Raw genomic sequence first — 114,430 nt, forward strand, 5'->3', positions numbered from 1 at the left:
GAGCCGTCCGCCCTGCGCGAACTCCTGCGCAAGCTCACCGACCGTCAGGAGCGTGCGATGCCGCACCCTTGGCACATGGACGATGCCCCCGCCGACTACATCCACCAGAACCTCAGAGCCATCTGCGGCCTGCGCCTGCCGATCGAGCGCCTGGAAGGAAAGTGGAAGCTGAGCCAAAACCGTACAGCAGCCGACCGCGAAGGCGTGCTGACCGGGCTGGGTAGCCTCCAGGCCGAGGCCAGCCACGAGATGGTGCAAGCCATCCGTGCCGCTAACACCAAGCGCTAGCTAGTTCGTTTCCAGCGACGCCTTCAGCGCGACGGACAATGCCGCATCGCCGCTCACCAGATCCTTCCAGAGCAGCGTCACACCACGTCGCCGCCCTTTCTCGGTCAACTTCAAACCTGCAGGGTCGAGTACGAGCGTGTAAGCGACATCTGCAATCACCAGTTCACGCTTCAGGGGCTTGTCGAGCGGTGTCATGGCGGGCTCCAGTCGGGTTGGTGGCGTTGTGCGGGCGTTTGCATCCTTCCAACCGCATTGTCGCTGGCCCGCGTGTGAACGATCGCCGCACTCATGATGGGTTGCGATCAGAGGCGGTCCGACGATGACCTCGGCGATGATTGGATGCGCCATCGTGTTTTCGTCGACCTCGCGCACATCTGAGAAATGCACGGTGTTGGCTTCGTGCCACGCTACCGGTCAATGGGGTCCATGCCTTCATTACCGCGGCAATCTCCCAGCCCTTGCGGTCGGAGAAGCGTCGCGCCAGTGCGCGACCGCGGATTGAAACAGCTTGCCGCGTGCTGTCCTTTTGCCGGCAAAGGCGCGCTCTTTGCGAAATCGCGGGCTGATCTATAAATGCGTGAACTATTGGTCATCACGAAACGTTGACGAAGCTCCGATCTCCATGTACGTTATTGAGAGGGGAGAATCATGGATGTGAAACCTTTTTGGGGGGATTGGGAGAAAGGGAATTCCTACTTGAGCCACGCATGCGCTCGAGGCGAGCGCGTACGACGCATATAAGAAGAAGGCGCGATCCAAGGTCGGGCCAAGAAGCGTCGTCGTAACACGACTGTACGTTGATCACATGAGAAATCTTCGCGACCGCCATGGCAGTCGTTGAATGGATGTGCGCGTCCTCTCAAGGGGGCGCGTTGGGTTGGATATAGCCCGTAGTTGTACTTGGCAGCACGCAATCGTTTGTTCGAAATTCTATTGTCCTATGGGCAATTCGTTGTCGTGCCTCCTGCATGCTTCAAAGCTGCGGTCGCGCCGACGTCGATCCGGATGCGTGTTATGCGCAATTGTCCGGCGAATTCGAATTGTCTTTGGGGAATGGGAATAAAGCGGATTACAAAGTCGCTCATCTTCGAGCGGCGTGGGTGAGTGCGTCCTGCATTACCTGGTGAAGTGCCCGGCGAACATTACCCGGTGATGAAAGACAACGGAATGGATTTTCAATGCAAATGGGTACGGCGGTTTTCGACAACGTTCAATGGTTGCGCGTGGCGATCTACCTGGTGGTTGGCCCCCTGTTGATCGGGCAGATCTGCTCGTACATGAAGGCCCGGTGTGCCTGGGCGGGCGACTACACGCGCAAGATCAACCATATCGGCATCATGATCGTGACCGCGCCGATCCTTGCCGTGCTGCCGGATGCGCAGCTACTGCCATCGGTGCTTGTCGCGAGCGCCATACAGGTCTGTATTTATGCAGTCGCCGCGAACAGCGAGCGGCCGATGCTGCATGCGGTCGCGTTCCATAGCCTGCGGGTGTCCGACGAGCCACGAAGCCGTCTGTTCTTCCTGCTGCCGATGATCTCCTTCAATGTTGCGCTGGCGGTGTCGGTGCTGCTTTATCCGATGACCTTGGTAAAGATCGCGTTCTTCACTGTCGCCCTCGGTGATGGGTTGGCGGAACCGGTTGGCTTTCTGCTCGGCAAGGGCAACCGCTTCCAGGTTCGCGACCGGCTGTGGAACGGAAGCAACACGAAGTCGGTCGCCGGGTGCCTGGCTGTGTTCGTCTTCGCATTCCTGATGGCTCTCGTGTTCTTCGGCATCCAGCAGACGGTATCCACGCGTCTTCTGGGGATTTGCGCCGCCTATGCGGCCGTCGCCACCATGCTCGAGGCGTTGTCGCCGCGCGGCCTGGACAACATGGTCCTGATCATCTTTGCGCCCCTCGCGATGCAGGGGCTGATGGGACTGCTATGAGCAACGGACGTGCCCGGATCGGCACTGACCGTGCCGTGCGAACGCCGTGGTGGACCGAACGCAGCGCATGGATACACGACATGCTGCTTTCGCTCGATGCCCGCTGGTGTGGGTTGAGGCGCTCCCAACTGGACGGGAGGGACATGCCACTGGCGGGCTATGTGGCCGGTTCCGAGGGCTCGCCGGCGCTTCTCCTGATCCACGGATTCACCGGGAGCAAGCAGGTTTGGAGCAGGGTGGCCCGGGGCATGCGGTCGAGGTACCGCGTGGTTGCGCCGGACTTGCCCGGCCATGGCGACTCTGCGGACGCGCCCGCGTCGGCATGCCGTGCGGAAGACCACGCCGAGCGCCTCGTTTCGATGCTCGACCGGATGGACATCCGGCGCACTCACATCGTGGGAAGTTCGTTCGGCGGCTTCATCGCGGCACGCATTGCGGCCCTGTACCCATCGCGGGTGGCCTCCTTGGTGCTCTTCAGTCCGGCAGGTGTCACGTCCCCGAGCCCAAGCGCTTTCGACAGCGCAATTGCCAAGGGAGCGAATCCTTTTCTGGTGGACGACGACACAGCGTTCAAGCGCTTCTATGCATCGACCATGTCGAAGCCGCCTCGTGTCCCGCGGCCTGTACTTACTCACACGTCGGCGACCTTCCGCCGCCGGCGCGCGGCCATAGAACGAATGTATGCGGCCTTCGCCGCCAGCGCTCCGCTGGCGCCCGTGCTTGGGAAGATCGTTGCACCAACCATGCTCGTCTGGGGAAGCGAGGATCAGGTGATCGACGTCAGCGCGGCGCGTCTTTGGAAGCAGGGTATCGCCAGTTCTCGCCTGGAGCTCTGGGACGGTATCGGCCATCTGCCGATGCTGGAGGCGCCCCGACGGGTCGTCCGATCCATGCTCGGCTTCCTCGCCTCACAGGAATCCCCCGCTACCCGATGGACAGACCGGACACCATGACCGTCATGCAGCACATTCTCGTCGAGACAACCCTTGAAGGCTTGAGCAGGCAGATGGGCGGCCTGCTCACGGGCGAAACCGCGGCGGTGCTCGTGCGCGGTTCGCTATCGAACGACCAGTGCGACCGCGTCTATGCCAATTTCGCGTCCAGCCGGGGCGTCTACGAGCGCGGTGATGGCGTTGCGGGGCGCATGGTGGGAACGAATGCGTTCCTCAAGTCTGCCGATGATGTGGTCGAGGATTACGCGCGTAACAACGGTTTTGCCGAGCTGTTGTTCCGCGGCGCGTCCAACCTCTACCGGAAGTTGTTCGACTGCGTGGAGGAGGCAGGCTACCGCTTCCGTCATGCCTATATCGATGGCGTGCCCGCTCCCACGCACCGAGCGACCGTATGGACCGACAAGAGTGGTGACCGGCTCGCGCTGCGGGCCCACACAGACTGGCCACAGGTTCGTCACTCGGGCATGGAATACGGCGACGTGGAACACCCGGTGGCGGTGAACTTTTACCCGCGGCATCCGGAACCGGGATCGAGCTACGTGCGGCTTTACGACTTCGTGCCCTCGCGTGACTGGCTCGCTTCGCGCGGAATTCTCGACAGCGGCTATCCGATCGATATGGACGAGCTGGCGGACGTCGACTACATCGACGTCCATCCGCGGGCAGGCGACATGCTTCTCTTCGCTGCATCGAAAGTGCATGCGGTCTTCCATGCGCCGCAGAGCGATGAGGATGTCCGGTTGAACATCAACGGGTTCATCGGGTTTTCCCGTACGTCGCGCAAGGTGCTCGCATGGGCATGAAGACCATGCCCGGGCCGGACGAACTGGATGCGTTCGTCGTCCGAAACACCGACGTGATTTCGGCACCAGAGCAGGCCGCCTTACGCGCGACGAGGCTGCTCGTGGCCGGATGCGGGAGCGTGGGCGGCAGCCTGGTCGAGCCGCTCGTAAGACTCGGTATCGGATCCGTGGTGTTGGCTGATCCGGAAACATTCGACCTCAGCAATATCAACCGACAAGCATGCCTGCTTGCCGACGTCGGGCAATCCAAGGCCGAGGTCCTCGCTCGCCGGGTTGCGGACATCAATCCCTATGTGGATGTGCGGGTGTTCCCGGCCGGACTGACCGAGGACAACCTCGAAGATGCGTTCGATGGCACGACCGTGGTGTTCGACGCCATCGATGCAGCCTCGTCGCCGTGGGTCAAGTACCGTGTACATGAACTTGCCAGCGAGCGTCGGATTCCGGTCGTGGCTGGTTTCGATTTCGGCGGCAAGTCCGTGCTGTACGTGTTCGACTACCGGCGAAAGCGCGCGGCGCCGTTCTATGGACGAGCCAGCGCCGAGGCGCATCGCGAAGGCAGGTTGTCCGAATGCCTGAAGTGGCTTGGGTACACCCATTTTCCGGCTGATTTTCTGCCGATCATCCAGGACCGGATGATCACCGGTAAGCCTTGGCCCCAGGTTGCTTATTGCGTGTTGGCCATGGGGGCGCTGGGCACGCGCTGCATGGTCGACCTGGCGATGCAGCGGCGCGTTCCCCATGTGATCACCTTCGATACGCACATGGCGATGCGTACACCGCTCGGGCGTCTCGTTGAACGGCTCAAGATACCTGGCCGGCTGCTGGGTGCGCTCGCTGCGGCAAGGCGTGCGGCCAAAGCCCGCGCGGCGCGGGCCGAGGTACCGTCGGAAGCCGACGATCAGCTCGGTACCGATCCCACAATGCGCCTGGTCATTGAGGCTATGGCTCGGGCACCTTCGCCGCACAACTGCCAACCGTGGCGATTCGTTGTCACCGGACCGCGCGAGATCGCCATCGGCTGGGACGTGTCGCGCGCGCTGGACGCCGTCGATCCGGACGACTTCGCCATTGCCTATGCCATTGGCTGCGCCGTGGAAGCGGCAGCGACCATAGCTGAAGTGTCGTTCACCCAAACCGGTTCCGGCGACTACCGCGCGCCAGGTTATGTTGCCGGCACGCTCGTCGTGAAAGCGTTGCACACGGAAGGCCAGGTTCATCGTCGCGGGATACTGGAGAGACGCGCCACCTACCGCGGAGGCATGTACGACGCGCCGAGCGGCGACCAACTTGCGGATCGGCTTGATGGCCTGGTGCAGCCACTGCGCGCCCGCGCGGCCATGAGGGAACTACCGCCGGATCTGGTCCGCCGCATGGCACTGGAGGGCGCGCGAGGGCTTTTTGGGCGGAGCGACTACGTCGACGAACTCTTGCGCCACATCCGCATCGGCCGGAGAGAAGCGGACCGCGATCCCACAGGCTTCACCGCACATTCGCTCAGCCTCGGCCCCGTGCGCGCCCGGCTGCTTTCGCTGCTCCGGTCCTCGCTTTTGCTCAGGCGCCTGGCGTTCGCGTCCGGGATGGCGAAACTCATGGCGCATACGTCGACCTCGGCGATCGGCTCGGCGTCCAGATTTGTTCTGGTGACGACCTCGGATTTCAGCCCGGAGGGCAGGGTAGACGTAGGGCGCGCGATCATGCGCGTGTGGTTGGAGCTCACGCGCCAGGGCCTGGCGTGCCAGCCCATCGATTTTGCCATCTGCACCAACGAGAGCAGGGCACAGATACTGGCCATGTTCAATTTGCCGTCAACGGAACGGCCCGTGCTGCTGTTCCGCGTGGGCAAGGCCGCATCGACGCAACTTCCGCGTTCGCCACGGTTGCCAGCGCATTCGTTCTGTCATTGCGTGCCGGAAGACAGAGCCCGGGCTAGCGTGCGTAGCGGCGACGCCATCGCGGCTCCGGCGGAGGTCTGAGGTGGCGACTGTTTTGGTTGTCGGCGCAACGGGACAGCTTGGTTCGGCGGTCGTGCGACGCCTGCTGTCTGACCGGCGGCACGATGTTCGCGCACTTGTCCGTCCGCGTTCTGCCAGCAACTTGCCGTTTGACGGAGCGGACTGCCGCCTCGGCGACCTGCGCGACGCGCGCAGCCTGCTCGATGCCTGCCAAGGTGTCGAGACGGTGATCGCGACGGCCACGGTGGTGTTTCCCAAAGGCCGCTACGACTTTCGCCAAGACGAGGAGAGGGGTTACGCGAACCTGATCCAGGCGTGCCTGCAAGCAGGCGTCAAGCACGTCGTGTTCGTCTCGTTGTGTGTTCCGTTCGAACGGCGATTCAGTCGAATCTCGGCCACCTACCGGATGAAGGAGCGGGTTGAAGGCATGCTCCGGACCTCGGGGCTGCAGCACACGATTCTGCGCTGCGCGCCGTTCATGGATGACTATTTCGCTCTCATAGGCAGCCGGATACCGTTGGCGGGAGAAGTCGCCGCCACGCTCGACCGCTCGCGTGGCCTGACGCGGCGCCTGCGCGCCTGGCTGGGCGACTCGATCGAACGAAGAGGTTTCGCCGTGGTTCCCGGGCCAGCGGCCCGCAGGCATGCGTTCGTGGCCGTGGACGACATTGTCGGCTATGCGGTGGGGGCCATAGAGCGGGTTCCCGATGGCGGCGCTTTCCTGGAAATAGGTGGCCCCGATGTTCTGTCCTGGCGCCAGATCTGCGACCTCTATGGGGCGTTGCTGGGGCGCTCTGTCGCCGTGATCGCGGTTCCCGCATGGATATTCGCCGCCCTGGCCTGGGCGATACGGCCATGGTCGGTGGCCTTGGCCAATCAGATGGCCATCCTCAGCATCCTGGGTGGCAACGACACGCGTGTGGATTCCAGGGCGGTGGCGAAGCAGTACGGCGTGGCGCCGGTCCACGCACGCCATTACCTGGAGACAAAGCTTGCCAATGCCGGATGGATGCGGCGGGGAGAGCGGGCATGAGCGGGGACGACATGGTCCGGCCTATGCCGGTGCTGGACATCCAGCCGCAGTCGCATACGTTGCGCCTTCGGGAACGGTTTGCCTGCGAAGGTGGCGGCTGGATCGACGATCTGGAGGTGACGTTCACTACGTGTGGACGGCTCACCCCCGGGCGGGACAACGTGGTTTGGGTCCTGCACCCCCTGACCTGCAACGCGAATCCGATGGATTGGTGGGGTGGAATGATCGGGCCGCAGTGCGCCATCGATCCCGCACGGTGGTTCGTCGTCTGCGTGAACGCGCTCGGTTCGTGCTATGGAACCACCGGGCCGGCGAGCACAGAGCCAGCCACCGGTCGGCGCTACGGCCGGCGGTTTCCCCTGGTGACCGTACGCGATGTGGTGGCGGTGCACGAGGCGGTGAGGGCACACCTGGGTATCGAGGGCATCCATCTCGGCGTGGGCGGCTCGTACGGCGGGCAGCAGTTGCTGGAATGGATGGCCACTTCACCGTCGCTGTTCGACCACGCCTGCGTCATTGGCGCATCGTCGCGCCAGTCGCCCTGGGCGACCGCGTTCAACGAAACCCAGCGTATGGCCCTCGAAGCCGATGCCAGCTTCTTCGGCGATGGCGAGCGGCCTGGCGCGGCTGGGCTAGCCGCCGCGAGGGCGCTCGCCGTGATGTCGTACCGCACGGCCGCGGTCTATCAGCGGACACAGGCGGAAAGCCACGAGCAGCGGCCGTTCGATGGCCTGCGGGCGGCTAGTTACCAGCGCCACATTGGCGAACGGTTCGTCCGCCGCTTCGATGCGCATGCCTACTGGACCATGACCAAGGCAATGGACAGCCATGACGTGGGCAGGGGACGTGGCTCGGTCGGCGCCGCGTTGGCAGCGGTCGATACGCGGGTACTCATGATCGGGCTGAAAGACGACCTGCTGTTTCCATGCGCCGAGGTGGCGGCGACCGCCGAAGCCTTGCCCCGGGGCAGCTTCGCCCGGATCGATTCCGACTACGGACACGACAGCATCCTTACCCACGCCGCGGCCATCGGCGAACGGATGGCCGAGTTCGCCCGGCTGAACGCGTCCGAAGGAAAGGGCCGAAACACGATGCAAAGGAAGCAGTACGCATGAACGACTCAAGGAAGCCTCCGCTCCCGGCGCGATTTCGCCAAACCAGCAATCTCATGGGTCTGGTCTACATCATCCACGGGTTGTTGCTTTGGCTAGGCTCGGCCTGTCTCGGTTACCTGGCCTGGCATTCGGGTCTTCCGCTGGCCGCGCGCATTGCGCTGGCTGCGCTCCCGGTGACCGCGTCAGGTTTCGGCATGTTCTACATGGGGTCGCTGGGCCACGAGGGATTCCACCGCAACCTCAACCGGAACGCCGATGTGAGCATGCTCATGGGCATGCTCGCCTCGCTGGGGGCGCCGCTGTTCCTGTCTGTCGGGGTCAACATCTATCACTGGCGGCATCACCTGCATACGAACACGCCGCGTGATCCCGACCTCGTCCTGTACCAGAACAACCGCAGCCTGGCGGGCAAGCTCCGAGTCTCCCTCGATACCAATCTCTATTGCGTGCGCAACGTGTGGAATCTGCTGATCGGGCGGGAGAATCTGGATCGCACATTCCCGATGAGCGTGTCGCGGATGCGCTTCTATGCAGCGCTCGACGTGGTGTTGGTACTCGCGGCGACCGCCGGGTATGCGGCACTGGCGCTACGCTCGACCGGCCTGTTCGTTTTTCTGGTGCTGTTGCCCGCGGTTGTGGCGCAGTTGTACTGGTCGCTGCATCCGTACATCGAACACGGCGCCACCGGCGACGAAGAGGGCGCCAATGCCCGCAACTGTACCTCGCCGGCGCTCACGTTCCTGCTGATGGGGTACACCTATCACTTGTGCCACCACCTGTATCCGAGCGTGCAGACGCACCGGCTCCCGGCGCTTCACCGTTACTTGTGCGAGCAGGGCTACCTGTTGCCCGAAACCACGGAGGTGACTTTTATCGGCGCGTTGCGAATCGGTGCCACGCGCATGTTGCCCGCGGCTTCCCCGTGATCGTGTGCGGAGCATCCCTGTGACGTACCTGATCTATGTGTCGCTCTTTGGCGTATTCGCGGTGTTCTTCGTTCTCGAGCGAATGTACCCGGCGAGGCCGCAACCATTCGACCCGCGCTGGTTCGCGCGTGCGCTGGCCATGAACATGGTCCAACTGGGCATCATGTTGATGGTTGGCCTATGGCTGAACCCGGTGCTTTCGCACTATGCGCTGGTGCCCATCGGCCGTGCGTGGCATCCCGTCCTTGGCGGGATGGCGGCGGCGATCCTGGCGAGTTTCTTTCAGTATTTCTGGCATCGGGCGGAGCACGCGAGCAACTTCCTGTGGCGCGTGTTCCATCAATTGCACCACAGTCCGTCAAGAATCGACCTGCTGGCTACCGACTACACCCACCCGCTCGACCACATCGTCTACACGTTGTTCAACAGCCTGGCGGCAGTGGTTGTGTTCGGCCTGGACGATGTTGGCATTGCATGGTCGGTCTTCATCTACGGCGTCAACAACTACTACGCCCATTGCAACATCCGCTCGCCGCAGTGGCTCGGGCTCGTCCTGCAGCGCCCCGAGATGCACCGCGTGCATCACCGGCAAGGTCACCATGCGCAGAACTACGGGTTCCCCGTATGGGACGTGATGTTCGGCACCTTCGCCAATCCGAAGGACGCCGATTTCGAGGTCGGCTTCGAGGGCGAGCTGGAACACCGGGTAAGCGACATGCTGATAGGAAAGGACGTACACGCATGATTGGAAACACGCACGGAAAGGGGATGATCGTGGCCGCCGAGATGAAGCAGGGCGGGCTGTTGAAAGCGGCCTTGCTGGCATCGGCGGTGTTCAACATGGGCGGCATGGTGCTGTTCTCGCTGCCGGGGTCGCTCCCCGGCCAGTTGTCGGGATTGCCGGTGGCAGTACCGGCAATCTACCGATACCTCACGGCACTGTTCATGCTTCTGTTCGGCGCCGCTTACGCGTGGCTTGCGTTCCGGCCCCGCGTCGACCTGCCGATGGTGATCTTCGGAACGGTCGGCAAGCTCGCTGCGTTCTCGCTGATGGTCGTGCTTTGGATCACGGCCCAGATCGAAACGCGCACGCTATTGCTTGTCAGCGGCGACCTGGTTTTCGCCCTGTTGTTCGTGCTGGGCCTGCGTGCCTCGGTACGCGGCGCAGCCAGCGCCTGATGGATGCCTGGCGATGAACCTTGCTCTGTTCGATTTCGATGGAACCATCACTACGCGTGAGCTTTTCGGCGAGTTCATGCGCTACGCCGTATCGAGACGGCGGCGCCTCGCAGGCAGCATCCTCTTCTTGCCGCTGATCCTCGGTTACAAGGCAGGCCTGGTATCGGGCAACCGGATACGCGCCCGCGTGGTCCGCTTCGGATTCCGTGGCGTGGACGTCCAGGCGTTGAGTGCTAAGGCGCGCGGCTTCTGTACCGACGTGGTTCCCGCAGCGGTTCGCCCGATGGCCCTTTCCCGGATCCGTTGGCATCAGGAGCGCGGCGACAAGGTGGTGGTGGTATCAGGAGCGCTCGACATCTACCTGGAGCACTGGTGCAGGGACCACGACCTGGAACTCATCTGCTCGCGGCTCGAGGAGCGTAACGGCGTCCTTACCGGTGGCTATCGCGAGGCCCAATGCATCGGCGAGGAGAAGCGCCGCCGCATCCGCGAGTGCTACGACCTGGATTCGTTCGAGCACGTGTACGCGTACGGCGACACGCGGGACGACACGGAAATGCTCGAACTGGCGCATACCCGCTTTTTCCGTTGGGAATTGCTCGAAGGGAGCACGTCGCATGGCTGAGACCTCTAGGCGCGTCGCGCTGGTCACCGGCGCCACCGGGGGCATCGGCAAGGCAATGGCCGAGACATTGGCCTCGGACGGCATCGACATCGTCGTCACCGGACGTGAGCCGCTGGCGGTACGCCGGATCGCCACCGAACTGCGAAGCCGTTTTGGCATCAAGGTGTACCCGATCATCGTCGATCTGGCCGAGGAGGGCGGTCCCGAGCGATTGTTCATGCAGGTCGCCTCGCGCGGTATCGAACTGGACTACCTGATCAACAACGCCGGCGTCGGCGTATTCGGGACGTTCGAACAGAGCCTCCTCGCGGACGAGGTCGCGATGCTGCGCTTGAATGTGCTTGCGCCCACGATCCTGTGCAAGCTGTTCCTTCCGCAATTGGCGCGGCGGCGTGGTCGGGTCATGAACGTCGCCTCGGTGGCGGCGTTCCAGCCTGGCCCGTTCATGGCGGTCTACTACGCCAGCAAGGCCTACGTGCTGTCGTTCACCGAGGCGCTTGCGACCGAATGGGAGGGCAGGGGGGTGACGTTCACGACTTTCTGCCCGGGCCCCACACGGTCCGGATTCCAGGCGCGCGCGGTGATGGAGCATTCCAGGCTGGTTCGAGGCAAGTTGCTCGCCGAGGCGGACGAAGTCGGACGAGCAGGCGTTAGCGCGATGATGGAGGGACGCCGGGTCGCCATCCCGGGCCTCGCGAACCGTCTCACTGCCATCGCGGTGAAATGGTTGCCGAGGCGGTGGGTAAGCCGGGCGGTGATGAAGATGTCGGCGCCAGACAGCACGCCCCTGCCGGCGGAAGCGGGTACGTGAACAGCCAGCACATCCTCCGCATGGTCGCTGCCGGCGACGCGCGGCTGCCCCCATGGAGCCGGCGTGCATCGCCGCTGTTCCGTGCTGTCGGCGCGCTGCTATCGCCCTGGGTGAAGCTGACCATCCATCGCGCCCCGGCATCGACGGTGAAAGGCAGGCAAACCCTTTACGTTCTCGAGCGAGATGGTTTTTCGAACCGCTGGATAGCCGAAATGGCGCGGTCCGCAGATAGCGCAAAGGTAGGCTGCGCACATATCGGCTGGCATGCGCGAAGCGATAACACTTTCGTCCTCCAAGACAGTCCGCTCGCCTGGCTGCCGGGCCGATATGCAGGCGGAGCTTCAGCTGCATCGCTACCGCTCCAACTGCGCGCCCTGCTTGAGGCCCATCGCGAGGACGCCACGCTCGATGTCGAACTGGTTCCCGTCTCGATCTTCATCGGGCGAGCACCGAACCGCGCGCGCGGTTGGCTCGCCGTGCTGTTCTCCGAAAGCTGGGGCGTCACCGGGCCGGTGGGTCGCCTGCTCGCGCTGTTGCTTAATGGTCGCGACACCCACGTCCATTACTCGGCGCCGGTTTCGCTGCGCAAGTTGTGTCAGGAGGGCACCGATCCCGCTCGGGCGACCCGCAAGTTAGGGCGGATCCTGCGCTCACGCTTCCGGAACGTGAGGGCGGCGGTGATTGGCCCCGACCTGTCGACCCGACGGGTGCTCATTGCCCAGGTGGTGCAGTCGCCATCCATCCGCGAAGCGATCCGCGAACAGGCCGGGCGCGGTGGCGTCACGCTCGAGACAGCGACGAACCAGGCGCTCGCTTACGCCCGGGAGATCGCAGCGGACTACTCCCCTTCCGTCGTGCGCCTGGTCAGTCTCGCCCTCGCGCCATTGTGGAACCGGGTGTATCGCGGGCTGACGGTGAACAACCTGGATGGCTTTCGCGAGGCCGCGCGCGGGCACGAGGTGGTCTATGTGCCTTGCCATCGCAGCCACATGGACTACCTGCTTCTGTCGTACCTGCTTTATAGGCATTCCATCGTGCCGCCGCACATCGCCGCTGGCGTGAACCTGAACCTCCCGCTGGTCGGCGCCGTACTGCGGCGCTGCGGCGCCTTCTATTTGCGGCGTAACACCAAGGGCAGCCCGTTGTATTCGGCGGTCTTTGCGGAATACATGGGGCAGCTCATCGCCCGCGGCCATTCCATCGAGTATTTCATCGAGGGTGGGCGTTCGCGCACCGGCCGACTGCAGCCGCCAAAGGGCGGCACGCTGTCGATGACCGTCCGGGCATTCCTCAGGCAGCGTTCTCGCCCGGTGCTCTTCCAGCCTGTCTACATCGGCTACGAGCGCATCATCGAGGGCGCGAGCTACATTGCCGAGCTGTCAGGTACGCCGAAAACGGGCGAAACCCTATGGCAGCTCCTGGCCAGCATCCCCCGGCTGCTTCGCGCTGATCATGGCCGCGTCACCGTCAATTTCGGTGAACCGGTATACCTGGCCGATGTTCTCGATGACGCGGCGCCCGGTTGGGATGGCGGCGCCTCAACAAGGGACCGTCCGACGTGGCTCACCCCAGTCGTCGATGAACTGGCCCGGCGCGTCAACGTCAACGTCAATCGCGCCGCAGACGCAAACCCGGTCAATCTTCTCGCCATGGCGCTCCTGTCAGGCCCGGGGAACGCGATGGCCGAATCGGATCTGCTGGAGCATCTGACGTTGCTGAAACGGCTGATCGCGGACGCGCCCTACAGCGAGGGCGTGACCGCGACCGACCTGTCGCCAGCGTCCATCGTGGCTCGCGGCGAGGCACTGGGCATGGTGACCCGCACCCGCCATCCACTGGGGGATGTCTTGCACGTGTCTGCGAACGACGCAGCCTTGCTGACGTATTACCGCAACAACACCCTCCACCTGTTCGTACCGGCGGGGTTCGCCGCGAACGTGTTTCTCGCCGGCCAACGAGTACACCGCGAGGAGCTCCAGCGGTTGGCCTCGCGTATCTATCCCTTTCTGAAGGACGAACTGTTTCTTCCGTGGACTGAAGAAGGCTTCGTCGAGCAGGTGGAGCTGGCGATCGAAGTGCTGCTTTCGGAGCAGCTTCTGGCCCGCTCCGGTGCAGGCCGCGCCGTGGCGTTGGTCGCCACCGCGGATGACGATGCCTTCCTGTTGCGGGGCCTGGGCTATCCGCTGCGCCAGGCGTTCCAGCGCTACTACATCGCCTTGTCCATCCTGGCCAAGCACGGAAGCGGGACGTTGAAGAGCGGGAGACTGGAAGCGTTATGCCACCAAGCGGCACAGCGCCTGACGCTGCTGCACGGCCCGGCGGCGCCTGAGTTCTTCGACAAGCCGCTCTTCCGAGGTTTCGCACGGAATTTGCGAGTGCTCGGGCTGGCCTGGATCGATGCGGAAGGAAACCTGGCCTTCGGCGAGCGGCTGAGCGAATGGGCAGCCGACGCCTCGCGAATCCTGGACCGCGATCTTCGCCACGCCATCGATCGCATAAGCCCCGGAGCATCCGCCGCGGGCTGAGAACGGCAATACGTCACGAGAGAAGCGCCCGCGTCGAAAACGGGCGCAGGGAGTTTCACATGTCCATCGAGGGAGCGACCGTGTCGCCTTATGAAGTCTTCATGCGTTCCGGGGGGCGCCGCAAGCATCGCGGCCGCTTCGAACTGATTCGTCTCAACCGGCCCGAGTCGCGGCTTTCGCCCGCCGACCAGGTCGAAGTGCTTCGAGCGTTTGCGCGCGAGACCGATGCCCTCTACCAGGCGGACACCTCCTTCCACTGGTTGGGCAGGCCCGATTACTTCAAAGGGTTGAACGACCTCTGGACGGTCTACCTCGACCGTGAGCTCGTCGGTTTCATGGGCATTCGCGTTTTTTCCGGTGCGGGCGAACGCATCGTGTACATCGACAACATGAATATCCGCTCCATCCCGCTGATGGCAGTGGGCGGGCACACGATCGGTTCGATGCTGGTGCACGAGATGTTGTGCGCCCATTACCCGTTTCTTCGCCAGCCGATGTCGGTGGTGTTCCGCACGCAGAACCCGAGCGTGTATCGGCTTGCCTATTCGATCCTGCCCCTGAGCGTCTACCCACGCATCAACGGTCGCAAGCCGAGGGACCAAGAACGCAGCTTGCGCGTGGCCGGTTTCATGGCCGATCGCCTGTCGCCGGGCAAGCCCTACGACGAGGGGACCTCGATCATCCGCGGCGCATATCACGGCCACATCTACGGACGGCCGCTGTCGGTCGGCCAGACGATCAAACCGGCCCTTGCCAAATTCTGGTCGGAAAACGTGCGCCTCGATGCCGGCGATGCGGTGCTGATTGCCGGATGTCTGAAGCACGAGGAAGTGCGCGCATCGGTACTCGCCTACCTGAAAGCACTCTGGAAGCAGCGGCGGGCGCGGCGGGCATGGCCGGTTTCGGACGAACCCATCGAGATGCCGCACCACGGCTGAGACAACGCGGAACACCGAGGACCCACCCGTGAGCGACCACAGCTACAGACTTCTTCCGCGCGCCTACTCGTTGAGGGATGCGGATGGCAACCGCAAGCCCGTTTCGTTCAGAGAAGCGCTTCGCCAGTACGGGCGATCACTGAACTTCCTGTCGGACCGAAGGCGCACCTTGCACGCGCTGTTCGAGTTCGGCCACTTTCTCATGGTCGTTCCCACCGTAATCTTCTTTGCGCGCTACGTCAGCGTCTGGACGATGGTCGCCTACTTCGCCATGTTCATGTTTCTGGCGAACGTGGCAAACACGATCTGGTATCACCGTTTCGTCAGCCACCGCGCGTTTCAGTTCGCGCACCCGGTCATCCCGAGGATCATCCTCTGGCTCAACCCGCTGGGATACCGCGAAGAAGTCTACGCGCTGGTGCATCACGTGCATCACACCAAATCCGATACGGACGACGATCCGAACGGACCGCAACTCAGCTGGCTCGGCAATTACGCCGCCTCGTACTTCGAAATCGACACGGACATGAGTCGGTCGCAATACGAGCATCTGAAGGCGCGGCTGGCGCACGTCGGCATGCCGTTTTCGTCCTATGAAAGCTTCCAGCGCTGGGCCTGCGTGGAATCCATCCCGCATTACCTGGCGCGTTGGCTGTTCGCGACACTGCTGTGGGTGGGGGTGTTCTACGCGATCGGCGGCATGCCGTTGCTCATGGCATGGCTCGCCGTCCAGTTCTGCTGGCATGCCATCGTGCGCGACTTCAATTTCCGCGGCCACGCCAGGAATGGCGAATCGTCCCAAGTGGACGGTTGGGACTTCGATCGACGCTCACATGCGCTGAACCAGCGCTTCTACGGCTATCTCGCCGGCGAGTGGCACAACAACCACCATGCATTTCGCGCGTCGGCCAACACGGCTTTCAGGCCGGGGCAGGTGGATATTCCCTTCCAGCTGATCCGGCTCATGGCGAAGCTCGGCCTCGTTTCGAGCTACCTCGACCACAAGCGCCAGTTCAACGAACGCTTCGCCGAGGAAATCACCGGCGTCGAGCGCCGCCGCCGCGCGCATCCCGCACCTGCGGCGGACCAGGCGGGCGCGGAGTGACCATGGAATCCAAGCAAGGAACGCCCCACATGGCATCCATCACTGCATCCACCCCACCGCATGCCTGGCCGACCTGGCGGGCTGTCTATCGCCTGCTGACCTTGGGCGGGATCGTTACGGCCGTGGTCGTCATCCTGTCGATCCGATGGATCGACCTTCCGCTTGCATCCTGGATCCATGCCCACGGCCTGGACACGCACCTGTGGATGCGATGGCTGCTCGACACGCCAATCGTGGCGACCCCGATCGCGATGCTCTACATGATCGTCTACATCGTGCGCCGCCGTCACACGCCGGCGCTTCGCGCGGAACACGACTGGTTCATCGTGAGCACCGCGCTACTGATCTCGCTGGAGGTCAAGAGCGTACTGAAATTGATGTTCGGCCGTACCTGGCCGCGCGAGGTGATGAACGTCGGGGCATCGAAAAACCTGTCCGATTGCGTTGTCAGCCATGGCTACGTGAACGACGGGATCCACCTGTTCAATTTCTTCCACGGAGCGGACAAGCAGTACAGCGCGTTCCCCTCAGGATCCACGGCCTCGCTGATCGCCATGGTCGTTCCGATCATGATCATCTACCCCCGCGCGCGCTGGCCATTGATCGCCTTTACGGCTGTATCACTGGCGTTCTTCGTCCTGACCAACACGCACTTCGTGGGCGACATCCTGGCAGGCCTTTACGTCGGTCTGATCTGCGGGTGTGTGCCGATGGCGCTACGTGCAGATCGCATGGCGGGAAGGCCATGAGCGTAGATCCGTCGCGGGCGAAAGGGGAGGGGAAACGCATGGACAACAAGGGAATGCCAAGGCGATGGCTCGCGCTGATGAAGTCGCGCTGGTTCCGGCTCGCCGTCGGCATCGGACTGCTTGGCTGGTTATGCGCCAAGACACGAATCCTGGGACATTTGCACGAGGGCTATGCAGATTTGCGCATGCCCTATGCGGCGGCAGGTGTCAGCTTCGGTGTGCTGACGATGGCCGTGCGCGCATGGCGTTGGAATCTCATCATGGCGGACATCGGCCGGGCGCTGCCCATCGTTCGGCTGCTGCGCGTGTACGCCGCTGCCTTTTTCCTGGGGCTGGTCAGCCCCGGGCGGCTTGGCGAGCTGGTGAGGATATGGATGGCCCGCGATCACGCGACATCGCTCCCATCAGCGGCGGCCTCGGTGGTGTTCGATCGCATTTTCGACGTTGTGCCGACGCTCGTCATCGCGGCCGCTTTCAGCGCCTCGATCGGTTCGGGCGAAGCGTCCAACGTAGTGGCCGGCGTCCGCGTTGCACTGATGGTGCTGCTGCTGATCTCCGTACTTCTGCTGTGCTTTCCACGATGGCTTCAGGTCCAGGTCGAGCGCCTCGCCGGGAGCGCACTTCGCCGCTTCGGGCTGGTGGAAGAGACTGCGCCGCTGCCTTCCCGGCCGCTAAGCCGGCGGGCATTGCTGGCCGCCTTCGGTGTGTCGGTCCTCTCGCAGGCGCTTATCGTCATACAGACCTGGCTTTTCTGCAGAGCGATCTCCGCACAGATCAACCCGCTGGCCACTTTCGCAATCGTGACCATGGCCGCCGTGGTGGCCTCGCTGCCCCTGTCCATTGGCGGCATCGGTACCCGCGAAGTGGCCATCGCGGGTGCCTTGTCCACTCTCGGCGTGAGTTCCGGCCAGGCGATGGGTTTCTCGCTTCTCTCGCTGGTCAACTTTCTTGTTATAGCGACAGTCACGATGGCGGCGTTCGTCGGCCGTCCCTCGGACGTACCGGGGTTGCGCCGTGCAGACGACCTGCGCGCAGCCCGCGTAGCCACTCCATCCGCTGCACGCCAGCCGGGATGAGCCACAAGGAAGCGACCATGCCGAGGTTCACCGTACGAAGCGCGCTCCTGCTTTCAGCCATGGCCTGGGCTATGGCCGCCCCGTCCCGAGCAGTGAAAATCGTTCGATGCCTGCCGTCCTATGCAAAGCCGTCCGCGTCGTGTGTAGCTACCGGTCATGTTGCCAGCGGCAATTGGACGCTCCGGTCCAACGTGCTGGTGGGCGACCGTCTCTACGTGGGAGGCACTGTCGCGGTGGAGCGAACCGGCAAGATCGGGCACGTAGGTTGCGCCGATGGCGATTCCGCCGAGCCCGCCATGCTGGACTGCCCGGGAACCATCACGATGGCCGGGCTCATCAACCTCCACGAGCACCTCAACTACAGCACAGGACATCCACTGCCCTCGCCAGCGCATCCGCTGGCCTCCCATCGTGACTGGCAGCGTGATCCCCGTCTTTGGCCAGGCCAGAAGGTTCGAAGGACGGGCAGGCGGCAGCCCATCGGGCTGGTCGAGTTACGCCATTTGCTCTCCGGCACGACTACCCTGGCCGGACGCGGACAAGCCAAAGGGCTGACGCGCAATCCCGATGCCGGCTGGTTTCCTAAGGTAAGAAACATCACCTTTCCGTTCGGCAGATCAGCTCTCGGGGCACCGGTGGACTGCAGGAGCCGGCGTCTCGTCAAGGGCGATCGACCGACCTTGGTACATGCTGGCGAAGGTGTGGATGCGGCAGCGAGGGCCGAGCTGGATTGCTTGCTGGACAATCGTGCGGCGTATGCGCAGACCGAGCCGCTGACGCTGGTTCACGCGATCGGCGTCGACGATGCGATGGCTGCCCGTATGGCGGCGTTGCACGTATCGATGCTGTGGTCGCCGCGGAGCAACATCGAGCTGTACGGCACGACGGCGTCGGTGGACGTACTCATGCGCAACGGCGTGTCCGTGAGCCTCGGCACCGACTGGCTGCCGAGTGGATCGCCGACCCTGCTCGCCGAAGCCCGTTACGCCCGTACGGTCACGCCTGCCGGCCCCGGGCTGAGCGACCAGACGCTGCTCGACATGATGACCGTCCATCCCGCGGCTGCCATCGGCATGCAGGGCCAGCTGGGTGTCCTGCAATCCGGGGCGCTTGCCGACATTGTCGGCCTACGGCTACACGGTGATGTGGCAGACGCCACGCGCGACATCCTGGCCGCTCAGGGCCAAGACACGGTGTTTGTCCTCGTGGGTGGCCGCTTCAAGTTCGCCGCGCAGGACGTGGCCGGCGCGCTCGGCACATTTGTCGAGGCGAACGATTGCGTGGAGCTGCCGCCTGGGCAATGCACGCCGGAAGGCTATGTATGCGGCCCCAGGTTTCTCCGCCACGCGCTTGCACGGCCAGACGCGCAGGCCTTGCTCTGCCCCGCGTCGCCCACCGGCACCTGGAACTGATGCATGACGATGCAGCGGTTCTGGCGAAGAACGATACGTTGGCTGGTCTGGCATGCGCTAGCGATGACTGGTGTCCGGTTGAGCGGCGAACTGCTTATACAGATCAACGATTTCCGCGGAGAAGAAGACAAATGACGAATACGAAGGGCAGGGCGCGACATACGGTCCTCGGCATTGGCTTATTGGCATGTGCTTTTCTTGCCGGTTGCGCGTCTTCCTCGCGCGCGGTGAAACCGTCGGCCGCACGGCCGGTCCAGGAGGCGAACGTCCTGTCCCACGAGTGGGACCAGAAAGAGGGCGAGCGACGTATCCCGGTGACGATCGTTCGTGACAAGGGCAGTGTTGGCGCCTTCGTCCATACCGTCCTGCTGGTCGACCGACACCCTGTCGCGATTCTGGGCCGCAAGGAGGAGGCGACCCTTTTTCTTTCTCCGGGGCAGCACATCTTCACGGTCAGCTACCTCAAGCATCTGCACGGACGCCCGCTTGGCGAGTACGCCTTGCCGGTGCGAGAGGGTGCGTCGAACGCATTTCGTATCCGTCTCGTACTGGGGGACGCGCCCAGGATCGAACCCTACGATGCCCTTGACCCTGTGGCAGGTTCGGGCAAACCGTCCTGGCACGACCGGGAAAACCTGGAGCAATACGCAGACCCAGGCCAGATCGCCGCCATCGTCGATGCGGCCATTGCCCATGCAGCCAAACGGGACTGGTGGAAAACACTGGCCGGCCGCGGCATGAACGAGCACACGCGTTACGTGTACACGAGAAAGGGCGGCTGGGTGGATCTTAAGCACGTGATATCCACGGCGAGCAATCCCGGCTGTTACGTGCCGGGTGCGTCCGTCTTCGGTGCGTGGATGATGGAGGTCATGCAGGTGTTCTACGCGCCATTTTCGGCGTTCGAAGAAGAGGATTTCCTTTCCAACCGTATCGGCGGCCACGCTGCCATTCGCTACGCCGCGACCCTCGGCCGCGAAGGATCGCGTGGAAAGATCGTGCAGCGCGCCATTGATCGGCTTGAGCCTATGAACCTCACCGACGCTGCAGCGCACTTCCACGTCGCCTTGCCCGTCAAACGATGGCCGTTCGACCCTTCGGAAGTCGCGCCCATTGCTGCAGGCGCTTCAGGGAAAGCGACGGGAGGGCCTGCGACGCGCAGCCTAGCGTCGCACTAGGCACCGTTATGCTGGACGGCGGCCCCAAGATGGATATCGACAGCGCCAGGGCGTAAAGGGTGTTGGCAACGTGCCCCTGTATCGCTGTCGCATCGAGCGCGAAATCTGCTTTCAGTGGAGGTCCGCGGCAGCTTGCTTATGCTTGAGCCCTGGCCTGCGCCGATAACCGGTATCGGCTATTGAGTCGGCGACAGGCTGGCTCGCCACCGCAAGAACGCGGCCAGGTTGTGCGGTTTCAGGCGGGCTCTCGGATCGTGCTACGCGGAGGGATCAGCGCCGCACCGTATCCGCCAGCCGCTCCAGGGTCCTTCAAGGTCGATGTGACACTCGGCCTTGGCGTGGAGCATGCCGGCGATCTCGTGGAGAGAGATGCGTCGGCCGCGAGGGGTGAAAAATTCTTGCTTGTCGTCATCGTAGTGCCAGTTCAGGCGCTTACGGTCCATGCCGCAATCCTTGCCGCGCAAGGGATTGCAGGGCGCCATGAGCCCCGTGAACGATGCGAGCAAGCCATATCTGCAATTGCGCATAATGTCTATTATGTAAAATTGGATGCAGAGATGCACAGCGGTTGATGGCGTCGACATTCGCCGCCCTCCTTGGCTGTTGCCGTCCCGCCCGCCATCCCGCGCTGCGGGCTAGCCTTCCCTGGGCAGCACGGTGAGCACGCGTTCGATGAAGACGTGCAGTTCCTTCAGGTAGTTGCGGAGGAAGTCGGCCGTGGATGCGTCGGTGACGTCTCCATCCTCGGTAATCAGGCCCGGCTTGAAATGGATGTAGGCCTCCAGCGTGTTCATCAGTGGCGAGTTGCAGAAGCACAACACGCCGCGCAGCTGCTGCTGGGCCACGGCGGTGCCGATCGCGCCTGGCGAGGTACCGATGACGCCCGAGGGCTTGCGCGCGAAGGAGTTCTTGCCCCAGGGCCGGCTCGCCCAGTCGATGGCGTTTTTCAGCGCACCGGGAATCGAGCGGTTGTATTCGGGCGTGACGAACAGCACCGCGTCCACGTCGGCGATCGCCTGCTTGAAATCGCGCGCCACCTGCGGGTAGTCGGCGTCGTAGTCGTAGCTGTACAGCGGCAGGTCCTTGATCGGGATTTCCACCAGTTCCATTCCCGGCGCTGCGAGGCGGGCGAGCGCCTTGGCCAGGAGGCGGTTGATGGAGCCCTTGGCAAGACTGCCGACGATGTAGCCGACCTTGAATGTCTTCATGGGGAGAACCCCTCGCAGGATGGCGTGCCACCTCGGCTGGTCCGGTAGCGCCTCGCAGCGGCATCGGCGTCGACAGGAAGCCGCGCTGATCGCGGCAGGTTAACGCCGTGGATGTCACCACTATGTAGCTGTGCACCAAGGCCTTTGTGACGTTCCCTTCGATTCCTGGAGCCATGCCATGACCCGCCTGCCTACCCTCTTCCTCGGACACGGCAATCCGATGAATGCGCTGCACGACAACCCCTGGACGCAAGCCTGGGCGGCGCTCGGCCAGCGGCTGCCGCGGCCGCGCGGGGTGTTGTCGGTATCGGCGCACTGGTACGTGCCCGAAACCGCGGTGACCGCGATGGCCGCACCGCGCACGATCCACGATTTTGGCGGCTTTCCGCGCGAGCTTTTCGAGGTGCAGTACCCGGCGCCGGGCGACCCCGACCTGGCGCGCCGGGTGGCCGAACTGCTGCAGCCGCTGGAGGTACGCGCCGATCTTTCGTGGGGCCTGGATCACGGCAGCTGGTCGGTATTGCGGCATGTATTCCCCGCGGCCGACATACCGGTGGTGCAGCTGTCCATCGACGAGTCGCAGCCGCCGGCGTTCCACTATGGCCTGGGCCAGCTGCTGCGGCCGCTACGCGACGAAGGCATCTTGCTGGTTGGTAGCGGCGACGTGGTGCACAACCTGCACGCCTATGCCTGGGGGCGGCACCCGGTCGAACCCTTCGACTGGGCACTGCGCTTCGAGGCGCTGGCGCGCGAGCTGATGCAGCGGGGCGAGCACCAGCCGCTGCTGGACTATGAATCGCTCGGCCGCGATGCCGAGCTGTCGGTGCCGACGCCGGACCACTTCCTGCCGCTGCTGTACGTGCTGGGTGCCAGCGCTCCGGGTGAGCCGGTGTCTTTCCCTGTCGAGGGTATGGACGGCGGCTCGATCTCGATGCTGAGCGTGCAGTTCGGCTGAGCGTGCCGGCCACGGTAAGGCCCTGCGACAAATCGCCCACGCTCCCGCCCGCTCCGCGCATGACTTGAATCAAGAGCGCCCCCTGCCCCGCCCCCGACCATGCGCGCGTCCTCAAGGGAGACGCGTAAATGAGTACCACCCGAAAACTCTGGCTGGGGCTGGCGGCTTTGCTGCTGGCCTCGTTCGCCGTCCTGTTATGGGTCGGCAAGGAAGTCCATCAGCAGGCGCCACCGCTGCCTTCGGCCGTGGTCACCACGGACGGCCATACGCTCTATACGCGTGCCGACATCGAGCAGGGGCGGCAGGTGTGGCAGAGCATCGGTGGCCAGCAGCTGGGTTCCATCTGGGGCCACGGTGCGCTGGTGGCGCCGGACTGGAGCGCCGACTGGTTGCATCGTGAGGCGACCACGATGCTGGAGCTGCTTGCGCGCGACGAAGGCGCCGCCTCGTTCGCCTCGCTCGATGCCGGCCGCCAGGCCGCGCTGAAGGCGCGCGTGCAGTCCGAAGAACGCACCAACACCTACAACGCGGCCAACGGCACGATCACCGTCACGCCGCTGCGCGCTCACGCGATGGAAGCGGTCGCGCTGCACTACGACAGCCTGTTCAGCAACGACCCGGCCACGCACAAGCTGCGCGAGGGGTATGCGATGCGCGAGAACACCATCGCCGAGATGGAACACCGCCGCGTCGTCACCGCCTTCTTCTTTTGGACAAGCTGGGCCGCCGCGGCCGAGCGCCCCGGGCACAGCGTCAGCTACACGCAGAACTGGCCGTTCGATCCGCTGGTGGGCAACCGGCCCAGCGGCAGCAACTTCATGTGGTCGATCTTCAGCGTGCTGTTCGTGATCCTCGGGGTCGGCCTGCTCGGCTGGTACCACGCGGTGCAGAGCCACAAGGAACAGCCCGCCGTGCCGCCGGCACGCGATCCGCTGGCCGACTTCAAGCCCACGCCCTCGATGAAGGCCACCGCCAAGTACTTCTGGACGGTGATGGGCCTGTTCCTGACCCAGATCCTGCTAGGCGCCACCACCGCGCACTACCAGGTCGAGGGCCAGCAGGCGTACGGTTTCGCACTGGCCAACATCCTGCCCTATGCGCTGACGCGCACCTGGCACACGGAGCTGGCCGTGCTGTGGATCGCCACTGCGTGGTTGGCCACGGGCCTATACATCGCGCCGCTGATCGGCGGCCATGAGCCGAAGTTCCAGCGCCTGGGCGTCAACTTCCTGTGGGTGTGCCTGATCCTGATCGTGGTTGGTTCGTTCGCCGGCCAGTGGTTCGCGGTGATGGACAAGATGGGCCTGAAGTACAACTTCTGGTTTGGCCACCAGGGTTGGGAATACACCGACCTGGGCCGCTTCTGGCAAATCTTCCTGTTCATCGGCTTGATGCTCTGGCTGTTCCTGGTCGGCCGTGCGCTATGGCCGGCGATCAAGCGCCGCGACGAGACCTCCAACATCGTGGGCCTGTTGTTCCTTTCCACCGTCGCGATCGGCCTGCTCTACGGCGCCGGCCTGATGTGGGGCGAGCACACCCACATCGCGATGGTCGAGTACTGGCGCTGGTGGGTGGTGCACCTGTGGGTGGAAGGCTTCTTCGAAGTGTTCGCCACCGCCGTGATCAGCTACCTGTTCGTCCGGCTGGGCCTGCTGCGCGCGCACAGCGCCTCGGTCAACGTGCTGTTCGCCACCATCGTGTTCATGGCCGGCGGCGTGCTTGGCACGCTGCACCACCTGTACTTCACCGGCACCACCACCGCGGTCATCGCCCTGGGCGCGAGCTTCTCGGCGCTGGAAGTGGTGCCCCTGGCGCTGATCGGCCTGGAGGCGTACGACAACTGGAAGAAGCAGCACGCGGCCGACTGGATGGCCCGCTACCGCTGGCCGATCACTTTCTTCGTGGCAGTGAGCTTCTGGAACCTGATCGGTGCCGGCCTGTTCGGCTTCCTGGTCAACACCCCGATCGCGCTGTACTACATGCAGGGCCTGAACCTGACGGCCACGCACGGCCACACCGCGCTGATGGGCGTGTACGGCATGCTCGGTCTGGGCCTGATGCTGTTCTGCCTGCGCGGCATCAAGCCGCAGGCGCAATGGCGCGAAGGCTGGCTGAAGGGCGCGTTCTGGTCGCTCAACATCGGCCTGACCATGATGGCCGCGCTGACCCTGCTGCCGCTGGGCATCCTGCAGCTCTCCGCGGTGCTCGACAACGGCTACTGGTTCGCCCGTTCCGAGCACTTCATGGACCGTCCACTGATCCACCTGCTGGTGTGGATGCGCGTGCCGGGCGACACCCTGTTCGCTGTGGGTGCGCTGCTGCTGGGCGTGTTCGTCGCCTCGTTGTGGCTGCGCGGCAAACGCGAGCCTGCAGCGGTACCCCTGCCACAGGCGGTGAGTGAGAACGCTTGACCGACATCAGGGCGCGCCGCGAGGCGCGCCCTGATTCTCTCCTGCAGGAACACACCCGCGCGCGACCGGCTCCGTGGTCGCTCACCGGCTGTGCTCCTACACCACCACGTGACTGCCATGTTCGAGTTCTATCCACAGATCAAGGCCGTGCACATCGCCTGCGTCCTGCTCAGCGGTGCGCTGTTCGCGCTGCGGGGCGTGCTGGTGCAGGTCGGCCACGCCGGCGCCGCACAGTGGGCGCCGCTGCGCTATCTCAGCTACACCATCGATACCACGCTGCTCACCGCCGCGCTGATGCTGCTCACCATCCTGCCCGGCGCGTACTTCGCCAACGGCTGGCTGACGGTGAAGCTGGTGCTGGTGGTGGCTTACGTCGTGCTCGGCAGCCTCGCGCTCAAGCGAGCGCGTACGGCCGGGGCGCGGCGAATCTTCCTGGCCGCCGCGGTGGCGGTATATGTCTTCATCCTGGGGATCGCACGCATGCACCACCCCATGGGCTGGCTGCACGGGTGGCTCGCATGAGCGCCGCCTTCGACCTGCCGCCTGAATCGCTGCGCGACCACACGCTCGATGCCTGCTTCCTTGGCCCCTACGGCGAGAACGACACGCTGCTGGAAAAGCTGCTGGTCGAGTTCCTGCGCGACCACGTCTACTGGCGGCGCAACTTCCACCCGGAGGACCCGCCGGCGATCGCCACCTCGGCCGCGCGCCATCCCGATTACCTCGCGTTCGAGTCGCGCATGCGCCGCGAGCTGCACCAGCTCTCGGCGGCGCTGAAGAAGTCGGTGCCGTTCCACAGCCCCCGCTACATCGGCCACATGGCTTCGGACCTGCTGCTGCCGGGGCTGGCCGCGCAGATGCTCACGCTGCCCTACAACCCCAACAACGTCAGCGAGGATGCCGCGCCGGTCACCGTCGACCTGGAGGTGCAGGCCGGCCTGCAACTGGCGCGCATGCTCGGCTACCCGCACGACCCCGCGCGACCGGACTGCGCTTTTGGCCACCTCACTTCCGGCGGCACCGTCGCCAACTACCAGGCGCTGCGCCTGGCGCTGGCATTGAAGGCCTTCCCCGTCGCATTGCGCGCCGCGCAGGTGCCCGATCTCGCCTTGCCCGAGGACGACTGGAGCGCCTTCAACCTTTCCCCGGCCGCGTCGATCGCGCTGCTGGAACAGTGGCAACGCTGGCTGGCCGCGCTCGCGCCGCCGGTGCGCGCGCAATGGCGCGCCTGGGTGGAAGCCGAGCGCATCGAGCAGCGTGGCCTGGCCGGCTTCTTCGCCGCGCATCCGCAATTGCGCGTGCCACGCGTGCTGGCGCCGATCACCGCGCACTACTCCTGGAGCAAGGGTGTCAAGCTGCTGGGGCTGGGCCGCGAGAACCTCGAACTGCTGCCCACCCGCGACATGCGCCTGGATGCCGACGCTCTGGCCGAGCGACTGCAGCGCCTCGCCCGGGCGCGCGAGCCGGTGCTGCTGTGCGTGGCCGTGTTGGGTGGCACCGAGTACGGCACGATCGATCCGGTGCACGAGGTATTGAAGGCACGCGAGGCCAGCCGCCCCCAGGGGCTGGATTTTGCCGTGCACGTCGATGCCGCCTGGGGCGGTTACCTAGCCACCGTGTTCCGCCACGAGGACGGCAGCCTGCGTCCACGCGAGGAAGTGGCCGCCGACTACGCGCATTTCCCGACGCCCGACGTACACGCCGCGTTCGCCGCGCTGGGCGACACCGATTCGGTGACCGTCGATCCGCACAAGCTCGGCTACCTGCCTTACGGGTCGGGCGCCTTCGTCTGCCGCGACCACCGCGCCATGGCGTTGCTGGCCGAGCGCGCCGACTACGTCTTCCACGGCGCCACGCCGGCCGACTACCTCGCCCGCTACCGCAGCCTCGGCCAGTACATCCCCGAAGGCTCCAAGCCGGGCGCCGCCGCGGCCGCGGTCTACTTCACGCACAAGGTGCTGCCGCTGGACCACGCCCACTTCGGCCGCCTGCCGCGCGCCACCCTGCAGGCGGCCGAGGCCTTTCACGCCCGGGCACGGCAATGCGCGGACGAGCTGGCCGGGCGCGTGCACGTGCTGGTGCCCTTCGCGCCGGACAGCAACCTGGTTTGCCTGGCGATCAACCTGCACGGCAACCGCGACGCGGCGACCGCCAATGCCTTCGTGCGGGCGCTGCACGACGAGCTGCGATGCGACGTGCACCAGCCGCTGCAGGTGAAGGAGTTCTTCGGCTCGGTCACCAGCCTGCGTCCGGACGTGCTCGGCCAGGCGCAGACGCGGCGCATCCTGGACGCGCTGGGCCTGGACCCGCACACGTTCGACGGCGGCGAAGACCACCTGCTGATCCTGCGCCACACGCTGATGAACCCGTACCTGATCGACCACGAAAACGGCATCAGCTACATCGACCGCTACTTCGACCACCTGGCCCGGCGCCTGCGCGCGCTTGCCGCCACGCATCGCTGACACCGCCATGGACCGTCCCATTCCCCTTCAACCGCACCGCACCGGCCACGACCGCACCTGGGTACACGACGCCCTCGCCGCACTCGCGCAGGAAGCGGCGCGCTCGGCCGACACGCACCTGCTCAAGCTCGCGCTGCCCGGCTTCCCCGGCATCGACTTCTATTTCAAGGACGAGGCGGCCCATCCCAGCGGCAGCTTGAAACACCGCCTGGCCCGCTCGCTTTATCTCTATGCGCTGTGCAACGGCCGGCTGCATGAAGGCCAGCACGTCGTCGACGCATCCTCCGGCAGTACCGCGATTTCCGAAGCATGGTTCGCGCGGATGCTCGGCCTGTCCTTCACCGCGGTGATGCCCGCCTGTACCGCGCCGCGCAAGATCCGCGACGTGCAGGCACTCGGCGGCCGCTGCGACCTGGTCGAAGACCCCGCGCAAGTGCACGCCCGCGCCGCCGGACACGCCTCCCGCGGCGCCTGTCACCTGGATCAGTTCGGCCTGGCCGAGCGCGCCACCGACTGGCGCGGCAACAACAACATCGCCGAATCGATCATCCAGCAGATGGCGCGCGAGTCGCAGCCGACGCCGGCATGGATCGTCTGCGGCGCCGGCACGGGAGGGACCTCCGCCACCATCGGCCGCTACCTGCGCTACCGCCGCCTGGACACACGGCTGTGCGTCGCCGAGCCTTCCGGCAGCGGTTTCGTGCAGGGCTGGCGCACGCGTGATCGCCGGGCCGTGGCCAAACGGCCGACGGTGATCGAGGGTATCGGGCGCCCGCGGGTGGAGTCGGGCTTTCTGTTCGAAGTGGTCGACCACGTGATCGAAGTCCCCGACCCCGTCTCGATCGCCGCAGCGTGGATGCTGGAAGACCTGCTCGGGCGGCGCTACGGCGGTTCGTCGGGCACCAACCTGGTCGCCTGCCTGCAACTGGCGGCGACGATGCGTGCACGGGGCGAGCGCGGCAGCATCGTCAGCCTGCTGTGCGACCCCGGCGAACGCTACGCCGAAACCCTGTTCGACCCGGCCTGGCTGGCGGCACGCGGTGTAGACATCGCGCCGGCGCGAGCCGTGCTGGAGCGCTGCATAGCGACGGGCACGTGGACGCCGCCTGCTTTCCCTTTGGCAGGCTGAGGCAAGCCTTCCCCCACCCGCCCTTCGGGCACCTTCCCCCGCGCGCGGGGGAAGGACCAGTGCGTGCGTCTTGCGATCGTCCGAACCACCCGGCAACTCCCCAAGTGATCCTTCCCCCGCGCGCAGGGGAAGGATCAGGTGTGAGCCGCCGACAGGTGGATGAGGCGCTTGTGCTGCACGCCCCGTCTGACCCGCGTCAAGGCAACGCGCAAGGCAGCTTGGGAGCCTAGCCCGACCTCCACGCGACTATCCCTCCATGAGCCACCACGACCTGCGCTCCTTCCTCGCCCAGCTCGAACGCCAGCAGCAGCTCGCCCGTCTGCAGGCGCCGGTCGACCCGCACCTGGAAACCACCGCCCTGTGCCATCGCGCCCTGCGCGAAGGCGGCCCGGCGCTGCTGATGGAACACCCGGTCGGCTCCGACCACGCCTTCCTGGGCAACCTGTTCGGCCACCGCCGGCGCATCGAACTGGCGCTCGCCGGGAGGCCGATCGCCAGCCTGCGCGAACTGGGCCAGTTGCTCGCCTCGATCAAGGAGCCGCGCTGGCCGGCCAACCTGCGCCAGGCACTCGCAACCTGGCCGGAGTTGGCGCAACTGGCGCACGTTGCGCCGCGCCATGTCGACGAGGCGGCCTTCCTGCATGAAACGGTCGAGGGCGACGACATCGACCTCGCCCGCCTGCCGATCCAGCACTGCTGGCCGGGCGACGCGGGGCGCCTGGTCACGCTCGGCCTGGTGGTCACCCGCGGCACCGCCAAGCGCCGCCAGAACGTGGCGATCTACCGCCAGCAAGTGATCGGCCGCAACCGGATCATCATGCGCTGGCTGCCGCATCGCGGCGGCGCGCTTGACTACGCCGACTGGCGCCTCGACCGCCCGCGCGAACCCTTCCCCGTGCTGGTCGCCATCGGCGCCGACCCCGCCACCCTGCTGGCCGCCGTGGCGCCGGTGCCGGACACGCTCTCCGAATACGAATTCGCCGGCCTGCTGCGCGCCGAACGCACGCGTCTGTGGCGCAGCGAACTGACCGGCCTGGACGCGCCCGCCGGCGCCGAGATCCTGCTCGAGGGTTTCATCCATCCGGACGACAGCGCGCTGGAGGGACCGTTCGGCGACCACACCGGCTACTACAACGCGCAGGACCGTTTCCCGGTGCTCACCATCGAGCGCATGCGCCTGCGCCAGGGCGCGATCTACCACGGCAGCTACATGGGCCGCGCACCGTTCGACGAGCCCTCGGTGCTGGCGATGGCACTGAACGAAGTGTTCGTGCCGATCCTGCAGAAGGTGTTCCCCGAGATCGTCGACTTCCACCTGCCGCCGGAAGCCTGCTCCTACCGCGTCGCCGTGGTCGCCATCCGCAAGCAGTACGCCGGCCACGCACGGCGCGTGATGATGGGCGTGTGGTCCTACCTTCGCCAGTTCACCTACACCAAGTTCGTGATCGTGGTGGATGCTGACGTCGACGTGCGCGACTGGTCGCAGGTGATCTGGGCCATCGCCACGCGGGTGGATCCGGCGCGCGACACGATGCTGGTGGAGAACACGCCGATCGACTACCTGGACTTCGCCAGCCCGGTCGCCGGCATGGGCTCCAAGCTGGGCATCGACGCGACCAACAAGTGGCCGGGCGAAACGAGTCGCGCCTGGGGCATGCCGATCGCGCCGGATGCGGCGGTGGAAGCACGCGTAGAAGCCCTGTGGAGCAGTTTGGCGAACAGGCCGACCGTACGACCTGTCCATCGTTGCGAGAGCTGAGTCCGGCTACCGGCGCGGTATGACGGCGGGAGTTTCCCGCAAGGCTTCCCCCATCCGCCCTTCGGGCACCTTCCCCCACAGGCGGGGGAAGGATCGGGCGTGGGCCTTTAGCGGGCGTGCGGACTCACCTGGCGACCCACCGAGTGATCCTTCCCCGTTCACGGGGAAGGTGCCGACAGGCGGATGGGGGTGGACGGAGCGCGCGGCTGGCTGTCTTCGCGCTCCGCTTGGAATGGAGGTTGGCCGCAAGGCTTCCCCCATCCGCCCTTCGGGCACCTTCCCCCGCAGGCGGGGGAAGGATCGGGCGTGGGCGTTTAGCGGGTGCGGGGACTCACTTGGAGATCCACCAAGTGAGCCTTCCCCCGTTTACGGGGGAAGGTGCCGACAGGCGGATGGGGGTGGACGGAGCACGCGGCTGGCTTCCCCCATCCGCCCTTTAGGCACCTTCCCCCGTAAACGGGGGAAGGATCAGTGGGGCGCTTCTAGCGTTGCTCGACGAACGATGCGTCAGTGCGTGTGGACTACCGGCGCGGTCCAGTCCGGATCATCGAAATACCGCGGATAGTCCGTCACCGCGTCGCGCATGGCCTGCACCTGCGCCATGTCCTGCGGATCGGCCTTGAGCTTCTGCGCGGCGCCGAGCAAGGGCACCAGCATCCCGTGCAGCACGGCGTCCTGCTCCGGCGCGAGCTTGCACTTGGCGAAGATGTCGGCGGCCGCCTGTTCGATCAGGCCGACGCGATCGAGCGCCATGGTCGCGTCCATGTGACCCATTTCGTAGTGACGCAGCTCCTCCAGCGCAGTGTGGATACGGCCCATGCCATCGCGCAGCGCGGCGTCCGCCGCCCAGCGCTGGGCGGGCGGAGGCACCGGCTGGGTGACGTGCGCGTGCGCGGCGTGGTCGTGCTGGGCGCGGGTGGCGCCCGGCGCCACCGCGAGGACGGCGAGCAGCACGACGGACAGCTTCATCGGGGACATGGGCCTGGGCTCCTGCAAGCGGCGGATGTGCCGCGTTGGCTGAAATGGTAGCCAGCGCTGTCGGCTGCGCATTGATCCGCGACAAACTGATCCACGTCAACGCCGAGCCCGCTTGCGGCGACCACGATGCGCGCACTTCCACTGTTACCGAGGTGCGCATGCAACTGGTCTGTCCCGCCGGCAACCTGCCGGCCCTGCAGGCGGCGATCGCGGCGGGTGCCGACGCGGTCTACGTGGGCCTGCGCGACCAAACCAACGCGCGCGCCTTCCCCGGCCTCAACTTCTCCGATGCCGAGCTGCATCAGGGCATCGCCCACGCCCACGCGCATGGCCGCAAGGTTTACCTGGCGCTCAATACCTACCCGGACAGCGCGCGCCTCGGGCAGTGGCATGCGGCGGTGGACAAGGCCGCGGCACTCGGCTGCGACGCGATCATCGCGGCCGAACTGGCGGTGCTGGACTACGCTTCGCGCACGCACCCGGCGATGGCGCGGCACCTTTCCGTGCAGGGCTCGGCGACCACCGCGCCGGCACTGCGCTACATGCACGAGCGCTTCGGCATCAGCCGCGCGGTGCTGCCGCGCGTGCTCTCGATCCAGCAGGTCGAGCGACTGTGCGAGACCAGCCCGGTGCCGCTGGAGGTATTCGCCTTCGGCAGCCTGTGCATCATGGTCGAGGGACGCTGCCAGCTCTCCAGCTACGTCACCGGCGCCTCGCCGAATCGCCACGGCGTGTGCTCGCCGGCGAAGTACGTGCGCTGGGACGAACACGACGACGGCCGACGCAGCGTGCGCCTCAACGACGTGCTGATCGACAGGTTCGAGCCGTCCGAACCGGCCGGGTACCCGACCGTCTGCAAAGGCCGCTTCGACGTGCGCGGCGAAACGTTCCACGCACTGGAAGAACCGACCAGCCTCAACACGCTCGAGCTGCTTCCGCGCCTGGCGAAGGCCGGTGTCGCCGCGTTGAAGATCGAAGGCCGCCAGCGCGGCGTGGCCTATGTCACCGCCGTCACCCGTACCTGGCGCGATGCGTTGGAGCGCTACCGCGCCGCGCCCGACACCTGGACGACGCAGCCCGCGTGGCAATCGGCGCTGACCCGGCACGCCGAAGGCCACCAGACCACCCTCGGCCCCTACCACCGCCGCTGGCACTGAGGCAGGAACCGCGCATGAAACTCAGCCTCGGACCACTGCAGTACTTCTGGCCGCGCGAGCGCACACTGGCCTTCTATCGCGAGGCGGTGCAGTGGCCGGTCGACGTCATCTACCTGGGCGAGACGGTGTGCAGCAAGCGCCGCGAGCTGTCCACCCGCGACTGGATCGAGCTGGCCGCCGAACTGGCCCGGAGCGGCAAGCAGGTCGTGCTCTCCTCGCTCGCGCTGATCGAGGCCGAGTCGGAGCTGGGCGTCGTCAAGCGCCTGGTCGCCGAAGGCAACGGTTGGATCGAGGCCAACGACCTCTCCGCCGTGCAGCTGTGCCGCGAACGCGGCGTGCCCTTCGTCGCCGGACCCACGCTCAACGTCTACAACCACCGCGCGCTGAAGCTGCTGATCGATGATGGCCTGCGCCGCTGGGTGCCGGGCGTCGAGCAGGGCCACACACTGATCAGGGAACTGCGCGAGGCGATGCTCGCCGAAGGCGAGGCGATGCCGGAGCTGGAGGTGATCGCCTTCGGCCGCCTGCCGCTCTCCTTTTCCGCCCGCTGCTTCACCGCCCGCGCGCTGGACGTACCCAAGGACCAGTGCGGCTTCCGCTGCATCGACTACCCCGACGGGCTGCCGCTGGCGACCCGCGAAGGCAAACCGTTCCTGCGCATCAACGGCATCCAGATCCAGGGCGAGGAGATCACCGACCTGGGACCGGAGCTGCCGATGCTGCGCGAACTGGGCGTGGACGTGCTGCGGCTCTATCCCCAGGCCGAGGGGATGGCCGAGGTGGTGGCGCACTTCCACCTGGCACGGCGTTCCCCGCAAGCGCCGCCGCGGATCGGGGTACGCAACGGGTACTGGCATGGAGAACCGGGGATGTAAGTGGCCGGGTAGCGCCCGCTCCGGATGCGCCCATCCGCCTGCCGGCACCTTCCCCCGCGTAGCGGGGGAAGGCTCAGTGGGATGCATCGCGCGAAGCGGTTCTTCCCACGTTGCAGCGAAAGGCTCCACGGGCACATCGCGCAAGGCTGTTCCTTCCCCCGCGCGCGGGGGAAGGTGCCCGAAGGGCGGATGGGGGAAGCCTTGCCGGAGCTACACCCTGGCAAACACCAGGCTCGCGTTGGTACCACCAAACCCGAAGCTGTTCGACATCACCGTCGCCAACCGCGCCGGGCGGGTGTCGCGCAGGATCGGAAAGCCTTCGGCGCGCTCATCGAGCGAGTCGATATTCGCCGAGCCGGCCACGAAGCCGCCGCGCATCATCAGCAGGCTGTAGATCGCCTCGTGCACGCTGGCCGCACCGAGCGAGTGGCCGGTCAGCGCCTTGGTCGAGGACAGCGGCGGCATGGCATCGCCGAACACCTCGCGCACGGCGTTGAGCTCGATGATGTCGCCCAGCGGCGTGGCGGTGCCGTGGGTGTTGAGGTAGTCGACCGGACGCTCGACGCTGGCCAGGGCCATCTGCATGCAGCGCACCGCGCCCTCCCCGCTCGGCGCGACCATGTCGGCCCCGTCGGAGGTCACGCCGTAGCCGACCAGCTCGGCGTGGATGTGCGCGCCGCGCGCGCGGGCGTGCTCGTAGTCCTCCAGTACCAGCATGCCGCCGCCCCCGGCGATGACGAAGCCGTCGCGGACGGCGTCATAGGGACGCGAGGCGGCGGTCGGCATGTCGTTGCAGCGGCTGGAGAGCGCGCCCATCGCGTCGAACTGCGCGGTCATGCCCCAGTGTTCCTCCTCGCCACCGCCGGCGAACACCACGTCCTGCGCGCCGTGGCGGATCAGGTCGGCCGCCGTGCCGATGCAGTGCGCGGACGTGGCGCACGCGGCGGCGAGCGAATAGCTCAGGCCCAGGATGCCGAACGCGGTGGCCAGCGTGGCGGAGACGGTCGAACACATCGTGCGCGGCACCATGTACGGGCCGACCCGGCGCACACCCTTCTCGCGCAGCAGGTCCGCGGTTTCGATCTGCCAGTGCGCGGAGCCGCCACCCGAGCCGGCGACCACGCCGGTGCGGGGGTGGCTGACCTGCTCTTGCGTCAGGCCCGCGTCGGCGATGGCCGAGCGCATCGAGACGTAGGCGTAGGCCGCCGCGTCGCCCATGAAGCGGCGCAGCTTGCGGTCGATCGCCGCCTCCAGGTCGATGTGCGGCACGCCGGCGACCTGGCTGCGCAGGCCGCGGGTGGCGTAGTCGGGCATCGCGCGGATGCCGCTCTTCATGTCGCGCAGGGCGCGCGCGACGGTGTCCGCCACATTGCCCAGGCAGGAGACGATGCCCATGCCGGTGACCACGACACGGCGCATCAGAAGTTCTCCGTCGACTGGAACAGGCCCACGCGCATGTCGGTGGCCACGTAGATCAGGCGGTCGTCGACGAAGGTCTTGCCGTCGCTCACCACCAGGTTGAGCTTGCCGCGCATCACGCGGCGGACATCGATCTCGTAGCGCACGAGCTTCGCGCTCGGCAGCACCTGGCCGGTGAATTTCACCTGCCCCACGCCCAGCGCACGCCCGCGCCCGGGTTCGCCCAGCCACGGCAGGAAGAAGCCGGAGAGCTGCCACATCGCATCGAGGCCGAGGCAGCCGGGCATCACCGGATCGCCGGCGAAGTGGCAGCCGAAGAACCACAGCTGCGGATGGATGTCGAGCTCCGCGCGCAGCACGCCCTTGCCATGGGCGCCACCGTGGTCGTCGACGTGCGTGATGCGGTCGAACATGAGCATCGGCGGCGATGGCAGGCGCGCGTTGCCGGGGCCGAACAGTTCGCCGCGGGCGCAGGCAAGCAGCTGGTCGCGGTCGAACGAGGAAGGACGTGTCATGGGGAGTTCTTCAGTGGAGGTGCGGGCAGTCTGGTCAGCGGCCTGCGCGGTGGCCTTGATTCGGGTCAAGCGGGTGTGGGGTGTGCGGATTGGCCGCATGAGGGTGCGGTGTACGGCGCAGTGCCCCCGTCCGCCCTTCGGGCACCTTCCCCCGTGGAACGAGGGAAGGCTCAGGTTCGAGATGCCGCGGGGTCGACTGATCCTTCCTGCGTATCGCGATGCCGCGTTTGTGATCCTTCCCCCGCTTGCGGGGGAAGGTGCCCGCAGGGCGGAAGGGGGAAGCCTTGCCGGACCGCTATGCCGCCAGCGCATCCCGCCGGCAATGCGCGCCAAGGCTCTCCGTCCGCCGCAGCGCCGCCAGCAACAGCGCCTCGGCCAGACGCGTCTGCCAGCCGTGCCAGAGACCGCACTGGCGCAGCGCCTCACGCAACGTGGCGGCATCGCGCTGTGGCCCGGCGGCGGACCACATGAGTTGGCGCAACATCGCCAGCGTGCCGGAATCCAGCGACGGCCCACGCTCGATCCAGCGCATTGCGCCCTGCCCGCGCGCTGCCCATGGCAGGGTCGCCAATCGCGCGCCCAGTTGCCGTCCGCAGGCCACGCCTTCGAGCAGCGAGTTGCTGGCGAGCCGGTTGGCGCCGTGCACGCCGTTGCAGGCCACCTCTCCCACCGCATGCAGGCCGGGCACGGCAGTGTCGCCATCGAGGTCGATGGAAAGCCCGCCCATATGGAAATGCGCGGCGGGCGTCACCGGGATCGGTGCTTTGCGCGGATCGATGCCGTGTTCCAGGCAGGCGGCGAGCACGGTCGGAAAGCGATACGGCCAATCGGTGACGGTGGTGGCATCGAGCCAGACACCGCCTTCCTGGCACGCTTGCCACACACGACGGGCCACTACGTCGCGCGGCGCGAGATCGCCCAGCGGATGCACGCCGTCCATCACTGGATGGCCACGGGCGTCGCGCAACCGCGCACCGGCACCACGCAGTGCTTCGGTGACCAGCGGCAGGCTCTGCCGGTGCGGCAGGTCGAGCGCGGTCGGGTGGAACTGCACGAACTCCAGGTCGCGCGCCGCGGCGCCGGCGGCCAGGCCGAGGGCGAGGCCCGCGCCATCGGCACCAGGCGGGTTGCTGGTGCGTGCGAACAGGCTGCCGATACCGCCGGTGGCAAGCACCACGCGGGCGGCGTCATGGATTTCCTCGCGACCGCGTTCGTCGCGCGTGCGCAGGCCGACCACGCGGCCGTCCCGCCACAGCAAGGCCTCGACGTCCACGCCTCCCCGCCACTGGATGTGCGACGCGCGTTGCGCCTGCGCGCGCAGCGCCTGCACCATCGCCGCGCCGGTGGCGTCGCCGCCGGCATGCACGATGCGCGGCACGCCATGGCCGCCTTCGCGACCGAGCCGCAGGGCGCCGTCTTCCTCACGATCGAACGCCACGCCCTGCGCGACGAGCCAGGCTACGGTGCGCGGTGCCTCGTCGGTGAGCCAGCGCACGGCGGTCGCGTCGTTGTGGTGGGCGCCGGCGACCAGGGTGTCGCGCGCATGCGCCGCGGGATGATCAGCCGGATCGATGGCCGCCGCGATGCCGCCCTGGGCCAGTGCACTGGCGCTGCCTACGCCATCGTGCGTGCGGCACAGCAGGCGCACCGGCCGTGGTGCGGCGGCGAGCGCGGTGGCAAGGCCCGCGACACCCGCACCGACGATCAGCACCGGCGCGTCGGCGCGCATCACACGGTCTCGCGCCGGCCCACGGCCAGCATGCGTTCCAGCGCGCGGCGGGCACGTGCGGCCATGTCGCTGGGCACCTCGACCGCGTGCTTCATGTCGCGAAGCGCCGCGTGGATGTTGGGCAGCGTGATGCGCTGCATGTGTGGGCAAAGATTGCAGGGCTTGATGAACTGCGTTGCCGGGAAGCGCGTGCGCAGGTTGTCGGCCATCGAGCATTCGGTGATCAGCGCGACGCGCTCGGGCTTTTCGCGCTCCAGCCAGCGGCCCATCGCGCTGGTCGATCCGACGAAATCGGCCTCGGCCAGCACCTCGGGCGGGCATTCGGGATGCGCCACCAGCTTGGCATCGAAGCGCTCGCGCGCATGGCGCGCTTCCTGCGCGGTGAATTTCTCGTGCACCTCGCACTGGCCGTGCCAGAGGATCAACTGGACGTCCGTCTGCGTGGCAACGTGGCTGCCCAGGTAACGGTCAGGCAGGAAGATCACCCGCTCGCTGCCCATCGCCTCGACCACCTGCACCGCGTTGGCCGAGGTGCAGCAGGCGTCGGACTCGGCCTTCACCGCGGCCGAGGTGTTGACGTAGCTGACCACCGGCACGCCCGGATGCTGCGCGCGCAGGGCGCGCACGTCCTCGGCGGTGATCGAGGCGGCGAGCGAGCAGCCCGCTTCCAGGTCGGGAATCAGCACGGTCTTGTGCGGCGCCAGGATCTTCGCGCTCTCGGCCATGAAGTGGACGCCGCACAGCACGATCAGGTCCGACTCGCAGCCGGCTGCCGCCTGCGCCAGCGCCAGCGAGTCGCCGGTGATGTCGGCCACGCCATGGAAGATCTCCGGCGACTGGTAACTGTGCGCCATGATCACCGCGCCACGCTCGCGCTTGAGCGCGTTGATCGCGTCGACCCACGGCAGGTGCATCGGCAGTTCCAGGCAGGGAACCAGTGGCTCCAGCCGCTGCATCAGCTCGGCGTACTCGTGCTCCAGTCCGTCGCGCCAGGCGGGCGCGGTGGCAGTGGTTCGCGGGGACATGGCGATCCTTGTGGGGGTCAGGCGTGGTGCGCGTCGCGCGCCGCACGGGCAAGACGGGCGCCGCGGTTGAGCGCGATGCGCAGGCCTAGCGGCACCGATTCCCACGGCAGGCGATCGAGCAGGTTGCGGGCGGTGAGGCCGAGCTCCGTGTCACCGGTGAGCACCAGCGTGCGCTGGAAGAACAGCGTGTCGGCATCCTCCAGGCGGCTGGCGAGCAGCAGCAGGTCGGTGGCGCTGCCGCGCACGCTGGCCTCAGGGGTGTCGTCGATCACCACCAGGCGCCCTTCGCACAGGGTCAGCACCCAACGCAATTTGAGGTCGGTGACTTCGATGCCGAGCCGGCGGCCGGCCATGAAGTCGAGCGCGTGTTCGGCCAGCGGCGCGGCGAGCACGCGCGCCATCGCGCGTTCAAGCAGTGCGTGCTGCCAGCGCGCCGGAACCACGCGCAGCAAGGGGGCAAGGTGTCGCGGCGGCGGCAGCAGGCGCAGCATCGGCGCGGCGCGGGCAAGGTCGAGGTTCATGCCATCGAGGATGACCGGCGCACCGTCGGGCCCGCTCTGATCCAGGTCAACCGCCAGGCCCTGCTGCGTGCAGGCATCGCCGATGGCCAGGTCCAGCAGCCGCGTCGCGGTAGCTGACGGCACGCCCAGGCGTTGGGCCATGGCCTGGGCGCGTTGCCGGACGGCGTGCTCGCGTTGTGGATCGCGCGATGGGATGCCGGCGCGTGGCTTGAGTCGCGCCACCACGCCGACCAGTCGGCGGCGCGCCGCGAGCAGCACCAGCAAGCCGTCGTCCACCCGATCGATCGCCGCACGGGTGCGGGCCACGGCGAAGCGGGACGCCTCCCGTAGGGCGGGCTTCAGCCCGCCCTCCAATGCGTCGCGGATCGAAGGCGGGCTGAACACGTCCTGTCGTCTGCGGCTCACGCGTGCGGCGCCACGCGGCGGAGAAAGGCGCGGCCAGCAAGCAAAGCGCTCGCCAGCGCATGACCGTGGACGCTCCAGGCGACCAGCTGTCCCAGGGCGGCCAGTCGCGCAAGCCACGGCATCGGCCACAACACGGCCGCGACCAGCAACGGAGCGGCGGCGCCATGCGCGAGCAACGCACGGCGCTTGGACGCGTCCGGCAACAGGCGCTGCACGCCGGGCAACTGCACGCCACGCGGCACGCGCCGGCGCAGTGCGATCCAGTCGACGAACGGCACGATCTCCAACGCCATGCCGCCGACCAGCATTGGCAGGCCGACGCCCAGCGCGAGCGCGCCGGCGACCATCCCCTGCCCCGCGGCGAGGGCCAGCGCAGCGAGCACCAGGGCGAGGAGTCCGACGCGCCAATGCAGGAACAGGGCGTTTTGGCGGGCACGCGGCACGCGTCGCTGCAGCCAGAGCGCGCCAAGGGCGAAGCTGGCGCCGGCGGCCGCCATCGCCAAGGGCAGCGTGCGATCGCCTGCGTAACGCAGGTGCGCAACCACCGCCGCGAGCAAACCCGTCGCGACCACCGCAAGCCAGATGGCCTGGACACGCGACGGCACGCTGCCGGCGCCCTGGAACATCGGCATGACCACCCGTGCAACGGTCGCCAGCAACAGCACCATCCAGCCGAGGATGCCGAGGCCTGCGTGCGCATCCACCGCCACCAGCGGCCATGCGATGCGCCTGGCCAGCAACAACGCCAGCCCACTGCCGGCCAGCGCGGCGAGCATGCCGAAGCCGAGGGCGAGGCCGATGCCCGCGCGCAGCAGTCGCTCGCCGGCGATGGCCAACAGGCCGGGAATCGTCATCGTGCCGAGCCAGAGGAAGCTGGCTGGCAACGCCATGGCGGCGGCCAACATCGGCCAGCGCGCCTGCGTGTAGAGCCCGGCCACCAGCAGCAGTACACCGAGGTTGAACAGCGCATGCAACGCCGGCACGCCCTGCCAGCCGCGCAGCTGCGCGCCGACGGCCGCGGGCAGGAACTGCAACAGGCTGCCGAACATCGCGTTGCCGAGTATCCCGAGCGTCCAGACGTGCACCAGCGCGAGCGTGGCCGGATGCCAGCGCGTCAGCAGCGCGGCATCGCCGTCGGCCAGCAACAGCACGGCTCCCGCCACGCCCCAGCACGGCATGGCGAGCAGGAAGCGCAGCGGCAGCGTGGCCGGCGGCGCCTGGTCAAGCCGAAGTTTCGGCATCGTCCGGACGACGGATCTGCACGCGCACGCTGCCATCGGATTGTGGCTCGCCCGGCTCGGCGTCGAAGCCGCGCTGGGCCAGTTCCATGAGCAACGGACGCGGGAGCATCGGCGCGACGATGGTGAGCAGCTCGCCGGGGGCCAGCGCATCGGCGGCGTCCAACGCGTGCTGCATGGGCTGCGGTGGCGGCAGATGACGCAGGTCGAGTTCGATGGGTGGGGTCATGACAGTCATTGGACCGCGCGAGTGACGGGGGATGCGCTGACACAGGTCAACGCAGCCGGCTTTCCATCCTTTGGAGAGGGTCGCTCTTGCGGCCATCTACCTACGAGCTCACGCACTATTGACCTTCCCCGCGAGCCTCGCCCCTCACCCAAACCCTCTCCCCGGAGGGGAGAGGGCTTCAGAGTTGGCTCGCTTGGCTCCTTCCTCACGCGCGAACCGAAGCTTGCGCGCTTTGGCTCCCTCTCCCCTCCGGGGAGAGGGCTGGGGTGAGGGGCCGCTCTTGCGACCATCCACCTGCGAGGCCACGCACTACTGACCTTCCCCGCGAGTCCGGACCCTCACCCAAACCCTCTCCCCGCAGGGGAAAGGGCTTCAGAGCGGCGAGTTCAAGGCAGCAGCTTCAGCGCAACGCCTGCACGCCCTTCCACTCCACCTGCAGCCACAGCTTGGTGTCGTCGCGGCCGAAGCCATTGGCCCGATAGCTGGCGAGCTTGAGCAGGCCATTGATCGCTGCGCTGAAGGCGTAGCCCAGCGAGCCGTTCCACTCACTGCCATAGCGGCCACCGCGGTCGGCACGGTAGTCGTGCCAGGCCAGCGTCCAACCGATGCGGGCCTGCGGGCCGAAGGCACCATTGACCGCGGCATAGCGGTCTTCCAGGCCGCCGGCGGGTGTCACCGCGAACTGGTCGTCCCAGCCGTTGAAGGCGTGCAGCGTGGCCAGCGGGGTCTGCAGAGAATGGCGGCCGTTGCCACCCAGGTGTTCCCAGCCGAGCTTTGTGGTGATGGCATGCACGGTCCACGCGGGTTCGGCCAGCCAGTAGGCGTGCGAGAAATGGCCGGGGTTGTTGGCGTGTTCCGTCTGGTGCGCCGCTTCCAGCGTCCAGCCGAAGCCATCGGCCGCCGGTTTGCCGCTCCAGCGTGCGCCGTAGGTGGCGCTGGACGCCGTGGCGACGTCGCGGTCTTCGTGCAGGTAGGCGTAGCCGCTCCACTGCTGCATGCCGTGTTTGAACGCCGCGTTGAGCAGGTGCGTGTCGAGCTTGCGCTCGCGTGCCGTGGGCAGGATCGCGTCGCGGCCGGCGATGCGATGCACGCGGTCGAGCCAGGCGTAGCGCACGGTCCAGTCGGCGGCGGGTTGCCAGCTCAGCGCCACGGCATCGAAAGTCTGCTCATGCTGGCGCCAGCCCACGTTGCCGACCCAACGCTGGTTGTCGAACAGCAACCGCTGGCGGCCGGCGATGGCACCGAGCCGGTTGCCCTGCCAGGCGAGATAGGCCTGGTTGAGCTCACTGCCTTTCGGATCGGTGATGGCGGGGTATTGCGTGTGACCGTTGGCGCCGCTGTTGTAGTGGCCGCCGGCGGCCGCCACGCCGGCGCCTTCGAGGTAGCCGCTGAAGCCCGCGCCGAACTGGGCGCGCAGGCCTAGCCGCAGCCGCAGGGTGTCGGCTCGCGCGTCGCGGGCGAAGGCGTCGTTGTCGACCTGCTCGTGCCGGGCGCGCGCATCCCACTCCACTTGCAGCGGGGCGGGCGTGTCGGCGGGCCAGGCCGGGGCGCTGGCGAGGGCCAGCAGGCAGGCAGTGGCGAGACGCGTGTGCATGGATGTCGCTCCTTGGGAAATGCGTGCAGTGTCGGCAGCGCGACGGTTGCACGGATTGACGGACGTCAAGCAGGCGGGGCGGTGCGTCAACCCGCCGCGGACGTCTAGGCGTCCATTCGAATCGACCAAAAAAAGAGGCGGCCACGGGGCCACCTCAAGAAGAGCCGGCGAACGTTGTGCCGCCGGCCTTGTCCTGTGGATGCGGCGCCGATCAGTGCTCCGCGGTCGGCGCCGGGGCCGGCTGGGCGCGGACCTTGGCCACCTCGTCCTTGCTCACCTGCCCGCCCGGGTTGCCCCAGCTGTTGAGCACGTAGGTCAGCAGATTCGCCACTTCGTCGTCAGTCAGCTGCGACATCGGCGGCATCACCGAGTCGTACTCCTTGCCGTTGACCGTGACCTTGCCGGTCAGGCCATGGAGCGGGATCGAGATCAGGTGGTTCTTGTCCTGTTTGGCCAGGTAGTCCGACTTGGCCAGTGGCGGGAACACGCCCGGCAGGCCTTCACCGTTGGCCTGGTGGCAGACCGAACAGGTACCGGTGAACAACTGCTTGCCCGCGGCGACCTGGTCTTCCTTGCTCAGCGTGCCGGCGGCACCGGCCTTGGCGGCGGTGGTTACCGCGTGCAGGTTCGGTTCGGCGCGATCACCGAGGTAGACCGAGTCGACCTCCTTGCCCGAGTAGATCGCCTTGTTCTCCGGACCGTCGACCTTGAGGATGCCCATCGCACCCTTGTTGAACGCGCGGAAGATCGAATGATCGACCAGCACGTAGCTGCCGGGCACGTCGGTGTGGAACTCGACGATGGCCGCACCGCCGGCGGGGATCAGCGTGGTCTGCACGTTCTCCTGCGGATGCAGGCCGCCCTCCTGCTGCACGCGGTCGAAGATCTCGCCGATCACGTGGAAGCTGGACACCAGGTTCGGACCGCCGTTGCCGACGAACAGCCGTACCGATTCACCAACCTTCGCGGTCAGCGCCTTGTCGCCGGTCAGCGCGCCTTCGTGGCCGTTGAACAGCACGTAGGTCGGCTTCTCGTCGATGGCCTTGTCCATATCGAACGGCTGGTGGCCCTTCTCGCGGTACTTGCCGGTCGTGTAGAAGTCGCCCTGCATCACGTAGTACTCGTGATCGACCTTCGGCAAACCCTCCGGCGGCTCGACCAGGATCAGCCCGTACATGCCGTTGGCGATGTGCATGCCGACCGGCGCGGTGGCGCAGTGGTAGACGTAGATGCCCTGGTTCAAGGCCTTGAAGCTGAACTGCGACTCGTGCCCCGGCGCGGTGAAGCTGGACGCCGCGCCGCCACCGGGGCCGGTGACGCCATGCAGGTCGATGTTGTGCGGCATCTTGCTGTCGGGCGCGTTCTTCAAATGGAACTCGACGGTGTCGCCCTGGCGCACGCGGATGAAGCTGCCCGGCACGGTGCCGCCGAAGGTCCAGTAGGTGTAGCTGACGCCCTCGGAAATGGACATCTCTTTCTCCACCACTTCCAGCTCGACGATCACCTTGGCCGGATAGTTGCGGTGGATCGGCGGCGGCACGTTCGGCGGGCTGGTGAGCACCGCGTGGATCGGCTCGCCCTGCGGCGGGCCGAAGTCGGTCGGCGCGGACAGCGGCGCGGGGGCTGCGTACGCCGCGGGGCTGGCGGACAGGGCCGCATCGGCGGCCTGCTTTCCGGAGCAGGCGGCGAGGGCCAGCATGCTGGCGGCCGCGAGTACGGTGGACAGCATTCGTGACATGGGGTGTGTCTCCTGTGGTTTCGGCGCCAGCGTAGATTTGGGCCTTCACCCGCGCTTGACTTGCGTCAGGCGCGCCACAGGAAAGCGGGTGGTGCGTCAGCCTGCCACACCGTCCGCTCCCGCCGGGCGCAGCGACCCGGCGGGACGTGGCCAAACGTGCTCAGTCGGCCTCCACCCACAGGCGGTCGATGACGATCGCATCGTCCCGTGGTGCGCCGCCGGCGTCGACGCGCACGAAGCTGAGCGTGAGGGCATCCAGCGGTTCGGGCCAGATGCGTCCCAATACGTCCTGCGCAGGGATGACGATCCGCACCGGCGCGTGCATGGCCGCCATGCCGCCGCCGGCCATCATCCGCGCATGGCGCGCGACGCTGATCTCGAAGGGGCCGAGGGTGCTGAGCAGGTAGGTCTGCTCCGGTTGCGCCAGGCCCGCGGCCGGCAGGTTCAGCAGGATCTTGTAGAAGTAGCCGCCCTGCCCGCCCGCTGCGGTGAGGGCGACGCCGTCGAGCACGATCCGCAGCGCATCGCCCGTCGGCGAGGCCGCCCGCCCGTCGGCCGTGGCCAGGCTGCGCACGCGGTTGCGCCCGTCCGCGGTCAGCGCAATCGACACACGCGTCGACTGCGGCCCCAGCGCCAGCCCGCCTGCGCCGCCCAGCGACGCGCCCTGCGCCGGCAGCGGCACGGCGATGGCCTGCTGGATCGGCGGCAAGGGAGCGGCCGCCGGGTACGACTGGGCCACCGGCAAGGTCGTGTCGTCATAGCGATAGCCGAGGATGTCGGGAGCGTAGGTGTCGACCCGCCTCACTGCCGCCACCGCGGCACCGTAGGAGAACGACCCGGACCAGTAGCTGGCCGTCGTGGCGGGCATGTGCCGTCCATCGCCTGCCTGCACCCAGGCTTCCCACAGGCGATCGAGATTCGCATGGTGCAGCCAGAAGATGGGATCGCGCGGTGACACGGCGATGTTGTCCATGGTGCCGCCGATCAGGTTGTGCACGCCGTTGTGTGGCGCGGTTTCGACCGCCGGCTCGAAGGCGTTGGGCTTGCCCCGCGGGAAGCGGGTCAGGCTGGCGTCGAACGCCCCGAAGGTGCACGCCCCGGAAACGTCCGTACCGGTGCGGTTGCGCAGGTAGAGCGGCGAACTGGGATCACGGAATTCGGCCGGGACGAACGGATGTTCGTAGTAGTTCCAGTAAGGCAACACCAGCGCGCTGTTGCCCGAGGCCTTGCGCAGCTGCGCCTCGAAGCGCGCCAGGAAACCGCGATGCCAGGCGAGGAAATGCGGCTTGCCGTGCGGGCAGAAGGTCGCGTGCACGTTGGTCCAGTAGGCCCAGCTGCCCGGCCTCGTGCTGTTCGTGTTGGCGCGCATTTTTGCGATCGCGCCAAGCAATGCCGGGTACAACGGACCATCGCGAAATTGCGGCCACGAGGGCCGCGTACGCAAGCTGGTCGCGGCCGGGATCTGGCGCGGGAGCGTGGACACCAGCGCCAGCGAAGCCGACGCCTGCAGGAACTGTCTCCGGGTGATCATCATGTCCTCCATTTCGATGCGGGCTCCCGGCGCGGGGGCGCCGAAGCCATCGGTCGCCTCGCGGGTCAGGCGGGCAACAGGACGCTAGGGCGGTGGCGTGGGCCGGGGTTGATGCACGTCAACCGGCCGCGCGTTGATGGGCGCGGAGTCGTGAAGGGACTCGACTGCACGAAGCAGGCGGCGCAGGAACGGGGGCGGGCGCCGTACGGACGCAGCGCTCTCTCGACCGGCGCCCAGCGTGGCGATTCGCGCGTGGATGCGCCGCCCGCCGTGGCGGCCAGGGGGACGGACCCGTCCGGGCGTGCACCTAGCTGGCGAGGCGATCGGCGCCCCGTCCGCCGGTCGGCCGTCTGCGCGGCGGGCGGGCGCGGGCGCCGAGCCAGCGGGCGAACCAGTCGCGGGCAAATTTCGAGGCCGCTTCCAGGACGCCCGGTTCCTCGAACAGCGATGTCGTGCCGGGCACGACCACCAGCTCGTTCTTGCCGCGGATGCGGCGCTGCGCAGCGCGATTGAGCGCGAGCAACGGGCGATCCTCACTCGCGACGATCAGCAGGGTCGGCGCGGTGACGCGGGCCAGCGTGCCCGCGCCGGCAAGGTCGGGGCGCCCGCTGCGCGTGACCACTGCGGCGATATCGCGCGGGCGCCGTGCGGCCACCGCCAGTGCGGCGCTCGCGATGGTCCCGTCGCCGGCCAGGCCCAGCGGCAGCGTCGCCAGCGCTGGGTCGTGGTGCAACTTCGCGACTACCGCGGCGAGCCGGTCCGCCAGCGTGGGGATGTCGAACGCGACCGTGCGCGAGAGCTCCTCGTCCACCGTCACCAGGTCGATCAGCAAGGTGCCCAGGCCCGCCCGCTGCAGGGTCTGCGCGAGGACGCGGTCGCGCGGGTTGTCGCGGTCGGCACCGCTGCCGTGGGCGACGATCACCAGTCCGCGCGCATGCGGCGGCATCGCCAGGTCGCCCGACAGGCTTGCGTCCGGCAGGTCGAACGCCGCCGGCCGGGACACCGGCAGCCCGGCACTGGGCCGCGGCGGGGTCGACAGGACGCGCACCACGTCGGTGTCGGTTACCGGATGAAAGTCCTCGTAGAACGAGCTAACCGCGCGGAAGTGCGCAGGTGCATGCAGGCAGATCACGTCGTCGGCGAGGTCGTCCAGGTTTTCCAGACTGTCCGGCGCCGCCACCGGCACGGCCGCCAGCAGCGCGGCCGGATGGTGCTGGCGCACGGCGTCCAGCGCGGCACGCATGGTCGCGCCGGTTGCCAGGCCATCGTCGACCACGATCACCAGGCGGCCGGTGGGATCGGCGTGCGGGCGATCCGGACTGTAGAGGGCGCGACGCTTGCGGATCACCGCCCGTTGCCGCGCAGCCTCGGCGCGCACATAGCTCATGCCCGCGCCGGCCACGGCCGACCGACCTGTGAGCTGGATGCGTCCCTGCTCGTCGACCGCGCCGATGGCCACGTCGCCATTGGCGGGCGATGCGAGCTTGCGCACGAGCACCACGTCGAGGTCGCCATCCAGCGCTTGGGCGACGACGCTTGCCACCGGCACCCCGCCGCGCGGGATCGCCAGTACCAGCGGATGCTGCCCGCGGTAGACGGCCAAGGCCTGGGCCAGTTGCCGGCCGGCGTCGCGACGGTCGGCGAAGCGTCGGTTACGGGATGCGAGAAAACCCTTCATGAGGGCGCCTCCGTCCACCACCATCAGCGGTGGCGTTTGCCAGCCACAGCATTCAACCGATCACGAAGCTGACGCGCATGCACACGCGCCAGGCCGTGATGCCGCCGTCGGGGCCGGTGACGACCTTGGTCTCACTGATCCAGGCGCCCTTGATGCCATCGAGCGTCCTGGCGGCCTTCTCCAAGCCCAGGCGAACGGCATCTTCCACGCTGTCGGGTGATTCGGAAATGATTTCGATGACCTTGGCAACGCTCATGACGCATCCTCCGGCGCGGGTGGCTGCGGCCCGGACCGACCGGCGCCGCTGCATCCACCCTAGATCGTCGGGCAGACGCGGATTTGATCCCGATCAACTGGCAGGCCAGGCGCCGCCCTGGCGGCAGTGCAAGCCCTGGGCGGGCACGCAGACGGCTAGAGATAGGCCCGATCGAGCGTCGGTTGCGCATTGAGCGTCTGGTTGATCCGCTCGACCAGTTCGGCGAGGGCGACCAGCAGGTCATCGATGCTGACGATGCCGGCGAGCGTGCCGGCGGCGTCGATCAGTGGAAGCCGGCGCACACCCTTCTGCTGCATGATATCCACCACCTCGTCGATCGAGGCGTCCGGCAGGCAACGCAGCAGCGGCGCGGACATGACGCATTCGAGCGGGGTCGTTGCCGGATCGAAATGCGCGGCGATGCAGCGCGTGACCAGGTCGCGGTCGGTGACGATACCGACCGGTTCCAGCCGGCCGCCCTGCTCGCGCGTCACCACCAGGCAACCGGCCTGATGCCGGCGCATGATGCCGGCGGCCTCGCTCACCGTCGCCGAAGCGTCCGCCTGGACGACGCGCCGGGTACCGATGTCGATTGCACGCATGGCGTCTTCCCGCCCAGCCGCTGCTGGTGACACAGGATGGAGGCTTGCGAGCGCGGCCGATTGATCAGGATCAACTCGCGCGGGCCCTGGCATAGCCTCGATCGCCTTCGCGCGGCGCGTGGAGCTTCTCTGGTATATAGCCGGCAGGTTTGCGTCGTGGAGGGGGGCCGCGGGCCTTCCGGTTTCTGGCAATTCCCACGCCTACCAGTCATGCGATGGGGCTCTCGTGTCGACACAGGACCCTGACAAGCAAGGGGTGTTTCTCCGGCAGGCCCACCTGCTGGTGGTCGACGATGACGCCGAAGTGGGGGCGCTGCTCAAGCGCTATCTCGGTGCCCAGGGTTTCCAGGTGAGCGCAGTCGGCAACGGCCAGGAGATGCTCGCGCGGCTGGCCACCGACATGATCGACCTGGTGCTGCTGGACCTGGGCCTGCCCGGCGAGGATGGCCTGGAGCTGACCCGTCACCTGCACGAACACTGGCACGGACCGGTAATCATCGTCACCGGCCGCGGCGACTCGGTCGACCGCATCGTCGGGCTCGAAGTGGGCGCCGACGACTACGTGACCAAGCCCTTCGAACTGCGCGAACTGCTGGCGCGCATCCGCAGCGTGCTGCGCCGTACCGAGCGACCGCGCCAGGCGATGTCGCGGCCGGCGGTCTACCGCTTCGCCGGCTACCGCCTGGAGCTGGACAGCCGCACCCTGCTCGCACCCTCGGGGGATGCCGTGCCGCTCACCAGTGGCGAGTTCGGGCTGCTGCGCGTGCTGGTCACCCACGCCAACCGGGTGCTTTCGCGCGACGAACTGATGAACCATCTGTACGGCCGCGATTCGGGTCCCTACGACCGCGCGGTGGACGTGCAGATCGGCCGCCTGCGGCGAAAGATCGAGCCGGACCCCGCCGCGCCGGTGCTGATCAAGTCGGTGCGCGGCGCCGGCTACATCTTCAGCGACGCGGTGCGCCAGGAGTGATGCCGTGCCATCGCATCGCGCCGACCACGACCTGTACCGCACGCTCTTCGAGACGGCGCCGGACGCCATGGTCGTCGTCGACGAGGCCGGCGATATCGTGCTTGCCAACCCGCAGGCGGACCGGCTGTTCGGCTACGACGCGGGCACGCTGCTCGGCCTGCGCGTGGAAAACCTCCTGCCCGAAGGCGTGCGCGGCGCGCATGCCGCCCATCGCGCCGACTACATGGCCCATCCCCGCGTGCGTCCGATGGGTGCGGGCTACGAACTGAACGGCGTGCGGCGCGATGGCGGCACGTTTCCCATCGAGATCGCGCTCAGCCCGGTCGGCAGCGGGCGCTATGCCGCCTCCATCCGCGACATCTCCGAAACCCAGCGGACACGACACGCGCTGCGGCGGGCGCACCGCGACGGCTACCTCGCCGAGCTGGGCCGGCTGGTGCTCGAGGCCGGTAACGGCGGATCGCTGCGCGTGGCGGTGTCTGGCCTGATCGCCAAGGCCCTGGGCGTCGACGCCGTCGCCGTGGCGGTGGGCCTGCCTGGCGGCAATGCGCTGCCGATCCGTTCGGCCTGCGGCCTCGCGCCCGACGTGCTCGACGCGCTGGGCGATGCGTTCGCGCGCGACGGCCTGGTCGTGCGCCTGGGCGAACGGCGCGCCCAGGGCGCATGGACGCTTTCGGACGATGCCGTGGGCCTGCCGGTCCTGCGCGCGACACTCGCCGCGCACGGCCTGGCCGATGCGGCGATCGTGCCGCTGCTCGATCGACACGAGGCCACCGGCGCGCTGCTCGCGCTCAACCGGGAACCATGCGACTGGGATGACGACCAGTTGGCCTTCCTGCAACTGGCGGCCAACATGCTCGCCGCGGCCGTCATGCGCGGTCGCAGCCAGGAGCAGCTCGCCCACGCGCAACGGCTGGATGCGCTGGGGCAGCTCACCGGCGGCATCGCGCACGACTTCAACAACCTGCTGACCGTCGTCTCCGGCAATCTGCAGATCCTGGACGCCGAGTACGGCGGCGTGACCGATGCACGCGAGTTGATCGACGGCGCCGCGCGCGCGATCGACCGCTGCATCAACCTGACCCGCAAGCTGCTGGGCTTTTCGCGCCGGCGCGCACTGACCCCGCGCGGCGTGCGGCCGCAACTGGTCCTGGACGACATGGGCGACATGCTCGCACGCACGCTGGGCGCACGCATCCACGTGGAACTCGATTGCGCCGATGGCGTGCCGGCCGTGTATGCCGACCCGGGGGAGCTGGAGACGGCACTGGTCAACCTGGCGATCAACGCACGCGACGCGATGCCCGAGGGTGGCCTGTTGCGGATCAGCGCCCGCGTGCGGGAGATCGGCGCCGGCGAATCGGGCACCCTGCCGCCGGGCCGGTACGTGGCGTTCCTGGTCGAGGACAGTGGCACCGGCATGACGCAGGAGGTGCTCGACCATGCGCTGGAGCCGTTCTTCACCACCAAGGATGCCGGCAAGGGCAGCGGCCTGGGCCTGAGCATGGTCTACGGATTCGTCCGGCAGTCGGGCGGGCGCGTCGTGATCGGCAGCCAGCCCGGCCGCGGCACGCGCGTGGAAATCCTGCTGCCGACCGCACCGCAAGAGGAAGACGCCGGCGAGGCGCGCACCCCCGGCAGCGTCAGCCCGGGGCACACACGGGTGTTGGTGGTCGAGGACGAGCCGGGCGTGCGCAAGGTCGCCGTGCGCTTCCTGCATTCGCTCGGCTACGACACGCTTGAGGCCGGCGATGCGGCACAGGCGCTCGCGTTGCTGCGCATCGACCACGGCATCCGCTTGCTGTTCTCGGACGTGGCGCTGGGTGACGGCACCAACGGCTTCGAGCTGGTGCGCGAAGCACGCCGCCTGCGCCCGGACCTGCCCGCGCTGCTGACTTCCGGCTACGAGCGCACGACTGACGGCACGGATGAAGCGTTGCCGGGCGGCGTCGGCCTGCTGCGCAAGCCTTACCGGCGCGAGCAGTTGGGCGAGGCGCTGGCGCAGGCGCTGGAGGGGCGGCCCGGCTGACCTTTCAGTGGACGGGCGCCCTGCCCGGCCATGCGGCGCAGGCCGTCCGTGTCGAGCAGGCGGATCTCGCGACGCCGCACCTCGATGCATTGCAGCCGGTCGAATTTCGACAGGGCGCGGGTCACCGTCTCGTGCTTGATGTCCAGAAAACTGGCGATATCCGCGCGCCCCATCCGCAGCAGGAAATGGTGGGCGCTGAAACCCAGCCGCAGGTGGCGCTCGGCCATGTCCAGCAGGAACGCGGCCACGCGCCGCTCGGCCGTGAGCGTGCCCACCGCCAGCATCCAGGCGCGGTCACTGCGGATTTCCGCCGCCAGCGCTGCGGTCAACCGGACCTGCAGCTCGGGCATCTGCAGGCAGGCCTGCAACACCGGCGGGTATGGCAGCTCCCACAGCTCGCTGTCGTCCAGCACCACCAGGTCGCAGGCGTAGCGGGACAGGCCGATGGACTCGACGCCGACCAGGTCGCCGCGCATGCGGAAGCCGGTCACCCGCTCACGGCCGTCCTCGGACAACTCGCAGGTCTTGAGAAACCCCGCGTGCACCAGGTAAATCGCGTGGAAGGGCTGTCCTGCCCGGTAAACGTGCTGGCCCGGCGCGACCTTGCGCCGCATGACCTGCACGTGGTGCGAGAGTTGCTGGATGTCGATCGGTCCCGCCGAGGCCATGACTTGCTGCACGGGCTCTCCGGCCGGCATCGGGGCGTGGATGGCGAGAGCGTTCATGGCGGTCTCCCCGGGGCGGGTGATGGTTCCACCGTAACCCGCCACCGCCAGCGGATGACGACCGCCGCGCAACGCTGTGTAACGGTCGGTAACAGTCCCGTGCCTGCCGCTTGCGCAAGCTAGCGCCCCGCAAGCGGTCAGCGCGGGATCGGCGCAGGGCTCAATGGCGGAACAGCACCGGCAACCGCGCATGCCACAGCACGTGCCGGGTGGCGCCGCCGAGCGCCCACTCGCTGAAGCGGCTGCGGCCATAGGCGCCCATCACCAGCAGATCGGCACCGAAGCGATCGGCCTGCTCCAGCAACGCCTCGCCGGCGGCGTGCTCGTTGGTGAGCAGGTCCTGCGCGCGGGCGCGGATGCCATGGCGGTTGAGGTAGGCATCGACGTCGAAGGGCGGCTTCCAGCTGACATCGTGGAACGTTTCTTTGGGCGACCCGCGCAGCAGCAGCACCTCCTCGGCCCGCTGCAGCAGCGGTAGCGCCGAATGCACCGCGCGGATCGCCTCGGGCGCGCCGTTCCATGCGATAGCCACGCGGGACAGGCCGACCGCACGCACCGGCCGCGGCGGCACCACGATGCACGGCAGGCCCACCGCGAGGATCAGCGCCGCCAGCTCGGCGGGCGACGCCCAGGTCCGCATGGGGTCGCGTTCGAGCACCAGCAGATCGTGCCAGCACGCGATCTGCACCAGCGCGTCGGACAGGGTGCCCTGCCCCACCACCCACGCCGCGTGTTCGATGCCCATGGCGCTGGCCCAACTGACGAACGGACGCTCGGCCGCCAGTGCGCTCGCCTCCAGCGTGCGTGCCGTTTCCAGCACCGCCTCGATCAGCTCCGGCGTGCTGAAGCTCGGTGTGGCGTACAGCGGCGAGGGATAGATGTACGCACCGGTGATGGACGCCTGCATCAGCGCCGCCAGCTGCGTGCCGTACTGGACGCCGCGGGACCAGTCCTCGTAGTTCAGCGAGTTGACCAGGATGTCGTACATGGTGGTGGCTCCGTGCGTGCGCCGCGCGGGTAGCGGCTGCGTTGCAGCGACACTAGGCCGTCCGCCACGACGCAAGGTGATGCACGTCAAATGCGGCAGCTAACGGTGTTGCCGGAAGGGCTGCCGATGCCTTCCCCGCCTGGGGGGACTCGTGTCCCGGTCAAGAGCGATCCCCGACCTGCGGCCCTACCGAAAACGTTGAAACGCTCCCGCGTGCTTGTAGGAGCGCACCTGTGCGCGACCGCCATGCCACGTGCTGCCGCGCGGTCGCGCACAAGTGCGCTCCTGCAAGGGACGGTCGCCGGCCCCATCGAATACCTCGAAACGCTCCCGCGTCCTGTAGGAGCGCACCCTGTGCGCGACCGTCATGCCACGTGCTACCGCGCGGTCGCGCACAAGTGCGCTCCTACAAGGGGCGGTCGCCGGCACCATCGAATGTCTCGAAATTCTCCCGCGTCCTGTAGGAGCGCACCCTGTGCGCGACCGCCATGCCTCTTGATACCGCGCGGTCGCGCACAAGTGCGCTCCTACAAGGCGCGGTCGCCGGCACTATCGAATGTCTCGAAATTCTCCCGCGTCCTGTAGGAGCGCACCTGTGCGCGACCGCCATGCCACGTGCTACCGCGCGGTCGCGTACAAGTGCGCTCCTGCAGCGACGGCTGGATTGCTAGGCAGCTCGCCCGCGGCGGTGCCCCGGCAGCATGCGCAGCAGCGTGTTGTCGCGCATGAAGTAGTGATGGAACAGCGCGGCGGCGGCATGCAGGCCGATCAGGTAGTAGCCGGCGGTGCCGATGGTCTCGTGGATCTCTTCGAGGTTATGGCTGAGCGCGCGGTCCGGCGCGGCCAGCGGCGGCAGCTGCAGGCCGAAGAACGGCACCGGTTCGTTGGCCGTGCTAAGGATGAACCACCCCAGCAACGGCATCGCCACGAGAAAGGCGTAAAGCGCCAGGTGCACCAGTGCGGCCAGGCGCTGCTGCCACAGCGGCGGCACCGGGTGGATCGGCGGCGTGCGGGCCACGATGCGGAACGCCAGGCGCAGGAACACCAGCGCGAACGTGGCCAGACCGAGCATGAAGTGCCAGCTCGCCAGCGCCTGCCGGGCGTCGCTGCCACGGGGGAAGAACTCGCGCAGCTCGATGCACGCGTAGACGCCCACCAGCAGCGCCAGCGTCAGCCAGTGAACGCCGATCGACAGGCCGGTATAGCGTTCCCCGGCCGGTTTGCCCTGTTTGTTCATGTCGCAAGGTCTCTCGTCTGTGGTCATCTGTTGCGCCGCGGGGAGCCTTCAGTGCTGCAGGAAGATCGGGATCTGCGCATGTTCGAGCACGTACCGGGTCGCGCAGCCGATCGCCTGCTCGCGCATCCGCGAGTGGGCAAAGGCGCCCATCACAACCAGATCGGCGTTCACCTGCTCGGCCTTCTTCAGTAGCGCCGCACCCGCGGTGCGTGCGGGAACACCTACGCACATCGGGTCCGCCTCGATGCCGTGGCGAGCCATGTACACGAACGGTTCGAAGTGCGGCAGGTAGCACTCGCCCTCGGGGCTGTGCGGCCGTCCGCCATCGAGCAGTACCACGCGCCGCGCACCCTGCAGGAAGGGCAAGGCCGCGTGGATGGCGCGGGTGGCCTCGGTACTGCCATCCCAGGCCACCAGCACACGCTGGAACGGGGTGTCGCGATTCCAGTCCGGCGGCAGGATCAGGCTGGGCAGCCGGCAGGACAGCAGCACCTCGCCGAGCAGCTCGGTCAGGGTTTCGCCATCGACCACGTCGCGCTCCAGTACGGCCAGGCTGTGCCAGGCGCCCAGCTCGCGCAGGACGCGTGCAAGGCCGGTATGGGCGACCACCCACGAGGCGTGCGACACGCCGCGGGATCGCGCGAAGGCACGGAAGGCGTCGGCCGTTTCGAAATCCTGCACGGGCGTGTCCAGCAGCAGGCCGAGCACGGAGGGCTCGCTTTCCGGGCCGCGCAGCAGGCGCAGCGATGCATCCACGAAGCAGCCGGTGAGCAGGCTCTGCCACCGCGAGGCCAGCGTGGCGGCCACCTGCACGGCAGGGTTCCAGGGCGAAGTCGAGGTGGCGATCGCCACGATGTCGGAGGGCTGGTTTGCCACCGGCAGCACGGGTTGGGCCGCGCCTTCGGGGATCCGGTTCGGGGCATGGACGACGGCATTCATGGCAGGCTCCTCACAGCACCAGCGTGTGGACGACTTGCGCCGGATCGCCTGGATCCAGCGAGCGCTGGAAGCCGAGGTAGGCGGCGAGCTCCTGCATCGGCTGGTTGTCCGCCGAATCGACCGAGTACATCTGCCTGAAGCCGTGCTGGCGGGCCATGTCGATCAGGTGCCGCATCAGCACCACGGCCAAGCCGCGGCGGCGCCAGTGGTCGGCCACGGTGACCGCACACTCGCAGCGGGTGCGGTCGCCATTGGTGCTGTAGCGGCTGACGCCGACCTCACGCAGCTTGCCGTCCTCGTGCGCGAGCGCGACGAAGGCCATGCGCTTGTCGTAGTCCACGTCCATCAGCCGATCGACCAGCGCCGGGCTGGCCTCGCGGAAACTGCACATGAAACGCATGCGCTTGGCGTCGGGTGACATCGCGCGAAGGAACTCCTCTTCGCGCTCGCGATCCTCCGGCTGCAGCGGGCGGATCAGCACGACAGTGCCATCGCGCAGATGGTCGATCCAGTGCGTTCCCTCCAGCAGCACGGGTGCGGTCGCGCTGGCGGGCGAAGTGATTCCGATGGGTAGCGTGGCCATGGGCGAACCTCGTCGCGTGTGATGCCCCTGTGGCTTCATTGGGGCATGCAGGTCACCGATGCGGATTGATCCGCGTCAATTCCCTGCATGGTCGCGCTGCGGCGGTCGGCCGCACGCGGTGACGGTCACCCGGGCGGCGGCTCGACGGCAGACCCGCACCGACGGCGACGCATCCTCGTTCCCGAAGGGCGAGGATCAACAACGAATCGTTGCAAGCGCAAAGGGTTGGCGCGCGGGCGTCCGCCGGATCAACCGTGCCTGTCCGCATCCGGCGGCCGGGCAACCGGCAGACGCCAGCCGTAGCGGATCGCCATGAATCGCAGGCCGAAGCACAGCCCTGCTCCGGTCAGCGTGGTGGCCGTGGGCGGCATGTGCAGCATGTCGCCCACCACCACCACGCCGGCGCCCGCCAGCGCGGCCACCGCGTAGAGTTCGGCACGCAGCACGGCGGGGATGTCCGAAACCAGCACGTCGCGCAGCATGCCGCCACCGATGCCGGTGAGCATGCCCAGCAGCGCCGCCATGCCGGGCGGAAGATCGTAGGCGAGCGCCTTCTGTGCGCCGGCCACCGCGAACAGGGCCAGGCCCGCGGCATCCGAAAGCTGCATCGGATTACGCATCCGCTCGATGTCCGAGTAGCGATAGAAGGTCAACAGGCCGGCCAGCAGGGAGACGCCGAGGTAGCGCCAGTCCTCGATGGCCGCCGGTGGCGTGGCGCCGATCAGCAGGTCGCGGGTGATCCCGCCGGCGCTGCTCGCGGCGAAGGAGAGCACCAGCACGCCGAACAGGTCCAGCCCGCGGCGCACGGCGACCAGCGCGCCGCTGAGCGCAAACACGAACGTGCCGAACAGGTCGAGCACCAGCAGCAGCGTGTGCAGGGCCCGCGTCGTGTCGATCATTGCCTGGCTCGTCCCGCTTCCGTTTCGCTCGCGCCAGCTTAAAGCAGACGCGTCCTCCCTTGTCGCGGGAACGCAAGCCCACGGCGGTCACGTGGCGGGGACGACCATGGCGCGACCATCGGTGATCCGCTTCCAGGGAGACGATCCGATGAGCCTGTCCACTGCCGTCCAGAGCTGCATCCAGGAGTGCCTGCGCTGCTACCAGACCTGCCAGTCGAACGCGACAGGCATGTGCCTGGAACAAGGCGGCGCGCACGTAGCGCCCGAACACATGCGGCTGATGCTGAGCTGTGCGGAGGTCTGCCGCACGGCCGCCGCCGTGATGCTCAACCAGTCGCCGCAGCACCCGGCCGTGTGCCGCGCCTGCGCCGAGCTCTGCACCGCCTGTGCGGACAGCTGCGCCACGGTCGGCGGCATGGACGACTGCGTGCAGGCATGCCGTACCTGCGCAGAGAGCTGCCGGAAGATGGCCGCCTGAACCTCGCCAACCCCGCCTGGAGCCCACTCCACGGTTGAGCGGGCGTAGCGCGAAGGCTAGGCTGCGGGCATGGTCGTGTTCCTGCGCTCCCGTCGTCGTCTGCGTTGCCTGTCGGCCTTGGCCCTGTTCGCGTGGCTGATGCTTGCGGTGGCGCCGTTCGTCGCGTGGCCGCCCATGGCGTCTGCGCAGCAGATGTCGACGCTGGACGCCCACGTGTCGCACGCCTCGATGCCCATGGACGGTGCCGGTTGCTGCGACGGCCACGCGGGCGAGCCCGATCGATCCACCACGCCGGCCTGCCAGTGCGCCCTGCCCTGCGCCGGCGTGTTGCCGTCCACCCCGGATGGACTTGCGGCCCTGCCGCTGATGTGCGCCGGTTACGCGCCGCCGCATCCGATCGAAGCGCCCCTCTGCGGCTTCGCACCGCCGCTGCGGCCACCGCTGGCCTGACCCTGCATCGGTCCTGATCGCCATGCGCGCCGCCGGTGCGCTGGCGCGTATTCCTGCGCGTCTCCTGGATGCGCTTGCCAGAGTGGTTCCATGAAACAGCTTTCCGCTTTACCGACGGCCGGCCTGTCGCGCCGTCGCTTCGTGCAGGGCCTTGCCGTGGGTGGCGTGGCCGCGGGATTGGGGCTGGTGCGTCCCGCCCGCGCACGGGCCGGTGTCCAACCGCCAGGCGTGCTTGCCGGCACCGATTTCCAGTTGGACGTCGGGCGGACCCAGGTCAACTACACCGGCCGCCCGCGCCAGGCCACCACCGTCAACGGCAGTCTTCCCGGGCCGCTGCTGCGATGGAAGGAAGGCACCACCGTAACGCTGCGCGTCACCAATCATCTGCACGAAGCCACCTCGATCCACTGGCACGGCATCGTGCTGCCGTTCGACATGGACGGCGTGCCTGGCCTCTCCTTCGATGGCATCGCGCCGGGCAAAACCTTCACCTACTGCTTCGACGTGCGCCAGGCGGGCACCTACTGGTACCACGCCCATTCGCATTTCCAGGAGCAGACGGGGCTGTTCGGCGCGCTGGTGATCGACCCGGCAGGACCCGAGCGCCATGAGGTCGACCGCGACTACGTGGTGATGCTGAACGACTGGACCGACCAGAACCCCGCGCGTATCTACACGCGCCTGAAGAAGCGCAGCGACTACTACAACCTCCACCAGCCCACCGTGCCCGACTTCCTGCGTGACGCGCGCCAGCACGGCCTGGGTGAAGCGCTCGCCATGCGCCGGATGTGGAACCGCATGCGCATGAACCCGACCGACCTGGCCGACGTCGGCGGCGCCGCCTACACCTATCTGATGAACGGCACGGCGCCGGCCGGCAACTGGACGGCCCTGTTCCGGCCAAGCGAACGGATCCGCCTGCGCTTCATCAACGGCTCGGCCTCGACCATCTTCGACGTACGCATCCCCGGGCTGGCGATGACCGTCGTGGCCGCTGATGGCCAGGACATCGCGCCGGTGCCGGTGGACGAGTTCCGCATCTCGGTGGCGGAGACCTACGACGTGATCGTGGAGCCGCAGGACGCGCGCGCCTACACCCTGTTCGCCCAGTCGATCGACCGCACCGGCTACGCCCGCGGCACGCTCGCGCCGCGCGAGGGCATGCAGGCGGACGTACCGCCGATGGATGCGCGCGTGTGGCTCGGGATGCAGGACATGATGGGGGCGATGCAGCACGGCGCCCCTCGCCCCGAAGAAAAGGGGGTGGGGATGCAGGTTCGGGCGAGCCACGACCACCATCCTTCAGCCGACCCCTCGCCCGCCCTTCGGGCACCCTCTGCCGGCGGGAGAGGGGTCAACCACGCGCGCACCGAATACGGCCCGACCGTCGACATGCGCGTGGACATGCCCCGCACCAACCTCGACGACCCCGGCATCGGCCTGCGCGACAACGGCCGGCGCGTACTCAGTTACGCGGACCTGCGTTCGCTCGATCCGCCACCCGACGCGCGAGAACCCGAACGCGAGATCGAGCTGCACCTCACCGGCAACATGGAGCGCTTCCTGTGGTCGTTCGACGGCGTTCCGTTCTCCGACGCCCGGCCGATCCATTTCCGCAAGGGCGAGCGCCTGCGCATCGTGCTGGTCAACGACACCATGATGAACCACCCGATCCACCTGCACGGAATGTTCAGCGACCTGGAGGACGCGGACGGCAACGTGCTGGTGCGCAAGCACACCATCAACGTGCAGCCGGCGCAGCGCATCAGCTACCGCGTGACCGCCGACAACCCGGGTCGCTGGGCCTACCACTGCCACCTGCTGTACCACATGGAGGCGGGCATGTTCCGCGAGGTGGTGGTGTCATGAGCCGCCCTGCCCTCGCTGCACTGGCACTGGTCGCCTGCATCGCCGGCGCCCAGGCCCAGGAGATGCCGGACATGGACATGGGCGCCATGCCCGGCACGGATCACCACACCACACCCGCCGCGCCCGCACCGACGGGTGCCGGACAGGAGCACACACCGACCGGCCATGATGCGATGCCCATGCCGGCGGACGAGCACCAGCCGATGCACGGCGCGACCGCGCCTGCGCAGCATCACCACGCCACAGCCAAGCACGACCCATCCGCGCCCATGCACCACGACATGGGTCCCATGCAGGGCGGCAACCCACCGCCGGACGCGCGCGACCCCGACTACTCCGATGGCCTGCACGCTAGCCCCATGCACGGCATCGACATGGCGATGGGGGACGATCCGCGCTTCGCTACGCTGCATGTCGACCGCCTGGAGGCGGTGCACACATCGCGCGGCGATGGCCAGCAGTGGGAAGTCCAGGGCGGCTACGGCAACAGCCGCGACAAGCTGTGGCTGCGCAGCGAAGGCGAGCGCAGCGGCGGCCGGCTTGGGACGGCCGACGTCGAGCTGCTCTGGCAGCACGCCGTGGCGTCTTTCTGGGACACGCAGCTCGGCGTGCGCACGGACACCGGCGGTGGCCCTGGCCGCCAGTGGGTGGCCTTCGGCATCCAGGGCCTGGCACCGTACTGGTTCGAGCTGGAAGCGACCGGCTACATCGGCCCGGCCGGCCGCACCGCCGCACGCCTGCGCGCCGACTACGAACTGCTGTTCACCCAGCGCCTGGTGCTGCAGCCGGAGCTGGAGCTCAACGCGTACGGCAAGGCAGACCCGGCACGCCACCTTGGCAGCGGCCTGTCGGACATCGCCTTGGGGCTGCGCCTGCGCTACGAGATCCGGCGCGAGGTGGCGCCTTACGTCGGCGGGGTATGGACGCGCCGGTTCGGAAGCACGGCCGCCCACGACCGGAGCCTGTTCGAATGGCAATGGGTGGCCGGCGTGCGCATCCGCCTTTAGGTCGCAGGGGCACTCAGCAGTGTCATCATCGGACGGACCCTGCCATGCCTGCGAGTGCTCCATGACCCGATCCGCCGCTCAAGGCTTGCTCGGCGACACCACGGCGCGCGATTACGCGTGGAAGCTGCGCCTGTTCAACGCCTTTGCCGCACCGCAGCTGCGCCTGGCCATCGCGAGCCTGGCGCTGCGACCGGGCATGCGCGTGCTCGATGCCGGCTGCGGCACCGGCGAGGCGCTCGGCTGGTTCGCCGCGGCGGTCGGGAGCGAGGGCCTGGTGGTCGGAGCCGATCTCGCGGGCGCGCATGTGGCCGCCGCCCACGCCACCGCGCCTGCAGACTGCCCGGTGCTTCAGGCAAACCTGCATCAGCTGCCCTTTGCCCCGTCAAGCTTCGACCTGGTGTGGTCGGTCAACACGCTCAACCACCTGCATGATCCGGTCACGGCGGTGGCGGACCTGGCTACCCTGCTCCGGCCCGGCGGGCGCATCGCCCTGGGCCAGAGCTCGCTGCTGCCGGACATGTACTTCGCCTGGGACGCGCGGCTGGAGCGACGGGTCAACGAGGCGGTGCGCCAGTACTACCGCGAGCGTTACCAGGTGAGCGAACGCGGCCTGGCCGACGTCCGCGCCCTGGTCGGGCGCCTGCGCCAGGCCGGGCTCTCCTGCGTCACGGCACGCACCTTCATGATCGAGCGCGTGGCGCCGGTGGACCGGGCGGACCAGGATTACCTGCTGGAGGCGATCTTCCGCGGCACCTGGGGCGAACGGCTGCTCCCCTACCTGGACGCCGACGACCATGCCGAACTCGCGCGCCTGTGCGACCCGCAGGACGCCGGCTTCGCGCTGCGGCGCCCGGACTTCCACTTCCTGCAAAGCTTCACCCTCGCTGTCGGAAACGCCTGACGGCGGTTCAATTCTGTTTGTCGTCGAGGTCGGCAATCAAAGCTTTCATTTCCCCGATCTCGCGGCGCTGCGACGCGATGATCTCGTCCGCCAGTTGGCGCACCCTCGGGTCGGAGATGTGAGCGCGCTCGCTGGTCAGGATGGCGATGGAATGGTGGGGAATCATCGCCCGCATGTAGGCCACGTCGCCCACCGTCGCCTGGCTCCGCGCCAGGTACAACGCACCTAAAAAGACAACGAGAGCGCCGACGATGACGCCGGTATTGATGCCCCGCCTGGGATACATGCGCCACATGAAGCCCAACATGATGATCGCCATCGCCGCGCCCATGACGAATGCCATGTAGGCGCGCGTCTGGCTCCAATAAACGTGGGACCACTGCTCGGCGGTGAGGTACATGAGGATGAACATCACGACAGTGGAGGCCGTGACCATGGCCGCAAAAGATCCGTAACCCGCCTTCATAGCCGCTCTCCGCTCTCCGTTGAAGCAACGAACATAGAGATGCTGCATGTCGTTGGCACGTGACCCGTCCGGATGACGTCGGCGAATGGAGCGGAAGCTCTGACTCTGAACGAAGAGCTACCCGCCGGTCCGCACGGCATGTACGACGGGAATTCTTAATGCATCGGCAGCCCCCTTTTCGCGGTTCGTAGACAGCCGGAACCAGAAACTACATCCAGTTGTTTTGGAACGTGTTTCGCCCGATGACCATGAACGTCCGCAGCCCCTCCACCCTCCGCCGCCATCCCGGTTTCATCCGTGACCACGACTGGACCATCAACGGCCCGGCGATCGGTCCGGAGCAGACCCCACGCTGGCCGACCGACCAGGACGCGCCGCTGGACCGTCGCCACAGCGACATCGAGTGGCCGACCGAGGACCGTCGCACGCCGCGCATCCCGGTGCCGACCCCGGAACCGGACGAAGACGACCAGTTCCCCTGGATCTCGCCCACGCAGCCGGCCACCTGCTGGCTGATCTGACCGGCAGGCGCCAGCACTGAGCGAGCCTTGAAGGGCGCGTCCCACGGCGCGCCCTTTCGGTTGTCCGCCTGATCCGTCTCCGCCACCGCCGAAGCGTCGCATGCCCTTCGTCAAAGAAAGGCACTGAAGCCCGGTATCGCCACATCGAACGCGCGCTGCACCAGCCAGAGCGCGGCGATGACGCAAATCAGTACCGAGCCCACGCGCAGCACGCCGATGCGATAGAAGCGGGTGCGGCGCAGCAGGTAGGCCAGCGGCAGGAACGCCAGCACGATCGCCTCCTGGCCGATCTCCACGCCCACGTTGAAGCCGCCGAGCGAGGCGGCCATCGCCGCCGGTGGCAGCTGCAGTCCGGTCAACGCGCTGGCGAACCCCAGTCCGTGGATGAATCCGAAGGCAAAGGCGATCAGCCAGGTGCGCTGGCGCACCACCGGGTAAAGATTGTTGAACGCCGCGACCATCACCGACAGCGCGATGCCGGACTCCACCAGCCGGCTGGGCAGCGCCACGATGCCCAGCACGGCCAGCGACAGCGTCACCGAGTGCGACACCGTGAAGGCCGAGACGACCTTGAGCACGTCCAGGAACACCGGCCACAGCCCCGTGGCCGCTTCCCAGCGGTAATGCGGCGGCTGGCCAGCCAGCGCCATCAGTGTGCCGCTGCCCTCGGCGACCACCGTGCCCTTGCGCCAGCCATCGTCCGCACGGCGACGGATCAGCACCGCCGGCAGCAACAGCGAAAGCAGGAACAGGATGTGGTCCAGTCCGGTCCAGATGTGCCAGATGCCATCGCTGACGAAGCTGGTGAACTCGTTCCAGCGATCGGGCTTGCGCAGGTTGAGCGTGGCCGTGGGCTGGTCTGGGCCGAGCACGGCACCGGCCGTGCGCTCGCCGGCGTGGAAGGTGACGATGCCGCGGTGGTAGGGATCGAGGTCGGCCATCAGTTGGTAGACCACGCCCAGCGTGCTGGGGATGTTCTTGTCGCACAGCGCGTCGAAGCGCAGCACGGCGTAGGCGCCGTCGGTGTGTTCGTCGATCAGTTGCGCGGTGGGCGAAAGCTCGCATTGCAGGCCGTCGCCGGTGATCGCCAGGCGCTGCAGCGCATAACGCTCGATCGCCTCGCGCCGCGACTGCACCTCGCCCCAGGTGATCGCGCCGTCGTGGTTGCCGTCCAGGCCGATGGCGAAGTCCAGGTCGCGCAGGGCGATGTCCCACTGCCCGTGCAACACATGGTCGTTGGCCGGATCGGTGCGCAGGCTCAGGTACGCATCGCTCTCCTTGTGCGCGCTCGCCACCGGCGGCAGCCAGGCGAACACGAAGGCCAGCGTGAGCAGGATCAGGCGTGCGTTCATGGCCGTGCTCCGGAGGTGGCCTGCGCCACGGACTGGCCGCGCAGGCGCGCCGCCAGCGGATCGATCGCCGGATCGCGCAGGTGGGTCTGCTGGAGGTAGTCGAGCACCGGCGCCGCGGCGGCTGGCTGGTTGGCCGCCAGTGCCGCCTCGAGGTAGATGCGCACGTCCTGCGGCGCGCGCTGCACGGTCCAGTTCTGTTGCGCCAGCGCCAGCGCGCGCGGCGCATCGTGCTGCACGTGCAGGGCGAAGCCGGCCTGCTCGCGCTGGAAAACGTGGCTGCCGCGTGCGTCCATCGCGGCAAAACGCGCCGCCATGGCGGCGGCATCAGCCTTTGCCTGTGGCAAGCCGAGCGCGGCTTCGGCGTACACCTGGCGCAGGAACGAGGTGTCCGATGCCGAATCCCCCTGCAGCAAGGCGATGACGTCGCGCGGGCGCTGCTCGTCGAGCAGGAAATCGGCGTAGTCGGCGAGCAGGAAGTTGTCGCCGGGCGTCCACTGCAAGGCCTGCTTGAAGTGCTGCTCGGCCAGCGCGGGATTGCCCAGGCGGATCGCGTTGTCGGCCAGCAGGCCTTCGACCCACGCGCGTACCTCGGGCGGCGCCTTGGGTCCGGGGTCTTCCACCAGGCCCAGCAGCGCCTGCGCCTGCCCCGCCCGGCCGGTCAGCGAACGCAGCGACGCGGTACAGACGATGCCCATGAAGTCGCCACCGCTGTTGGCCAGCTTGACGCAGGCGCGGTTGGCCGCGTCCATGTCCCCTTGCACCATCTCCACGGTGGCCAGGGTCAGCCAGGCCTGGGCGTTGCCCGGGTCGCGCGCGAGGATGGCACCCAGCTCCTTGCGCGACGCATCGAAGAAGTGGCGGCTCTGCTGCACGGTGGCATGCACCAGCGCCACGGGAATCGGTGGTGAGGGCCCCTTCATCCAGGGCTCGATCACCGCCATCGCGCGGCCCAGGAAGCGTGCGTCGCCCGTGCTGCGCGCGTAGTCGATGTAGGACTGCGCCAGCGCGACGGCGCGCTGCGTGTCGTGCGGGTGCCGCACGAACTCCGCGCGCAATTGCTCGAAGTGCCGCACACGCGGATCGGTGGTGGGCGGCACGTGCTGCAGCACCACGTCGGCGCGGGCGGGAATGTAGGGTGCACGCGTCTGCGCCAGGGCCAGCCCCGGCAGCCACGCGAGCATCAGGAGGGTGCGCGACACGCCGCCGAAGCGGCGGCGTGTCGCAACCTGCCCGTCCGCGGGCACGCCGCGCAGGGGCGACTGGCGGGCGGACGGGCGCGCGGCCATCAGTTGGCGGCCACGCCGTTGCTGCCGTTGGGCGAACCGGGCAGCGGGGGCATCAGGTACGGGAAGTGGTCGAGGTAGGTATCGGCCGCGTTCTCGTCGCCGGTGACGTGCTCGGTCGCCATCGTCGCGCCCGGCGAGCGGGTGCCATCGGTGAACGGCGCCCCGTGGTTCGGATCGGCGGTCTGCGCGCCGCAGTTGCCGGCCACGCCGCACAGGGCACCTTCGGCCACGCGCAGTTCGATGTCGACCACGTCGTCATACGGTCGCCGCCCGTTGGGGAACCCTGCGAGATCGCCGCCAAGCACGCCCAGGTCGTTCTGCTCCACCGGTGCGGTCGGTGCAATGGAGGTATTGAGCCGCAGTTCTTCGGATGGCTTGACGTTGGCCGGCTTGTTGAGCCCCGGCACGCCGGTCAGGAACACCGTGACCAGGTCGTTGCGCGGGGTGTGCGGGATTTCCGTGCCGAACAGCGCGTTCAGCAGCACCGGCAGCGACGGCTTGGTGACATAGCTCAGGAACTGGGCGTCGTTGCACGGCACCGAGTTGTTGAACTTGTCCTTGTCCTTCAGGCCGATCACCAGCTCGTTGACCAGCGGCATGCCCAGGCGCGACACCTGCGTCCATTTGCTGTGGTTGGCGGGATGTTCGCCTTCGCCGTATTTGTTGAGTACGCGCGTCTGCGGAATGCTCGCCGCGGTCCAGCCGCCGATGATGTGGTTGCTCTTGCTCTGCTGCAGGCAACTGGCCGGCATCTCCAGGCCCAGCGTGGTCACGTTCTTGCTGGTCAGCGCGTTCTGTGCGCCGTCGCGTGGCCCCAGCGGGTTGGTGTTGACCAGGTCGAAGACCTCGCCGACGTTGACCACGAAACCATCCTTGCGCTGCCCCACGAACACCCGGCCAGGCATGGAACAGCCGGGCACCGAGACATCGTAGACGTAGCTGTTGGCGTACATGTCGTAGTCGCTGATCGACTTGGTGCCGATGTTGTCGACGGGCTTGGTGAAGGTCGTCTTGCTGCCGGCGTTGGTTTCCACCGGCATGAATTTGCCGTGGCCCTTGCGCACCGACACGGTGAACGTGTCGATACGGTTGAGCGCGCTCTGGTCGGTCGCCGAGACCGGGCCGATGTTGAGCAGCGGCACCGACGTGTAGGTGCCTGTTCCGCCATACACCTTCAGGTCCTTGTACTGGTGCTTGAACTGGAAGCGGAAGGTGAGGTCCGGCTTGCCGTCGGCATCGTTGTCGACGTTGATGTCATAGGCCGCCTGATCGCTCAGCGGGAAAAAATTCGGGCCGCCGGTGGGGCCCTGCAGCGGGTTGTAGTTGGCCAGCAGGGTCACGTAGCCGGAGCGCTGCGGCTCGTAGCTCATGAACATGTAGAAGTCGCTGGCGTCGACCTGCGGCATGTGGCTGATGAACGGTGCCTCGCGGTGACTGGAAGCCAGCGCAGCGGCAGGAACGACCAGGCCCAGGCTAAGGCACAGGCACAAGGGTTTGAGTTTCATGACGTACTACCTCATCGCGTCGAAGGTGTGCGATGCGCGCGCCGTCAGGCCGTCGTCTGGAAAACGATCACGCGCCTCCCGGCTGCCGGACGCAGCCCCGTGATTCGTTGTGCCAACCATCATTCCGGCGACGTCGCTGGCATGCGTTGCATGCCCGCTGGAACCGGCCGATCGCCCCTGTCGCAAACCCCGCTTCCGTGCGAGGCCCAGTGAGCTACGCAACCTGCCGGAACATGGACGCCGCGCTTCACCGTCGAGTTAAGCGTGGGTTTAGCGGGATGAATTTTCATTTCACGGGCGGCGGGAGGCGACATGCCCATCGGCCCGGCCATTGAGCGGCGCCCGGCGCGACGCTAGGCTGCGCCGATGCATCCTTCCGCACACGGCGGTCGCCTCCGCCCCGCCGCCCGCCTGCCATGACCACCGCGCTGATGCTGTTCCGGCGCGACCTGCGTCTGGCGGACAACCCCGCACTGAGTTCGGCCTGCGCATCGCATGCACGTGTGCTGCCGGTGTACATCCACGCGCCGGACGAGGAAGGCGAGTCCGCCCCCGGAGCCGCCAGCCGGTGGTGGCTGCACCACTCGCTTGCCGCGCTCGGGCAGGGCTTGCGCGAGCGGGGTGCGGGCCTCCATCTGGCGCGCGGCCCTACGCTCGACACCCTGCGCGGGCTGATCTCCCGCACCGGTGCCCAGGCGGTGTACTGGAACCGCCAGTACGAGCCTGCATCCATCGCACGCGATACGCACCTGAAGGCCGCGTTGCAGGCGCAGGGCGTGGCGGTACACACGCACAACGCGGCGCTCTGGTCCGAGCCCTGGACCGTTGCCACGCGGCAGGGTGATCCCTATCGGGTCTTCACTCCCTATTGGCGCACCCTGCGTCCTCAACTGACGGCGCAGGCACCCTTGCCGGAACCGGCGTTCCACGATTGGGCCGAACAAGATGACACGCTGCCCCTGGCTGCGTTCGACCTGCTGCCGAACCAGCCCTGGGATGGTGGCCTGGCTGCCAGCTGGCGGCCAGGAGAGGCCGGTGCACACGAGCTATTGGATCTCTTTGCCGACGATGCACTGGCCGACTACGCGCGGCTGCGCGACCTGCCCGCCCGCCACGGCACGTCCCGGCTGTCGCCCCACCTGCATTTCGGCGAGATCTCGCCGCGGCAGATCCATCACGAGTTGGAACGCCGCAACGCGCGCGTCGATGCACGCCGGCGGGCCGACCTGGAACCCTATCTGCGCGAACTGGGCTGGCGCGAGTTCGCGCACCACCTGCTGTTCCACTTCCCGCACACGCCCAACGAGAACTTCAACCCGCGCTTCGACGACCGCCTGTGGGAGCCGCCGGACGAGCCCGCGCTGGAACGCTGGCGGCGCGGCCGCACCGGTATCCCGCTGGTGGACGCGGGCATGCGCGAGCTGTGGCACACCGGCTGGATGCACAACCGCGTGCGCATGATCGTCGCCAGCCTGCTGACCAAGAACCTGCGCCAGCACTGGCGCCACGGCGCGAACTGGTTCTGGGACACGCTGGTGGACGCGGACCTGGCCAACAACACGATGGGCTGGCAATGGGTCGCCGGTTGCGGTGCGGACGCGGCGCCCTACTTTCGCGTGTTCAATCCGGTCACGCAGGCGCAGCGCTTCGACCCGGAGGGCGAGTACCTTGCGCGCTGGCTGCCGGAGCTGGCGGGTGCGCCGCCGGCACTGCGGCACGAGCCGTGGAAGGACCCGGCTTTGCTTCGCCGCAGCGGTTATCCCGCGCCCATGGTGGATCTGGGCCAGTCCCGCCAGCGCGCGCTGGACGCCTATCAGCGCGTGAAAGATGGATCGCGCGGTCCTATCCCAGCACGGACGGGTTGAGCCGCCACACGGCCCAGTTCAGCGCGGTGGCGAAGCTGACCCACGCGAGATAGGGCAGCAGCAACGCGCCGGCGATCGTCCGCACCCGCCAGAACGCGGCCACCGTGGCCACCAGCAGCAGCCACAGCACGACGATGTCGGCGAACGCCCAACCGCCCAGGTGCCAGGCGAAGAACAGCCAGCTCCAAAGTGCATTGAGGGCCAGTTGCACCACGAACAACACCAGCGCCCCGCGTCGCCCCGGCTGTCCGGCTTCGCGCCAGACCAGCCAGGCCGCAACACCCATCAGCGCGTACAGCACGGTCCAGACCGGACCGAACACCGATGCCGGCGGAGCCCACGACGGTTGCGCCAATTGCCCGTAGAACGCCGCGGCCTGGATCGAGGCCAGCGCGCCGATGGCGGCCGCCGCAAAGCTCAGCAGCCACCAGCCCGCCAGGCCGAGCCAGGGGTGGGACGGTGTCTTCGGTGCCATGGAGAAACTCCTGCCGTTGGTTGAAAGGACATCGCGTCGCGTGCCCGGCCATGCCTTTACGGCAGGCATCGCCAAACGGATCACCGCCGCGGCGCGCATACGCCAACCTGGCCTGCATCCGATGGAAGCAGCGTGCCCGTATAACGGCCGTCCATCCGGCCCGACCGGCCGTCCCTGCCCGCTTCCAGCAAGGGATCATCCCGATGAAGTCACCCATGCTGTACTGCCTGCTCGCGGCCATCGGCCTGCCCGGATGCACCCGGGCGGACCCGCCGCCCATCGTGCCGGTCGCCCATGTCGACGTGCCGCGCTACATGGGCCGGTGGTACGTGATCGCCGCGATTCCCACCCGCCCCGAGCGGAACAGCTACAACGCGGTGGAGCTCTACCGGCTCACGCCCGACGGGGAGATCTGTACCCGTTACGTGCATCGCAAGGGCGGTTTCAAGGCGCCGATCGACACCATCGGCTCATATGCCACGGTGGACGCCGATGCCAGCCAGGCCCGCTGGCACGTCCACTTCGCCTGGTTCTTCAAGACCCAGTACCTGGTCGCCTGGCTCGCGCCGGACTACGGCCAGGTCATCGTCGCCCGCGACAAGCGCGATTACCTCTGGTACATGGCGCGCACGCCGCAGGTGCCGGCGAGCGACTACCAGGCGATGCTGGCTCGGGTGGCCACGATGGGCTACGACCCCAAACGGGTGGTCAAGGTGCCGCAGCAGTGGCCCGATCGTGGCATGGAGCAGGCGGTCGACAGCGCCATCGCCGACTGTCAGTAACGCAGCAGGCGACTGACTGCGAGCGGGCCTTCGCGCGGTGAAACGCCTTGCGCCGCGAACCATTCGCGGCGCGCACGAGCACCATCACTTGATGACACGCCCGCAGGCGTGTCTGGCTTACAGTCCGAACAGCGGTTGCAGGGTGCGCGCGAACCAGCCGTCAAAGCGCAGCGTGCCGTCCAGCGCAGCCACGCAGATGCACGCGCCGCCAGGCGCAGTCACCGGCTGGTGTTCGATCTCGTCGTCCAGGTCCGCCATGTCGCCAGGCGCGAAGTGCCCCAGCTGGTCGTTATAGGCGCCCTGCAGAATCTGCGTCAGCTCGCTGCCGTTGTGGCCATGCACCGGCATGCTCCTGCCCGGGCCGATGCGCAGCATGAACAGGTTGCCCTCGTCGACCCGGGCGCGGATCAGATGGACGCCCGGCGCCAGCCAGCGCCAGCGCAGCCCGCTCAGCGACGGCCCGAAGTACGGATGGAGCGGCGCCGGCAGTGCGTCGGGATCGTCCGCCAGACTAGCCGGCGGCAGCAGCGACGCCCCCGCGGGCGCGGGCGTGTCGTCGAGCCGGGCGAGCATGGCCTGCCGGGCCTGTTCCGGCGAAGGCCGGTCCTGCTGCATCTCGATCAGTCCGCCGCCGATGCGTTCGGCCAGGCGCAACCGCTGGCGGCATTCGGCGCACACGCTCAGGTGCGCCGCGGCGACCACCGATAATGCGGTGGGCAGTGCACCGGCGGCGTAGCTGAGCAGCGTCGCTTCACCCAGGTGATGGCGTGGCTTCATCGGTCTCATCGGAGGTCGTTCTGCAGCTTGAGGAAGGCGCGGCGCAAATGGGACTTCACAGTACCCAGCGGCATGTCCAGCTCAGTCGCGATGTCCTGGTGGCTTTTCGCTTCGAAGTAGGACATGCGGATCAGTCTTGCCTGCACCGCGGGCAACTGCTCGATGGCGCGGCGCATGTTCGCTTCTTCGGTCAGCGCCTCCGTCCCGGCCGATTCGGTCACACCCAGCGGGCCATCCAGTTGGCCTATCTCCTCGATGTATTCCTGCGTGTGGCTCCACGAGGGCTCCTTGCGGGTGCGGTCGATATACAGGTTGCGGGCGATCCGGAACAGCCAGGTACTGAGGCTGCTTCGTGCCGGGTCGTATTGGCCGGCCCGCTGCCAGACCCGCAGCAACGCCTCCTGTGCGAGTTCCTCGGCCAGCCCGTGGTCGCCGCCAAGGCCTTGCAGATAACGCCGGACCCTTGGCCAGAAGTAGTCGTAGATGCGCAGGAAGCTGTCGCGATCGCGGCGGCGCGCGACCGCCTCCACCAGCACGGCCCAGTCGTGTCGTGTTGTGGTGGTGGATCGGTACAAGGTTCTCGCAACCTCGAAAGGCGCCACCATCGTGGTGGGTGGGTCCAGGTCCATCATAGCCATGGCCGCCAAGGGTGTCGGACAGCTATACGCGGCTCCCGGGCGATCGGATGCAGCCGCCGAGCAAGCTCGGCGATCCGGCCCCAGCGAGGATGTAAAGACGGCGCAACTCGTCGTCCCGGACCTGTTCACCGGCTTGCCACCCGTGGTCTGTCATCGTTGCCGCCTTCCCGATGGCCGCCACCCCCGCTGGCCGGTCGGGAACCGGCGCGCTGCCGCGCGTCGCCCCCAGAGCGCGCGGCGCGCGCCCCAACCCCACCCAAAGGAGAAAGGCTATGCGCACCATGCCTCGCATGCTGCTTGCCGTCGGCCTGATGCTGTTCGCCAGCATCGCCATGGCGCAGGTCCCCACCGGCGACGGAACCCTGGATCGGCCCGACGGCGCGAAGATCCACTACCAGGTGTCCGGACACGGGCAGCCAATGTTGCTGATCCACGGCTACCCGCTGTCGGGCGAGCTGTTCGAAAAGAACCGCGACGCACTGGACGACCACTACACCGTGATCACGCTGGACCAGCGCGGTTACGGGCAGAGCAAGGCTCCGGACGCCAATGCCACGATCCAGACCCAAGGATGCCCTGGCGCTGCTGGACAAGCTGCAGGTGGACAAGGCGATCATCGGCGGCATGTCGATGGGCGGCCCGATCGCCCTGGAGATGTACCGCGAGGCGCCGCAGCGCTTTGCCGGCCTGATGCTGATCGACACCACCGCGAAACCGGCCAGTCCGCCTGAGGCCGGCCTGTGGAATGGCATGGTCACGCTGATCCAGACCAAGGGCGTCGAAGCCCTGCCGATGGCCCTGACCAAGGACATGCTCACCGGCCAGACGCGCATGAATGACATGGCGCTGGTGCAGACCCTTAAGGGCATCGTGCTCAAGGCCTCGAAGAACGGCGCGCTTGCCGGCGCGAAGGCGCTGGCCAACCGTCCCGACTCGCAACCGACGCTGGCCACCATCAAGGTACCCACGCTGATCATCGTCGGCGTCGAGGACACGATTTATCCGATGGACATGGCTAAGGCCATGCAGAAGGCCATCCCCAACGCCAAGCTGGCGATGATCCCGGGCGCGGCACACGCCGCCGTGATCGAGAAGCCGGACCAGGTCAACCAGGCCATCCTGGGCTGGGCGCAGCAGGTGCGGTGATGATGCCGGAGCGGAGGCACGGCCTGGCCGCGCCTCGCTTCCTCTGCCGAGGAAGCCGCGGGCCGATGTGCGTAATAAGCTTGCCCGGATTGGCCTCGATCGTCGCGAGCGGAGAGCTAAAACCGGTAGCGCAGGCTCAAGCGCAACGATCGCGGTTCAAAGATGTGGAAATGCACATCCTCCACGCCCTGCGGCGCTTCGCCCTGCAGGCGCGAGGCGAACCAGTAGTCGATGTCATGATCATGGCTGTCCAGCGCGTTGAGCAGGTCAAGGTAAGCGCCCCAACGGCCCCATTTGCGCCCGACGCGAAGATTGAGCAGGGTCGAACCGTGCGAACGCACGCTGCCGTCCTCCACCAGCGGGTAGGGTCCGAAATGCCGAAGCCGCGCACTCGCCAGCCAACCGCCGGCGGAGCGCGCGACCACATCGGCGCTGATCACCAGCGGGATCGCTCCCGGTATGTGTGGCCCGGCGGGGTCCGGGTCGGTGAAGCGGGCCCGACTCCAGGAGGCCTCCAGGTCGGCGCTCAAGTGCTCGGTGGGAAACCAGTTGAGAGCCAGCTCGATGCCATGCCGGCGAGCCGGCCGGCTGGGCTCGGTGGTGCCGCCATCGCCGGTGAACAGCAGCTCCGAATCGGGCGATAGTGCCCATACCGCCAGCGTGGCGTTGAATCGCTGGCCGAGGAACGCCCGGCTGCCCAGCTCCGCGCCGCGCGAACCGACCAGGGGCGTCACCCGGGATGCAGGCTCACCGGTATTGGGATCGACCGCGATTGTGGTGCCACGCGCGTCGTTCGAGTGGAAACCCGTGCCCCAGCTCGCGTACAACTCCAGCGGTTTCCACGGTCGGTAGACCAGACTCGCCTTGTAAGACGCGATGCCTGCCGCCGCGTGACCGCTGTTGGCCGGCAACGAACTGTCGACCCGGAAACGGTAGCCGTCATAGCGTGCACCCAGATAGACGCGCAACCGGTCGTCGAAGCGGAACTCGTTGGCGGCATAGACGCCCAGGCTTCCCTCGCCCACCGTATCGTCACGCACCGTGCCGAGCACTTGACGTCGTTGCGTGTGGAACAGCCCCACCTCGTCAATGTCGTCGTAACGGCCTTGCGCGCCGATGCGCCAATGATCGCGCCCGCGTTGCCACTGCTGGGACAGGTCGAAGCCATAGATCTGGCGCCGGTCGACCTGCTCGAACTGGTCGCCATGGACCGGATCGTCTAGCAGGTAGGTGAAGTCCGACCACAGCCGCAGGCGGTAGTCGACCGCATACGCGCTCGCGGCGAAATCACCGCCCCATGCCATGCCCTTCCACCCGGCCGAAAGGCTGGCGCGGCTGGTGTTGCCACCGTCGCCGGGGTCGATCTGGCCGAAAGCGTCGATCAGCCCGGCCGAGACCGCGCGCTGGGGAATCTGGTCCGGTGAGTTCCAGCGGTTGCGATAGCCCATCAGGGTCACCTGACCCTGCCCGCTCCCCACCGGCCCGCTCGCGCGCAGCAGCAGGCTGAGCTTGCGCACGTCCTCGCTCAGGCCTGTCCATGGGCCGTCATAGCGCTGCGCTTCCAGCGCGTAGAGCAGGTGACCAGCGCCGACCCGCTTGGAATCCAGCAGCAGCCCGCGCGCATAGCCGTAGCTCCCGCCCGCCAGTTCGGCCGTCCCCCGCGGCACGCGATCGAGCAGCGTGAAGCGCGCCGTGCCCGCCGAGGAAAAGTCGCCCACGTCGGCGTAGTAGTTGCCCTTGCGATACGCCAGCGACTGGACCGTTTCGGGGATGAGGAAGTTGAGGTCCGTGTAACCCTGGCCATGCGCATGGGTGCGCAGGTTCACCGGCATGCCATCGACGAAGGTGGCGAAATCGGTGCCGTGATCGAGATTGAAACCGCGCAGAAAATACTGATTGGCCTTGCCGCTGCCCGAGTGCTGCGTGACCACCAGCCCGGGCACGAACTCGAGCAGGTCGCCGGTACGACCGCTGGGCCGCCCCATAATTTCGTCCCGCCCCACGGAACCCTCGGAGGCAGAGATCGTCTCGCCGACCAAATTCTCCCGACGACCGAGGACGATCACGGTGCCCAGCGTGGGCGTGTTCGTAGCCTCAGCTGACTTGGCTTCCGGCGCTTGCGACGTTGCCGGGAGGGGGCCTGCATCCTGGGCGCTTCCGTATAGGGGCGCCAGGGCCAGGGTGGCTCCCAGCAGGAGAAATCTCATGGCCGTTCCTTTGGACAGCGCTTTATCGGTGCATCGCAATCCAGTACGAGTGAAATCCGGATCCGGATGTCGCCGATGGAGCGAGGCCGTCGGCCTTAACCGATTGCGACACAACCGGCGACGGTCAATAACGTGCACTGCCAATGCCGGTCACGGCGTTACCAGACGGCAGCGTATGTCTTCCTCGCATTGGAGGTTGTGCCACGGACGAGTCGGCTCACCTACCGGGCACGCCGTATTGCCATGCCCCGTACAGTTCGGGCGCTAGCGTGCGGCATCCCACCTCCGTGCGATGCAACTGCCACTCTGCTTCCCAGGATGGACCGAGCACGCACTGCCGCCTGCAGGAGAACATCATGAAGGCAGTGGTCTACAACGGCCCGCGCGACGTCGGCGTGGTCGACGTCCCTGACGCCAAAATCGAAAAGCCTACCGATGTGTTGGTGCGCATCACCAGCACGAACATCTGCGGCTCGGACCTGCACATGTACGACGGCCGCACGGATCTGAAGCCAGGCAAGGTACTCGGTCACGAAAACCAGGGGGAGGTGATCGAGATAGGCAACGCAGTCGAGCGCGTCAAGGTGGGTGATCGCGTGTGCCTGCCCTTCAACGTCTCCTGCGGCTATTGCGAGAACTGCGAGCGCGGGTTGACTGCCGCCTGCCTGACCATGAACCCCGGCAAGGCGGGGGCCGGCTACGGCTACGCCGACATGGGCCCGTATGCGGGCGGACAAGCCGAGCTGTTGCGCGTGCCCTATGGCGACTTCAATTGCCTCGTGTTGCCGCCCGACGCGCAGGAGAAGGAAAACGACTACGTGATGCTGGCCGACATCTTTCCCACCGGCTACCACGCCACCGAACTGGCCGGTGTCATGCCCGGTGACACGGTAGTGGTCTACGGGGCAGGCCCGGTGGGCCTGCTTGCCGCGTATTCGGCGCTGATCAAGGGCGCGAGCAAGGTCATGGTTGTCGACACGCACAAGGACCGCCTTGCGCTGGCCGAGCAGATCGGCGCCATTCCCATCGACGACACCGAAGGCGGGGGCGTCGAACGGGTGCTGGAGTTGACCCAGGGCAAGGGCGCGGACCGCGGATGCGAGTGCGTCGGTTACCAGTGTTTCAACTGCGCCGGCCACGAAGTGCCCAATTTGACCATGAACAACCTGGTCAAGGCGGTGCGGGCGACCGGTTCGATCGGCGCGGTGGGCGTGTTCATGCCCAAGGATCCTGGCGCTGCCACCGAGTTGGCCAAGCACGGCCAAATTGCCTTCGACTATGGGCAGTTCTGGACCAAAGGCCTGCGCCTTGGCACTGGCCAGACCAGCGTCAAGCGGTACAACCGGCACCTGTGCAAGCTGATCGAGACTGGCCGGGCCAAACCTTCGTTTATCGTCTCCCACGAGCTGCCGCTGGCGAAGGCGCCGGAAGGCTACAGGCACTTCGACGCACGCGAGAAGGGCTGGACCAAGATCGTGCTGAAGCCCGGGATGGCCTGACATCGAACGCAAGAGCGACTTTACTTGTGGGTATTCGCGCTCGCCTCCGGCCGAATGCGGGTTGCCGGGCGAGCCAGACCAACACCGCCTTGCGCAAAAGCGATGAGTGCTTCAGGCCTTGATGATGGCCGGCACTCTGTGTCTCGCCGCTACGTACCCTCACGCACCGGCGTCGACGGCGAACGGCAGTCGTACGGCGACCCGGCATCCTTTCTCCATGGCGTGGCGCTCGACGGCGCCGCCCATCTGCGACGCAAGCAGGCGCACCAGCCGCGTACCAAGGCCCGAACTCACCTCGACCGGACACCCAACGCCATCGTCCTCGACGCTTAGCTCCAGGTAGTCTTGGCGCCTTTGCAGACCCACCTGGACCGTGCCGCCGCCGTTGTCCGGGTAGGCGTACTTGAAAGCATTGGTGACCAGCTCGTTGACGATCAGGCCGATGGACACCGCTTCGGAGGCACGCACGTCAAGCGCGTCGGCCTGGACCCGCACGGCGATCGGACGGACGTCGCGCAGGAGTTCTCCCAGTCCCTGGCACAACGCTTCGAGGTAGTCGGCGATCGCGACCCGGCCCTGCTCACCACCACCGCGCAACCGCTCGTGCGCTTTGGCGATTACGTCGATGCGAGTGATCGCCGAGTCGAGTGCCGCGCGCGCTTCTTTCTCCTTGAGGCCCTTGGCTTGGAGCATCAGCACCGAGATGACCATCATCAGGTCGTTCTTGGTGCGGTGGCTGAGCTCCTCGCGCAAAAGGTTCTGGTGACGCTCCGCCTCGTGCAGTTTCTCGGCGGTACGACGCAGCGCTTCGGTAAGTGCGGACACTCCAAAACCGATCAACACGTACAAAGACCATGGCACTGCCGCCGCCCAACCGATCGCAAGGCTGCCGATAGGTGCCATGAAGAAGTACGCGGCCAACAGCGCACTGACGATGGTGGCGAAGAAGCCGGTACCGTGGTCGAAGAGCAGCGCGGAAAGGAAGATCGCCGGGATGAAGAGCAGCATGGGATAGGCCTCCAGCGTGTCGGCCATCGCCATTCGAAGCATGAATGCGATCAGTACTATCGCCAGGCTGGCGGTATAGCGCAGGAGTACGCCATAGCGGTTCTTCGGGATCAGGGCGGCGATCAGGTTTTCCATGATCAAGGCGCTTTGGAAAAAACCAGTGTCCCGCGCCATGGTGGATCGCCAGGTGAACCATCGCGCCTGGCGGCAGTTGGACAAACAAGGCCCTGTGCGCCGGCTCAGTGATCTTCCGGCCCTACCCGTTGGTGCCCGGGCCGCTCCGGTGGCATGGTCGATGACCAGCCATCTTCCGCTCCGGGTACAGCCACCCTCCGGACGCTGCAGCGCTTATGAGCGCGACTCACGCGGGTCGGTTCCCCGCCTGGCGGAAACGTTGTCGTCGAAGGCCCGCAAACGAACCCGTCAGATCCCGAGCAGCCGCTGCAGCGCTCGTGCGAACCAGCTTTCGTAGCGCAGGCCACCTATCAGTCCGCCGACACAGATGCACGGCACGCCCGCCGCCGATACCGGCTTGTGACGTTCCTCGCTACCCAATTCAGCCAGGTCACCGTGCCTGAAGTGGCCGAACTCGTCGTCGTAGGCACCCTGCAAGACGCAGGTGAGTTCGTCACCGTGGTGGCCGTGCCTCGGCAGGCCCTTGCCGGGAGCGATGCGGATCAGCAGCAGCGTGCCCCGGTCGACCCTTGCGCGGATGTAGTGCATGCCGGGCGCCATCCAGCGCCAGCGCAACGCGTCGAACGCGCGGCCGAAGTATGGATGCAGTGGAACCGGCAGGGCATGTGGATCATCGATCGGCAGTGCTTCGTGCGCATCCGCGGCATGGGTCCGGAGCGGCTCGTCCAGGCGCGCGAGCATCGCCTCGCGCGCACCGGCCGGGGACGGCGCGCCCGTCTGCAAGGCCATCAGGCCGCCGCCGATACGTTCGGCCAGGCGCAACTGCCGGCGGCACGAGGCGCACAGGCTCAGGTGCGTCGCGGCCACGATCGCGAGTGCGACCGGCAGCGCTCCCGCTGCATAACTCAACAGCGTGGCTTCGCCCAGATGGTGCCGAGGGGTCATCGCTTGCATGCGAGTTCGGTCTGCAGTGTGAGAAAGGCGCGACGCAGGCGGGATTTGACCGTGCCCAGCGGCATGTCCAGTTCGTTGGCGATTGCCTGTTGGCTCTTGGCTTCGAAGTACGACATGTGAATCAACCGTGCCTGGATGTCAGGCAGCTGCTGGACGGCCTGCCGCAGGTTGGCTTCTTCCGCATACGTTTCGGTACCGGCTGGCCGCGTGTCGTCGACGTTACCGTCCAGCTCGTCGACATATTGTTGAGCGTGGTACCAGCCGGGCTCGCTGCGTACGCGGTCGATGTGAAGATTGCGCGCGATGCGAAACAGCCACGTGCACAAGCTGCTGCGTCCGGCGTCATATTGATGGGCCCGCTGCCAGACGCGCAGCAGCGCCTCCTGGGTGAGCTCCTCGGCCATCCCGCTGCCCACGCCCATGCCGAGCAGGTAGCGCCGCACGCGCGGCGCGAAATGGTCATAGATGCGCATGAAGCTGTCGCGATCGCGGCAGCGGGCGACCGCCTCCATCTGGGCAGTCCAGTCGTGCATCGCGGGGCTGGCTGGGTTCTGCAAAGCGGTCGCAGCCTCAAAACGCGTGTCGTCGCGGTGGGTCGGAAGGCGTCCATCGTCGTTCGCGCAGCCAAGGGTCGTCCCGCATACGCCTTGGGCGTGCCAATGGATGCATGCACGCGTCGAATCCCGGGTGCGGTCACCACCCGCTTGCACTGACCTCAGGAACCAAGCGGTTCCAGTACTGCCACCGGCAAGGGCATCAACCAGGCCGACGGGTCGCTCTCCTGCGGCAGGCTCAGCTCAGCGGTGCCCAGCACGTTGCGGTAGCGGCCGGCGGCCATACCGCGCAGGTGCGAGCCCGTCGGCAGCAAGGCATGGGTCGCGCGGGCGTTCCAGGAGGGCGACGAGGTATCGAGCAGCACACCGCCGGTGTGGCGAAGCACGACGATGATGATCGCCGAGCCGTCGAGTTGGCGTTGAAATGCCAGCACGCGGTCGCTCGGTGTGCCTTCCGCGGTTTCCACGGCGAGCGCCGTGTAGCTGCCGCGTGCGAACACGGCGGGATGGCGCGCGCGCAGCTGCAGCAGTTCCCGAATCAGGCGCTGCTTCAGGCGACCATCGCGCCAGCCACTCAGGAGGGTGTCCCACGAGGCCGCCCCGGCCAGGCCCGCACGCCGCGCGTCGAAATCGACCGGGCTTCGGTTGTCCGGGTCAACAAGACTGAAGTCCCAGCATTCCGTGCCCTGGTAGGTGTCGGGCACGCCGGGCGTGGTCAGTCGCAGCGCGGTCTGCACCAGGCTGTTGGCGGCGCCCGCGGCTGCGATGCGCTGCACGAAGGCGTGCAGTTCGCCGGCGAAGCCGTGGGCCGGGGCCAGCATTGCGGTCAGGAACGCGTCGCAGGCGTCCTCGTACGGCTCGTTGGGACGGCTCCAGCGCGAACGGCGCTTGGCCTCGCGCAGTGCCTTGCGCTGCCACTGGGCCACGCGTGCGCGGAAGGCCTCGAGGCCCTCGCGATCGTCCGGCGCGAGCGTCAGCGGCCAGGCGCCGAGCAGGGTCTGGTAGAGCATGTACTCGTCGGCGGGGGACGGCGCCGGTGCGCCGTCGATGGCGGTGCGCAGGTGGCCGTTGCGCTCGCGCCAGCGCTCGACCGTGCTGGCCCAGTGCGGCACCACGGCCGCCTGCGAGAGCACCGCCAGGCGGGCACGGGCGTCCTCGCCCCGCTTGTGGTCGTGGGTCGCGGTGGCCAGCAGGTTGTGCGGGTAGTCGCGTGCGCGCTCGGCGCACAACGCGTGGAAGGTGGGGATGTCCAGCGCCAGGTGGCCGGGGTCGGCGCCCACCTCGTTGCGCGAGAGCAGCCGTCCGTAGCGATAGCAGGCGGTGTCCTCCACTGCCTTGGCGGCCATCGGCGAGGTGGCCTGCTGGAAGATCCGCATCGCCCGCTCGCGGGCCTGCCGCACGCGTCCCGGCGGCAAGCCGCGCGGCGCCTGCCCGCCGAGCCAGGCGGCCACTTCGGCCAGCAGTTCGCGATCCTCGATGCGCACGTGGTGGCGGGCGCGTGCATAGGCCTGCTGGAACACCGCCTCGTCGACCGCATCGCGGCCCAGGCCGCCGGCGTAGGTGCGGTACACCGGGAAGTGCACCAGCAGCTCGACCAGCACGCGGCGGATCGCCGGCAGGCTGACGTCGCGGGTTGAGACGTCGGCGCGCGCGGCGTCGAACAGGGCACGCGCGGTGCGGTCCAGTTCGGCCTCGAAGCTGTCGACCAGGATCTGCCGACGCGCCGCGCGCGCCACCGTCGCGAAGTCGGCGCGCTCGCCGCTGATCGCCTGCCACAGTTCGGTCAGCATGGCCTCGCCGGCGCCGTCGTGCATCAGTGCGCCGACCTGGTCCATGAATTCGTAGCCAGTGGTGCCGTCCATGCGCCAGTCCGGGCGCAGGCGCTCGCCTTCGGCCAGGATTTTTTCCACCACCAGGTACGCCGGCCCGCGCGGCGCGCCGGCCGGACGCTGCCGCTGCAGGCGGCGCAGTCGATGGCGCAACTGGCGGCAATAGCGGTGCGGATCGGCCAGGCCGTCGACGTGGTCAACGCGCAGGCCGTCGATCAGGCCTTCGGCGTAGAGGCGGAACACCAGTGCATGGCTGTCCTCGAACACGCGCGTGCGATCCATGCGCAGGCCGACCAATTCGTTGATGTCGAAAAAGCGCCGGTAATCGATCATGTCGTTGGCGAGCTTCCACAGCGCCAGGCGGTAGTGCTGCTGTTCCAGCAGGGCGTGCAGTTGGCCGAAGCCCGCCTCGCGCGTGGCGTCGTGCGCCGACAGCACCCGCGAGGGCTCCCCTGCCCTGCGCAGCGCCTCGATCGACGGTGGCGCGAGCGGCAACGGGTTGTCGTGCACGCGCAAGACGTAGTTCCCGCCCTCATGACCAAGCCGGACGTCGCCGTCGCGCAGCGCCTGTGCGTAGGGCTTGCCCAGGATGGGCAGCAGCACGTGTCCGCGCACCAGCGGATCGGGGCTGCGCCAGTCGATGTCGAAGTAGCCGGCGTAGGCGCTGGCGCGGCCATGGCACAGGACATCCATCCACCAGGCGTTGCCGGGACCGGCGAACATGTGGTTCGGGACGATGTCCAGCACCAGACCCATGCCGCGCGCGCGCAGCGCCTGCACCAGCCGTTGCAGCGCCGGTTCGCCGCCGAGTTCGGGGTTGACCCGGTGGTAGTCGATGACGTCGTAGCCGTGGTTCGAACCGGGGCGCGCGGTGAACAGCGGCGAGGCGTAGAGGTGGCTCACACCCAGGTCGGCGTAGTAGTCGACCTGCGCGGCGGCATCGTCGAGGGTGAAGCCGGCATGCAGTTGCAGGCGCGCGAGAGCGCGCGGCGGGCTGGGCACGCGGTCGTTCACGGCGAGGCCCTTGGACTTCGCTTCGCCACGCCCGGGGCGAACGGAGTCGGAAGCCCCGCGATGTGAAGCCCTCTCCCCTCCGGGGAGAGGGTTTGGGTGAGGGGCTGCGCTTGCGCGGAGCCTTGCAGGTAAGACCTCCCCCTCGCCCCAGCCCTCTCCCCCGACGGGGGAGAGGGAGTCAAGGCGTGCGGTCGCGCGCTCACGGCGCGTTGTTTCGCGCCGCGGCCACGGCAGCACAGCATGCCTGCGCCACCGGACCATCGAACAGCAGCGCGGCTGACTCCGGCAATCGGCGGCGCCAGTTGGGATGCAGCGCGTCGGTCGGGCCCGGCAAGTTCGGCTGTTCCGGCAACGCCAGCAGGTCCTCGGCTGGAACGATGACCAGCGGCGCCGGCGCCCGCGCCACGTGGCCCGCGGCCGCGATGGCCACCGGCGTCACGTCTTCCGGCGAGGGTGGCCGGTTCTCGTCCGGTGAGCCGCCGGCATCCTGCGCCGCACCGGACGCGCACAGCGCGCGCCACAGTCGATCGCGATCGAGCGCGCGCGCGGCGATTTCGTCCACACCCGGCTCGGCCAGGCCCGCGCGGGCGCGCCATGCGATGTCGCGCCCGCTCCACCAGCCGGCCACGGTCGCCACGTCATGCGTCGAGGTGGTCGCCATCGCCTCGGGCGACCAGTGCTTCGGCGCGATGAAACCGCGGTCGGCCGCGCGCTCGAACCACAGCACGCGGATGCCCAGCACACCCGCCTCGCCAAGGCGCTGGCGGAAGTCGGCGGGCACGGTGCCCAGGTCTTCGCCGATGACGATTGCCCGGTTGCGATGCGATTCGATCGCGAGCAGCCGCAGCATGTCCTCGATCGGATAGCGCACGTAGGCGCCCTCGGTCGCGCCGTGGCCATGCGGTACCAGCCACAGCCGCTTGAGGCCCAGCACGTGGTCGATGCGCACGCCGCCGGCATGCGCGAGCGCAGTGCGCAGCATCGCGAGATAGCCGGCATAGCCACTGCGCTTGAGGCCCGCCGGAGAGAAGGTGGTCAGGCCCCAGTCCTGCCCGTTGCGGTTGAGCAGGTCCGGCGGCGCGCCGACCGACAGGCCGTGCAGCAACTCGCCCTGGTGGCTCCAGGCCTGGCTGCCGCCGGGGTCCGTGCCGACCGCCAGGTCCGAAATCAAACCGATCGCCATGCCCGAGGCGCGCGCCGTGTGCTGCGCGTCTTCCAGCCCGCGCATCGCCAGCCACTGCAGGAACGCGTGGAAGGCCACCTCGCGGCTGTGCTCGCGCGCGAAGGTCGCCACCGCAGGGCCGGCCGGGTCGTGGTATTCGGCCGGCCAGGCCTGCCAGCCGCCGGGCATGTCGTGCGCGCGGAAGTGCACCTGCAACGCCTCGAACCGCGCATGGCGCTCGAGCGCCTCGCCCTGTGCCTTGCGGAAAGCGCACAGCGCCTGGGTCAGCTTGGAGTCGGCGGTGGACCATTCGAACAGCGTGCGCAGCAGCGTCATGCGCGCGCGCGCCGCCCGTGGCCAGTCGATCAGTTCGAGCCATTCGAGCTCGGCCAGTTCCTGGCGCAGGTTGTGTGCGTCGATGACCGTGCGCAGCGCCGAGGCGCCGCCCACGCGCCCGGGGTCGACGTACAGCGGGTTGAGGAACAGCCGGCTGGATGGCGCATATGGGCTGTAGCGCTCGGGCGCCGCGGCGAACAACGCATGCACCGGGCTGATCGCCAGCGCGTCGGCGCCGCGCGTGGCGGCCGCGCGGGCGCACTGTTCCAGCGCGGTGAAGTCGCCGATGCCGCCATCGCCCGGCCGACGCAGGCTCGACAGTTGCACGGCCACGCCCCAGGGGCGGCTGCGCGCGCCGGCGATGTCGCCCACGCCGAACGCGCGCGCCGGGGCGACGGCGAGCGTGCATTCGTCCTCGCCCAGCAGCAGGCGGTAGTAACCGGGTATCGCGGGCACGCGCAGCATGCGTTCGTCCGCCGCCAGGGTGCCCTCGTCGACCGGACTGCCCTGCTCGTCTTCCATGCGGTAATGGCGCAGCGCGTGGGCAGGCGGCAATGCAATGGAGCCACCGGCGTCGGCCACCAGCAGGCGCGGCAGCTGGGCTCCTTCGCGCTCGCGGCGCAACCGGTCGAGGCTGTCGTCGATGTCGCCTTCGTTCGCGCACGGCAGGCCGAGCGCATCGAGCACGGCGCGCAGCGTGGGCGGCGCTACCTCCTGCGGGCGGTCGTTGGCATCGCGCCAGTGCACGTCGACGCCGGCCTGCCCGGCAAGCTCGGCGAGGCGGGCGTCGAGGTCGCTCACAGTCGACCCCGCTCCGGGTCGCGGTCCTTGCAGACGACGCGGTCGCGCCCGAGGGCGCTCCTACAGGGATGGGGATGTCGCGGGGTCACGTTACCTCGCGGGTCGCGCACAGGGTGCGCTCCTACAGGGGCGCGGGGGATGAGGGTGAAACTCATGCCGAAGGTTCCAGGCAGACCAGGGTGCAGGCGGGATCGAGGCGGCCTTCGGCCAAGGCGGCGATCGCCGACGCCTCGCCGTGTAACCATCGCGCATCGGGTGTTGGCTTGGCGTCGACGTCGGCTGCACGCTCGCCCAGGTTGCAGTAGACATGCAGGCGCGCGTCGCCGAGTTGCCAATGCGCCTGCAGCGCATGCTCGCCGAGGGCCCGCGCACCCAACGGTCGTGCCTGCTCCAGGCGTGGCATCAGGTACTGCCGCCGTTGCACCAGCAGCAGGCGGACCAGAGTGAGCCGGGCGAGGCCTTCTGCGCTGCCTGCTTCGGTGGTGTCCAGCGTGGATCGTTCGAAGGTGGCCGGGGCATTCGGATCGGGCACGTCGCCCTTGCCGTGGCTTTCGAAGTCGGCGAACTCTTTCCGCCGACCCTCGCGCACGGCCGTGCGCAACTCCTCGGTCTGCTGGTCGGTAAAGAACAGGAACGGCCGGCGGCTGCCCCATTCCTCGCCCATGAACAACATCGGCACGGAAGGGGTCAGCAGCAGCAAGGCGAGCGCCGCCTCCAGGAGCTTCGGCTCGACCAGTTCGGCGAGCCGTTCGCCCAGGGCGCGATTGCCGACCTGGTCGTGGTTCTGCAGGAACTCGACGAAGCACGACGGGCTCAGGTGGCCGCTCGGTTCGCCGCGGGGCTTGCCGCGCATCGGCTCGCCCTGCCAGGCAAATCCCTCGCCCAGGCACCGCACCAGCCTGCCCGTGGGGTCGTCGGCATAGGCGCCGTAGTACCCGGCGCGCTCGCCGGTGAGCATCACGTGCAGCGCGTTATGGAAATCGTCGTTCCACTGCGCGTCGAAGCGGTGTGGCCCGAGCAGGTGCGCCTGGTTGGCCTCGTTCTCCAGGATCAGGTGCACCTGCCGCCCGTCCATCGCGGCCCGCACGCGGGCGGCCAGCGAGAGCAGCCAGGCCGGGTTGTGCAGCGCATGCACCGCGTCCAGGCGCAGGCCGTCGAAGCGGTATTCCTCCAGCCAGTAGAGCGCGTTGTGCACGAAGAAGTCGCCCACCGGCGGCTGTGCCACGTCGATCGCGGCACCCCAAGGCGTCGAGGGGCCGTCCTTGCGGAAGAACGGCGAGGCGTAGGCGCCCAGGTAATTCCCGTCCGGACCGAAGTGGTTGTAGACCACGTCCAGGATCATCACCAGCCCCAGCCCGTGCGCCGCGTCGACCAGCGCCTTGAGTTCGTCGGGCGTGCCGTAGGCCGCCGCCGGGGCGAACGGCAGCACGCCGTCGTAGCCCCAGTTCCGCTCGCCGGGAAACTGCGCGATCGGCATCAGTTCGATCGCGGTGACGCCGAGCGCGTGCAGGCGCGGCAGCATGGCCTGCACGCCGCGGAAGCCGCCGCAGGCGCCCACGTGCAGCTCGTAGATCACCGCCTCGTGCCATGGCCGCCCGCGCCAGTCGCCGTGCTGCCATTCGAATGCCACGGGGTCGACCACGACGCTGGCGCCGTGTACGTCGCCGCCCTGCTGCAGCCGCGAGGCCGGGTCGGGCACGCGCAGATCCTTGCCGACGTGGAAGCGATAGCGGGTGCCGGGCGGCGCCTCCGCAAGGCACTCGTGCCAGCCGTCGTCCAGCGTGCGCATCGGCTGCGTTCCGCCCTGCCCGAGCTCCAGTTGCACCTGCACGACGTCAGGCGCCCACAGCCGGAAGCGCGTACGTCCATCGCCTTGCAGTTCGGCGCCGTAAGGCATGGCGTGGCGGAAGCGCCCGCTCATGCACCGTCCTGCCGCGGCGCGGCCGAAAGCAGCATGACGCTCAGGCCCTTCATTTCGATCGTGTTTTCTTCGACGTTGCGCTCGGGAGCCTCGGGGTTACCGGTGTCGATGCGCAGCCGCCAGGGCAACTTCGGCTCGGGCAGCTCGAAGGCGTGGGGTTCGCCGGTGCCGTTGATCAGCAACAGGGTCACGTCGATGTGGCGCCGCCCCTTGGTCAGCGCGCGGCGCAGCATCAGAAGGCGGCCCTGCGCATCGTTCCAGTCGCTCTGCTTCATCGCGCTGCCCCGCTCGTTGTACCAGGACACCGGCGCCAGTCCGGGCAGCAGGTCGGGGCCGCCGTGCATGAAGCTGTCCGCGCGCAGGGTCGGATGCTGCTCGCGCAGGCGGATCAGGCGGGCGACGAAGTCCGTCAGAGCGCGACCACCGTCGGACTGCGCGAGCTTCCAGTCGAACCAGGAGATCTCGTTGTCCTGGCAGTAGGCGTTGTTGTTGCCGCCCTGGCTGCGGCCGAACTCGTCGCCGCCCAGCAACATCGGCGTGCCGTGCGAGAACAGCAGCGTCGCCAGCATGGCGCGCTTGGCGCGGCCGCGGGCGTCGAGGATGCCGGCATTCTCCGTAGGCCCCTCGGCGCCGTGGTTGTTGCTCTCGTTGTCGTTGGCGCCGTCGCGGTTGTCCTCGCCGTTGGCCTGGTTGTGCTTCTGCTCGTAGCTGACCAGGTCCTGCAGGGTGTAGCCGTCGTGCGCGGTGATGAAATTGACCGAGGCCCACGGCCGGCGGTGCTGGTGGTCGAACAGGTCGGCCGAACCCTGCAGCCGCCCGGCCAGCGCACCGCGCAGGCCGGCGTCGCCTTTCCAGAAGCGGCGCACGTCGTCGCGGAACTTGCCGTTCCATTCGGCAAAGCCGGGCGGATGGTTGCCGAGCTGGTAACCGCCGGGACCCACGTCCCACGGCTCGGAGATCAGCTTGACGCCGTTGAGCACCGGGTCCTGGCGCATGGCGTCGAACAGGCCGCAGTTCGGATCGAAGCCGTTCGCCTCGCGGCCCAAGGTCACGCCCAGGTCGAAGCGGAAGCCGTCGATATGGAAGGTCTGCACCCAGTAGCGCAGCGAGTCCATCACCAGTTGCAGCACACGCGGGTGCGAGGTGTTGACGGTGTTGCCGGTGCCGGTGTCGTTGATGCAGTGGCGCGGATTGTCGCGCAGCAGGCGGTAATAGCTGGCGTTGTCCAGGCCGCGGAAGCTGAGCGTGGGGCCCAGTTCGCTGCCCTCGCCGGTGTGGTTGTAGACCACGTCGAGGATCACCTCGATGCCCGCCGCATGCAGCGCCTGCACGGCGGCGCGGATCTCGTTGAGCGCGCCTTCGGCCAGGTACGACGGTTCCGGCGCGAAGAACGCCAGCGTGTTGTAGCCCCAATAGTTGCGCAGCTTCATCTCGGTGAGGCGGCGGTCCTGCACGAAGGCATGGATCGGCAGCAGTTCGATGGCCGTGATGCCCAGGTGGACCAGGTGGTCGATCACGTAGGGATCGGCCAGCGCGAGGAAAGTGCCCCGCTCGTGCGGCCGGATACGCTTGAGCGTGCGGGTCATGCCCTTGACGTGGGCCTCGTAGACTATGGTCTTCGACCACGGCGTGCGCGGGCGTTGCGTGCGGCCTTCCCAGTGCATCGGCTCGTCGACCACCACCGCCTTGGGCATGGCCGCGGCGCTGTCGCGGCGGTCGAAGGAGAGGTCCGCCCGCGGCGAGGACACGCGGTAGCCGTGCAGTACATCGGACCAGCGCAATTGGCCGGCGAGCAGGCGGGCGTACGGGTCGAGCAGCAGCTTGTTGGGGTTGAAGCGATGGCCCTGCTCCGGTTCGTAGGGGCCGTAGGCGCGGTACCCGTAGAGCTGCCCGCCGCGCAGGCGCGGCAGGTAGCCGTGCCAGATCTCGTCGGTGCACTCGGGCAGTTCGTAGCGTGCGATCTCGCGGCGACCGGAAGGATCGAACAGGCACAGCTCGATGCGCTCGGCGTGGGCCGAGAACACGGCGAAGTTGGTGCCGATGCCGTCGCAGTGCGCGCCCAGCGGATACGGCGAGCCCGGTTGCATGCGTTCGGGGAGCGTGGGCATCAGATGCTCCGCTTTGTGGCGCGGGTGTGCCGGGCTGAGGCAAGGCTTCCCCCATCCGCCCTTCGGGCACCTTCCCCCGCGGGCGGGGGAAGGATCGGCTTTGGTGAGGTGCGGCCCTGGGCTCGTCGGCTTGCAGGCAGTTGGGGGATCGGTTGCCGTGAGGCCCGGTAGTGAGCCTTCCCCCGTTCCACGGGGGAAGGTGCCGACAGGCGGATAGGGGTGGACGGAGCGCGATACCCCACGCCGCAGGCAGCCCCTGCGCTCATGCCCGATCCGCCAGGTAGATCAACGTAGCCAGGGGCGGCAGCGAAAGCGCCAGCGAGTGCGATTGCCCATGGACCGGCACCGGCTCCGCCTGCGCCTCGTCCTGCCCCACGCCGGAGCCGCCGTAGCGGGCATCGTCGCTGTTGATCGCCAGCTCCCAGCGGCCTTCGCGCGGCACGCCGATGCGGTAGTCATGCAGCGGCGTCGGCGTGAGGTTGCTCACCACCAGCGCCGGGCGCGCGCCCTCGGCGAAGCGCAGCCAGGCGAACACGCTGTTGCCCGCGTCGTCGCCGATGGCCCAGCGGAAGCCGCGCGGATCGCCGTCCCACGCGTGCAGTGCCGGCTCGCGCGCGAGCAGATGGTTGAGGTCGCGCAGCAGTTGCTGCACGCCGCGGTGGCGCGGATCGTCCAGCAGGTGCCACGGCAGCTGCGCGTCATGGTTCCACTCGGTCGGCTGCGCCAGTTCGCCGCCGGCGAACAACAGCTTCTTGCCCGGATGGGCCCACATGAAGCCGTAGTAGGCGCGCAGGTTGGCGAAGCGCTGCCAGTCGTCGCCCGGCATGCGGCCGAGCAACGACCGCTTGCCGTGCACGACCTCGTCGTGCGAGAGCGGCAGCACGTAATGCTCCGAATATGCGTACACCATCGAGAACGTCATCTCGTGGTGGTGCCAGCGCCGATGGATCGGATCGCGCGACATGTACTCGAGCGTGTCGTGCATCCAGCCCATGTTCCACTTGTAGTCGAAGCCCAGGCCGCCGTCGGTGGGCGCGCGGGTGACTCCCGGCCAGGCGGTCGATTCCTCGGCGATGGTGAGCACGCCCGGATGCCGCTGGTGCACGACCGTGTTGAAGCGCTTGAGGAAGGTGATCGATTCGAGGTTCTCGCGCCCGCCGTGGATATTGGGCACCCATTCGCCGTGCTTGCGGCTGTAGTCGCGATAGAGCATCGAGGCGACCGCGTCCACGCGCAGGCCGTCGATGTGGAAGCGCTCGAGCCAGGCCAGCGCGCTGCCGATCAGGAAGCCGGAAACCTCGTTGCGGCCCAGGTTGTAGATGAGCGTGTTCCAGTCCTGGTGGAAACCCTCGCGCGGGTCGGCGTGTTCGTACAGCGCGGTGCCGTCGAAGCGGGCCAGGCCGTGCACGTCGGTGGGAAAGTGTGCGGGCACCCAGTCGACGATCACGCCCAGCCCCGCCTCGTGGCAGCGGTCGACGAAACGCGCGAACGCCTCGGGCGGGCCGAAGCGCGCGGTCGGTGCGTACTGGCCCAGCGGCTGGTAGCCCCATGAGCCGCCGAACGGGTGCTCGGCGACCGGCAGCAGCTCGAGGTGGGTGAAGCCCATGCCGACCAGATAGGGAATCAGGCGTTCGGCCAGGCCGTCCCAGCCGGGGGATTCGCCCTGCTCGTCGCGCCACCAGGAACCGGCGTGCAGCTCGTAGATCGACAGCGGCGCATCGAGCCGCTGGCGCATGGCGCGTTCGGCCATCCAGGCGTGGTCGGTCCAGCGGAACGGCGCATCGGGTGCGACCACCGAGGCGGTCGCCGGCGGCGGCTCGGTCGCCAGCGCTACCGGGTCGGCCTTCTGCTGCACCGAGAAGTCCGCGCCGAGGATCTCGTACTTGTAGCGCGCGCCGGCGCGCAGGCCCGGCACGAACAGCTCCCACACCCCATGCGGCAGGCGCACGCGCATCGGGTGGCGGCGCCCGTCCCACTGGTTGAAGTCGCCGACCACGCTGACCCGCCGCGCGTTCGGCGCCCATACGGCAAAGCGTACGCCCGGCACGCCGTCGCGCTCGACCGGGTGCGCACCGAGCTGACGCCATAGCTCCGGGTGCTGGCCCTGTGCGAGCAGGTCCAGGTCGTGGTCATCGAGCAGGGTGCCGAAGGCGTAGGGATCGTCCAGCTCCTGCGCCGCCGTCGGCCAGTGCACGCGCAGGCGATAGCCGCCCTCGCCCGGCACCGGGCCGGCGAACAGACCATCGGCCACGGGTTCGAGCGGGCCGAGGACCTGGCCCTGGCGGTCGATCGCCTCGACACCGTGCGCGCCCGGCTGCAGCGTGCGCACCACGCGCTGGCCATCGACCTGATGCGGTCCGAGCACCGCGAACGGATCGGCATGGCGCGCCTGCAGCAGCGCGTCGACGGCACCGGGATCGGGACGCCAGCGGCTCACGTGCCCGCCCCGCCGATGGCGGCCTCGTCGGTCAACCGCAGCAGTCCCTGCAACGGCACGCCGAGCCACCCGGGCCGATTGGCCGCTTCGTAGGCGATCTCGTAGGCGGCCTTGTCGAGCAGGAACAGTTCGAGCATCGGCGCCAGCGCGTCGGCGCCGATCCAGCGCACCGGCGCGCGCTCGAGGACCGCGATATAGGCAGCCAGGAACACTTCGGAGGCGCGCAGGCGGAAGCGCTCCAGGAACGGCGCGAACAACGGGTCCTCGATCGGCGCCATGCCCTCCTCGCCACGCTGCGCGACGGCCGCGACGTAGTCCAGCGAGCGCAGGAAGCCGGCGACGTCGCGCAGCGGCGTGGTCTTGATGCGCCGCTCCTCCAGCGGACGCGCCGGCTCGCCTTCGAAGTCGATCAGCCAGGCGTCGCCCTGCACCACCAGCACCTGGCCCAGGTGGAAGTCGCCGTGCACGCGCGTGCGCAGTGCGCCTTCGCCGTGCCGTGCCAGCGCATCGATGCGCCGGCACAGCGCCTCGCGCCGTTCGAAAAGGCGCTCGCGCTGTGCACGCAGGGCGCCGTCCTCGGGGTCGAGGCCCTCCAGGGCTTCCAGCGCACGCTGCAGTTGCGCACGCGCATCGGCCGCCCAGCCGTCCAGATGGGAGGCGTCGGCGGTTTCGGGCCGGAAGGCGTCGTCCTCGCTCGGCTGCGCGAGGAGGGCATGCAGTTCGCCCAGGCGCGTGCCGACGGCCGCAGCGAAGTTGTCGTAGTCGGCCAGGATCTCCGCGCGTGCTGCGTCGTCCTCGGCGTGGCTGAACTCGTCCCAGGTGCGTTGCAGGTAATCGAGCGTCCAGCGCCAGGCGTCGCCCTGGTTGCGCACGAAGCCCTGCAGCACGGCCAGTGCCGAGGGAATGCCGTCGGCGCCCACGTGCAGCACCTCGCCTAGCAGTGGCGGCGTGTTGGCGTAGCCGACCCGGGTCAGGTGGCGGCCCATCTCCAGCTCTGGGTTGATGCCGTGCGCGATGTGCCGGTAGAGCTTGAGCATGCCGCGCTCGTGCACGATCACGGAGCTGTTCGATTGCTCGGCCGACAGCCAGCGGTTCTCGGCGTCGGGCGGGAAGTCGAGCGCGTCGAAGGCCGGCGTTGCGGTGAAGCGGATCGCCCCGCCTCGCTTGAGCGGCATCTCCAGCCGCTGGCGCAGGCCCCGCAGCAGGCCGGAGATGAACGCATCGAGCACGAAGCCGTCGGTGAGGTAGCCCACGCGGCGCCCGCGGCGCACCCGGGCCAGCGCCAGCTGCTGCGCGCGGGCCGGCGGGTTCTCGTCCTCCCAGATGATGCCCAGCGGCAGGCAGTAGCGCTCGATGCCGCCATCGTCGAGCGTGGCGATGATTTCGGTGATCACCAGGTCCTCGCCGCGATCCGGCCACGGCTGCCCGTACATCACGCTGATCGACGCGATGCCGCGGTCCTTGGCACCGAACCAGCGGCGCCGGCCGAGGTAGGTCGGCAGCACGTCGCGCTCGACCACGCCGCGATGGTGCGCCATGACCGGGCCTTCCACCAGCGGGCCGCGCAGCACCAGTGTTTCGTATTCCGGCATGGGCTCGGCCGGCGGCTGGTGCCACGACGGCATCTGCGCATTGGCGCAAAGCTGGAAGGCGTAGAAGCCGAACGGCGGCAGCGTCAGCAGGTAGGGCAGCCGGCCGATCGGCGGGAACGGCGTGCCGCCAAGGATCTCCACCGGCACGCGGCCATCGAAGGAGCCCAGGTCCAGCTCGACCGCCTGCAGCGTGCGCGACATGTTGGCCACACACAGCACCTGCTCGTCCTCGTACTCGCGCAGGTAGGCCAGGATCTTGCGGTTGCCCGGATAGAGGAACTTGATGCTGCCCCGGCCGAACGCCTTGTAGCGCTTGCGCACGGCCAGCACGCGACGGGTCCAGTTGAGCAGCGAGTGCGGGTCGCGCGCCTGTGCCTCGGCGTTGACCGCCTGGTAGCCATAGAGCGGGTCCATGATCGGCGGCAGCACCAGCTTGGCCGGGTCCGCCTTGGAGAAGCCGCCGTTGCGGTCCATCGACCACTGCATCGGCGTGCGCACGCCGTCGCGGTCGCCCAGGTGGATGTTGTCGCCCATGCCCAGCTCGTCGCCGTAGTACAGCACCGGCGTGCCCGGCATGGTGATCACCAGCGAGTTCATCAGCTCGATGCGGCGGCGGTCGCGCTCCAGCAGCGGCGAGAGGCGGCGACGTATGCCCAGGTTGATGCGCGCGCGACGGTCGGCGGCATAGGTCTCCCACAGGTAATCGCGTTCGGCATCGGTGACCATCTCGAGCGTCAGCTCGTCGTGGTTGCGCAGGAAGATCGCCCACTGGCAGTTGTCGGGAATGGCCGGGGTCTGGCGCATGATGTCGGTGATCGGGAAGCGGTCCTCGCGCGCGATCGCCATGTACATGCGCGGCATCAGCGGGAAGTGGAATGCCATGTGGCATTCGTCGCCGTCGCCGAAGTAGTCCTGGGTGTCCTCCGGCCACTGGTTCGCCTCGGCCAGCAGCATGCGGTCGGGATAGTGCTCGTCGATCTCCTTGCGGATAAGTTTGAGGATGTCGTGCGTCTCGGGCAGGTTCTCGTTGTTGGTGCCCTCGCGCTCGATCAGGTAGGGCACCGCGTCCAGCCGCAGGCCGTCGACGCCGATGTCGAGCCAGAAGCGCATCACGCCCAGCACCGCCTTGATCACGGCGGGGTTGTCGAAGTTGAGATCCGGCTGGTGCGAGAAGAAGCGGTGCCAGAAGTACTGGCCGGCGACCGCGTCCCAGGTCCAGTTCGATTTCTCGGTGTCGAGGAAGATGATGCGCGTGCCCGAGTAGGCCTGGTCGGTGTCCGACCACACGTAGAAGTTGCGCGCGGCCGAACCGGGCTTGGCCAGGCGGGCCCGCTGGAACCACGGGTGCTGGTCGGAGGTGTGGTTGATCACCAGCTCGGTGATCACGCGCAGGCCGCGCGCGTGCGCCGCGGCGATGAAGCGCTTGGCGTCGGCCAGCTTGCCGTAGTCCGGGTGCACCGCCTTGTACTCGGAGATGTCGTAGCCGTCGTCGCGCCGCGGGCTCGGATAGAACGGCAGCAGCCATAGCGTGTTGACGCCCAGCTCGGCGATGTAGTCGAGCTTGTCGATCAGGCCCTGGAAGTCGCCCACGCCATCGTCGTTGGAATCGAAGAACGACTTGACGTGCACCTGGTAAATGACCGCGTCCTTGTACCAGAGCGGGTCGCTGGTGAAGCTGCGCTTGGGGGCGCGTGACTGCGCGCTCATGCGGGGATCCTTCTTGCACTTCGCTGCCATGGGGCGGCGCTCCCGCGTGCGGGCATCGCGTCCCGAGGCTGCCCTCTCCTGTAGGAGCGCCCTTGGGCGCGACCGTCATGCCACGCCCGTGCCCCGCGGTCGCGCCCAAGGGCGCTCCTACAGGGGGCGTGTCGTGCCTGGCGGGCGCTCATGCCTCCACCCGCCAGATCGCATAAGGCATGCCCTGCCCCAGCCACACCTGTTGCCGGCCGCCGCGCCAGGTCAGGGTGGCGTCGTGCAGCAGGTCCTCGACGGTCAGCGGCGTGTCTTCGCCCACGCCCCAGTCGGCCAGCGGCAGGTGCAGGTCAGTCGACTGCGCGTGGTGCGGATCGAGGTTGATCGCTACCAGCACGCGGTCGCGGCCGCCCGGCGCCGTCTTCTCGAAAAACAGCACCTGATCGTTGTCCGCGCGCAGGAAGCGCACGCCCAGATGGCTCTGCAAGGCCGGCTGCTCGCGGCGGATGGCGTTGAGCTGGGTAATCTCGGCGATGATGTTGCCGGGTGCTTCCCAGTCGCGCGGCTTGATCTCGAACTTCTCCGAGTCGAGGTACTCCTCCTTGCCCGGAATCGGCACCGACTCGCACAGTTCGAAGCCCGAATACATGCCCCACAGCCCCGACAGCGTGGTCGCCAGCGCGGCACGGATCAGGAAGCCGCTGCGACCGGAGTGCTGCAGGAAATACGGGTTGATGTCCGGCGTGTTGACGAAAAAGTTCGGGCGGAAGAAGTCGCGCGGCGGCCCCTGAGCCAGTTCGGTGAGGTAGTCGATGAATTCCTGGCGGGTGTGGCGCCAGGTGAAGTAGGTGTAGGACTGGCTGAAGCCCAGCTTCGCCAGTCGGTACATCGGCTTGGGCCGCGTGAATGCTTCGGACAGGAACAGCGCGTCGGGGTATTCGCTGCGCACGCGGCCGATCATCCATTCCCAGAACGGAAACGGCTTGGTGTGCGGGTTGTCCACGCGGAAGATGCGCACGCCCTCGCCCGCCCAGTACAGCACCACGTCGCACAGTGCCTGCCACAGCGACGGGATCGCGCCTTCGGCGTAGAAGTCGACGTTGACGATGTCCTGGTACTTCTTCGGCGGGTTCTCGGCGTAGCGCAGGCTGCCGTCCGGTCGCCAGTCGAACCACTCGGGATGCTCGGCCAGCCACGGATGGTCGGGCGAGCACTGGATGGCGAAGTCGAGCGCGAGTTCCAGGCCGTGGGCATGCGCCGCATCGCGCAGCGCGCGGAAGTCCTCGATCGCGCCGAGCTCCGGATGGATGTCCGTATGGCCGCCCTCCGCCGAGCCGATGGCGTACGGGCTGCCAGGGTCGTGCTCGCCGGGCGTGAGGGTGTTGTTGCGGCCCTTGCGGAAGGCGCGGCCGATCGGATGGATCGGCGGGAAGTAGAGCACGTCGAAGCCCATCGCCTGGATCGCGGGAAGGCGTCCGATCACGTCGCGGAAGGTGCCGTGGCGGTCGGGACTCCCGGTGATCGAGCGCGGGAACAGTTCGTACCAGCTGGCGAACTGCGCCGCGCGGCGGTCGACCTCCAGCCGCAGCGGGGGATGCTCGACGGCAAACGCGCGCAGGTCGCCCTCGGCCATGGCCCGGGCGGTGTCCTCGGCGATCAGCCATCGATAGCGCGCCTCGTCGTCCTCGGCCTTGGCCAGCGCCGCGGCCAGCGCACGCAGGGGCTTGCGCCTGGCCGGCGCGGTGCCGGCGGCGGTCTGTTCGACCAGGTGCTGGCCTTCGCGCATTTCCAGCGCGATCGGCACGCCGGCATCGTGCTTGGCGACGATCTCGTGGCGGTAGCTCGCATAGGCGTCGCGCCACGCCTGCACCGTGTATTCGTGGCGGCCCATGCGGGTCGGCGTGAAGTGGCCGCGGTAGCGGTCGTTGCCAAGCGGCTCCATGCGCTGCTCGTGCCACTGCTTCTCGTCCAGCGCGCGCCAGCGCAGCGCCACGGCGAGCTTGTCGTGGCCGTCCATGAAGACGTCCGCCTCCACCGTCACCACGTCGCCGACCACGCGCTTGACCGCGAAGCGGCCATCGTCCACGCAAGGTGTCACGGCCTCGATGGCGACGCGCGGCGCCTGCGTGGCCGCGGTCAGCGCCTGTTTCGCGGCAGCGACGCCCGTGCGCGTGCTGACTGGCCGCGTGCGCGTGCCTTCCAGTACCCGCGTCTCGCCCGGGGCGAGGGTGATCGGCCCGGCGGCAGGCGCGCCGTCCGGCGCGGTCCAGTCGGCGAAGTCGCCGGCGGCACCGCCTGCGATCGCCCCCAGGTCCACCGGCGTACCCGCATCCAGCCGCGCGTTGAAGAGCGACAGCCAGGCGCGCTCGCCCTGCCGGCGCAGCACGCCGACCCAGGCGTCGTCGATGTGGATGGCCGCCGGTTCGCGCGCCTTCGCGCCGAGGCCGCGCAGCCAGTCGTTGATGGCGCGTACTTCGCTGGTCATGTCCAGCGCCTGCGACGCGTTGCGCGCGAAGCCGGCGGGCATCAACCAGCCCGCGGCGCAGGCTGCGGCAAACCAGGCGGCGCGGCGGCGGTGGCGCTCGGCCAGTTCGTGTTGGCCCAAGCGGGGGCCGGCCTCCGGGTCGTCGAACGGTGCCGCGGCGCAGGCCAGTGGCGGCGCCACTTCGGCCACGCGGCGGAGCTCGCGGCCCAGCCAGCCGGCGCGGAAATCCCACCACTCGGCCGAGCAGAAGGCGTAGTCGAAAGCCACGTCGGTGAGCGCGCCCAGTTCCGCGGGCGCCAGTCCCTGGGTCCAGCCCAGGAACAGCGCCTGCGGCGCGCGGCCGCGCAGGCCATCGACGAGGTGCGCCCACCAGGCCGCAGGCGCGGCATCGAGCGATGCCAGCCGGAAACCCACGGCGCCAGCCTGCAGCGCGCCATGCAGCCGTTCGCACCACCAGGCAAGCGCTTCGGGCGCCACGGCGTCATCGTGGAACCGCCAGCGCACGCCGGCTTCGGCGGCGGGGCGGCGCGGGTCGGGCAATACCGTGGTGTCCGCCAGCGCGTGGAACCAGTCCGGGTGCTCGGCGCGCAGCGCGGCGTCGGCGGGCAATGGGCGCGTTACGTCGACGTCGATCAGCAGCCCCAGGCCGTGGTCGCCACACAGCCGGGCAAGCGTGCCGATCGGCCCGATGCCTTCGTCGAGCACGCTGGCGGGCGCCAGCACGTGGCTGAAGCCGAGGTCGGCCGCGTGGGTGAACCAGGGTGTCTGCCCGCTGCTGGCGTCCGGTTCGGCGGGCAGGCTGAAGATGCGTGGCGGCGCCATCGCGTGTGCCGGCATGGAGACTCCCTGTGAGGATGGATCTGCCGCGGCCGTGGCCGGGCGGCGCTTGCGCTGGCCGCGGGTGCCGGGGTGGGCAGGCACGTCCGCTGTCCCTTGGCGCCGGGCCATCAGTCGCCGCGTCGGCGGCTCGCGCCGCGCGGCCTGTCCGCATGGCTGGGCTGCGGCCGGTTGGTGTACTGGCGCACGGCCTGGGTGTTGGTACCGACGACCGCGATTGCCTCGCGCAGGTCGCGCTCGGAGATGCGCAGCTGCTTGGACCAGTACCGCATCGCGAACGGATCTCTGTCGTTGATCGTGCTCAGGGTCCGGTCGGACTGGCTCATGATTCACCCGTGGCCGCGCGGTGCTGCGGCAGCACGGGCATCTTGGTGGTCACGCATTGAAGGCGCCGTCACGGAAAGATGAGACAGTCGTAAAGCGTTCCGTGATCATTTGCAGCAGCGCACCTGTGGGCGACCGCGCGGGCGACCCACAGGTGCGCTCCTGCAGGGACGAGCTCGCGCCATACTTGTCGCCATGCAACCTGCCCCGCTCGCCCGGTTCATCGATACCCATCCGCGCCTGTTCGTGCTGACCGGCGCCGGTTGCAGCACGGACTCCGGCATCCCCGACTACCGCGACACCGAGGGCGCCTGGAAACGCACGCCGCCGGTGACCTACCAGGCCTTCATGGGCGAGGAGCGCACGCGCCGGCGTTACTGGGCGCGCAGCCTCGTCGGCTGGCGCCACTTTGGCGGAGCCCGGCCCAACGGCACCCACCACGCGCTGCAGCGGCTGGAGGCACAGGGGCGGCTCGAACTGCTGGTCACGCAGAACGTGGATGGGCTGCACCAGCGCGCCGGCCAGCGCCAGGTGGTCGACCTGCACGGACGGCTCGACCAGGTGCGCTGCATGGGCTGCGACTGGCGCCAGCCGCGCGAAGCGTTCCAGCAGGAGCTCGATCGGCTCAATCCTGGCTGGGCCGATCTGGATGCTGCCCATGCACCGGACGGCGACGCGGACCTGGAAACAGCACATTTCGACGACTTCGCCGTGCCACCCTGCCCGACCTGCGGCGGCGTGCTCAAGCCCGACGTGGTGTTCTTCGGCGAGAACGTGCCGCGCGAGCGCGTGATGCTGGCGATGGAGGCGCTGGAAGCCGCCGACGCCGTGCTGGTCGTCGGCTCGTCGCTGATGGTGTTTTCCGGCTATCGCTTCGTGCACGCGGCGGCACGCGCCGGCAAGCCGGTGGCGGCGGTGAACCTGGGAAGGACGCGCGCCGATCCATTGTTGAGCCTGAAAGTGGAGCAGCCGTGCGCCCAGGCGCTGGCATTCCTTCTGGCTTGAGCTTGCAGGCCTCGCAGGGCGCGTTCGAGCCAACCATCCCGGCGCGGCGACGGTGAGCTGAAGCGCACCCTCCGCGCTTGTCTGGGCCTTATCGCCGCGAGCGGAAGAACTCCCGCAACATCTCGCCCGACTCGGCGGCCATTAATCCACCCTGCACCATCACGCGATGGTTGTGCCGCTCGGAGACCAGCGTGTCGAACACGCTGCCGGCTGCGCCGGTTTTCGGATCGGTCGCCGCGTACACGACCCGGCCGATCCGCGCATGCACGAGGGCCATTGCGCACATCGAGCATGGTTCCAGCGTCACGTAGAGCGTCGCGCCGACGATGCGGTGGTTCGCGAGCTTCTGGCCCGCCGCGCGCAGCGCCATGATCTCGGCGTGCGCGGTCGGATCGTGCAGCGTGATGTTGCGGTTCCAGCCCAGCCCGACGATCTGCCCCTCGTGCACCAGCACGGCGCCAACAGGCACCTCGTTCTCCGCGTCGCGCGCGTGCGCCGCCAGTTGCAGGGCGCGGCGCATGCAGGCTTCGTCCTCGGACGAGAATGTGGCGGCAATGGGCGTGAGGGAATCGGACATGGACACGCGCAAGGGCGGCTCGGCTGGCGGGGCCGGCATTGTAGCCGCTGCGCGGAGCGCACCGACTCGCGCTTGCCCCCGCGGTTAGTCGGCCGGCAAGGTCTCGATGCTGATGGTGCCGGTCAGCGTCTTGTGGACCGGGCACTTCTCGGCCACCTCGAACAACTTCTGCCTCTGCTCGGGCGTCAGGTCGGGGCCGGTAATGGTCACGCGCTTGCGGAAGGCGTCGATCACCTCCGGACGGGCGGCCATCACCCTCTTGTCGTGCTCGACCTCCACGTGGACGTGTTCGAGCGGCCAGCCCATCTTGAGCGCATACCAGCGCACGGTGATGGCGGTGCAGGCGCCCAGGGACGCCGTCAGCAGATCGTAGGGCGAGGGCCCCAGGTCCGCACCGCCTTGCGTGGCCGGCTCATCGCCGATCAGGTGATGGCCCGACACCTCGATGGCCACCGCGAGCGGACTGGCCTGGGTATCGGCCACCGTGGCCAGGGTCTTGCGAACCATCGGTTTTGCTCCTCGATCGTGCGGGAAAAACGGCGGTGGCCGGCGCACGGCACGGCGCCCACCCCGTCGTCGCCGTCAGCCCGCGTTTGGCTCCTCGCCGGGCGCCAGCGTCATCACGTCCTGCCATTCCGGATGCTTCACGTAGCGGGCGCGGACGTACGGGCACAGCGGAAGGATCCGGAATCCGTTTCCGCGGGCATCGGCGACCAGATAGTCGACCAGCGCCGCAGCCGCACCGGTGCCCCGGAGGCTTTCGGGGGCGCCGGTGTGATCGGCACTCACCAGGCCCGGACCGCGATGGGTATAGGTCAACTCGGCTTCGGCATCGACACCGGCCACCTGCGCCACATAGCGGCCGTGGCGCGGACCATCCTGCTTGGTGATCGTGATCTGGCTCATCGTGGCTACCGTGTGTGGCGACTTGCAGGAACAACCGTGGAGCGGAACGCGCGTCTTCGGGCCAGCACCGCGACGAGCCTTCGCGAAGGGCCGGTCATCGGGCGCGAGGTGCGCACCGGCCTCACTCCCACTCGATGGTCGCCGGCGGCTTGCCGCTGATGTCGTAGACGACGCGCGAGACGCCGCGCAGCTCGTTGATGATGCGGTTGGATACCTTGCCCAGGAACTCGTACGGCAGGTGCGCCCAGTGCGCGGTCATGAAGTCGATGGTTTCCACGGCACGCAGGGCGATCACCCATTCGTAGGCTCGCGCGTCGCCGACGACGCCGACCGACTTGACCGGCAGGAACACGGCGAAGGCCTGGCTGGTCTTGTCGTAGAGGTCCGCCTTGCGCAGCTCGTCGATGAAAATGGCATCGGCGCGGGCGAGCAGTTCAGCGTATTCGCGCTTGACCTCGCCCAGGATGCGCACGCCCAGGCCCGGGCCGGGGAACGGGTGGCGGTAGACCATCTCGCGCGGCAGGCCGAGCGCCACGCCGATGCGCCGCACCTCGTCCTTGAACAGCTCGCGCAACGGCTCGACCAGGCCGAGCTTCATGTCCTCGGGCAGGCCGCCGACGTTGTGGTGGCTCTTGATGACGTGCGCCTTGCCCGTCTTGCTGCCGGCCGACTCGATCACGTCGGGATAGATCGTGCCCTGCGCCAGCCATTTGACCTGGCCGTGGCCGGCGGCGGTGACCCTGGCCGACTCCTCGTCGAAGATCTCCACGAACAGGCGGCCGATGATCTTGCGCTTGGCTTCCGGGTCGGCCACGCCTTCGAGCGCCTTGAAGTAGCGGTCGGCGGCATCGACGCGGATCACCTTCACGCCCAAGTGCTCGGCCATCGTCGCCATCACCTGGTCGCCTTCCTTGAAGCGCAGCAGGCCGGTGTCGACGAACACGCAGGTGAGCTGGTCGCCGATCGCCTTGTGCAGGAGCGCAGCGACCACCGAGGAATCGACGCCACCGGAGAGGCCGAGCAGCACGTGGTCGTTGCCGACCTTCTCGCGCACGCGGGCGATCTGGTCGTCGATGATGTTGTCGGCCGTCCAAAGCGTGGCGCAGCCGCAGATGTCGACCACGAAACGCTTCAGCAGCGCATTGCCCTGCTTCGTGTGGGTGACTTCCGGATGGAACTGCACGCCGTACCAGCGCTTGTCCTCGTTCTCCATCACCGCGACCGGGATGCGGTCGGTCGTGCCGGTGATGGCGAAGCCCGGCGGCGCCTGGCTGACGTGGTCGCCGTGGCTCATCCAGACGTCCAGGCGGTGCGCATCGGCGTGATCGCTCAGGCCATCGAAAAGGCGGCTGTTGCCCGCGATGTCGACCTGGGCATGGCCGAACTCGCGGGCGTCCGCCGCTTCGGTCGCGCCGCCCAGCTGCGCGGCCAGGGTCTGCATGCCGTAGCAGATGCCCAGCACCGGCAGGCCCGAGTCGAACACTGCCTGTGGCGCCTTGGGCGCACCCGGCAACGTGGTCGATTCGGGGCCGCCCGACAGGATGATGCCCTTGGGCGCGTAGCGGGCGATCTCGGCCGGATCATGGTCCCACGCCCAGATCTCGCAGTAGACGCCGAGCTCGCGCACGCGCCGGGCGATCAGCTGGGTGTACTGCGCGCCGAAGTCGAGGATGAGGATCTTGTCGGAATGGATGTTCTGCATCGGACCGGGCTCTGTGGGCTGTCGTCCAGAAACGGGTCGGCGTCATTCCCTGGACCGGACATCCGTGAGTGCGGCAGCGCTGCGGCCGCGGGGGAATGGCGCCATAAGAAGTCGGGGCCCGCGAAGGGCCCCGTGTGTCACGAGTTCAGCCGGTAGTTCGGCGCTTCCTTGGTGATCTGGATGTCGTGCGGGTGCGCCTCGGTCACGCCGGCCGAAGTCACCTTCACGAATTGCGCCTTCTGGCGCACATCCTCGACCGTGGCGGCCCCGAGGTAACCCATCGAGGCCCGCAGGCCGCCGATCAGCTGGTGGATGATGTTGCGCAGCGGGCCGCGGTACGGCACGCGGCCTTCGATGCCCTCGGGCACCAGCTTGTCGGCGTCCGCCTCGTCCTGGAAGTAGCGGTCCTTGGAACCCAGCGCCATCGCGCCGAGCGAGCCCATGCCGCGGTAGCTCTTGTAGGAACGGCCCTGGAACAGCTCGACCTCGCCCGGCGATTCCTCGGTGCCGGCGAACATCGAGCCCAGCATGACCGTCGAGGCGCCGGCAGCCAGCGCCTTGGGGATATCACCCGAGTAGCGGATGCCGCCATCGGCGATCAACGGGATCTCGTCCTTGAGCGCGGTGGCGACCAGGTCGATCGCGGTGATCTGCGGCACGCCGACGCCGGCGACCACGCGGGTGGTGCAGATGGAACCGGGGCCCACGCCGACCTTGACCGCATCCACGCCGGCATCGAGCAGCGCACGCGCCGCCTCGCCGGTGACGATGTTGCCGGCGATCACCTGCACCTGCGGATAGCGCTTCTTCACCCACCCGGCGCGCTCGATCACGCCCTGCGAATGGCCGTGCGCGGTGTCGACCACCAGCACGTCCACGCCGGCATCCACCAAGGCCTCGATGCGCTGCTCGGTATCGCCACCCACGCCCACTGCCGCGCCGACCAGCAGGCGCTCGTGCGCGTCCTTGGCGGCATGCGGGTTGTCGCGCGCCTTCTGGATGTCCTTGACGGTGATCAGGCCGCGCAGCTGGAAGTCGTCGTTGACCACCAGCACCTTCTCGATGCGGAACTTGTGCAGCAGTTGCAGCACTTCGTCCTGGCTGGCGCCTTCGCGCACGGTCACGAGCTTGTCCTGGCGCGTCATGATGTTGCGCACCGGGTCTTCCAGCTTGCGCTCGAAGCGCAGGTCGCGGCTGGTGACGATGCCGACGAGCTTCTCGCCGTCGACCACCGGCACGCCGGAGATGTTGTGCGCGCGGGTGAGCTGCAGCACTTCGCGAATGGAGGTGTTGGGCCCGACGCTGATCGGGCTGCGGATCACGCCCGCCTCGAACTTCTTCACCAGGCGCACCTCGGCGGCCTGCTGCGCGGCGGTCATGTTCTTGTGGATGATGCCGATGCCGCCCTGCTGGGCCATGGTGATGGCCAGTCGCGCCTCGGTCACGGTGTCCATGGCGGCGGACACGATGGGGATGTTCAGGCGCAGGTTGCGGGTCAACCGGGTGGAGGTGTCGACGTCGCGCGGCAGGACGGCCGAATGGGCCGGAACGAGGTACACGTCGTCGTAGGTCAGAGCCTCGGCGAGGATGCGCATGCGGGTGGGTCTCGCTGCAAAGATGGGATTATACGCGTGGGGGCGTGTTGGTCGCCAGATGGAGATGGTATTGGGGGTTGAGGCAAGGCTTCCCCCATCCGCCCTTCGGGCACCTTCCCCCCGTGAACGGGGGAAGGATCGGGATACCGCTCTCACCCGGTTTATCGCAGAGGATCGAGGTGCCGCACGTATGAGCCTTCCCCCGTTTACGGGGGAAGGTGCCGACAGGCGGATGGGGGAAGCCTCGCGAGGAGCCTACCGAGCCTCTGCCGCCTCCAATGTGTTCTCGATCAGCGTCGCCACGGTCATCGGCCCCACCCCTCCGGGTACCGGCGTGATCCAGCTGGCGCGCTCGGCCGCGGGAGCGAACTCGACGTCCCCGACCAGGCGGCCGTCATCCAGCCGATTGATACCTACGTCGATCACCACCGCACCCGGCTTGATCCATTCGCCCTTGACCAGACCTGGCCTGCCGACCGCGACGATGACGATGTCGGCCTGGCGCACGAACGATTCCAGGTCGCGCGTGAAGCGGTGGCAGCAGGTCGTGGTGCAGCCGGCGATCAGCAGTTCCAGCGCGAGCGGACGGCCGACGTGGTTGGACACGCCCACCACCACGGCGTGCTGGCCGCGCACCGGTCGATCGGTATGCCCGAGCAGGGTCATCACGCCCTTGGGTGTACAGGGCCGAAGGCCGAAGCGGCGCAGGGCCAGGCGGCCCACGTTGACCGCCTGGAAACCGTCCACGTCCTTGCTGGCGTCGATGCGGTCGACCAGCGCGTCCTCGTCGATGTGCGGCGGCAGCGGCGACTGCACCAGGATGCCATGCACGGCGGGATCGGCGTTGAGCTTGTCGATCAGCGCGAACAGCTCGGCCTGCGTGGTGGTCGCCGGCAGGTCGTAATCGAACGAGCGGAACCCGACCTGGTGGCACGCCTTGCGCTTGTTGCGCACGTAGACCGATGAGGCTGCGTCGTCACCCACCAGCACGACCGCCAAACCCGGCTCCACCAGGCCCTGCGCCTTGCGCTCGGACACGCGCCGTCCGACCCGCTCCAGCAGTTCCTGCGCGATGCGTTTGCCGTCGAGGATGCGTGCGGTCATGGGGCTGCCTGTTGTGCAAAGGCGTCTATTATCCGGTCGCCATCGGCCCTGCACAAACACGCCAGGCATCGTAGGGTGGTCTTTGGCCCACCTGGCTTGACCGGAACCGGAGCGGTGGTGTGAAAGCCCACCCTGCGAAATAAAGGAACCCACCGTGCCTGTGCCCGCTGACACGCATCTAGCCGAAGGCCCGCTGCTCCTGCGCCCGTGGCAGCCGGAGGATGCGCCGGCGTTGCACACGGCCGTCCAGGAATCGCTGGAGACCGTCGGTCGCTGGCTGCCCTGGTGCCACGCCGGCTACGACCTCGACGAGGCGCGGGCGTGGATACGGCATTGCCGCGAGGGCTGGGCGGGCGACGAGCATTTTGCGTTCGGGGTGTTCGAGCGCGATAGCGGCGCGTTGCTCGGCAGCGTCGGGCTGAGCCAGCGAAATCTGGTGCACCGTAGCGCGTCCTTGGGCTATTGGGTGCGGCAGTCACGCCAGGGCCAGGGCGTCGCCCGGCAGGCTGCCAGGGTCGCGGCGCACTTTGGATTCGACCGGTTGAGGCTGGTTCGCATCGAGATCGTGGCATTGCCGGATAACCACGCGAGCCGGCGGACGGCCGAGCAAGCAGGGGCTCGGTTCGAGGTCATCGCTCGGCATCGACTCTGGGTGCGTGACCGCGCGATGGACGCCGCGGTGTACTCACTCGTGCCCGCGGATCTCTGATTCACACCCGTTGCAGGAGCCCGCTTGCGGGCGATGCCCTTTGCCAAGGGGCCGGCCAAAAGCATCGCCCGCAAGCGGGCTCCTACAAGAGGCTTTCCGCCATGGCGGCTTCGCGACACAAGGTCGCCGGCGGCTATTTCTTGCGCTTCTTCATCTCGCGGATCATCCGCTGGCGCTTGCGCTGCTGTCCCTCGGTGAGCACGTTCTTGCGGCCGGCGAACGGGTTGTCGCCGTCGCGGAAGTCGATCCGGATCGGCGTGCCTTCGAGCTTGTAACGCTTGCGGAAGAAGTTCTCGAGGTAGCGGCGGTAGGCCGGCGCGATGTGCTTGGTGCGGCTACCGTGGATGACGATGGTCGGCGGATTGGACCCACCCGGATGCGCGAAGCGCAGCTTGGGCGCGTGGCCGCGGACCAGCGGCGGCTGGTAACCCTCGTAGGCCTTTTCCAGGGTGCGGGTGAGATCGGAGGAACTCAGTTCGTGCGTGGCCGAAGTGTGCGCACGGACGACCGCGCGCATCAGTTCGCGCAGGCCCGAGCCGTGGAGCGCCGAGATGAACACGGTCTTGGCCCAGTCCACGAACACCAGCTTGCGCTCGAGCGTGCGCTGGCACTGCTCGCGCTGGTAGGCGTCCATGCCGTCCCACTTGTTGACGGCGATCACCAGCGCGCGGCCCTCTTCGACCGCGTGGCCGATCAGCGTGAGGTCCTGGTCGGCCAGGTTCTCGCGGGCATCGATCATCAGCACCACGACCTGGCTGGCGGCCATCGACTGCAGCGTCTTGATGACGCTGAATTTCTCCACGCCCTCTTCCACGCGCGCCCTGCGGCGCACACCGGCGGTGTCGATCAGCGTGTAGCGCTTGCCGTCGCGCTCCAGCGGCACGCGGATGGGATCGCGCGTGGTGCCGGCGACGTCGGAGACGATCAGCCTGTTCTCGCCGAGCAGGCGGTTGATCAGGGTGGACTTGCCAGCATTCGGGCGGCCAACGATGGCGACGCGGATGCTGTCGTCCTCGACGCCCGCTTCGGATTCATCCTCGTCCGGCGGCAACAGCGGCAGCGAAGCGGCGATCAGCTCCTCGGTGCCACGGTTGTGCGCGGCCGACAGCGGCAGCATGGCGGCGATGCCGAAGCGGGCGAATTCGCCAAGGGCGTCCTGTTCCTCCAGGCCGTCGGTCTTGTTGACCGCCAGCAGGATCGGCTTGCCGCTACGGCGCAGTTCGGAAAGGATGCCCTGGTCCTGGGGCAGCAGGCCGTCGCGGGCATCGACCACGAACACCAGCACCTGCGCCTCGTCGATCGCCAGGCGCACCTGTTGTGCGGTGAGCGCGTCGAGGCCTTCCTCGACGCCGGACAGGCCGCCGGTATCGACCACCACGAACGGACGCGGGCCCAAGTGGCACACGCCGTAGTGGCGATCGCGGGTGACGCCCGGCATGTCGGCCACCAGGGCGTCGCGGCTGCGCGTCAGTGCATTGAAGAGGGTCGATTTACCGACGTTGGGACGACCGACCAGGGCGACGACGGGCAGCATGATTCAGCATCTTCCTTGCGGGCGATCAGCGCGTGCCGCCAAGACGGTAGGCGCCGATGCGGCCCTCCACGTCCTCGAGGTACACGACGTCACCCACGACCAGCGGCTGGGCGCGGATGGCGTGCCTGGACAGGCGCTCGCGGGCGGCCAGCGCGCCGTCGCCGGTCTGCAGCCAGTGCACATAGCCTTCGATGTCGCCGACCACGACGTAGTCGCCCTGCACGGCCGGCCCGGTCAGCCAGCGGTACTTGAGCTTGTCGTTCTTCCACATTTCGGTGCCGGAGCTCTTGTCGAATGCCCACACCTGCGAGTCTTCGTCCACGGCGTAGAGCGCGTTGCCCTTGGTCGCCAGCGAGGCGTAGGTCGAGAACGGGTGCGCCCACATCGGCCGTCCGCTGGGGCCGTCGATGGCCACCAGGTTGCCGTGGTAGGCGGCGCCGTAGAGCGTGCGGCCGTCGAGCAGGATGGAACCGTCGGCGTCGTCCAGGCGCTCGATCTCGGTGCGGCCTTCGCCGCTGGCGAGGTTCTGCTCCCACAGCTTCTCGCCGTTGTCCAGGCGCAGCGCGACCAGCTTGCCGCCGTCGCTGCCGAAGAACACCACGCCGTTGGCGACCAGCAGCGGGCCGTTGCCACGCAGGCTGAGCAGCGGCACTTCGCTTTGGTCGTAGACCCAGCGACGCTCGCCGCTGGCGGTATCCAGGCCATAGACGCGACCATCGCCGGTGCGTACCACCACCAGGTCGCCCACGATCACCGGCGAGGCGAGCACCTCGGACTTGAGGGTGGCTTCCCAGCGCGGGCTGCCGTCTTTGGCGTTGACGCCGTAGACGTGGCCGTCCAGGGTGCCGACGGCGAGCAGGTCGCCGCTGACCGCCGGGCCGCCGGCGTAGAAGGCGTCCTTGCGCTTCTTGTCGCCCCAACCGAACCAGCCGTGGGTGCGCGAACTCTTGGACCAGATCGTCTTTCCGGTGTTGGCGTCGAGCGCGACCAGCTTGCCGTCGGCGCTGTCGGCGTAGAGCACACCGTCGACCACGGCCGGGCGCAGGCGTACGCCGGTGTCGCCAGCGCCATCGCCGATCGTCTCGCGCCACAGGCGGGTGACCTGCACCGTCGGCTTGAAATCCTTCGACAGCGGCGTCGGCGGCTGGACGTTTTCCTTCTTGGCGCTATGGCAACCGGCCAGCGCGACCAGTCCGACCAGCGCCACGGCTACTGCCCGCTTCATGCCCATCACCTTCATGCGCCCTGCTTCCCGGCCACGGCCAGATCGTCGAGTTTGAGTTGCAAGGCAGCGCGTTGGGGCGCGTCTTCAGCCATGGCGGCCAGTGCCGCCTGGTAAGCCTTGCGCGCGTCATCCGCGCGATCAAGCTTGACCAGCGCATCGCCGCGTAGTTCCTGACGCAGGGCCTCGTAGCCCTTCGCGTTGATGGCGTCGAGCGTGGCCAGCGCATCCTTGGCCTTGTCGGCGGCCATCTGCACCTTGGCCGTGCGCAGTTCGATGAGTGGCTTGAGCGCGTTGTCGCCTACGTGGCTGCGCGCCCACTGCAGGGAGGCCAGCGCCTTGTCCAGTTGCTTCGCTTCAACCAGGCGCTGCGCCTGGTCGCTGGCGGCGAGCACCGCATAGGTGGACTTGGTGTAGTCCTTCTCCAGGCGATCGACCAGCTTGTCGACCTCACCGGTATTGCCGGAAGCCAGCGCCGTCTGCAGCTGCTGGTAGAGGTTGGACGCCTCCATCTCGCGCGTGGCCTGGTGGTTGCGCCACTGTTGCCAGCCAAAGATCGCGACCAGGCCGATGACGATGCCGATGACGATGGACAGGCCGTTCTGGCGCAGCCATTGCTGTACGCGTTCGCCTTGCTCGTAATCGTCGTATGCGTCGAATGCCATGCAGATGTCCGTCAAAAGCGCGCGCCGCGACGGCATGGGCCGACCCGGCGCTGGGAAAAAGTAGGTTGGAAAAGCCCTGACCGCGCAGGAACGTCGGTCAATGGGCAAGCATAACCGATGCACCGCGGGGACGGGCAAAATCGGCGGCTTTTCAGATCGAAACGCCCCGTTTGCACGACCGGCATGGCAGTCGCGCAAACGGGGCGCTCATGAAGCGGAAGGATCGATCAGGCGCCGCTGGGGGCCGGCTTGCCATCCTGTACGTGGAAGTGCGCCACGTTGGCGCGGCGGTACGCGTCCAGCGGCAGTGGCTGGCCGTCGATGCTGACCTTGGCGCCACTGGCGTTGCCGATGCGCACGTCCAGCGGCTGCGCGCTGTTCCAGGTCTTGCTGGTACCGGCCGGCAACAGGCCGTATTCCAGGCGGGAGCCATCGGCGGCGACCACTTCGACCCAGCTGGCTTCGGCCAACGTCAGGCTCACGCTGTGCCCGCCCGGCACCGCAGCCACGGGAGCGGGCGTAGGGACGACAGTTTCGGGCTTGGCGGCGGTCAGGCTGCCACTGTCCAGGCCGGGGAATGGCGCCATCGACGCCAGCAGCGGCTGTTCCTCGACGGGTGGCGTGCTGGCCGCCTTGCGGGTGGCCGTGGCCACGGCGGCGTTGGCGCTGTTGCTGGCAACATGCGCAGGGGCGTCCTGCTGGGCGACCGGCGTGGCATCCAGCGGCGCCAGATGGCTGAGGTCGCGGTCGAGCGTGCCGCGCACGCCCAGCCACACCATCGGCACCACGATCACCGCGGTCAGCACCACGTAGGTGGCGGCGGTGGCGTAGCGCTCGAGCAGGTAGCGCGAATGCGACATGCCGCCCGTGGCCACCAGCGTCGGCTCGGCGCGCTTGAGGCTCGCCAGCTCGGCCTGGATGGACTCCTCGTCCACACCCAGGTGGCGCGCGTACTTGGTGATGTAGCTGGCAAGGTAGACGGCGTAATCGATGCCTTCGCGCTGGCTGCTCTCCAACTGGCGCAGCACGCGCGCCGGGAGCTTGAGCGTGTGCGCGCAGGCGTCGATATCCAGGCCGCGCGCCTCGCGGGCGGCGCGCAGACGGCTACCGAAACTGGGGGACTGATCGTTCGACGGGCCATCCGTGATCGCCGCAACGGCGAACAGGTCAATCGCGCGATGGCCGGGATTGGACTGCTGGAAGGTCATGGGCTAGCGGGTGCGTCGAGGGCGTGGGCCTGATCCGAATCCGGGAACTGGCTTTGCAGTCGCCTGCGGTAATTTTGGGCAGCATCCGTGTTACCCAGGCGGGTTTCGATGTCGTGGCCGAGCTTGAGCGCGTCGGCACTAGGCTGGCCCAGCGCGTCGAAGCGCTGGATGAACGCACGCGCGCGGAACGCGTCATTGTTCAGGTACAAGGCTTTGGCCAGGTGCAGCAGCGCATCGCCATTCTGCGGATTGGCGTCCAGCGCCTTGCGCAGCGTGGCTTCGGCGCCAGCCAGGTCGTTCATGCGCAACTGGCAGATGCCCTTGTTGGTCAGCGCCACGTCCGGCGTCTGGTAGAACGGGTCTTTCAGCGCGGTGTCGAAATACTTGAGGGCTTCGGCGCCCTTGCCGATGCGGCACAGGAAGGTGCCGAGATTGTTGTTCGGCATGCCCCTGTCGGGCTCCAGCTGGACCGCGCGGCGGTAATGCTGCTCGGCCTGCCCGGGACGATTGATGCGCTCGTCCAGCACGGCGATCACGGTATGCGCCGGTGCGTAGTCCTCGTCGAACTGCAGCGCCTTGTTGAGCTTCTCCAGCGCAGTCTTGAGGTCGCCGTTGGCCATGTACTGCTGGCCAAGTTCGGTGTGGATGCGCGCGGCGTCCTGCGCCTCCTGGCTGCGGCTGGTGTGCGGAATCCGCCCGCCGAGACTGCCTTCCTCGGTGGTCGTGGTGACGCATCCTGCCAGCGCAAGCGCCAGCGCTGCCCCCATCCAGCGTTCAAGACGCATGCACCACTCCTTGTCCCTGATCAAGGCGTTTGCGAAACTCGGCCTGCCGGCGCGTGCGGTCAAGCACCTGGCCCTTCAGCTGGCCACAGGCGGCATCGATGTCGTCGCCACGCGTGCGGCGCAGCATGGTCAGGACGTTCGCGTTGAGCAGCAGGGTCTGGAACGCGCGAATGGTGTCGGCGTCCGAGCGCTCGAAACGCGTGCCCGGGAAAGGATTGAACGGGATCAGGTTCACCTTCGCGCTGCCGGTGGGCAGCTTGCGCATCAGCTTGATCAGCTGCTTGGCGTGCTCGGGCTGGTCGTTCACGCCCTTCATCAGGGTGTATTCGAAAGTGATCGAAGTGCGCGGCCGACGCTCGATCCAGCGGCGGCAGGCGCCCAGCAGCTCCGCGATCGGGTAGCGCTTGTTGAGCGGCACCAGCTCGGTGCGCAGCTCGTCGTTGGCCGCGTGCAGCGACACCGCCAGCGACACGTCGATCGCCTCGGACAGCTTGTCGATCATCGGCACCAGGCCCGCGGTGGAGAGCGTCACGCGCTTGGATGCCAGGCCGAAGCCCAGGTCGTCGCGCATCAGGCTCATCGCCGCGACCACGTTGTCGAAGTTCAGCAGCGGCTCGCCCATGCCCATCATCACCACGTTGGTGATGCGACGGTTCTGGTGTGTGACGTTGCCCAGGTGCTTGGCCGCCACCCACACCTGCCCGATGACTTCGGACGTGGCAAGGTTGCGGTTGAAGCCCTGCGTCGCGGTCGAGCAGAACTGGCAGTTCAGGCCGCAACCGACCTGCGAGGACACGCACAGCGTGCCGCGGGTCGGCTCGGGGATGTAGACCGCCTCGATGGCGTTACCGCCATCCATGCCCAGCAGCCACTTGTGGGTGCCGTCGGCGGCGGCCTTGTCGAACAGCGTCTTCGGGGGACCGACGTAGCACGAGGCTTCGAGCTTGGCGCGCAGCGCCTTGCCTACGTCGGTCATCTTGCCGAAGTCGTCTTCCAGGCGGTGGTAGATCCACTTCATCACCTGCTCGGCGCGATAGGGCTTCTCGCCGAGCTGCGCGAAGAAATCACGCAGCCCCTGGCGATCGAAGTCGAGCAGGTTGACCTTGTCGCTTGCGGCTTTCGGGTCGATGGAAGGAGTGGCTACAACCTGGTTCATTTTCGTAGTGCGGCCACGGATGACCGCTTTTGACCTTTAGGCGTTCACGAATGAACGCGCGGGTTACCTGGCGGAGACTTCCGTCTCCGCAAAGAAGTAGGCGATCTCGACCTTGGCGGTCTCGGCGGCATCGGAGCCGTGCACCGCGTTGGCGTCGATCGAATCGGCAAAGTCGGCACGGATCGTGCCCGGCGCGGCGTCCTTCGGGTTGGTGGCGCCCATCAGATCGCGATGCTTCAGCACAGCGTTCTCGCCCTGCAGCACCTGGATCATCACCGGGCCGGAGATCATGAACTCGACCAGCGCGTTGAAGAACGGGCGCTCCTTGTGCACCGCGTAGAAGCCTTCGGCTTCCTTGCGGGACAGCTGCTTCATCTTCGCGGCGATGACCTTCAGGCCGGCCTGCTCGAAACGGGAGTAGATCTGGCCGATCACGTTCTTGGCGACGGCATCGGGCTTGATGATGGAAAGGGTGCGCTCCAGCGCCATGGTCTGCTCCGGGAAACTGGTATCTGAGTGGGCTATCGGCTCGCTTGCCGATCAATGTAGGGCTAAATCCGACACGAAATGCGGATTTAGCTCACGAAAGTTTGACAGATTCTAGCCTGATCGCAAGCGGACGCGGCGTGAACCAAACGCCCGTTTGACGGGCCGGAAGCCGCCCGCGTATGCTCAAACGATCGTTTGATTCCACTCTGCGAGCGAGCCCAAGCGTGAACAGTTCCGCCTCGACCAAGGAACGCATCCTCGCCGCCGCCGAGGTGCTGTTCGCCCAGCGCGGCTTCGATGGCGCGTCGCTGCGCCAGTTGACGGCCGCCGCCGGGGTCAACCTGGCCGCGGTGAACTACCACTTCGGCTCCAAGGACAAACTGGTCGAAGAGGTGTTCCGCCGCCGCCTCGACACGCTGAACGCGCACCGACTGGCGGCGCTCGCGAAAGTCGTCGGGGACCCCGGGACCACGCTCGAAGACGTGCTGGACGCCTTCATCCGCCCTGCCCTGGCGCTCTCCAGCGACGGCAGCGGCTCCTTGTTCATGCGCGTGCTGGCGCGCGCGTTCGCCGAACACGACGACCACCTGCGCCAATTCATGTCCGAGAACTACGGCCACGTCATGCGCCAGTTCACGGCGGAGTTCGCCCGGCTGCTGCCCCAGCTCAGCCGCGAGGAATTGTACTGGCGCATCGACCTGGTTACCGGTGCGCTGACCCACGCGATGTCCGGCTTCGGCATGATCCAGCGCAAGGGCGGTGTCAGTGAATCCGCCCACCGCGAACAGACGATCGCGCACCTGATCCGATTCGCCACCGCCGGCCTGAGTCATCCCTGATCTTCCGAACTCACCGGCCAGCCACGGCTGGCTACCTAGCCTTTTTCCGTTTCGCTGTACGCATCCCCTGGAGAAGCCAATGCCCGCAACACTACGCATCCGCAAGGCCGCCGTGCTGGGCGCCGGCGTCATGGGCGCGCAGATCGCCGCGCACCTGACCAACGCCGGTGTCGAAACCGTGCTGTTCGACCTGCCCGCCAAGGAAGGGCCCAAGAGCGGGATCGCGCTCAAGGCCATCGAGAACCTGAAGAAGCTCTCGCCCGCGCCGCTGGCGGACAAGAATCTGGCCTCGGCGATCATCCCGGCCAACTACGACGAAGACCTCGACCACTTGAAGGAAGTCGACCTGGTCATCGAGGCGATCGCAGAACGGATGGACTGGAAGCTCGATCTCTACAAGAAGATCGCCTCGCACCTGTCGAAGACCGCGATCATTGCCTCCAACACGTCGGGCCTGTCGATCAACACGCTGGCCGAGGCGCTGCCGGAGGAAATGCGCCATCGCTTCTGCGGCGTGCACTTCTTCAACCCGCCGCGCTACATGCACCTGGTCGAGCTGATCCCGACCCGTCTTACCGACGCCTCGGTGGTCGAAGGCCTCGAAGCGTTCCTCGCCACGACGGTCGGCAAGGGCGTGGTGATCGCCAAGGACACGCCGAACTTCATCGGCAACCGCATCGGCGTGTTCTCGATGCTGGCGACCATGCACCACACCGAACAGTTCAAGCTCGGCTTCGACACGGTCGATGCGCTGACCGGCCCGGCCATCGGCCGCCCGAAAAGCGCCACCTACCGCACCGCGGACGTGGTGGGCCTGGACACCATGGCGCACGTGATCAAGACCATGGGCGACACGCTCGCCGATGACCCGTGGCACAAGTACTTCAAGACGCCTGCGGTACTGCAGGGCCTGATCGACGCCGGCGCGCTGGGCCAGAAGACTGGCGCGGGCTTCTACAAGAAGGTCGGCAAGGACATCCTGGTCCTCGACCCGGCCAAGCGCGACTACGTGCCGTCCGAGCAGAAGGCATCGGACGAGGTCGCCGCCATCCTCGCCATCAAGGACCCGGCGGAAAAGTTCGCCAAGCTGCGTGCCTCTTCCGATCCACAGGCGCAGTTCCTGTGGGCGATCTTCCGCGACCTCTTCCACTACACCGCCTACCACCTGGCCGACATCGCCGACACTGCGCGCGACGTCGACTTCGCCATCCGCTGGGGCTACGGCTGGAAGCTCGGTCCGTTCGAGACCTGGCAGGCCGCCGGCTGGCAGCAGGTGGCGAACTGGATCGCCGAGGACATCAAGGCGGGCAAGGCCATGAGCGACGCCCCGCTGCCCGCCTGGGTTATCGACGGACGCAACGGCGTGCACGGCAAGGAAGGCTCCTGGTCGGCCGCATCCAACAGCTACAAGCCGCGCTCGACGCATCCGGTCTACGCGCGCCAGCTCTTCCCCGACGCGATCCTGGGCGAGAAGTTCGACCAGGGCACCACCGTGTGGGAGAACGACGGCGTGCGCCTGTGGACGCTGGGCGATGACGGCGTCGGCATCCTCTCGTTCAAGACCAAGATGCACACGGTCAACGATCAGGTGCTCGACGGTATCCAGCACGCCATCGGTGTGGCGGAGGAAAAGCTCAAGGCGGTGGTCATCTGGCAGACCAGCGAGCCGTTCTCCGCCGGCGCCGATCTGAAGGGTGCGCTGGGTCTGCTCAAGGACGGCAAGTTCGACGCGTTCGAGTCGATGGTCGACAACTTCCAGCGCACCAGCATGCGCATCAAGCATTCGCTCGTCCCCGTGGTCGCCGCCGTACGCGGCCTGTGCCTGGGCGGCGGCTGCGAGTTCCAGATGCACTCGGCCCGCACCGTGGCCGCGCTGGAAAGCTACATCGGTCTGGTCGAGGCGGGCGTGGGTCTGCTGCCGGCCGGCGGCGGTTTGAAGGAACTGGCCGTGCGCGCCGCGCAGGCCAATCCGGCCGATCCGTTCGAGTCGCTGAAGAAGGTGTTCGAGACCGTGGCGATGGCCAAGGTGTCCGGCAGTGCGTTGGAAGCCAAGCAGTTGGGCCTGCTGCGCGATGCGGACATCGTGGTGTTCAACAGCTATGAACTGCTGCACGTGGCCAAATCGGTCG

Annotated in this window: 99 protein-coding genes (2 of these 99 running past the window's edge); 44 read left to right on the top strand and 55 right to left on the bottom strand. The window is 67.8% G+C overall.

The genetic code is table 11. The features are described from left to right. On the top strand, positions 1-288 hold the 3' end of the coding sequence (locus ACFWZ3_RS08945) for an FMN-binding negative transcriptional regulator (protein WP_439707388.1). 348 nt of this gene lie to the left of the window's left edge; only the last 288 of its 636 coding nucleotides appear in the window; its start codon lies off the left edge, out of view; it ends in the stop codon at positions 286-288. Here the strand turns inward: ACFWZ3_RS08945 and ACFWZ3_RS08950 are convergent, their stop codons facing one another. Beyond that, entirely contained in the window at positions 289-483 is a 195-nt protein-coding gene (locus ACFWZ3_RS08950; protein WP_439707550.1) for a hypothetical protein, read from the bottom strand. A gap of 983 nt (positions 484-1,466) precedes the next feature. Between ACFWZ3_RS08950 and ACFWZ3_RS08955 the strand changes: the two genes are divergently transcribed. From ACFWZ3_RS08955 to ACFWZ3_RS09040, 18 genes are all read left to right on the top strand, one after another. Beyond that, positions 1,467-2,219 (top strand): hypothetical protein, encoded by a 753-nt coding sequence (locus ACFWZ3_RS08955; protein WP_439707389.1) that lies wholly within the window; start codon positions 1,467-1,469, stop codon positions 2,217-2,219. An 80-nt stretch (positions 2,220-2,299) separates the two neighbouring features. Beyond that, positions 2,300-3,172: an alpha/beta fold hydrolase gene (locus ACFWZ3_RS08960; protein ID WP_439707390.1), complete on the top strand. Its 873-nt coding sequence runs from the start codon at positions 2,300-2,302 to the stop codon at positions 3,170-3,172. Then, a complete protein-coding gene (locus ACFWZ3_RS08965) occupies positions 3,169-3,975 on the top strand; it encodes a hypothetical protein (RefSeq protein ID WP_439707391.1) in 807 nt (268 codons plus the stop codon). Before ACFWZ3_RS08960 ends, ACFWZ3_RS08965 begins: the two co-directional genes overlap by 4 nt. Further along, on the top strand, positions 3,966-5,951 hold the full coding sequence (locus tag ACFWZ3_RS08970; RefSeq protein WP_439707392.1) for a ThiF family adenylyltransferase: 1,986 nt from the start codon (positions 3,966-3,968) through the stop codon (positions 5,949-5,951). Before ACFWZ3_RS08965 ends, ACFWZ3_RS08970 begins: the two co-directional genes overlap by 10 nt. A 1-nt stretch (position 5,952) precedes the next feature. Further along, positions 5,953-6,963, top strand: coding sequence for an SDR family oxidoreductase (locus tag ACFWZ3_RS08975; RefSeq protein ID WP_439707393.1), 1,011 nt, complete (start codon positions 5,953-5,955; stop codon positions 6,961-6,963). After that, positions 6,960-8,078, top strand: coding sequence for a homoserine O-acetyltransferase family protein (locus ACFWZ3_RS08980; RefSeq protein ID WP_439707394.1), 1,119 nt, complete (start codon positions 6,960-6,962; stop codon positions 8,076-8,078). The genes ACFWZ3_RS08975 and ACFWZ3_RS08980 overlap by 4 nt, the downstream gene beginning before the upstream one ends. A 53-nt stretch (positions 8,079-8,131) precedes the next feature. Continuing rightward, positions 8,132-9,004 (top strand): fatty acid desaturase family protein, encoded by an 873-nt coding sequence (locus tag ACFWZ3_RS08985; protein WP_439707395.1) that lies wholly within the window; start codon positions 8,132-8,134, stop codon positions 9,002-9,004. Between the two features lie 19 nt (positions 9,005-9,023). Then, complete coding sequence (locus tag ACFWZ3_RS08990) at positions 9,024-9,749, top strand: sterol desaturase family protein (protein ID WP_439707396.1); 726 nt, start codon at positions 9,024-9,026, stop codon at positions 9,747-9,749. A 23-nt stretch (positions 9,750-9,772) separates the two neighbouring features. Then, complete coding sequence (locus ACFWZ3_RS08995; protein WP_439707397.1) at positions 9,773-10,183, top strand: hypothetical protein; 411 nt, start codon at positions 9,773-9,775, stop codon at positions 10,181-10,183. A 13-nt stretch (positions 10,184-10,196) separates the two neighbouring features. Next, positions 10,197-10,808, top strand: coding sequence for an HAD family hydrolase (locus tag ACFWZ3_RS09000; protein ID WP_439707398.1), 612 nt, complete (start codon positions 10,197-10,199; stop codon positions 10,806-10,808). Beyond that, a complete protein-coding gene (locus tag ACFWZ3_RS09005; protein ID WP_439707399.1) occupies positions 10,801-11,619 on the top strand; it encodes an SDR family NAD(P)-dependent oxidoreductase in 819 nt (272 codons plus the stop codon). Before ACFWZ3_RS09000 ends, ACFWZ3_RS09005 begins: the two co-directional genes overlap by 8 nt. Further along, positions 11,616-14,144, top strand: coding sequence for a glycerol-3-phosphate 1-O-acyltransferase PlsB (gene plsB / locus ACFWZ3_RS09010; RefSeq protein ID WP_439707400.1), 2,529 nt, complete (start codon positions 11,616-11,618; stop codon positions 14,142-14,144). The genes ACFWZ3_RS09005 and plsB overlap by 4 nt, the downstream gene beginning before the upstream one ends. Before the next feature lie 59 nt (positions 14,145-14,203). Then, complete coding sequence (locus tag ACFWZ3_RS09015) at positions 14,204-15,082, top strand: hypothetical protein (RefSeq protein ID WP_439707401.1); 879 nt, start codon at positions 14,204-14,206, stop codon at positions 15,080-15,082. 28 nt (positions 15,083-15,110) lie between these two features. Continuing rightward, positions 15,111-16,187, top strand: coding sequence for a hypothetical protein (locus tag ACFWZ3_RS09020; protein ID WP_439707402.1), 1,077 nt, complete (start codon positions 15,111-15,113; stop codon positions 16,185-16,187). A 29-nt stretch (positions 16,188-16,216) separates the two neighbouring features. After that, complete coding sequence (locus tag ACFWZ3_RS09025; protein WP_439707403.1) at positions 16,217-16,936, top strand: phosphatase PAP2 family protein; 720 nt, start codon at positions 16,217-16,219, stop codon at positions 16,934-16,936. A 38-nt stretch (positions 16,937-16,974) separates the two neighbouring features. Further along, on the top strand, positions 16,975-18,012 hold the full coding sequence (locus ACFWZ3_RS09030) for a lysylphosphatidylglycerol synthase transmembrane domain-containing protein (RefSeq protein WP_439707404.1): 1,038 nt from the start codon (positions 16,975-16,977) through the stop codon (positions 18,010-18,012). Between the two features lie 17 nt (positions 18,013-18,029). After that, positions 18,030-19,424 carry an amidohydrolase family protein gene (locus ACFWZ3_RS09035; RefSeq protein WP_439707405.1) on the top strand — a complete coding sequence of 465 codons (1,395 nt, stop codon included), beginning with the start codon at positions 18,030-18,032 and terminating at the stop codon, positions 19,422-19,424. Between the two features lie 131 nt (positions 19,425-19,555). After that, positions 19,556-20,602 (top strand): hypothetical protein, encoded by a 1,047-nt coding sequence (locus tag ACFWZ3_RS09040; protein ID WP_439707406.1) that lies wholly within the window; start codon positions 19,556-19,558, stop codon positions 20,600-20,602. 257 nt (positions 20,603-20,859) lie between these two features. Here ACFWZ3_RS09040 and ACFWZ3_RS09045 read toward each other — a convergent pair whose 3' ends face one another. After that, positions 20,860-21,045 carry a hypothetical protein gene (locus ACFWZ3_RS09045; protein WP_439707407.1) on the bottom strand — a complete coding sequence of 62 codons (186 nt, stop codon included), beginning with the start codon at positions 21,043-21,045 and terminating at the stop codon, positions 20,860-20,862. A 192-nt stretch (positions 21,046-21,237) separates the two neighbouring features. Next, complete coding sequence (locus ACFWZ3_RS09050) at positions 21,238-21,810, bottom strand: NADPH-dependent FMN reductase (RefSeq protein ID WP_439707408.1); 573 nt, start codon at positions 21,808-21,810, stop codon at positions 21,238-21,240. Between the two features lie 178 nt (positions 21,811-21,988). Here ACFWZ3_RS09050 and ygiD point away from each other — a divergent pair, with 178 nt between their 5' ends. The 6 genes from ygiD (at position 21,989) to ACFWZ3_RS09080 (ending at position 30,529) form a co-directional block, all read left to right on the top strand. Further along, positions 21,989-22,765 (top strand): 4,5-DOPA dioxygenase extradiol, encoded by a 777-nt coding sequence (ygiD, locus tag ACFWZ3_RS09055; RefSeq protein ID WP_439707409.1) that lies wholly within the window; start codon positions 21,989-21,991, stop codon positions 22,763-22,765. Positions 22,766-22,893: 128 nt separating this feature from the next. Beyond that, positions 22,894-25,176, top strand: coding sequence for a nitric-oxide reductase large subunit (locus tag ACFWZ3_RS09060; protein WP_439707410.1), 2,283 nt, complete (start codon positions 22,894-22,896; stop codon positions 25,174-25,176). Positions 25,177-25,293: 117 nt separating this feature from the next. Further along, entirely contained in the window at positions 25,294-25,698 is a 405-nt protein-coding gene (locus ACFWZ3_RS09065) for a SirB2 family protein (protein WP_439707411.1), read from the top strand. Beyond that, on the top strand, positions 25,695-27,641 hold the full coding sequence (locus ACFWZ3_RS09070; protein ID WP_439707412.1) for a pyridoxal phosphate-dependent decarboxylase family protein: 1,947 nt from the start codon (positions 25,695-25,697) through the stop codon (positions 27,639-27,641). The genes ACFWZ3_RS09065 and ACFWZ3_RS09070 overlap by 4 nt, the downstream gene beginning before the upstream one ends. Before the next feature lie 7 nt (positions 27,642-27,648). Further along, positions 27,649-28,770 (top strand): PLP-dependent cysteine synthase family protein, encoded by a 1,122-nt coding sequence (locus ACFWZ3_RS09075; RefSeq protein WP_439707413.1) that lies wholly within the window; start codon positions 27,649-27,651, stop codon positions 28,768-28,770. A gap of 256 nt (positions 28,771-29,026) precedes the next feature. Further along, on the top strand, positions 29,027-30,529 hold the full coding sequence (locus ACFWZ3_RS09080; protein ID WP_439707414.1) for a UbiD family decarboxylase: 1,503 nt from the start codon (positions 29,027-29,029) through the stop codon (positions 30,527-30,529). A gap of 507 nt (positions 30,530-31,036) precedes the next feature. Here ACFWZ3_RS09080 and ACFWZ3_RS09085 read toward each other — a convergent pair. Next, positions 31,037-31,507, bottom strand: a complete 471-nt coding sequence (locus ACFWZ3_RS09085) for a DnrO protein (protein ID WP_439707415.1) — start codon at positions 31,505-31,507, stop codon at positions 31,037-31,039. A gap of 44 nt (positions 31,508-31,551) precedes the next feature. Here ACFWZ3_RS09085 and ubiU point away from each other — a divergent pair, with 44 nt between their 5' ends. Together ubiU and ACFWZ3_RS09095 are read left to right on the top strand one after the other, a co-directional pair. Then, positions 31,552-32,664 carry a ubiquinone anaerobic biosynthesis protein UbiU gene (ubiU, locus tag ACFWZ3_RS09090; protein WP_439707551.1) on the top strand — a complete coding sequence of 371 codons (1,113 nt, stop codon included), beginning with the start codon at positions 31,552-31,554 and terminating at the stop codon, positions 32,662-32,664. A gap of 14 nt (positions 32,665-32,678) precedes the next feature. Further along, positions 32,679-33,539 (top strand): U32 family peptidase, encoded by an 861-nt coding sequence (locus ACFWZ3_RS09095; protein WP_439707416.1) that lies wholly within the window; start codon positions 32,679-32,681, stop codon positions 33,537-33,539. 210 nt (positions 33,540-33,749) lie between these two features. Here the strand turns inward: ACFWZ3_RS09095 and fabB are convergent, their stop codons facing one another. From fabB to ACFWZ3_RS09160, 13 genes are all read right to left on the bottom strand, one after another. Next, complete coding sequence (gene fabB, locus ACFWZ3_RS09100) at positions 33,750-34,958, bottom strand: beta-ketoacyl-ACP synthase I (RefSeq protein ID WP_439707417.1); 1,209 nt, start codon at positions 34,956-34,958, stop codon at positions 33,750-33,752. Then, complete coding sequence (fabA, locus tag ACFWZ3_RS09105) at positions 34,958-35,473, bottom strand: 3-hydroxyacyl-[acyl-carrier-protein] dehydratase FabA (protein ID WP_439707418.1); 516 nt, start codon at positions 35,471-35,473, stop codon at positions 34,958-34,960. The genes fabB and fabA overlap by 1 nt, the downstream gene beginning before the upstream one ends. Before the next feature lie 295 nt (positions 35,474-35,768). Next, the gene (locus ACFWZ3_RS09110; protein WP_439707419.1) at positions 35,769-37,202 is read right to left on the bottom strand and encodes an L-aspartate oxidase; all 1,434 of its coding nucleotides are present in this window, start codon (positions 37,200-37,202) and stop codon (positions 35,769-35,771) included. Further along, a complete protein-coding gene (nadA, locus tag ACFWZ3_RS09115) occupies positions 37,202-38,227 on the bottom strand; it encodes a quinolinate synthase NadA (RefSeq protein ID WP_439707420.1) in 1,026 nt (341 codons plus the stop codon). Before nadA ends, ACFWZ3_RS09110 begins: the two co-directional genes overlap by 1 nt. A 17-nt stretch (positions 38,228-38,244) precedes the next feature. Then, complete coding sequence (gene ubiT, locus ACFWZ3_RS09120) at positions 38,245-39,153, bottom strand: ubiquinone anaerobic biosynthesis accessory factor UbiT (RefSeq protein ID WP_439707421.1); 909 nt, start codon at positions 39,151-39,153, stop codon at positions 38,245-38,247. Continuing rightward, complete coding sequence (locus ACFWZ3_RS09125) at positions 39,150-40,394, bottom strand: hypothetical protein (RefSeq protein WP_439707422.1); 1,245 nt, start codon at positions 40,392-40,394, stop codon at positions 39,150-39,152. The genes ubiT and ACFWZ3_RS09125 overlap by 4 nt, the downstream gene beginning before the upstream one ends. Beyond that, entirely contained in the window at positions 40,375-40,620 is a 246-nt protein-coding gene (locus ACFWZ3_RS09130; RefSeq protein ID WP_439707423.1) for a DUF2249 domain-containing protein, read from the bottom strand. Before ACFWZ3_RS09130 ends, ACFWZ3_RS09125 begins: the two co-directional genes overlap by 20 nt. A gap of 400 nt (positions 40,621-41,020) precedes the next feature. Beyond that, positions 41,021-42,214 carry an alginate export family protein gene (locus ACFWZ3_RS09135; RefSeq protein WP_439707424.1) on the bottom strand — a complete coding sequence of 398 codons (1,194 nt, stop codon included), beginning with the start codon at positions 42,212-42,214 and terminating at the stop codon, positions 41,021-41,023. 211 nt (positions 42,215-42,425) lie between these two features. Continuing rightward, on the bottom strand, positions 42,426-43,952 hold the full coding sequence (gene nirK / locus ACFWZ3_RS09140) for a copper-containing nitrite reductase (RefSeq protein ID WP_439707425.1): 1,527 nt from the start codon (positions 43,950-43,952) through the stop codon (positions 42,426-42,428). A 160-nt stretch (positions 43,953-44,112) separates the two neighbouring features. Continuing rightward, on the bottom strand, positions 44,113-45,483 hold the full coding sequence (locus ACFWZ3_RS09145) for a tyrosinase family protein (RefSeq protein WP_439707426.1): 1,371 nt from the start codon (positions 45,481-45,483) through the stop codon (positions 44,113-44,115). Positions 45,484-45,790: 307 nt separating this feature from the next. Beyond that, positions 45,791-47,161 carry a phosphoribosyltransferase family protein gene (locus tag ACFWZ3_RS09150; protein ID WP_439707427.1) on the bottom strand — a complete coding sequence of 457 codons (1,371 nt, stop codon included), beginning with the start codon at positions 47,159-47,161 and terminating at the stop codon, positions 45,791-45,793. 52 nt (positions 47,162-47,213) lie between these two features. Then, a complete protein-coding gene (locus ACFWZ3_RS09155) occupies positions 47,214-47,417 on the bottom strand; it encodes a dodecin family protein (RefSeq protein WP_439707428.1) in 204 nt (67 codons plus the stop codon). A gap of 155 nt (positions 47,418-47,572) precedes the next feature. Beyond that, entirely contained in the window at positions 47,573-48,019 is a 447-nt protein-coding gene (locus ACFWZ3_RS09160; RefSeq protein WP_439707429.1) for a CBS domain-containing protein, read from the bottom strand. Between the two features lie 226 nt (positions 48,020-48,245). On the opposite strand from ACFWZ3_RS09160, the gene ACFWZ3_RS09165 reads away from it, so the two are divergent. Continuing rightward, the gene (locus ACFWZ3_RS09165; protein WP_439707430.1) at positions 48,246-48,992 is read left to right on the top strand and encodes a response regulator; all 747 of its coding nucleotides are present in this window, start codon (positions 48,246-48,248) and stop codon (positions 48,990-48,992) included. A 4-nt stretch (positions 48,993-48,996) separates the two neighbouring features. Next, positions 48,997-51,021 (top strand): PAS domain S-box protein, encoded by a 2,025-nt coding sequence (locus ACFWZ3_RS09170; RefSeq protein ID WP_439707431.1) that lies wholly within the window; start codon positions 48,997-48,999, stop codon positions 51,019-51,021. Here ACFWZ3_RS09170 and ACFWZ3_RS09175 read toward each other — a convergent pair. The 6 genes from ACFWZ3_RS09175 to ACFWZ3_RS09200 all read right to left on the bottom strand — a co-directional run bounded on the left by ACFWZ3_RS09175 (position 50,961) and on the right by ACFWZ3_RS09200 (position 56,371). Beyond that, positions 50,961-51,746, bottom strand: coding sequence for a Crp/Fnr family transcriptional regulator (locus tag ACFWZ3_RS09175; RefSeq protein ID WP_439707432.1), 786 nt, complete (start codon positions 51,744-51,746; stop codon positions 50,961-50,963). The genes ACFWZ3_RS09170 and ACFWZ3_RS09175 overlap by 61 nt on opposite strands. 160 nt (positions 51,747-51,906) lie before the next feature. Continuing rightward, on the bottom strand, positions 51,907-52,734 hold the full coding sequence (locus ACFWZ3_RS09180) for a universal stress protein (protein ID WP_439707433.1): 828 nt from the start codon (positions 52,732-52,734) through the stop codon (positions 51,907-51,909). A gap of 667 nt (positions 52,735-53,401) precedes the next feature. Beyond that, complete coding sequence (locus ACFWZ3_RS09185) at positions 53,402-53,971, bottom strand: cytochrome b (protein ID WP_439707434.1); 570 nt, start codon at positions 53,969-53,971, stop codon at positions 53,402-53,404. Positions 53,972-54,019: 48 nt separating this feature from the next. Further along, a complete protein-coding gene (locus ACFWZ3_RS09190; RefSeq protein WP_439707435.1) occupies positions 54,020-54,910 on the bottom strand; it encodes a universal stress protein in 891 nt (296 codons plus the stop codon). 10 nt (positions 54,911-54,920) lie between these two features. Beyond that, positions 54,921-55,493, bottom strand: a complete 573-nt coding sequence (locus ACFWZ3_RS09195; RefSeq protein ID WP_439707436.1) for a GNAT family N-acetyltransferase — start codon at positions 55,491-55,493, stop codon at positions 54,921-54,923. A 248-nt stretch (positions 55,494-55,741) separates the two neighbouring features. Further along, a complete protein-coding gene (locus tag ACFWZ3_RS09200) occupies positions 55,742-56,371 on the bottom strand; it encodes a trimeric intracellular cation channel family protein (protein WP_439707552.1) in 630 nt (209 codons plus the stop codon). A 127-nt stretch (positions 56,372-56,498) separates the two neighbouring features. Here ACFWZ3_RS09200 and ACFWZ3_RS09205 point away from each other — a divergent pair, with 127 nt between their 5' ends. The 5 genes from ACFWZ3_RS09205 to ACFWZ3_RS09225 all read left to right on the top strand — a co-directional run bounded on the left by ACFWZ3_RS09205 (position 56,499) and on the right by ACFWZ3_RS09225 (position 61,097). After that, complete coding sequence (locus tag ACFWZ3_RS09205; RefSeq protein ID WP_439707437.1) at positions 56,499-56,870, top strand: four-helix bundle copper-binding protein; 372 nt, start codon at positions 56,499-56,501, stop codon at positions 56,868-56,870. Positions 56,871-56,939: 69 nt separating this feature from the next. Continuing rightward, positions 56,940-57,320 (top strand): hypothetical protein, encoded by a 381-nt coding sequence (locus ACFWZ3_RS09210; RefSeq protein ID WP_439707438.1) that lies wholly within the window; start codon positions 56,940-56,942, stop codon positions 57,318-57,320. A 90-nt stretch (positions 57,321-57,410) separates the two neighbouring features. After that, complete coding sequence (locus ACFWZ3_RS09215; protein WP_439707439.1) at positions 57,411-59,189, top strand: copper resistance system multicopper oxidase; 1,779 nt, start codon at positions 57,411-57,413, stop codon at positions 59,187-59,189. Then, positions 59,186-60,196 (top strand): copper resistance protein B, encoded by a 1,011-nt coding sequence (locus ACFWZ3_RS09220; protein WP_439707440.1) that lies wholly within the window; start codon positions 59,186-59,188, stop codon positions 60,194-60,196. Before ACFWZ3_RS09215 ends, ACFWZ3_RS09220 begins: the two co-directional genes overlap by 4 nt. Before the next feature lie 61 nt (positions 60,197-60,257). After that, entirely contained in the window at positions 60,258-61,097 is an 840-nt protein-coding gene (locus ACFWZ3_RS09225; protein ID WP_439707441.1) for a class I SAM-dependent methyltransferase, read from the top strand. A 7-nt stretch (positions 61,098-61,104) separates the two neighbouring features. On the opposite strand, the gene ACFWZ3_RS09230 is transcribed toward ACFWZ3_RS09225, so the two are convergent. After that, positions 61,105-61,611: a DUF305 domain-containing protein gene (locus ACFWZ3_RS09230; protein ID WP_439707442.1), complete on the bottom strand. Its 507-nt coding sequence runs from the start codon at positions 61,609-61,611 to the stop codon at positions 61,105-61,107. 194 nt (positions 61,612-61,805) lie between these two features. Here ACFWZ3_RS09230 and ACFWZ3_RS09235 point away from each other — a divergent pair, with 194 nt between their 5' ends. Continuing rightward, positions 61,806-62,084 carry a hypothetical protein gene (locus ACFWZ3_RS09235; protein WP_209618053.1) on the top strand — a complete coding sequence of 93 codons (279 nt, stop codon included), beginning with the start codon at positions 61,806-61,808 and terminating at the stop codon, positions 62,082-62,084. Positions 62,085-62,194: 110 nt separating this feature from the next. Here ACFWZ3_RS09235 and ACFWZ3_RS09240 read toward each other — a convergent pair whose 3' ends face one another. The 3 genes from ACFWZ3_RS09240 to ACFWZ3_RS09250 are packed head-to-tail and all read right to left on the bottom strand — an operon-like array spanning position 62,195 to position 66,227. Beyond that, positions 62,195-63,436: a HupE/UreJ family protein gene (locus tag ACFWZ3_RS09240; protein ID WP_439707443.1), complete on the bottom strand. Its 1,242-nt coding sequence runs from the start codon at positions 63,434-63,436 to the stop codon at positions 62,195-62,197. Then, positions 63,433-64,722 carry a hypothetical protein gene (locus ACFWZ3_RS09245; RefSeq protein WP_439707444.1) on the bottom strand — a complete coding sequence of 430 codons (1,290 nt, stop codon included), beginning with the start codon at positions 64,720-64,722 and terminating at the stop codon, positions 63,433-63,435. The genes ACFWZ3_RS09240 and ACFWZ3_RS09245 overlap by 4 nt, the downstream gene beginning before the upstream one ends. After that, complete coding sequence (locus ACFWZ3_RS09250; protein ID WP_439707445.1) at positions 64,722-66,227, bottom strand: DUF4331 domain-containing protein; 1,506 nt, start codon at positions 66,225-66,227, stop codon at positions 64,722-64,724. The genes ACFWZ3_RS09245 and ACFWZ3_RS09250 overlap by 1 nt, the downstream gene beginning before the upstream one ends. A gap of 416 nt (positions 66,228-66,643) precedes the next feature. Between ACFWZ3_RS09250 and ACFWZ3_RS09255 the strand changes: the two genes are divergently transcribed. Beyond that, positions 66,644-68,092, top strand: coding sequence for a cryptochrome/photolyase family protein (locus ACFWZ3_RS09255; protein WP_439707446.1), 1,449 nt, complete (start codon positions 66,644-66,646; stop codon positions 68,090-68,092). On the opposite strand, the gene ACFWZ3_RS09260 is transcribed toward ACFWZ3_RS09255, so the two are convergent. Next, entirely contained in the window at positions 68,070-68,567 is a 498-nt protein-coding gene (locus tag ACFWZ3_RS09260) for a TspO/MBR family protein (protein WP_439707447.1), read from the bottom strand. The two genes, ACFWZ3_RS09255 and ACFWZ3_RS09260, sit on opposite strands and share 23 nt — an antisense overlap. 203 nt (positions 68,568-68,770) lie before the next feature. Between ACFWZ3_RS09260 and ACFWZ3_RS09265 the strand changes: the two genes are divergently transcribed. Continuing rightward, positions 68,771-69,349: a lipocalin family protein gene (locus ACFWZ3_RS09265; RefSeq protein WP_439707448.1), complete on the top strand. Its 579-nt coding sequence runs from the start codon at positions 68,771-68,773 to the stop codon at positions 69,347-69,349. 117 nt (positions 69,350-69,466) lie between these two features. On the opposite strand, the gene ACFWZ3_RS09270 is transcribed toward ACFWZ3_RS09265, so the two are convergent. After that, positions 69,467-70,126: a ChrR family anti-sigma-E factor gene (locus ACFWZ3_RS09270; protein ID WP_439707449.1), complete on the bottom strand. Its 660-nt coding sequence runs from the start codon at positions 70,124-70,126 to the stop codon at positions 69,467-69,469. Positions 70,127-70,131: 5 nt separating this feature from the next. Further along, complete coding sequence (locus ACFWZ3_RS09275) at positions 70,132-70,701, bottom strand: sigma-70 family RNA polymerase sigma factor (protein ID WP_439707450.1); 570 nt, start codon at positions 70,699-70,701, stop codon at positions 70,132-70,134. Between the two features lie 335 nt (positions 70,702-71,036). On the opposite strand from ACFWZ3_RS09275, the gene ACFWZ3_RS09280 reads away from it, so the two are divergent. Together ACFWZ3_RS09280 and ACFWZ3_RS09285 are read left to right on the top strand one after the other, a co-directional pair. Beyond that, a complete protein-coding gene (locus ACFWZ3_RS09280; protein WP_439707451.1) occupies positions 71,037-71,495 on the top strand; it encodes an alpha/beta fold hydrolase in 459 nt (152 codons plus the stop codon). Next, entirely contained in the window at positions 71,389-71,910 is a 522-nt protein-coding gene (locus ACFWZ3_RS09285) for an alpha/beta fold hydrolase (RefSeq protein WP_439707553.1), read from the top strand. The genes ACFWZ3_RS09280 and ACFWZ3_RS09285 overlap by 107 nt, the downstream gene beginning before the upstream one ends. 116 nt (positions 71,911-72,026) lie before the next feature. Here the strand turns inward: ACFWZ3_RS09285 and ACFWZ3_RS09290 are convergent, their stop codons facing one another. After that, positions 72,027-74,117, bottom strand: coding sequence for a TonB-dependent receptor (locus ACFWZ3_RS09290; protein ID WP_439707452.1), 2,091 nt, complete (start codon positions 74,115-74,117; stop codon positions 72,027-72,029). Positions 74,118-74,473: 356 nt separating this feature from the next. On the opposite strand from ACFWZ3_RS09290, the gene ACFWZ3_RS09295 reads away from it, so the two are divergent. After that, positions 74,474-75,616: a glutathione-independent formaldehyde dehydrogenase gene (locus tag ACFWZ3_RS09295; protein WP_439707453.1), complete on the top strand. Its 1,143-nt coding sequence runs from the start codon at positions 74,474-74,476 to the stop codon at positions 75,614-75,616. A 159-nt stretch (positions 75,617-75,775) separates the two neighbouring features. Here the strand turns inward: ACFWZ3_RS09295 and ACFWZ3_RS09300 are convergent, their stop codons facing one another. From ACFWZ3_RS09300 to ACFWZ3_RS09350, 11 genes are all read right to left on the bottom strand, one after another. Beyond that, positions 75,776-76,759: a sensor histidine kinase gene (locus ACFWZ3_RS09300; RefSeq protein WP_439707454.1), complete on the bottom strand. Its 984-nt coding sequence runs from the start codon at positions 76,757-76,759 to the stop codon at positions 75,776-75,778. Between the two features lie 288 nt (positions 76,760-77,047). After that, the gene (locus ACFWZ3_RS09305) at positions 77,048-77,713 is read right to left on the bottom strand and encodes a ChrR family anti-sigma-E factor (protein WP_439707455.1); all 666 of its coding nucleotides are present in this window, start codon (positions 77,711-77,713) and stop codon (positions 77,048-77,050) included. Further along, complete coding sequence (locus ACFWZ3_RS09310) at positions 77,701-78,246, bottom strand: sigma-70 family RNA polymerase sigma factor (RefSeq protein WP_439707456.1); 546 nt, start codon at positions 78,244-78,246, stop codon at positions 77,701-77,703. Before ACFWZ3_RS09310 ends, ACFWZ3_RS09305 begins: the two co-directional genes overlap by 13 nt. 182 nt (positions 78,247-78,428) lie before the next feature. Next, positions 78,429-81,110: a malto-oligosyltrehalose synthase gene (treY, locus tag ACFWZ3_RS09315; RefSeq protein ID WP_439707457.1), complete on the bottom strand. Its 2,682-nt coding sequence runs from the start codon at positions 81,108-81,110 to the stop codon at positions 78,429-78,431. Between the two features lie 199 nt (positions 81,111-81,309). Then, a complete protein-coding gene (gene malQ, locus ACFWZ3_RS09320) occupies positions 81,310-83,409 on the bottom strand; it encodes a 4-alpha-glucanotransferase (protein WP_439707458.1) in 2,100 nt (699 codons plus the stop codon). Positions 83,410-83,560: 151 nt separating this feature from the next. Further along, entirely contained in the window at positions 83,561-85,330 is a 1,770-nt protein-coding gene (gene treZ, locus ACFWZ3_RS09325; RefSeq protein ID WP_439707459.1) for a malto-oligosyltrehalose trehalohydrolase, read from the bottom strand. Further along, positions 85,327-87,438, bottom strand: coding sequence for a glycogen debranching protein GlgX (gene glgX, locus ACFWZ3_RS09330; protein WP_439707460.1), 2,112 nt, complete (start codon positions 87,436-87,438; stop codon positions 85,327-85,329). Before glgX ends, treZ begins: the two co-directional genes overlap by 4 nt. 262 nt (positions 87,439-87,700) lie before the next feature. Beyond that, positions 87,701-89,875: a 1,4-alpha-glucan branching protein GlgB gene (gene glgB, locus ACFWZ3_RS09335; protein WP_439707461.1), complete on the bottom strand. Its 2,175-nt coding sequence runs from the start codon at positions 89,873-89,875 to the stop codon at positions 87,701-87,703. Next, positions 89,872-93,174 carry a maltose alpha-D-glucosyltransferase gene (gene treS / locus ACFWZ3_RS09340; RefSeq protein ID WP_439707462.1) on the bottom strand — a complete coding sequence of 1,101 codons (3,303 nt, stop codon included), beginning with the start codon at positions 93,172-93,174 and terminating at the stop codon, positions 89,872-89,874. Before treS ends, glgB begins: the two co-directional genes overlap by 4 nt. Before the next feature lie 178 nt (positions 93,175-93,352). After that, complete coding sequence (locus ACFWZ3_RS09345) at positions 93,353-96,481, bottom strand: maltotransferase domain-containing protein (RefSeq protein WP_439707463.1); 3,129 nt, start codon at positions 96,479-96,481, stop codon at positions 93,353-93,355. A 110-nt stretch (positions 96,482-96,591) separates the two neighbouring features. Beyond that, a complete protein-coding gene (locus tag ACFWZ3_RS09350) occupies positions 96,592-96,807 on the bottom strand; it encodes a DUF3606 domain-containing protein (RefSeq protein WP_439707464.1) in 216 nt (71 codons plus the stop codon). Positions 96,808-97,000: 193 nt separating this feature from the next. Between ACFWZ3_RS09350 and ACFWZ3_RS09355 the strand changes: the two genes are divergently transcribed. Beyond that, positions 97,001-97,810 (top strand): NAD-dependent protein deacetylase, encoded by an 810-nt coding sequence (locus tag ACFWZ3_RS09355; RefSeq protein ID WP_439707465.1) that lies wholly within the window; start codon positions 97,001-97,003, stop codon positions 97,808-97,810. Positions 97,811-97,898: 88 nt separating this feature from the next. Here ACFWZ3_RS09355 and tadA read toward each other — a convergent pair whose 3' ends face one another. From tadA to folD, 6 genes are all read right to left on the bottom strand, one after another. After that, positions 97,899-98,387 (bottom strand): tRNA adenosine(34) deaminase TadA, encoded by a 489-nt coding sequence (gene tadA / locus ACFWZ3_RS09360; protein WP_439707554.1) that lies wholly within the window; start codon positions 98,385-98,387, stop codon positions 97,899-97,901. Between the two features lie 84 nt (positions 98,388-98,471). Continuing rightward, a complete protein-coding gene (locus ACFWZ3_RS09365; RefSeq protein WP_439707466.1) occupies positions 98,472-98,894 on the bottom strand; it encodes an OsmC family protein in 423 nt (140 codons plus the stop codon). Between the two features lie 75 nt (positions 98,895-98,969). Next, a complete protein-coding gene (locus ACFWZ3_RS09370) occupies positions 98,970-99,293 on the bottom strand; it encodes a GNAT family N-acetyltransferase (RefSeq protein WP_439707467.1) in 324 nt (107 codons plus the stop codon). Positions 99,294-99,414: 121 nt separating this feature from the next. Beyond that, positions 99,415-100,995 carry a glutamine-hydrolyzing GMP synthase gene (guaA, locus tag ACFWZ3_RS09375; protein WP_439707468.1) on the bottom strand — a complete coding sequence of 527 codons (1,581 nt, stop codon included), beginning with the start codon at positions 100,993-100,995 and terminating at the stop codon, positions 99,415-99,417. A gap of 137 nt (positions 100,996-101,132) precedes the next feature. After that, positions 101,133-102,590, bottom strand: a complete 1,458-nt coding sequence (gene guaB, locus ACFWZ3_RS09380) for an IMP dehydrogenase (protein ID WP_439707469.1) — start codon at positions 102,588-102,590, stop codon at positions 101,133-101,135. Positions 102,591-102,845: 255 nt separating this feature from the next. Next, entirely contained in the window at positions 102,846-103,694 is an 849-nt protein-coding gene (gene folD, locus ACFWZ3_RS09385) for a bifunctional methylenetetrahydrofolate dehydrogenase/methenyltetrahydrofolate cyclohydrolase FolD (protein ID WP_439707470.1), read from the bottom strand. A 154-nt stretch (positions 103,695-103,848) separates the two neighbouring features. On the opposite strand from folD, the gene ACFWZ3_RS09390 reads away from it, so the two are divergent. Beyond that, complete coding sequence (locus tag ACFWZ3_RS09390; protein ID WP_439707471.1) at positions 103,849-104,403, top strand: GNAT family N-acetyltransferase; 555 nt, start codon at positions 103,849-103,851, stop codon at positions 104,401-104,403. Positions 104,404-104,536: 133 nt separating this feature from the next. Here ACFWZ3_RS09390 and der read toward each other — a convergent pair whose 3' ends face one another. The 7 genes from der to ndk all read right to left on the bottom strand — a co-directional run bounded on the left by der (position 104,537) and on the right by ndk (position 111,462). After that, positions 104,537-105,937: a ribosome biogenesis GTPase Der gene (gene der / locus ACFWZ3_RS09395; protein WP_439707472.1), complete on the bottom strand. Its 1,401-nt coding sequence runs from the start codon at positions 105,935-105,937 to the stop codon at positions 104,537-104,539. A gap of 25 nt (positions 105,938-105,962) precedes the next feature. Beyond that, entirely contained in the window at positions 105,963-107,177 is a 1,215-nt protein-coding gene (gene bamB / locus ACFWZ3_RS09400; protein ID WP_439707473.1) for an outer membrane protein assembly factor BamB, read from the bottom strand. After that, positions 107,174-107,824 carry a YfgM family protein gene (locus tag ACFWZ3_RS09405; RefSeq protein ID WP_439707474.1) on the bottom strand — a complete coding sequence of 217 codons (651 nt, stop codon included), beginning with the start codon at positions 107,822-107,824 and terminating at the stop codon, positions 107,174-107,176. Before ACFWZ3_RS09405 ends, bamB begins: the two co-directional genes overlap by 4 nt. A gap of 227 nt (positions 107,825-108,051) precedes the next feature. Continuing rightward, positions 108,052-109,032 (bottom strand): helix-turn-helix domain-containing protein, encoded by a 981-nt coding sequence (locus ACFWZ3_RS09410; protein ID WP_439707475.1) that lies wholly within the window; start codon positions 109,030-109,032, stop codon positions 108,052-108,054. Then, complete coding sequence (gene pilW / locus ACFWZ3_RS09415; RefSeq protein WP_439707476.1) at positions 109,029-109,817, bottom strand: type IV pilus biogenesis/stability protein PilW; 789 nt, start codon at positions 109,815-109,817, stop codon at positions 109,029-109,031. The genes ACFWZ3_RS09410 and pilW overlap by 4 nt, the downstream gene beginning before the upstream one ends. Next, a complete protein-coding gene (gene rlmN, locus ACFWZ3_RS09420) occupies positions 109,807-110,973 on the bottom strand; it encodes a 23S rRNA (adenine(2503)-C(2))-methyltransferase RlmN (RefSeq protein ID WP_439707477.1) in 1,167 nt (388 codons plus the stop codon). Before rlmN ends, pilW begins: the two co-directional genes overlap by 11 nt. 63 nt (positions 110,974-111,036) lie before the next feature. Continuing rightward, complete coding sequence (gene ndk, locus ACFWZ3_RS09425) at positions 111,037-111,462, bottom strand: nucleoside-diphosphate kinase (RefSeq protein WP_439707478.1); 426 nt, start codon at positions 111,460-111,462, stop codon at positions 111,037-111,039. A gap of 179 nt (positions 111,463-111,641) precedes the next feature. Here ndk and ACFWZ3_RS09430 point away from each other — a divergent pair, with 179 nt between their 5' ends. Both ACFWZ3_RS09430 and ACFWZ3_RS09435 read left to right on the top strand, forming a co-directional pair. Continuing rightward, the gene (locus tag ACFWZ3_RS09430) at positions 111,642-112,301 is read left to right on the top strand and encodes a TetR/AcrR family transcriptional regulator (protein ID WP_439707479.1); all 660 of its coding nucleotides are present in this window, start codon (positions 111,642-111,644) and stop codon (positions 112,299-112,301) included. A 79-nt stretch (positions 112,302-112,380) separates the two neighbouring features. After that, positions 112,381-114,430, top strand: partial view of a 3-hydroxyacyl-CoA dehydrogenase/enoyl-CoA hydratase family protein gene (locus ACFWZ3_RS09435; RefSeq protein WP_439707480.1) — the 5' portion only. 320 nt of this gene lie beyond the right edge of the window; only the first 2,050 of its 2,370 coding nucleotides appear in the window; its start codon is at positions 112,381-112,383; its stop codon lies beyond the right edge, outside the window.

Source organism: Frateuria sp. GZRR35 (assembly GCF_051900415.1).
Lineage (GTDB): Bacteria > Pseudomonadota > Gammaproteobacteria > Xanthomonadales > Rhodanobacteraceae > Frateuria_A.

Coding starts and splice junctions, on each gene's coding strand:
- ACFWZ3_RS08950 (WP_439707550.1), bottom strand. CDS start 483: ATGACACCGCTCGACAAGCCCCTGAAGCGTGAACTGGTGATTGCAGAT.
- ACFWZ3_RS08955 (WP_439707389.1), top strand. CDS start 1,467: ATGCAAATGGGTACGGCGGTTTTCGACAACGTTCAATGGTTGCGCGTG.
- ACFWZ3_RS08960 (WP_439707390.1), top strand. CDS start 2,300: ATGCTGCTTTCGCTCGATGCCCGCTGGTGTGGGTTGAGGCGCTCCCAA.
- ACFWZ3_RS08965 (WP_439707391.1), top strand. CDS start 3,169: ATGACCGTCATGCAGCACATTCTCGTCGAGACAACCCTTGAAGGCTTG.
- ACFWZ3_RS08970 (WP_439707392.1), top strand. CDS start 3,966: ATGGGCATGAAGACCATGCCCGGGCCGGACGAACTGGATGCGTTCGTC.
- ACFWZ3_RS08980 (WP_439707394.1), top strand. CDS start 6,960: ATGAGCGGGGACGACATGGTCCGGCCTATGCCGGTGCTGGACATCCAG.
- ACFWZ3_RS08985 (WP_439707395.1), top strand. CDS start 8,132: ATGGGTCTGGTCTACATCATCCACGGGTTGTTGCTTTGGCTAGGCTCG.
- ACFWZ3_RS08995 (WP_439707397.1), top strand. CDS start 9,773: ATGATCGTGGCCGCCGAGATGAAGCAGGGCGGGCTGTTGAAAGCGGCC.
- ACFWZ3_RS09000 (WP_439707398.1), top strand. CDS start 10,197: ATGAACCTTGCTCTGTTCGATTTCGATGGAACCATCACTACGCGTGAG.
- ACFWZ3_RS09005 (WP_439707399.1), top strand. CDS start 10,801: ATGGCTGAGACCTCTAGGCGCGTCGCGCTGGTCACCGGCGCCACCGGG.
- ACFWZ3_RS09015 (WP_439707401.1), top strand. CDS start 14,204: ATGTCCATCGAGGGAGCGACCGTGTCGCCTTATGAAGTCTTCATGCGT.
- ACFWZ3_RS09025 (WP_439707403.1), top strand. CDS start 16,217: ATGGCATCCATCACTGCATCCACCCCACCGCATGCCTGGCCGACCTGG.
- ACFWZ3_RS09030 (WP_439707404.1), top strand. CDS start 16,975: ATGGACAACAAGGGAATGCCAAGGCGATGGCTCGCGCTGATGAAGTCG.
- ACFWZ3_RS09035 (WP_439707405.1), top strand. CDS start 18,030: ATGCCGAGGTTCACCGTACGAAGCGCGCTCCTGCTTTCAGCCATGGCC.
- ACFWZ3_RS09040 (WP_439707406.1), top strand. CDS start 19,556: ATGACGAATACGAAGGGCAGGGCGCGACATACGGTCCTCGGCATTGGC.
- ACFWZ3_RS09045 (WP_439707407.1), bottom strand. CDS start 21,045: ATGGACCGTAAGCGCCTGAACTGGCACTACGATGACGACAAGCAAGAA.
- ACFWZ3_RS09050 (WP_439707408.1), bottom strand. CDS start 21,810: ATGAAGACATTCAAGGTCGGCTACATCGTCGGCAGTCTTGCCAAGGGC.
- ygiD (WP_439707409.1), top strand. CDS start 21,989: ATGACCCGCCTGCCTACCCTCTTCCTCGGACACGGCAATCCGATGAAT.
- ACFWZ3_RS09060 (WP_439707410.1), top strand. CDS start 22,894: ATGAGTACCACCCGAAAACTCTGGCTGGGGCTGGCGGCTTTGCTGCTG.
- ACFWZ3_RS09065 (WP_439707411.1), top strand. CDS start 25,294: ATGTTCGAGTTCTATCCACAGATCAAGGCCGTGCACATCGCCTGCGTC.
- ACFWZ3_RS09070 (WP_439707412.1), top strand. CDS start 25,695: ATGAGCGCCGCCTTCGACCTGCCGCCTGAATCGCTGCGCGACCACACG.
- ACFWZ3_RS09075 (WP_439707413.1), top strand. CDS start 27,649: ATGGACCGTCCCATTCCCCTTCAACCGCACCGCACCGGCCACGACCGC.
- ACFWZ3_RS09080 (WP_439707414.1), top strand. CDS start 29,027: ATGAGCCACCACGACCTGCGCTCCTTCCTCGCCCAGCTCGAACGCCAG.
- ACFWZ3_RS09085 (WP_439707415.1), bottom strand. CDS start 31,507: ATGTCCCCGATGAAGCTGTCCGTCGTGCTGCTCGCCGTCCTCGCGGTG.
- ubiU (WP_439707551.1), top strand. CDS start 31,552: ATGGTAGCCAGCGCTGTCGGCTGCGCATTGATCCGCGACAAACTGATC.
- ACFWZ3_RS09095 (WP_439707416.1), top strand. CDS start 32,679: ATGAAACTCAGCCTCGGACCACTGCAGTACTTCTGGCCGCGCGAGCGC.
- fabB (WP_439707417.1), bottom strand. CDS start 34,958: ATGCGCCGTGTCGTGGTCACCGGCATGGGCATCGTCTCCTGCCTGGGC.
- fabA (WP_439707418.1), bottom strand. CDS start 35,473: ATGACACGTCCTTCCTCGTTCGACCGCGACCAGCTGCTTGCCTGCGCC.
- ACFWZ3_RS09110 (WP_439707419.1), bottom strand. CDS start 37,202: ATGCGCGCCGACGCGCCGGTGCTGATCGTCGGTGCGGGTGTCGCGGGC.
- nadA (WP_439707420.1), bottom strand. CDS start 38,227: ATGTCCCCGCGAACCACTGCCACCGCGCCCGCCTGGCGCGACGGACTG.
- ACFWZ3_RS09125 (WP_439707422.1), bottom strand. CDS start 40,394: ATGCCGAAACTTCGGCTTGACCAGGCGCCGCCGGCCACGCTGCCGCTG.
- ACFWZ3_RS09130 (WP_439707423.1), bottom strand. CDS start 40,620: ATGACCCCACCCATCGAACTCGACCTGCGTCATCTGCCGCCACCGCAG.
- ACFWZ3_RS09135 (WP_439707424.1), bottom strand. CDS start 42,214: ATGCACACGCGTCTCGCCACTGCCTGCCTGCTGGCCCTCGCCAGCGCC.
- nirK (WP_439707425.1), bottom strand. CDS start 43,952: ATGTCACGAATGCTGTCCACCGTACTCGCGGCCGCCAGCATGCTGGCC.
- ACFWZ3_RS09145 (WP_439707426.1), bottom strand. CDS start 45,483: ATGATCACCCGGAGACAGTTCCTGCAGGCGTCGGCTTCGCTGGCGCTG.
- ACFWZ3_RS09150 (WP_439707427.1), bottom strand. CDS start 47,161: ATGAAGGGTTTTCTCGCATCCCGTAACCGACGCTTCGCCGACCGTCGC.
- ACFWZ3_RS09155 (WP_439707428.1), bottom strand. CDS start 47,417: ATGAGCGTTGCCAAGGTCATCGAAATCATTTCCGAATCACCCGACAGC.
- ACFWZ3_RS09160 (WP_439707429.1), bottom strand. CDS start 48,019: ATGCGTGCAATCGACATCGGTACCCGGCGCGTCGTCCAGGCGGACGCT.
- ACFWZ3_RS09175 (WP_439707432.1), bottom strand. CDS start 51,746: ATGAACGCTCTCGCCATCCACGCCCCGATGCCGGCCGGAGAGCCCGTG.
- ACFWZ3_RS09180 (WP_439707433.1), bottom strand. CDS start 52,734: ATGTACGACATCCTGGTCAACTCGCTGAACTACGAGGACTGGTCCCGC.
- ACFWZ3_RS09185 (WP_439707434.1), bottom strand. CDS start 53,971: ATGAACAAACAGGGCAAACCGGCCGGGGAACGCTATACCGGCCTGTCG.
- ACFWZ3_RS09190 (WP_439707435.1), bottom strand. CDS start 54,910: ATGAATGCCGTCGTCCATGCCCCGAACCGGATCCCCGAAGGCGCGGCC.
- ACFWZ3_RS09195 (WP_439707436.1), bottom strand. CDS start 55,493: ATGGCCACGCTACCCATCGGAATCACTTCGCCCGCCAGCGCGACCGCA.
- ACFWZ3_RS09205 (WP_439707437.1), top strand. CDS start 56,499: ATGGCGCGACCATCGGTGATCCGCTTCCAGGGAGACGATCCGATGAGC.
- ACFWZ3_RS09210 (WP_439707438.1), top strand. CDS start 56,940: ATGGTCGTGTTCCTGCGCTCCCGTCGTCGTCTGCGTTGCCTGTCGGCC.
- ACFWZ3_RS09215 (WP_439707439.1), top strand. CDS start 57,411: ATGAAACAGCTTTCCGCTTTACCGACGGCCGGCCTGTCGCGCCGTCGC.
- ACFWZ3_RS09220 (WP_439707440.1), top strand. CDS start 59,186: ATGAGCCGCCCTGCCCTCGCTGCACTGGCACTGGTCGCCTGCATCGCC.
- ACFWZ3_RS09225 (WP_439707441.1), top strand. CDS start 60,258: ATGACCCGATCCGCCGCTCAAGGCTTGCTCGGCGACACCACGGCGCGC.
- ACFWZ3_RS09230 (WP_439707442.1), bottom strand. CDS start 61,611: ATGCAGCATCTCTATGTTCGTTGCTTCAACGGAGAGCGGAGAGCGGCT.
- ACFWZ3_RS09235 (WP_209618053.1), top strand. CDS start 61,806: ATGACCATGAACGTCCGCAGCCCCTCCACCCTCCGCCGCCATCCCGGT.
- ACFWZ3_RS09240 (WP_439707443.1), bottom strand. CDS start 63,436: ATGAACGCACGCCTGATCCTGCTCACGCTGGCCTTCGTGTTCGCCTGG.
- ACFWZ3_RS09245 (WP_439707444.1), bottom strand. CDS start 64,722: ATGGCCGCGCGCCCGTCCGCCCGCCAGTCGCCCCTGCGCGGCGTGCCC.
- ACFWZ3_RS09250 (WP_439707445.1), bottom strand. CDS start 66,227: ATGAAACTCAAACCCTTGTGCCTGTGCCTTAGCCTGGGCCTGGTCGTT.
- ACFWZ3_RS09255 (WP_439707446.1), top strand. CDS start 66,644: ATGACCACCGCGCTGATGCTGTTCCGGCGCGACCTGCGTCTGGCGGAC.
- ACFWZ3_RS09260 (WP_439707447.1), bottom strand. CDS start 68,567: ATGGCACCGAAGACACCGTCCCACCCCTGGCTCGGCCTGGCGGGCTGG.
- ACFWZ3_RS09265 (WP_439707448.1), top strand. CDS start 68,771: ATGAAGTCACCCATGCTGTACTGCCTGCTCGCGGCCATCGGCCTGCCC.
- ACFWZ3_RS09270 (WP_439707449.1), bottom strand. CDS start 70,126: ATGAAGCCACGCCATCACCTGGGTGAAGCGACGCTGCTCAGCTACGCC.
- ACFWZ3_RS09280 (WP_439707451.1), top strand. CDS start 71,037: ATGCGCACCATGCCTCGCATGCTGCTTGCCGTCGGCCTGATGCTGTTC.
- ACFWZ3_RS09285 (WP_439707553.1), top strand. CDS start 71,389: ATGTCGATGGGCGGCCCGATCGCCCTGGAGATGTACCGCGAGGCGCCG.
- ACFWZ3_RS09290 (WP_439707452.1), bottom strand. CDS start 74,117: ATGAGATTTCTCCTGCTGGGAGCCACCCTGGCCCTGGCGCCCCTATAC.
- ACFWZ3_RS09295 (WP_439707453.1), top strand. CDS start 74,474: ATGAAGGCAGTGGTCTACAACGGCCCGCGCGACGTCGGCGTGGTCGAC.
- ACFWZ3_RS09300 (WP_439707454.1), bottom strand. CDS start 76,759: ATGGAAAACCTGATCGCCGCCCTGATCCCGAAGAACCGCTATGGCGTA.
- ACFWZ3_RS09305 (WP_439707455.1), bottom strand. CDS start 77,713: ATGCAAGCGATGACCCCTCGGCACCATCTGGGCGAAGCCACGCTGTTG.
- ACFWZ3_RS09310 (WP_439707456.1), bottom strand. CDS start 78,246: ATGCACGACTGGACTGCCCAGATGGAGGCGGTCGCCCGCTGCCGCGAT.
- treZ (WP_439707459.1), bottom strand. CDS start 85,330: ATGAGCGGGCGCTTCCGCCACGCCATGCCTTACGGCGCCGAACTGCAA.
- glgX (WP_439707460.1), bottom strand. CDS start 87,438: ATGCCCACGCTCCCCGAACGCATGCAACCGGGCTCGCCGTATCCGCTG.
- treS (WP_439707462.1), bottom strand. CDS start 93,174: ATGAGCGCGCAGTCACGCGCCCCCAAGCGCAGCTTCACCAGCGACCCG.
- ACFWZ3_RS09345 (WP_439707463.1), bottom strand. CDS start 96,481: ATGCCGGCACACGCGATGGCGCCGCCACGCATCTTCAGCCTGCCCGCC.
- ACFWZ3_RS09350 (WP_439707464.1), bottom strand. CDS start 96,807: ATGAGCCAGTCCGACCGGACCCTGAGCACGATCAACGACAGAGATCCG.
- ACFWZ3_RS09355 (WP_439707465.1), top strand. CDS start 97,001: ATGCAACCTGCCCCGCTCGCCCGGTTCATCGATACCCATCCGCGCCTG.
- tadA (WP_439707554.1), bottom strand. CDS start 98,387: ATGTCCGATTCCCTCACGCCCATTGCCGCCACATTCTCGTCCGAGGAC.
- ACFWZ3_RS09365 (WP_439707466.1), bottom strand. CDS start 98,894: ATGGTTCGCAAGACCCTGGCCACGGTGGCCGATACCCAGGCCAGTCCG.
- ACFWZ3_RS09370 (WP_439707467.1), bottom strand. CDS start 99,293: ATGAGCCAGATCACGATCACCAAGCAGGATGGTCCGCGCCACGGCCGC.
- guaA (WP_439707468.1), bottom strand. CDS start 100,995: ATGCAGAACATCCATTCCGACAAGATCCTCATCCTCGACTTCGGCGCG.
- guaB (WP_439707469.1), bottom strand. CDS start 102,590: ATGCGCATCCTCGCCGAGGCTCTGACCTACGACGACGTGTACCTCGTT.
- folD (WP_439707470.1), bottom strand. CDS start 103,694: ATGACCGCACGCATCCTCGACGGCAAACGCATCGCGCAGGAACTGCTG.
- der (WP_439707472.1), bottom strand. CDS start 105,937: ATGCTGCCCGTCGTCGCCCTGGTCGGTCGTCCCAACGTCGGTAAATCG.
- bamB (WP_439707473.1), bottom strand. CDS start 107,177: ATGAAGGTGATGGGCATGAAGCGGGCAGTAGCCGTGGCGCTGGTCGGA.
- ACFWZ3_RS09405 (WP_439707474.1), bottom strand. CDS start 107,824: ATGGCATTCGACGCATACGACGATTACGAGCAAGGCGAACGCGTACAG.
- ACFWZ3_RS09410 (WP_439707475.1), bottom strand. CDS start 109,032: ATGACCTTCCAGCAGTCCAATCCCGGCCATCGCGCGATTGACCTGTTC.
- pilW (WP_439707476.1), bottom strand. CDS start 109,817: ATGCGTCTTGAACGCTGGATGGGGGCAGCGCTGGCGCTTGCGCTGGCA.
- rlmN (WP_439707477.1), bottom strand. CDS start 110,973: ATGAACCAGGTTGTAGCCACTCCTTCCATCGACCCGAAAGCCGCAAGC.
- ndk (WP_439707478.1), bottom strand. CDS start 111,462: ATGGCGCTGGAGCGCACCCTTTCCATCATCAAGCCCGATGCCGTCGCC.
- ACFWZ3_RS09430 (WP_439707479.1), top strand. CDS start 111,642: ATGCTCAAACGATCGTTTGATTCCACTCTGCGAGCGAGCCCAAGCGTG.